At 57.7% G+C, this 113,963-nt stretch carries 108 protein-coding genes, 1 tRNA gene and 1 pseudogene (2 of these 110 only partly in view); 58 read left to right on the plus strand and 52 right to left on the minus strand.

The features are described 5' to 3' along the window. The 7 genes from argR to acs all read right to left on the minus strand — a co-directional run. A protein-coding gene (argR, locus tag JQ848_RS16860) for a transcriptional regulator ArgR (protein WP_003440864.1) crosses the window boundary here: on the minus strand, positions 1–952 show its 5' portion. 29 nt of this gene lie to the left of the window's left edge; the window shows 952 of its 981 coding nt (coding positions 1–952); the start codon lies at positions 950–952; its stop codon lies beyond the left edge, outside the window. A gap of 122 nt (positions 953–1,074) precedes the next feature. Next, entirely contained in the window at positions 1,075–1,839 is a 765-nt protein-coding gene (locus JQ848_RS16865) for an ABC transporter ATP-binding protein (protein ID WP_003440860.1), read from the minus strand. 23 nt (positions 1,840–1,862) lie between these two features. Then, the gene (locus tag JQ848_RS16870) at positions 1,863–2,975 is read right to left on the minus strand and encodes a succinylglutamate desuccinylase/aspartoacylase family protein (RefSeq protein ID WP_202210960.1); all 1,113 of its coding nucleotides are present in this window, start codon (positions 2,973–2,975) and stop codon (positions 1,863–1,865) included. Between the two features lie 2 nt (positions 2,976–2,977). Then, complete coding sequence (locus JQ848_RS16875) at positions 2,978–3,676, minus strand: ABC transporter permease (protein WP_003440855.1); 699 nt, start codon at positions 3,674–3,676, stop codon at positions 2,978–2,980. Beyond that, positions 3,673–4,362, minus strand: a complete 690-nt coding sequence (locus tag JQ848_RS16880; protein WP_003440853.1) for an ABC transporter permease — start codon at positions 4,360–4,362, stop codon at positions 3,673–3,675. Before JQ848_RS16880 ends, JQ848_RS16875 begins: the two co-directional genes overlap by 4 nt. 91 nt (positions 4,363–4,453) lie before the next feature. Further along, the gene (locus JQ848_RS16885; protein WP_003440850.1) at positions 4,454–5,239 is read right to left on the minus strand and encodes an ABC transporter substrate-binding protein; all 786 of its coding nucleotides are present in this window, start codon (positions 5,237–5,239) and stop codon (positions 4,454–4,456) included. Between the two features lie 512 nt (positions 5,240–5,751). Further along, positions 5,752–7,707, minus strand: coding sequence for an acetate--CoA ligase (gene acs, locus JQ848_RS16890; RefSeq protein ID WP_010655912.1), 1,956 nt, complete (start codon positions 7,705–7,707; stop codon positions 5,752–5,754). Positions 7,708–8,123: 416 nt separating this feature from the next. Between acs and JQ848_RS16895 the strand changes: the two genes are divergently transcribed. From JQ848_RS16895 to JQ848_RS16910, 4 genes are all read left to right on the plus strand, one after another. Continuing rightward, a complete protein-coding gene (locus tag JQ848_RS16895) occupies positions 8,124–8,387 on the plus strand; it encodes a DUF2790 domain-containing protein (protein ID WP_003440846.1) in 264 nt (87 codons plus the stop codon). Between the two features lie 142 nt (positions 8,388–8,529). Further along, positions 8,530–8,748, plus strand: a complete 219-nt coding sequence (locus JQ848_RS16900; RefSeq protein ID WP_003440844.1) for a hypothetical protein — start codon at positions 8,530–8,532, stop codon at positions 8,746–8,748. Between the two features lie 496 nt (positions 8,749–9,244). Further along, positions 9,245–10,495 (plus strand): ribonucleotide-diphosphate reductase subunit beta, encoded by a 1,251-nt coding sequence (locus JQ848_RS16905; RefSeq protein WP_003440841.1) that lies wholly within the window; start codon positions 9,245–9,247, stop codon positions 10,493–10,495. A 249-nt stretch (positions 10,496–10,744) separates the two neighbouring features. After that, positions 10,745–11,062, plus strand: a complete 318-nt coding sequence (locus JQ848_RS16910; protein ID WP_003440839.1) for a helix-turn-helix domain-containing protein — start codon at positions 10,745–10,747, stop codon at positions 11,060–11,062. A gap of 2 nt (positions 11,063–11,064) precedes the next feature. On the opposite strand, the gene JQ848_RS16915 is transcribed toward JQ848_RS16910, so the two are convergent. Then, positions 11,065–12,114 (minus strand): MBL fold metallo-hydrolase, encoded by a 1,050-nt coding sequence (locus tag JQ848_RS16915; RefSeq protein WP_010655913.1) that lies wholly within the window; start codon positions 12,112–12,114, stop codon positions 11,065–11,067. 289 nt (positions 12,115–12,403) lie between these two features. On the opposite strand from JQ848_RS16915, the gene JQ848_RS16920 reads away from it, so the two are divergent. Together JQ848_RS16920 and JQ848_RS16925 are read left to right on the plus strand one after the other, a co-directional pair. Then, complete coding sequence (locus tag JQ848_RS16920; protein WP_202210961.1) at positions 12,404–13,477, plus strand: diguanylate cyclase; 1,074 nt, start codon at positions 12,404–12,406, stop codon at positions 13,475–13,477. A gap of 27 nt (positions 13,478–13,504) precedes the next feature. After that, positions 13,505–14,038 (plus strand): DUF1003 domain-containing protein, encoded by a 534-nt coding sequence (locus JQ848_RS16925; RefSeq protein WP_010655915.1) that lies wholly within the window; start codon positions 13,505–13,507, stop codon positions 14,036–14,038. Here the strand turns inward: JQ848_RS16925 and JQ848_RS16930 are convergent. Further along, on the minus strand, positions 14,035–14,358 hold the full coding sequence (locus JQ848_RS16930; RefSeq protein WP_003440813.1) for a DUF2025 family protein: 324 nt from the start codon (positions 14,356–14,358) through the stop codon (positions 14,035–14,037). The two genes, JQ848_RS16925 and JQ848_RS16930, sit on opposite strands and share 4 nt — an antisense overlap. A gap of 136 nt (positions 14,359–14,494) precedes the next feature. Between JQ848_RS16930 and JQ848_RS16935 the strand changes: the two genes are divergently transcribed. From JQ848_RS16935 to JQ848_RS16955, 5 genes are all read left to right on the plus strand, one after another. Continuing rightward, on the plus strand, positions 14,495–15,628 hold the full coding sequence (locus JQ848_RS16935) for a glycerophosphodiester phosphodiesterase (RefSeq protein WP_202210962.1): 1,134 nt from the start codon (positions 14,495–14,497) through the stop codon (positions 15,626–15,628). 104 nt (positions 15,629–15,732) lie between these two features. After that, a complete protein-coding gene (locus JQ848_RS16940) occupies positions 15,733–16,038 on the plus strand; it encodes a PepSY domain-containing protein (RefSeq protein ID WP_003440805.1) in 306 nt (101 codons plus the stop codon). A 154-nt stretch (positions 16,039–16,192) separates the two neighbouring features. After that, positions 16,193–17,380: a GAF domain-containing sensor histidine kinase gene (locus tag JQ848_RS16945; RefSeq protein WP_202210963.1), complete on the plus strand. Its 1,188-nt coding sequence runs from the start codon at positions 16,193–16,195 to the stop codon at positions 17,378–17,380. A gap of 143 nt (positions 17,381–17,523) precedes the next feature. Then, a complete protein-coding gene (gene mddA / locus JQ848_RS16950; RefSeq protein WP_202210964.1) occupies positions 17,524–18,312 on the plus strand; it encodes a methanethiol S-methyltransferase in 789 nt (262 codons plus the stop codon). Between the two features lie 114 nt (positions 18,313–18,426). Continuing rightward, positions 18,427–18,933 carry a GNAT family N-acetyltransferase gene (locus tag JQ848_RS16955; protein WP_003440796.1) on the plus strand — a complete coding sequence of 169 codons (507 nt, stop codon included), beginning with the start codon at positions 18,427–18,429 and terminating at the stop codon, positions 18,931–18,933. Here JQ848_RS16955 and JQ848_RS16960 read toward each other — a convergent pair. Continuing rightward, positions 18,930–19,421: a GyrI-like domain-containing protein gene (locus JQ848_RS16960; protein ID WP_003440794.1), complete on the minus strand. Its 492-nt coding sequence runs from the start codon at positions 19,419–19,421 to the stop codon at positions 18,930–18,932. The two genes, JQ848_RS16955 and JQ848_RS16960, sit on opposite strands and share 4 nt — an antisense overlap. Positions 19,422–19,610: 189 nt before the next feature. Here JQ848_RS16960 and alaC point away from each other — a divergent pair, with 189 nt between their 5' ends. Next, on the plus strand, positions 19,611–20,819 hold the full coding sequence (alaC, locus tag JQ848_RS16965; RefSeq protein WP_010655918.1) for an alanine transaminase: 1,209 nt from the start codon (positions 19,611–19,613) through the stop codon (positions 20,817–20,819). Between the two features lie 51 nt (positions 20,820–20,870). Here alaC and JQ848_RS16970 read toward each other — a convergent pair whose 3' ends face one another. Both JQ848_RS16970 and JQ848_RS16975 read right to left on the minus strand, forming a co-directional pair. Beyond that, positions 20,871–22,223: a GntP family permease gene (locus tag JQ848_RS16970; RefSeq protein WP_003440786.1), complete on the minus strand. Its 1,353-nt coding sequence runs from the start codon at positions 22,221–22,223 to the stop codon at positions 20,871–20,873. An 82-nt stretch (positions 22,224–22,305) separates the two neighbouring features. Further along, positions 22,306–22,839 (minus strand): gluconokinase, encoded by a 534-nt coding sequence (locus JQ848_RS16975; protein ID WP_003440780.1) that lies wholly within the window; start codon positions 22,837–22,839, stop codon positions 22,306–22,308. Positions 22,840–23,067: 228 nt separating this feature from the next. Here JQ848_RS16975 and gntR point away from each other — a divergent pair, with 228 nt between their 5' ends. Both gntR and JQ848_RS16985 read left to right on the plus strand, forming a co-directional pair. Beyond that, the gene (gene gntR / locus JQ848_RS16980; protein WP_003440777.1) at positions 23,068–24,099 is read left to right on the plus strand and encodes an HTH-type transcriptional regulator GntR; all 1,032 of its coding nucleotides are present in this window, start codon (positions 23,068–23,070) and stop codon (positions 24,097–24,099) included. A 152-nt stretch (positions 24,100–24,251) separates the two neighbouring features. After that, a complete protein-coding gene (locus tag JQ848_RS16985; protein ID WP_127195971.1) occupies positions 24,252–25,691 on the plus strand; it encodes an MFS transporter in 1,440 nt (479 codons plus the stop codon). A gap of 55 nt (positions 25,692–25,746) precedes the next feature. On the opposite strand, the gene JQ848_RS23000 is transcribed toward JQ848_RS16985, so the two are convergent. After that, positions 25,747–26,286: a methyl-accepting chemotaxis protein gene (locus tag JQ848_RS23000; RefSeq protein WP_238143970.1), complete on the minus strand. Its 540-nt coding sequence runs from the start codon at positions 26,284–26,286 to the stop codon at positions 25,747–25,749. Positions 26,287–26,295: 9 nt separating this feature from the next. After that, positions 26,296–27,066 (minus strand): annotated as a pseudogene (locus tag JQ848_RS23005) (PAS domain-containing protein); the annotation flags it as partial. Between the two features lie 589 nt (positions 27,067–27,655). On the opposite strand from JQ848_RS23005, the gene JQ848_RS16995 reads away from it, so the two are divergent. Further along, the gene (locus JQ848_RS16995) at positions 27,656–28,060 is read left to right on the plus strand and encodes a GNAT family N-acetyltransferase (RefSeq protein WP_003440755.1); all 405 of its coding nucleotides are present in this window, start codon (positions 27,656–27,658) and stop codon (positions 28,058–28,060) included. A 76-nt stretch (positions 28,061–28,136) separates the two neighbouring features. Here the strand turns inward: JQ848_RS16995 and def are convergent, their stop codons facing one another. From def to JQ848_RS17010, 3 genes are all read right to left on the minus strand, one after another. Continuing rightward, positions 28,137–28,676, minus strand: coding sequence for a peptide deformylase (gene def, locus JQ848_RS17000; protein ID WP_003440752.1), 540 nt, complete (start codon positions 28,674–28,676; stop codon positions 28,137–28,139). A gap of 2 nt (positions 28,677–28,678) precedes the next feature. Next, positions 28,679–29,632: a YihY/virulence factor BrkB family protein gene (locus JQ848_RS17005; RefSeq protein ID WP_003440749.1), complete on the minus strand. Its 954-nt coding sequence runs from the start codon at positions 29,630–29,632 to the stop codon at positions 28,679–28,681. Between the two features lie 184 nt (positions 29,633–29,816). Continuing rightward, positions 29,817–30,008 (minus strand): CsbD family protein, encoded by a 192-nt coding sequence (locus tag JQ848_RS17010; protein ID WP_003440746.1) that lies wholly within the window; start codon positions 30,006–30,008, stop codon positions 29,817–29,819. Positions 30,009–30,208: 200 nt separating this feature from the next. On the opposite strand from JQ848_RS17010, the gene JQ848_RS17015 reads away from it, so the two are divergent. After that, entirely contained in the window at positions 30,209–30,589 is a 381-nt protein-coding gene (locus tag JQ848_RS17015; RefSeq protein WP_003440740.1) for a hypothetical protein, read from the plus strand. Positions 30,590–30,691: 102 nt separating this feature from the next. Here the strand turns inward: JQ848_RS17015 and fadD1 are convergent, their stop codons facing one another. Then, entirely contained in the window at positions 30,692–32,383 is a 1,692-nt protein-coding gene (fadD1, locus tag JQ848_RS17020) for a long-chain-fatty-acid--CoA ligase FadD1 (RefSeq protein WP_003440738.1), read from the minus strand. A 359-nt stretch (positions 32,384–32,742) separates the two neighbouring features. Next, positions 32,743–34,431: a long-chain-fatty-acid--CoA ligase FadD2 gene (gene fadD2, locus JQ848_RS17025; RefSeq protein ID WP_202210966.1), complete on the minus strand. Its 1,689-nt coding sequence runs from the start codon at positions 34,429–34,431 to the stop codon at positions 32,743–32,745. A gap of 209 nt (positions 34,432–34,640) precedes the next feature. Between fadD2 and JQ848_RS17030 the strand changes: the two genes are divergently transcribed. Together JQ848_RS17030 and JQ848_RS17035 are read left to right on the plus strand one after the other, a co-directional pair. Continuing rightward, entirely contained in the window at positions 34,641–35,585 is a 945-nt protein-coding gene (locus tag JQ848_RS17030) for an alpha/beta hydrolase (RefSeq protein ID WP_003440734.1), read from the plus strand. A 71-nt stretch (positions 35,586–35,656) separates the two neighbouring features. After that, positions 35,657–36,127, plus strand: coding sequence for a MaoC family dehydratase (locus tag JQ848_RS17035; RefSeq protein ID WP_003440732.1), 471 nt, complete (start codon positions 35,657–35,659; stop codon positions 36,125–36,127). A gap of 113 nt (positions 36,128–36,240) precedes the next feature. Here the strand turns inward: JQ848_RS17035 and JQ848_RS17040 are convergent, their stop codons facing one another. Next, positions 36,241–36,708, minus strand: a complete 468-nt coding sequence (locus tag JQ848_RS17040; protein ID WP_161718038.1) for a ferritin-like domain-containing protein — start codon at positions 36,706–36,708, stop codon at positions 36,241–36,243. 207 nt (positions 36,709–36,915) lie between these two features. Between JQ848_RS17040 and JQ848_RS17045 the strand changes: the two genes are divergently transcribed. Both JQ848_RS17045 and JQ848_RS17050 read left to right on the plus strand, forming a co-directional pair. Further along, entirely contained in the window at positions 36,916–37,152 is a 237-nt protein-coding gene (locus JQ848_RS17045) for a DUF3820 family protein (RefSeq protein ID WP_019693207.1), read from the plus strand. Between the two features lie 12 nt (positions 37,153–37,164). After that, positions 37,165–38,352 carry an aminotransferase class V-fold PLP-dependent enzyme gene (locus JQ848_RS17050; protein ID WP_161718037.1) on the plus strand — a complete coding sequence of 396 codons (1,188 nt, stop codon included), beginning with the start codon at positions 37,165–37,167 and terminating at the stop codon, positions 38,350–38,352. Positions 38,353–38,473: 121 nt separating this feature from the next. Here JQ848_RS17050 and JQ848_RS17055 read toward each other — a convergent pair whose 3' ends face one another. Genes JQ848_RS17055 through zwf form a run of 3 tightly spaced genes read right to left on the minus strand, consistent with a single transcriptional unit; the run spans position 38,474 to position 41,326 of the window. Then, entirely contained in the window at positions 38,474–39,160 is a 687-nt protein-coding gene (locus JQ848_RS17055; RefSeq protein WP_202210967.1) for a bifunctional 4-hydroxy-2-oxoglutarate aldolase/2-dehydro-3-deoxy-phosphogluconate aldolase, read from the minus strand. Beyond that, positions 39,157–39,870 carry a 6-phosphogluconolactonase gene (gene pgl / locus JQ848_RS17060; protein WP_003440717.1) on the minus strand — a complete coding sequence of 238 codons (714 nt, stop codon included), beginning with the start codon at positions 39,868–39,870 and terminating at the stop codon, positions 39,157–39,159. The genes JQ848_RS17055 and pgl overlap by 4 nt, the downstream gene beginning before the upstream one ends. Beyond that, positions 39,857–41,326 carry a glucose-6-phosphate dehydrogenase gene (zwf, locus tag JQ848_RS17065; protein ID WP_003440716.1) on the minus strand — a complete coding sequence of 490 codons (1,470 nt, stop codon included), beginning with the start codon at positions 41,324–41,326 and terminating at the stop codon, positions 39,857–39,859. Before zwf ends, pgl begins: the two co-directional genes overlap by 14 nt. A gap of 208 nt (positions 41,327–41,534) precedes the next feature. Between zwf and JQ848_RS17070 the strand changes: the two genes are divergently transcribed. After that, positions 41,535–42,395 (plus strand): MurR/RpiR family transcriptional regulator, encoded by an 861-nt coding sequence (locus JQ848_RS17070; protein WP_177412960.1) that lies wholly within the window; start codon positions 41,535–41,537, stop codon positions 42,393–42,395. 41 nt (positions 42,396–42,436) lie between these two features. On the opposite strand, the gene JQ848_RS17075 is transcribed toward JQ848_RS17070, so the two are convergent. From JQ848_RS17075 to edd, 10 genes are all read right to left on the minus strand, one after another. Beyond that, positions 42,437–43,309, minus strand: a complete 873-nt coding sequence (locus JQ848_RS17075) for a D-hexose-6-phosphate mutarotase (protein WP_010655923.1) — start codon at positions 43,307–43,309, stop codon at positions 42,437–42,439. Between the two features lie 210 nt (positions 43,310–43,519). Then, positions 43,520–44,869 carry a carbohydrate porin gene (locus JQ848_RS17080; protein ID WP_202210968.1) on the minus strand — a complete coding sequence of 450 codons (1,350 nt, stop codon included), beginning with the start codon at positions 44,867–44,869 and terminating at the stop codon, positions 43,520–43,522. A 174-nt stretch (positions 44,870–45,043) separates the two neighbouring features. Next, positions 45,044–46,204, minus strand: a complete 1,161-nt coding sequence (locus JQ848_RS17085) for an ABC transporter ATP-binding protein (RefSeq protein ID WP_003440708.1) — start codon at positions 46,202–46,204, stop codon at positions 45,044–45,046. A 2-nt stretch (positions 46,205–46,206) separates the two neighbouring features. Further along, positions 46,207–47,052 carry a carbohydrate ABC transporter permease gene (locus tag JQ848_RS17090; protein ID WP_127195981.1) on the minus strand — a complete coding sequence of 282 codons (846 nt, stop codon included), beginning with the start codon at positions 47,050–47,052 and terminating at the stop codon, positions 46,207–46,209. Next, a complete protein-coding gene (locus tag JQ848_RS17095; protein WP_003440704.1) occupies positions 47,045–47,953 on the minus strand; it encodes a carbohydrate ABC transporter permease in 909 nt (302 codons plus the stop codon). The genes JQ848_RS17090 and JQ848_RS17095 overlap by 8 nt, the downstream gene beginning before the upstream one ends. Positions 47,954–48,066: 113 nt before the next feature. Then, entirely contained in the window at positions 48,067–49,365 is a 1,299-nt protein-coding gene (locus JQ848_RS17100; RefSeq protein ID WP_003440702.1) for an ABC transporter substrate-binding protein, read from the minus strand. Positions 49,366–49,501: 136 nt separating this feature from the next. Beyond that, a complete protein-coding gene (locus tag JQ848_RS17105) occupies positions 49,502–50,962 on the minus strand; it encodes an ATP-binding protein (RefSeq protein WP_003440701.1) in 1,461 nt (486 codons plus the stop codon). After that, entirely contained in the window at positions 50,952–51,689 is a 738-nt protein-coding gene (locus tag JQ848_RS17110; RefSeq protein ID WP_003440699.1) for a response regulator, read from the minus strand. The genes JQ848_RS17105 and JQ848_RS17110 overlap by 11 nt, the downstream gene beginning before the upstream one ends. Positions 51,690–51,765: 76 nt before the next feature. Continuing rightward, positions 51,766–52,722 carry a glucokinase gene (locus JQ848_RS17115; RefSeq protein WP_003440697.1) on the minus strand — a complete coding sequence of 319 codons (957 nt, stop codon included), beginning with the start codon at positions 52,720–52,722 and terminating at the stop codon, positions 51,766–51,768. Continuing rightward, positions 52,719–54,545: a phosphogluconate dehydratase gene (edd, locus tag JQ848_RS17120; RefSeq protein ID WP_003440689.1), complete on the minus strand. Its 1,827-nt coding sequence runs from the start codon at positions 54,543–54,545 to the stop codon at positions 52,719–52,721. The genes JQ848_RS17115 and edd overlap by 4 nt, the downstream gene beginning before the upstream one ends. 209 nt (positions 54,546–54,754) lie before the next feature. On the opposite strand from edd, the gene gap reads away from it, so the two are divergent. The 7 genes from gap to JQ848_RS17155 all read left to right on the plus strand — a co-directional run bounded on the left by gap (position 54,755) and on the right by JQ848_RS17155 (position 61,829). Beyond that, complete coding sequence (gene gap / locus JQ848_RS17125; protein WP_003440686.1) at positions 54,755–55,756, plus strand: type I glyceraldehyde-3-phosphate dehydrogenase; 1,002 nt, start codon at positions 54,755–54,757, stop codon at positions 55,754–55,756. 4 nt (positions 55,757–55,760) lie between these two features. After that, on the plus strand, positions 55,761–56,225 hold the full coding sequence (locus JQ848_RS17130; RefSeq protein WP_003440683.1) for a methylglyoxal synthase: 465 nt from the start codon (positions 55,761–55,763) through the stop codon (positions 56,223–56,225). Positions 56,226–56,377: 152 nt separating this feature from the next. Beyond that, entirely contained in the window at positions 56,378–56,896 is a 519-nt protein-coding gene (locus JQ848_RS17135) for an RNA polymerase sigma factor (RefSeq protein WP_003440680.1), read from the plus strand. Positions 56,897–56,995: 99 nt separating this feature from the next. After that, positions 56,996–57,901 carry a FecR family protein gene (locus tag JQ848_RS17140; RefSeq protein WP_235972523.1) on the plus strand — a complete coding sequence of 302 codons (906 nt, stop codon included), beginning with the start codon at positions 56,996–56,998 and terminating at the stop codon, positions 57,899–57,901. A gap of 131 nt (positions 57,902–58,032) precedes the next feature. Beyond that, a complete protein-coding gene (locus JQ848_RS17145; RefSeq protein ID WP_161718024.1) occupies positions 58,033–60,630 on the plus strand; it encodes a TonB-dependent receptor in 2,598 nt (865 codons plus the stop codon). Positions 60,631–60,742: 112 nt separating this feature from the next. Then, entirely contained in the window at positions 60,743–61,351 is a 609-nt protein-coding gene (locus JQ848_RS17150; RefSeq protein WP_003440671.1) for a biliverdin-producing heme oxygenase, read from the plus strand. A 58-nt stretch (positions 61,352–61,409) separates the two neighbouring features. Further along, positions 61,410–61,829, plus strand: coding sequence for a YbaN family protein (locus JQ848_RS17155; protein WP_051060445.1), 420 nt, complete (start codon positions 61,410–61,412; stop codon positions 61,827–61,829). A gap of 75 nt (positions 61,830–61,904) precedes the next feature. On the opposite strand, the gene arcD (JQ848_RS17160) is transcribed toward JQ848_RS17155, so the two are convergent. Next, positions 61,905–63,332: an arginine-ornithine antiporter gene (arcD, locus tag JQ848_RS17160; protein ID WP_003440663.1), complete on the minus strand. Its 1,428-nt coding sequence runs from the start codon at positions 63,330–63,332 to the stop codon at positions 61,905–61,907. Positions 63,333–63,780: 448 nt separating this feature from the next. Here arcD (JQ848_RS17160) and JQ848_RS17165 point away from each other — a divergent pair. From JQ848_RS17165 to JQ848_RS17225, 13 genes are all read left to right on the plus strand, one after another. After that, positions 63,781–64,931, plus strand: a protein-coding gene (locus JQ848_RS17165; RefSeq protein WP_088500423.1) for an IS3 family transposase whose coding sequence is annotated in 2 segments (ribosomal slippage) — positions 63,781–64,015 and positions 64,015–64,931 — 1,152 coding nt in all. Because the reading frame shifts where the segments join, the coding sequence is not laid out codon by codon here. Positions 64,932–65,015: 84 nt separating this feature from the next. Continuing rightward, complete coding sequence (arcD, locus tag JQ848_RS17170; protein WP_003440661.1) at positions 65,016–66,443, plus strand: arginine-ornithine antiporter; 1,428 nt, start codon at positions 65,016–65,018, stop codon at positions 66,441–66,443. 33 nt (positions 66,444–66,476) lie between these two features. Further along, on the plus strand, positions 66,477–67,733 hold the full coding sequence (gene arcA, locus JQ848_RS17175) for an arginine deiminase (RefSeq protein WP_003440658.1): 1,257 nt from the start codon (positions 66,477–66,479) through the stop codon (positions 67,731–67,733). A 77-nt stretch (positions 67,734–67,810) separates the two neighbouring features. Continuing rightward, positions 67,811–68,821 (plus strand): ornithine carbamoyltransferase, encoded by a 1,011-nt coding sequence (locus JQ848_RS17180; RefSeq protein WP_003440656.1) that lies wholly within the window; start codon positions 67,811–67,813, stop codon positions 68,819–68,821. A 133-nt stretch (positions 68,822–68,954) separates the two neighbouring features. After that, a complete protein-coding gene (gene arcC, locus JQ848_RS17185) occupies positions 68,955–69,884 on the plus strand; it encodes a carbamate kinase (protein WP_003440653.1) in 930 nt (309 codons plus the stop codon). 59 nt (positions 69,885–69,943) lie between these two features. Further along, positions 69,944–70,303, plus strand: coding sequence for a DUF5064 family protein (locus JQ848_RS17190; protein WP_202210970.1), 360 nt, complete (start codon positions 69,944–69,946; stop codon positions 70,301–70,303). 175 nt (positions 70,304–70,478) lie between these two features. After that, entirely contained in the window at positions 70,479–71,987 is a 1,509-nt protein-coding gene (locus tag JQ848_RS17195) for a sigma-54-dependent transcriptional regulator (RefSeq protein ID WP_003440647.1), read from the plus strand. Between the two features lie 318 nt (positions 71,988–72,305). After that, positions 72,306–72,689 (plus strand): glycine cleavage system protein GcvH, encoded by a 384-nt coding sequence (gene gcvH / locus JQ848_RS17200; RefSeq protein ID WP_202210971.1) that lies wholly within the window; start codon positions 72,306–72,308, stop codon positions 72,687–72,689. Positions 72,690–72,699: 10 nt separating this feature from the next. Further along, positions 72,700–75,558 (plus strand): aminomethyl-transferring glycine dehydrogenase, encoded by a 2,859-nt coding sequence (gene gcvP, locus JQ848_RS17205; RefSeq protein WP_003440635.1) that lies wholly within the window; start codon positions 72,700–72,702, stop codon positions 75,556–75,558. A 102-nt stretch (positions 75,559–75,660) separates the two neighbouring features. Then, positions 75,661–77,037, plus strand: coding sequence for an L-serine ammonia-lyase (locus JQ848_RS17210; protein WP_003440631.1), 1,377 nt, complete (start codon positions 75,661–75,663; stop codon positions 77,035–77,037). Between the two features lie 17 nt (positions 77,038–77,054). After that, complete coding sequence (gene gcvT, locus JQ848_RS17215; RefSeq protein WP_010655936.1) at positions 77,055–78,179, plus strand: glycine cleavage system aminomethyltransferase GcvT; 1,125 nt, start codon at positions 77,055–77,057, stop codon at positions 78,177–78,179. A gap of 385 nt (positions 78,180–78,564) precedes the next feature. Then, entirely contained in the window at positions 78,565–78,777 is a 213-nt protein-coding gene (locus JQ848_RS17220; RefSeq protein ID WP_003440624.1) for a cold-shock protein, read from the plus strand. Between the two features lie 96 nt (positions 78,778–78,873). After that, a complete protein-coding gene (locus JQ848_RS17225) occupies positions 78,874–79,362 on the plus strand; it encodes an RDD family protein (protein WP_003440621.1) in 489 nt (162 codons plus the stop codon). Positions 79,363–79,453: 91 nt separating this feature from the next. Here JQ848_RS17225 and JQ848_RS17230 read toward each other — a convergent pair whose 3' ends face one another. From JQ848_RS17230 to rpoE, 4 genes are all read right to left on the minus strand, one after another. After that, positions 79,454–80,875: a DegQ family serine endoprotease gene (locus JQ848_RS17230; protein ID WP_003440619.1), complete on the minus strand. Its 1,422-nt coding sequence runs from the start codon at positions 80,873–80,875 to the stop codon at positions 79,454–79,456. A gap of 185 nt (positions 80,876–81,060) precedes the next feature. Beyond that, positions 81,061–82,029: a MucB/RseB C-terminal domain-containing protein gene (locus JQ848_RS17235; protein ID WP_003440616.1), complete on the minus strand. Its 969-nt coding sequence runs from the start codon at positions 82,027–82,029 to the stop codon at positions 81,061–81,063. Positions 82,030–82,037: 8 nt separating this feature from the next. Continuing rightward, a complete protein-coding gene (locus JQ848_RS17240) occupies positions 82,038–82,628 on the minus strand; it encodes a sigma-E factor negative regulatory protein (RefSeq protein ID WP_003440613.1) in 591 nt (196 codons plus the stop codon). 31 nt (positions 82,629–82,659) lie between these two features. After that, positions 82,660–83,241, minus strand: a complete 582-nt coding sequence (gene rpoE / locus JQ848_RS17245; protein ID WP_003172477.1) for an RNA polymerase sigma factor RpoE — start codon at positions 83,239–83,241, stop codon at positions 82,660–82,662. Positions 83,242–83,744: 503 nt separating this feature from the next. Here rpoE and nadB point away from each other — a divergent pair. Beyond that, positions 83,745–85,361, plus strand: a complete 1,617-nt coding sequence (gene nadB, locus JQ848_RS17250; protein WP_003440603.1) for an L-aspartate oxidase — start codon at positions 83,745–83,747, stop codon at positions 85,359–85,361. On the opposite strand, the gene JQ848_RS17255 is transcribed toward nadB, so the two are convergent. Together JQ848_RS17255 and JQ848_RS17260 are read right to left on the minus strand one after the other, a co-directional pair. Beyond that, positions 85,330–85,782: a protein YgfX gene (locus tag JQ848_RS17255; protein ID WP_003440600.1), complete on the minus strand. Its 453-nt coding sequence runs from the start codon at positions 85,780–85,782 to the stop codon at positions 85,330–85,332. The genes nadB and JQ848_RS17255 overlap by 32 nt on opposite strands. Then, positions 85,766–86,020 carry an FAD assembly factor SdhE gene (locus JQ848_RS17260; protein ID WP_003440597.1) on the minus strand — a complete coding sequence of 85 codons (255 nt, stop codon included), beginning with the start codon at positions 86,018–86,020 and terminating at the stop codon, positions 85,766–85,768. The genes JQ848_RS17255 and JQ848_RS17260 overlap by 17 nt, the downstream gene beginning before the upstream one ends. 139 nt (positions 86,021–86,159) lie before the next feature. On the opposite strand from JQ848_RS17260, the gene ygfZ reads away from it, so the two are divergent. Both ygfZ and JQ848_RS17270 read left to right on the plus strand, forming a co-directional pair. Beyond that, the gene (gene ygfZ, locus JQ848_RS17265) at positions 86,160–87,101 is read left to right on the plus strand and encodes a CAF17-like 4Fe-4S cluster assembly/insertion protein YgfZ (protein ID WP_010655940.1); all 942 of its coding nucleotides are present in this window, start codon (positions 86,160–86,162) and stop codon (positions 87,099–87,101) included. 19 nt (positions 87,102–87,120) lie between these two features. Beyond that, positions 87,121–87,939 carry an HDOD domain-containing protein gene (locus tag JQ848_RS17270; protein ID WP_202210972.1) on the plus strand — a complete coding sequence of 273 codons (819 nt, stop codon included), beginning with the start codon at positions 87,121–87,123 and terminating at the stop codon, positions 87,937–87,939. Between the two features lie 44 nt (positions 87,940–87,983). On the opposite strand, the gene JQ848_RS17275 is transcribed toward JQ848_RS17270, so the two are convergent. Both JQ848_RS17275 and JQ848_RS17280 read right to left on the minus strand, forming a co-directional pair. Next, entirely contained in the window at positions 87,984–89,390 is a 1,407-nt protein-coding gene (locus JQ848_RS17275; protein WP_003440588.1) for a sensor histidine kinase, read from the minus strand. Continuing rightward, positions 89,383–90,054 (minus strand): response regulator, encoded by a 672-nt coding sequence (locus JQ848_RS17280; protein ID WP_003440586.1) that lies wholly within the window; start codon positions 90,052–90,054, stop codon positions 89,383–89,385. The genes JQ848_RS17275 and JQ848_RS17280 overlap by 8 nt, the downstream gene beginning before the upstream one ends. Before the next feature lie 450 nt (positions 90,055–90,504). Between JQ848_RS17280 and JQ848_RS17285 the strand changes: the two genes are divergently transcribed. Genes JQ848_RS17285 through JQ848_RS17300 form a run of 4 tightly spaced genes read left to right on the plus strand, consistent with a single transcriptional unit; the run spans position 90,505 to position 94,541 of the window. Continuing rightward, the gene (locus JQ848_RS17285; protein ID WP_003440582.1) at positions 90,505–91,482 is read left to right on the plus strand and encodes a Bug family tripartite tricarboxylate transporter substrate binding protein; all 978 of its coding nucleotides are present in this window, start codon (positions 90,505–90,507) and stop codon (positions 91,480–91,482) included. A 57-nt stretch (positions 91,483–91,539) separates the two neighbouring features. After that, complete coding sequence (locus JQ848_RS17290; protein ID WP_003440579.1) at positions 91,540–91,998, plus strand: tripartite tricarboxylate transporter TctB family protein; 459 nt, start codon at positions 91,540–91,542, stop codon at positions 91,996–91,998. A gap of 1 nt (position 91,999) precedes the next feature. After that, on the plus strand, positions 92,000–93,514 hold the full coding sequence (locus JQ848_RS17295; RefSeq protein WP_202210973.1) for a tripartite tricarboxylate transporter permease: 1,515 nt from the start codon (positions 92,000–92,002) through the stop codon (positions 93,512–93,514). After that, positions 93,507–94,541 (plus strand): AbrB family transcriptional regulator, encoded by a 1,035-nt coding sequence (locus tag JQ848_RS17300; RefSeq protein ID WP_003440574.1) that lies wholly within the window; start codon positions 93,507–93,509, stop codon positions 94,539–94,541. Before JQ848_RS17295 ends, JQ848_RS17300 begins: the two co-directional genes overlap by 8 nt. Before the next feature lie 5 nt (positions 94,542–94,546). On the opposite strand, the gene ung is transcribed toward JQ848_RS17300, so the two are convergent. Then, positions 94,547–95,239 (minus strand): uracil-DNA glycosylase, encoded by a 693-nt coding sequence (ung, locus tag JQ848_RS17305; protein WP_003440570.1) that lies wholly within the window; start codon positions 95,237–95,239, stop codon positions 94,547–94,549. 84 nt (positions 95,240–95,323) lie between these two features. Next, positions 95,324–95,623, minus strand: a complete 300-nt coding sequence (locus tag JQ848_RS17310) for a hypothetical protein (protein WP_202210974.1) — start codon at positions 95,621–95,623, stop codon at positions 95,324–95,326. Between the two features lie 204 nt (positions 95,624–95,827). Between JQ848_RS17310 and JQ848_RS17315 the strand changes: the two genes are divergently transcribed. From JQ848_RS17315 to JQ848_RS17330, 4 genes are all read left to right on the plus strand, one after another. Beyond that, complete coding sequence (locus tag JQ848_RS17315) at positions 95,828–96,049, plus strand: cysteine-rich CWC family protein (protein WP_010655945.1); 222 nt, start codon at positions 95,828–95,830, stop codon at positions 96,047–96,049. Between the two features lie 33 nt (positions 96,050–96,082). Next, entirely contained in the window at positions 96,083–96,775 is a 693-nt protein-coding gene (locus JQ848_RS17320; protein WP_127195996.1) for a pseudouridine synthase, read from the plus strand. Between the two features lie 77 nt (positions 96,776–96,852). Continuing rightward, positions 96,853–97,710, plus strand: a complete 858-nt coding sequence (locus JQ848_RS17325) for an alpha/beta fold hydrolase (protein ID WP_003440562.1) — start codon at positions 96,853–96,855, stop codon at positions 97,708–97,710. Positions 97,711–97,817: 107 nt separating this feature from the next. Next, a tRNA-Gly gene (locus JQ848_RS17330) sits at positions 97,818–97,891 on the plus strand. Between the two features lie 185 nt (positions 97,892–98,076). On the opposite strand, the gene betA is transcribed toward JQ848_RS17330, so the two are convergent. The 4 genes from betA to speB all read right to left on the minus strand — a co-directional run bounded on the left by betA (position 98,077) and on the right by speB (position 104,021). Next, positions 98,077–99,765: a choline dehydrogenase gene (gene betA, locus JQ848_RS17335; protein ID WP_003440560.1), complete on the minus strand. Its 1,689-nt coding sequence runs from the start codon at positions 99,763–99,765 to the stop codon at positions 98,077–98,079. Positions 99,766–99,767: 2 nt separating this feature from the next. Further along, complete coding sequence (locus tag JQ848_RS17340; RefSeq protein WP_202210975.1) at positions 99,768–101,321, minus strand: purine-cytosine permease family protein; 1,554 nt, start codon at positions 101,319–101,321, stop codon at positions 99,768–99,770. Positions 101,322–101,439: 118 nt separating this feature from the next. Beyond that, a complete protein-coding gene (locus JQ848_RS17345; RefSeq protein ID WP_202210976.1) occupies positions 101,440–102,948 on the minus strand; it encodes an aldehyde dehydrogenase family protein in 1,509 nt (502 codons plus the stop codon). A gap of 95 nt (positions 102,949–103,043) precedes the next feature. Next, positions 103,044–104,021: an agmatinase gene (gene speB, locus JQ848_RS17350; RefSeq protein ID WP_003440552.1), complete on the minus strand. Its 978-nt coding sequence runs from the start codon at positions 104,019–104,021 to the stop codon at positions 103,044–103,046. A 153-nt stretch (positions 104,022–104,174) separates the two neighbouring features. Between speB and JQ848_RS17355 the strand changes: the two genes are divergently transcribed. From JQ848_RS17355 to JQ848_RS17370, 4 genes are all read left to right on the plus strand, one after another. After that, entirely contained in the window at positions 104,175–105,089 is a 915-nt protein-coding gene (locus JQ848_RS17355) for a LysR family transcriptional regulator (protein WP_003440549.1), read from the plus strand. A 123-nt stretch (positions 105,090–105,212) separates the two neighbouring features. Further along, the gene (gene pdxR / locus JQ848_RS17360; RefSeq protein WP_202210977.1) at positions 105,213–106,709 is read left to right on the plus strand and encodes a MocR-like pyridoxine biosynthesis transcription factor PdxR; all 1,497 of its coding nucleotides are present in this window, start codon (positions 105,213–105,215) and stop codon (positions 106,707–106,709) included. A 134-nt stretch (positions 106,710–106,843) separates the two neighbouring features. After that, on the plus strand, positions 106,844–107,914 hold the full coding sequence (locus JQ848_RS17365; protein WP_202210978.1) for a sugar phosphate isomerase/epimerase family protein: 1,071 nt from the start codon (positions 106,844–106,846) through the stop codon (positions 107,912–107,914). 51 nt (positions 107,915–107,965) lie between these two features. Beyond that, positions 107,966–109,240 (plus strand): MFS transporter, encoded by a 1,275-nt coding sequence (locus JQ848_RS17370; RefSeq protein WP_003440542.1) that lies wholly within the window; start codon positions 107,966–107,968, stop codon positions 109,238–109,240. A gap of 96 nt (positions 109,241–109,336) precedes the next feature. On the opposite strand, the gene JQ848_RS17375 is transcribed toward JQ848_RS17370, so the two are convergent. The 3 genes from JQ848_RS17375 to JQ848_RS17385 form a co-directional block, all read right to left on the minus strand. Beyond that, the gene (locus JQ848_RS17375; protein WP_127196002.1) at positions 109,337–109,972 is read right to left on the minus strand and encodes a LysE family translocator; all 636 of its coding nucleotides are present in this window, start codon (positions 109,970–109,972) and stop codon (positions 109,337–109,339) included. A 147-nt stretch (positions 109,973–110,119) separates the two neighbouring features. Continuing rightward, positions 110,120–111,277: a phospholipase D-like domain-containing protein gene (locus JQ848_RS17380; RefSeq protein WP_127196003.1), complete on the minus strand. Its 1,158-nt coding sequence runs from the start codon at positions 111,275–111,277 to the stop codon at positions 110,120–110,122. A 1-nt stretch (position 111,278) separates the two neighbouring features. Continuing rightward, the gene (locus JQ848_RS17385) at positions 111,279–111,869 is read right to left on the minus strand and encodes a YceI family protein (protein WP_003440535.1); all 591 of its coding nucleotides are present in this window, start codon (positions 111,867–111,869) and stop codon (positions 111,279–111,281) included. 263 nt (positions 111,870–112,132) lie between these two features. Here JQ848_RS17385 and olsB point away from each other — a divergent pair, with 263 nt between their 5' ends. Both olsB and JQ848_RS17395 read left to right on the plus strand, forming a co-directional pair. Next, positions 112,133–112,888: an L-ornithine N(alpha)-acyltransferase gene (gene olsB, locus JQ848_RS17390; RefSeq protein ID WP_003440534.1), complete on the plus strand. Its 756-nt coding sequence runs from the start codon at positions 112,133–112,135 to the stop codon at positions 112,886–112,888. Further along, positions 112,888–113,688 carry a lysophospholipid acyltransferase family protein gene (locus tag JQ848_RS17395; protein WP_202210979.1) on the plus strand — a complete coding sequence of 267 codons (801 nt, stop codon included), beginning with the start codon at positions 112,888–112,890 and terminating at the stop codon, positions 113,686–113,688. Before olsB ends, JQ848_RS17395 begins: the two co-directional genes overlap by 1 nt. Positions 113,689–113,698: 10 nt before the next feature. Here JQ848_RS17395 and JQ848_RS17400 read toward each other — a convergent pair whose 3' ends face one another. Further along, positions 113,699–113,963, minus strand: the end of a protein-coding gene (locus JQ848_RS17400; protein ID WP_010655951.1) for an acyl carrier protein phosphodiesterase. Its footprint extends 320 nt past the window's final position; the window shows 265 of its 585 coding nt (coding positions 321–585); its start codon lies off the right edge, out of view — the gene reads right to left on this strand; the stop codon is at positions 113,699–113,701.

The raw sequence follows: 113,963 nt of genomic DNA on the forward strand, positions 1-113,963 counted from the left end.
ATTCGAACGGGCTGCTGCTGCGACGCTGATTGCGATCTTCACGAGGCGTTGCGCCAAAGAAGTTGCGATAGGCGCTGGAAAAATGCGGCCCCGATGAAAAGCCGCACGACAGGCCGATCTGAATAATCGACTTGCTGGTTTGCATCAGCATCTGACGCGCCTTGTTCAGACGCAACTCCAGATAGTACTGGCTCGGAACACGATTCAAGTATTGCTTGAATATCCGCTCCAGTTGCCGGCGAGACACGCAGACATGCTGGGCAATTTCGTCGGTGGTCAGCGGCTCTTCAATGTTGGCTTCCATCAGCAGCACGGCCTGGGTCAGCTTGGGATGGCTCGAACCCAGACGGTTTTGCAGAGGAATACGCTGGCGCTCGCCGCCTTCACGAATGCGCTCCACCACCAGTTCTTCGGAGACCGCGCCCGCCAGCTCGGCACCATGATCCCGGGCCAGCACTGCAAGCAGCAGATCCAGTACCGACAGGCCGCCGCAAGCACTCAGACGATCGCGGTCCCAGTCAAACAAGTGACTGGTGGCAATCACCTTAGGGAAGCGCTCGGCGAAATCATCCTGCCAGCGCCAGTGCACGGCAGCACGATAACCATCGAGCAAACCTATTTGCGCCAGCGGGTAAACCCCTGCCGACAGCCCGCCAATCACACAGCCCGCGCGCACCAATTGCTTGAGTGCGCTGCTCAGGGCCGGCGCGATGGTCGCCGGGGGTTCGTCAGCCAGCAAAAACAGTTTCTGGCAGCCTTCCAGCTTGCCCGTCCAGGGTTCACCGGGCAACTGCCAGGCGCCCTCTGCCGGCGGTTCGGCCTGTAAAAACAGCAACTCGTAAACGACTTCGGGGTGCACGCGCTGAGCAACACGCAACGCTTCCTCTGCCAGCGCCAGGGTCAAGGCTTTGGTGCTGGGCCAAATAAGGAAACCAATTCGATGGGCGGTCATAGCGTGCTATCCGGAACGAAAACAGAAGGAAAACCAAATGCGCCAACACTCAGCCTGGGCCAACTGCGCGAGACGCGGAGCATGACCTATTTTGGTGCACAGAGGCAGTCTTATAGCTGCAGTTATTTCAAGCTGCCCGACAGGAATTGCTGCAAACGCTCGCATTGCGGGTTTACCAGTACTTCACGCGGATCGCCGCTTTCTTCAACAATGCCTTTGTGCAAAAACACCAACTGGTTGGACACTTCACGGGCAAAGCCCATTTCGTGGGTCACCACAACCATGGTCCGGCCTTCGAGTGCCAGATCCTGCATCACTTTCAGCACATCACCCACCAGCTCCGGGTCGAGGGCTGAAGTCGGCTCGTCGAACAACATGACTTCAGGCTCCATCGCCAGCGCCCGGGCAATCGCCACACGCTGCTGTTCGCCACCGGACATATGCCCCGGGTAGGCGTCCTTGCGATGGGAAACACCCACTTTGTTCAGGTAATGCTCGGCCTTTTCCCGGGCCTCGGCCCTGGACATGCCCAGTACATGCACCGGTGCTTCCATGATGTTTTCCAGCGCAGTCATATGCGACCACAGATTGAAATGCTGGAACACCATCGACAGTCGCGAACGCATGCGCTGCAATTGCTTGGGATCAGCGGCCTTGAGCGCGCCGTCCTTGTTGGCAATCAGCTTGAGTTCTTCGCCATTGAGCAGGATTTTGCCGGCATGGGGCTGCTCAAGCAGGTTGATGCACCGCAAAAAGGTACTTTTGCCAGAGCCACTGGAACCGATGATGCTGATCACATCACCTGCTTTGGCGGCCAGCGAAACGCCTTTGAGCACTTCGTGACTGCCATAGCGTTTATGCAGATCTTGGACTTCAAGTTTGTACATGTTGTCGGTTCTCACAAAAACAGTCAGTCGTTGAGCAAGCGCCCGTGACGCAGAGGCTCACGCCCCGCCACTTTAGCCAGCCAGAAACCGGGTTGGGCATAACGCAGTCGCTCAACGGCAAATAATACGCCGGCCGTGCCCGCGCATACCGTACTGACCCGGTCAGATAAAGGATCAATCACTTCAAACAGCGGCTCGCCGGCTTCAACCCAGGCGCCCGCCGGACGTAAAAAGCTCACCACACCGGGGTGCGGTGCATACAACAGTTCGGTGCCTTCGAACGGCATGCCTTCGCACGCCGGGTGCTGCGCGGCCGGCCAGTCCCCGGTAATCAAACCTTGCTCGGCCAGAAACGCCAGAATGGCTTCGGCATACGCCTGGGCCTCTGGACGTCCGGTATCGGACTGCCCGCCCAGCTCCAGGGTGGTGGCCATGCACGCCAGGGGAATCTGTGCATCGGCGAACTGGCGCTGCAAGCGCAACCACGGCAACGAACAGGCTTCATCGAACGAGCTGCCGCCGGAGTCTTCGGCCAATAATCCAACCCGCATGTTCAGATGCGCGGCCAGGGAGCGCCACTGCGGCCAATGCTGGGGCAAGGCGTACATGTGCAACGCCGCCTCCGCATCGCAATGCAGGTCGAGCACGATGTCCGCATTACAGGCATGGCTCAACAGCACCCGCTGCAGGCCCTGCAACTGGCTCGCAGCAGGTGGCAATTGCTCCAGCACATCAAGCATCGCCTGACGGATCAGGCGGATATTGGCATGGGGATCATCCCCCAGACACCCTTGCAGCGCAGCTGCCACGGGGGCACTCAACTCAACGAAATCGCGGTTGAAGTTCTTGCCGCTGCCGGACTCGAAACGCCCCTGGTGGTTGCCTTGCAGCAACTGCCCCAACCCCAGCGGATTGGCCACAGGCACCAGTTCGATCACGCCGTTCAGGGCGCCCTGCAACTCAAGCTCGGTCAGGCGCTTTTTCAGTTCCCAGGCGCAACGCATGCCCGGCAGCTCATCAGCATGCAGGCTGGCCTGAATGTAGGCCTTGCGCTCGCCGGTACCGAAACGGAACACCGTCAGCTGGCGCTCGGTTCCCAGACTGCTCCACGGCAGTACATGATCGATACGCTCCATGATCAGGCCTTGCGCGGGGCCATGTAGCCCAGCCAGCGGCGCTCGGCCAGTTTGAACAGGCGCACCAGAATGAACGTCAGGCACAGGTAAAACACACCGGCGGTGATATAGGCCTCGAACGGCAGGTAGTACTGCGCGTTGACCGTGCGTGCCGCACCTGTGATGTCGATCAGCGTCACGATGGAAGCCAGGCTGGTGGTCTGCAACATCATGATCACTTCGTTGCTGTATTGCGGCAGTGCCCGGCGCATGGCCGACGGCAGCAGAATACGGCGATACATTTTGTAGCGCGACATGCCCATGGCCTTTGCTGCCTCGATCTCGCCATTGGGTGTGGCCTTGAGGCTACCGGCAATGATTTCGGCGGTGTAGGCACTGGTGTTGATGGCAAACGCCAGACAGGCACAGAAGGTCGCACTGGACAGTAGCGGCCACAGGAAACTGTCACGCACGGCCTCGAACTGAGCCAGACCGTAGTAGATCAAAAACAGCTGGACCAGCATCGGCGTACCGCGAATCACATAGGTGTACAGCCAGGCCGGAAAGTTGACCCAGGACTTCTTGGAGACCCGCATCAAACCCAGCGGCACAGCCACCAGCAAACCGAAAAACAGCGAGATGCCCAGCAGTTTAAGGGTTTCCAGCAGCCCATTCAGGTACAGCGGCATGCTGTCCCAAATGACGTTGTAGTCGAAGATCATAGATCAGCCGCCTTTACGCCTACCGAGTAGCGTTTCTCAAGTTGTCGCAGCGCCAACAGCGAAACACTGGTCAGCACCAGGTACATCGCCGCCACGGCCAGAAAGAAAGTAAAGGGTTCGCGGGTGGCATCCGCCGCCTGCTTGGCCTTGAACATCATGTCTTGCAAGCCGACCACCGAAATCAGGGCCGTCGCCTTGGTCAGTACCAGCCAGTTATTGGTGAACCCCGGAATCGCCAGGCGAATCATCTGCGGTACCAATACCCGGAAAAACACCTGAAAGCTGCTCATGCCATAAGCCATGCCCGCCTCGGCCTGACCTTTGGGGATCGCCATGAAGGCCCCACGAAAGGTTTCGGACAGGTATGCACCAAAAATAAAGCCCAGGGTGCCGATACCCGCAGCCAGAGGGTTCAAGTCAATGTAATCGTCATGGCCCAGCATCGGCGCAACGTTGTTCAGCAAATTCTGACCGCCATAGAAAATCAGCAGGATCAACACCAGATCGGGTATCCCGCGGATAACCGTTGAATACAGATCGCCCAACCAGGCCAGCCAGCGCACCGGCGACAGGCGCAAGGAAACACCGATCAGACCTAGAACAATGGCCAGGGCCATGGACGACAAGGCGAGCTGAAGCGTCAGCCAAGCGCCATCGAGGATGACAGCCCCGTAGCCTTTCAACATGATTCAGGTCCTCGAAAATTAGGATGAAAAAATGGCGCAAACTTCAGAGATCCTGTTGCTTGCGCCATTTCGGACTTACCGCTGCGACGGTTTACTTGGCTTCTGGGCCGTAAATATCGAAGTCGAAGTATTTGTCCTGGATTTGCTTGTATTTACCGTTGTCACGAAGAGCCGTGATCGCGGTGTCGATCTTGTCTTTGAGCTCTTTGTCGCCCTTGCGTACCGCGATACCCACGCCGTCACCGAAGTATTTGACGTCGGTGAATTGCGGGCCTACGAAGGCATAGCCTTTGCCAGCCGGGGTTTTCAGGAAACCGTCATTAAGCAGGGTGGCGTCGGCCACGGTGCCATCAAGGCGACCGGCTTCGATGTCCAGGTAGATTTCGTTTTGCGAGCTGTAAGGCACGACAGTTGCGCCTTTGGGTGCAAAGACTTCCTTGGCGAAACGGTCGTGAATCGAACCGCGCTGCACGCCGATTTTCTTGCCCTTGAGCTCGTCAAGGCTGTCGCTGACCACAGCACCGTCCTTCATCACCAGACGCGCCGGAGTGAGGTAGTACTTGTTGGTGAAGTCGACAGACTTTTTGCGGTCTTCGGTAATCGACATCGAGGACAGGATGGCGTCGATCTTGCGCACTTTAAGCGCCGGAATCAGGCCGTCGAATTCTTGTTCGACCCACACACACTTGACCTGCATCTGCTCGCACAGAGCATTACCGATGTCATAGTCAAAACCTACGATGCTGCCATCCGGCGCCTTGGAGGCAAACGGAGGATAAGCGGCTTCAATACCGATTTTCAGCGGTTTTTGATCAGCGAAAGCCTGCAGGGACAGCACGGACAGTGCCAGGGCGCCAAGAAGCACGAGTTTCTTCATCTTAGGACTCCATCGGTAAAGGGCAATAAATGCAGAATGAGCGTTAGCCCAAGATGCGGAGGTTAAACCGGGAATGCGGCGCCACGTCCTACTGGCGATGCACTGATATCAGCACAACGACGACGAGCGAGTGATCGGCATTCTAACGACAGGCTTCAAGCCGTTATTTCTCCAATGCGACAACAAATTACAGATGCATCGAGAAATGCGACTCCAGTCATTGACAGCTCTTCGAATTCATGCAAGAGCAAAAGACATAGAACCTATGTGAGTTGCAAATAGCGGGCCTATTATTCGCAAAGCCTTCTATTCCGGCAAGTGTAGCGTTTCATCTTATTTTTCAGGGGAGTCAAAACAGCTCTAAAACGGTGCTTTTGGTGTCGCAAGGCCCCGTTTTTGTGCGCCTGGTTACACCTGCGGTAACACTGCCCGAGGCACCCCCAACTCCGCCAGCCGCCAAATAAAAACCCCGCCGGGCAATGCCGGGCGGGGTTCGGGAGCGCAAAGAAGGTTTATGCCTGCTTCATGCTCTTGTGGGTTTCGATCAAATGCTGCACCACACCCGGGTCGGCCAGGGTGGAAATATCCCCCAGACCGTCATATTCACCGGTGGCGATCTTGCGCAGGATACGGCGCATGATTTTGCCGGATCGGGTTTTCGGCAAGCCTGGCGCCCACTGGATGACATCCGGCGAGGCAATCGGACCTATCTCTTTACGCACCCAGTTTTTCAACTCCAGACGCAGCTCTTCACTTGGCGCTTCACCGCCATTGAGGGTGACGTAGACATAAATGCCCTGCCCCTTGATGTCGTGGGGCACGCCTACAACAGCCGCCTCGGCGACTTTCGGGTGAGCCACCATCGCGCTTTCGATCTCGGCGGTCCCCATGCGATGGCCAGAAACGTTAAGCACATCGTCCACCCGGCCGGTGATCCAGTAGTAACCGTCTTCGTCGCGACGGGCCCCGTCACCCGTGAAGTACATGCCGCGGAAGGTCTTGAAGTAGGTATCGACAAAACGGTCGTGATCGCCATACAGGGTGCGTGCCTGACCCGGCCACGAATCCAGGATCACCAGGTTGCCTTCCGCCGCGCCTTCAATCAGGTTGCCCAGGTTGTCCACCAGCCCCGGCACCACACCGAAGAATGGACGCGCCGCAGAACCCGGCTTGAGCGCATGGGCTCCCGGCAGCGGGCTCATCATGCAAGCACCGGTTTCGGTCTGCCACCAGGTATCAACGATAGGGCAACGCTCTTTACCCACGGTTGTGTAGTACCAGTTCCAGGCTTCCGGGTTGATCGGCTCACCTACCGAACCCAGCAGACGCAGGCTTGAACCGTCAGCATCCTTAACCGCAGCCTGACCTTCGGCCATCATGGCGCGAATGGCCGTTGGCGCGGTGTAGAGGATGTTGACCTTGTGCTTGTCGACAATTTTCGACACCCGGGTGATGTCCGGATAGTTCGGTACGCCTTCGAACAGCACTGTGGTCGCGCCATTGGCCAGGGGGCCGTAGACGATATAGGTGTGACCGGTTACCCAGCCGACGTCAGCCGTGCACCAGTAGACCTCGCCGGGACGATAGTCGAATACGCGTTCATGGGTCAGCGCGGCATACAGCAGATAACCGCCCGTGGTGTGTTGCACCCCTTTGGGCTTGCCGGTGGAGCCGGAGGTATAAAGGATGAACAACGCTTCTTCGGCGCCCATCTCTTTTGGCGCGCAGTGGGTGGAAGCCACGGCCATCAAGTCGTGATACCAGATGTCTCGGTGCTTGTACCAGGCGATATCGCCGCCGGTACGCTTGAACACGATGATTTTCTGCACGCTCGAGGTATCAGGGTTGGTCAGTGCCACATCGACATTGGCCTTGAGCGCCGTACGCTTGCCGCCGCGCACGCCCTCGTCGGCAGTAATCACCACCTTGGACTTGCAGTCGATGATGCGTCCTGCCAGCGCCTCGGGCGAGAAGCCACCGAACACCACCGAGTGAATGGCACCGATCCGGGTACAGGCCAGCATGGCGACCACAGCTTCGGGCACCATCGGCATATAGATAGTTACTACGTCGCCACGGTGAACGTCCTGACCGCGCAACGCATTGGCGAGCTTGCACACTTCTTCGTGCAGTTCGCGGTAGGTGATGTTGCGCTGCTCGGAAGGATCATCGCCCTCCCAGATAATCGCAACCTGATCGCCGCGCTCGGCAAGGTGGCGATCCAGGCAGTTGTAGGAAACGTTAAGCGTGCCGTCGGCGAACCATTTGATATCGACATGGTGGTCGTCGAAAGAGGTCTGCTTGACGGTGGTAAACGGCTTGATCCAGTCGAGACGCTGAGCCTGCTCGCGCCAGAAGCCATCGGGATTGACCACGGACTGCTGGTACATCGCCTTGTAGGTCGCCTCATCGGTCAGCGTATTGGCTGCTACTTCAGGGCGTACGGGATACAGGGAAGCGGCACTCATGTTTCATACCTCGATGTTTGTAGTTGTTGTTTTATGACCCTGTTTTAGCCGGGCCGGGGCATGAGATCCATTCGACGTTGGTAGTAAGAAATACCCGGGAAAACCCTGATTTCTCTGCCGAAGCCTCAAGCACAGTACTTACAGCGCTTTATCCTTTGATTCAGGAATTGCCAAAAACCAAATCCGGGTCTGTTTTCGACGATTGTTGCAGAATCTGTCAACAGTCTTTATCAAAACCCCCTCTTTATGCCTGTAGCGCCCGGGCCTAAAATTGACCTCGCCAACCAAGGCACTGCGATTGATACAAGTTACAGCCCCCACGAAGGCATGTTTAATCGCTCTTAACTCATCAAGTTTTACACGCAGCCCCACAAGGGCTGTGTGATCCCACTCGACCAAAAACAGGTAATTACGAAATGAAAGCGTTGTTAGTTCTGGCCCTCAGCAGTGTGTGTTTAACCGCCCTGGCGGATGAAGCAACTATGCCCGCCGGACACCCGCAACCCGCCGTAGAACAGTACTCCTACTCTTCCGAGCTGGATATCGCCAAGGTCATCTCCATGAGCGAAATCCCCAGTGTTTGCGAAGTGGTGCCGGCCCAGATGGTCTACGAAGACTCGCAAGGCACCCAGCACATTCTTGAATACCGGGTAATGGGCAACGGCTGTTCCAACGGCTGATCCGCAACTTACAAATCCCCCGCTACTTAATTACATCCCTTGTTAACGCGATCCAACGCGGCACTTTATTGCAACTTACAGCGCTATTTATTGCGCATTGAAAAGTTGCCTGCCTGCGCCTCAATCGCCAGGAGTTAAACCCATGAAACGCGCATTAATATTGGCTTTAAGCATGTCTGTACTTGCAGGTAGCGCCTTTGCCGCTGACGGTTATGACCACACCCATTCAGCGACCTTTACTGAAGACGGCTATGACAACACCCGCTCGGCCAGCTTTGCTGAAGACGGTTACGACAGCACCCGCTCGGCCACTTTTGCCGAAGACGGCTACGATCGCACCAACGGCCATCGCCTGAGCTGACAGCGTATCGACTTGATGCCCGGTTTCGACCGGGCGTAGTCTGCCCCGCCACCGCCCCTCGCCCCATCAAAGCCACACCACATTCGTGGTCCCCGGTACACACCAGAAATACTTCCTCGCAAGCAAACCCTCGCCCAGCAACGGCCATGCTTAAGTCCAGGCCGGATTTAGGGCATTTCGTCGCATCGTACGAAAAAAAACTGGCTGAAATACCCTGTACAAAAGCCGTATACTGCCGCCATCCAAAGGGTGTTCCATACCCCTTGAGCGGGCTGTAAACCACGTAGCTCCGGCCTTCTGGGCCAGGGTGAGATGCTGAACAGACAGCATCCCCTCAGCGACAGCCGGGACAGCCCCCGAATATATTCATGTTTTTGCGTGCGTACATCGCTACTGCAGCAACATTTCTTAGATCCAAGTGGCCTATGGCCGTGTGACAACCAAACAATCAGTGTTACCACACGGGCACAGGCCCTCACGCAGGAGACGACACGTCATGCTGAGCTGGGACGAATTCGACAAAGAAGAGGAAGGTGAAGTCGCTGTCAAAGGCGCCAATGCCGGCCACGCAACCGAAGCCAACATGGACCGCCTTGACGCTGCTGGCGGCGTTGCGGCTCAGGAAGCCCGTGCAGTCACTGCTTCTGACTCCGCTGCAATCCAGCGCGCCAAGGCAGCCCTGGACAATCTCGACATCGCGGAAGGCCTGGCCGAGCTCGAAGGCGCCAGCGCCCGCGTTGCCGTCGATGAAAAGATGATGATCAACTGCCGCGCCGACCTTAACCAGCTCGTACCCTTCAAGTACGACTGGGCATGGCAGAAGTATCTGGACGGTTGCGCAAATCACTGGATGCCGCAAGAAGTCAACATGACCGCCGACATCGCCCTCTGGAAAAACCCGGAAGGCCTGACCGACGACGAACGCCGCATCGTGATGCGCAACCTGGGCTTCTTCTCCACCGCCGACTCCCTGGTTGCCAACAACCTGGTACTGGCCGTATACCGCCTGATCACCAACCCGGAATGCCGCCAGTACATCCTGCGCCAGGCGTTCGAAGAGGCGATCCACACCCACGCCTACCAGTACTGCATTGAATCCCTGGCCATGGATGAAGGCGAGATCTTCAACATGTACCACGAGATCCCGTCGGTCGCTAAAAAAGCTACCTGGGGCCTGAAGTACACCCGTTCGATCTCCGATCCGAAGTTCGAAACCGGCACCGTTGAAACCGACAAGGAACTGCTGCGCAACCTGATCGCTTACTACTGCGTCCTGGAAGGCATCTTCTTCTACTGCGGCTTCACCCAGATCCTGTCGATGGGTCGTCGCAACAAGATGACCGGCGTCGCCGAGCAGTTCCAGTACATCCTGCGCGACGAATCCATGCACCTTAACTTCGGCATCGATGTGATCAACCAGATCAAAATCGAAAACCCGCACCTGTGGGACGCTGAAATGAAGGAAGAGGCCTCGCAGATGATCCTGCAGGGTACTCAGCTGGAAATCGAATACGCACGTGACACCATGCCACGCGGTGTATTGGGCATGAACGCGGCCATGATGGAGGACTACCTCAAGTTCATCGCCAACCGCCGCCTGTCGCAAATCGGCCTGAAAGAAGAATACCCGGGCACCACTAACCCGTTCCCATGGATGAGCGAAATCATGGACTTGAAGAAAGAGAAAAACTTCTTCGAGACACGGGTTATCGAGTACCAGACTGGCGGCGCACTGAGCTGGGATTGATTCCGGTTTGGTCATACGCTGTTTAAAAGGGCTGCCGCGAGGCGGCCCTTTTTATTGGGCGCAATATTTGTCGTGCACGTATCGAAATTTTCGACTGTTACCTGTAATGCAAAACGCCTGAAAGGGGGGCTTTTCGGGTGAGAGCTCCACCCCGGAACTGATCAGAAAAACGGGTTTGATTGCCTTTAAAAACCACTGTATAAAAACACAGTATATTTTCAAGCACTGACTCAGCCCCGGAGAATCGCCATGCCCAATCCAGCCATGCACAGTACGTTGGAACGCATCATCATCAATCAATTCACCCCGCTGCACTGCACCCAGGCGCGGCAAATGCTCGACTGGAGTTTCGAGCAACTGAGTCAGAAGTCCAGGGTTTCAGTCCCCGCCATCCAGCGTTTTGAAGCCGGCGAGCCCATTCGCGATGTCACTCGACTGGCTCTGGCTTATAGCCTGGAAGCAGAAGGCCTGGTGTTCTTCCCGGGGTTCGCGCCAGGTCGCGGCGGCAACATCCGCGGCACAACCCCCGATCCGACAGGACGTGAAGACTTCGCACTGCTTGAATAAGCTTATTTGCCATTCTTGCCCGGGGTGTCCTGCATGGTTTGTACTTCCAGCCACCATGCACGCCCGGGGTGAGGCTGCAACAGGTTGAACGCCTCCCCCATTGATGGCGTTGTGATCAGAATATTGTGTTGCTCCGCCAGCGCCACGATACGGTCAAAAGGCTCATGCCAGGCATGAAAGGCCAGATCGAAGGTGCCGTTGTGGACAGGCAACAACCAGCGACCTTTCAGGTCGATATGGGCCTGCAAGGTCTGCTCGGGCTGCATGTGCACGTCAGGCCAGTCGACGTTATAGGCCCCCGTTTCCATCAGGGTCAGATCAAACGGCCCAAACTGTTCACCGATCAGTTTGAAACCGTCGAAATACCCGGAGTCACCACTGAAGAAAATCCGTACTTCGTCAATGATCATGACCCACGACACCCAGAGCGTCTGGTTGTGATCAAACAACCCGCGACCAGAAAAATGCTGGCACGGAGTAGCTATAAAACGAATGCCTGCCAGCTGTGTTTGCTGCCACCAATCCAGTTGCTGAACTTTACTGGCGGGGACTCCCCACTTGACCAGCAAGTCCCCCACTCCCAGCGGGGCCAGAAAATGCCTGGTTTTGGCGGCCAGCTGCAACACCGTCTTTTGATCAAGATGATCGTAGTGATTGTGTGACAGGATCACTGCTTCCAGGGGCGGAAGCTCATCCAGGCTGATGGGTGGCGCATGAAAACGCTTGGGGCCCGCCCACTGGAACGGCGAGGCGCGCTCGGCATACACCGGGTCGGTCAGCCAGTATTTGCCTTTGAGTTTGAGCAAGAGGGTCGAATGCCCCAACCGGTAGACACTAAAATCCGGCGCCTCCTCCAATTGCCGGCGACTCAATGAGTTGACCGGAACCGCCCCTGCCGGGCGTGTATTCGCAGGTTTATGGAAGAACATCTTCCAGAAAATCCCCAGCGTCTTGCCCAGACTGGAAGGCGGCCGTGCCTGCTGGTTGCGAAATGCTCCTTGATGACGCTCTGCGGGTTTAAGCGCCTCTGAACTGGCTGAGTCGCGTGTCATTCTTTCAAACCTCAGTAATGAATGATTATCAGGCTTGCTTTTCGAGCCGTAGAGGGTCAAACGTAACTCAGCGCAATCGGAGGCTGCATTGAAGACTCCAGAGTCACACCGACCGGCCTGCCGATACCAACGGAACCAGTATTGATGAGAACGGCCCCACACGCTGAGTTGTTATCCGGATGTGGCCAGCGTAAAAATCCACAACGCGCTACTCGCTGAATATCAAAGATCAGCAGTGCTGTCCCATGGCAAAGACGCACTCCACTATCCAGACATCTGCCGGATAACTATGGACAATCAAAAAGGCAAAGGTTTGTCGTTCGCCCGGCGAATTTATTTGCCGCGAAGCATTGGCCTGGCGATTGGCTGCTTCAGCGTGATGGCTGCCATCTACCCCCTCAACTTGCCGACCTGGGTATGGGGGCTGTTGCTGATCAACGGCTTTATCTGGCCACACCTGGCCTTTCAATTGTCTTGCCGTTCTATTTACCCGTATCGGGCCGAACGCCACAACATGCTGATTGACTCTTTGTTCGGAGGCTTCTGGGCCGCCAGCATGCAGTTCAATCCGCTGCCGACAGTGACCATCCTGTCGATGATGATCATGAACAACGTAGCCGTCGGCGGCCCCAAAATGCTGATCCGCGGGCTGCTGGCACAATTGGCCGGAGTCCTGCTGTCATGGCTGTTATTTGGCGCGGCCTTCAACCCGGACACCACGGCAATACAAATCTATGCCTGCTTGCCCATGTTGACGCTCTATCCGTTCGCCGTGGGCATGATCAGTTATCAACTGGCGACCAAACTGGCCGAGCACAAACGTACGCTGCGCGCCCTGAGCCGTACCGATAGCCTGACCGGCCTGCTCAACCACGGCTCATGGAAAGACTTGCTGCAAATCAGCTTCCAACACTGCAAGCAGACACATTCCACTGCCACCCTGGTGTTGATTGATATTGACCACTTCAAGCACATCAATGACACCCACGGACATATCGTAGGCGACGGCGTGCTGCGCGAGTTGAGCAACGAACTCAAAGATAACCTGCGCGTAGAAGACCTGGCCGGGCGTTATGGCGGTGATGAATTCTGCGTCATTTTGCCTGATCGCTCACTGGCCCAAGCGCAGGAAATCATGGAGCGATTGAGCCAGTTGTTCAGTAATTACCGGCACTGCGATGAACCTGAGTTGCGCGCAAGCTTGAGCATCGGCCTGGCAGCTTTCCGGCCCGAATATCAGGATGCTTCGATGTGGCTGAATGAAGCCGACAAAGCGTTATACATCGCCAAGAATACCGGTCGTAACAAGATCAGCCTCGGAGCCGCAGACACGCTGATGGATATAGTCTTGAGCAAGCCATAAAGCACGCAAAACAAGAGCGAGAGCCCTGTGAATACAGATAAAAACGACACTGCGCACGCCCCTGAAAAAGTTGACCACCTACGTTTTCATCGAGCCCACGCCCATCTGGAACCTACTTTCGGCAGTGACAAGTTCGCCTTGAGAGCCGAAGCCTTTGCCCGTTTTTTTGGCACGCCCACCTTTCTAGGCGCCCAGACATTGATCGTGGTGATATGGGTGTGTTTGAACCTGTTTGGCGTGACGCATTTTGATATCTACCCGTTCATCCTGCTCAATCTGGCTTTCAGCCTGCAATCGGCTTACGCCGCCCCCTTGATTTTGTTGGCGCAAACCCGCCAGGCGGCACGGGACAAGGCCCAGGCAGATGCTGACGCCCAGCACCGTGAAGCACTGGCCGTGGCCAATACCGAGCGACAAGCCGCTGCAGCGCAAACCAATGAGAAAATCATGACGTTGCTGGAGCAAAACACCCGGCTGACCGAAATGACCAAGCAACTGACCGAGCGAATTGAAAGTCTGACCTCGGAAATGCACCAGCATCTGGTGCGCAAGGCGCCTTAACTGACACAGCGGCGTACCGCGGTAATTTCAGGCAAGTCCTGACGTTGCATGTACACACGCAAAGGCTCGGTGATGTTCAGGCGGTCGTCGATATTCTGCTCCAGTAACAACTGGATCAGCTCGCGCTTGAGTGTCATGGTGTCCTGCGCCGCGGGCTGCCAGACGAACTCGCAAGCAGGCGTGATGTTGTCGTCGGCGACATCCATCCCGAAAGAATCTTCACTGAAACGAACAATGTACTGTTGAGTCTTACGATTGAAACCGACAAAACCGTAAAGTAGATCGGCGGCCTGGCAGATTAGCTGCGAAGTGATGCGCATGGTAAACCTCACTGAAGAGCCAGGAAGGCTCTAGGGTCGATGATTTACACGCAAGATTTAACACTCATCCCTCTGCCGGGGACGCTGATGACATCAAGAGTACTGCACAAATTTTCTAATACCAAGGACCTCAACAATGCCTGTTACTTTTGCCAAAAGCACTCTACTGCTGAGCTTGCTGCTAGGAATCGGTGGCGCACACGCCGCCAGCGCCCCAGACGCATCCGAAGCAGCCCTGGCCAGCGCTCATGGCATCCCGCATCCGGCAGTCATCGCCCATCGAGGGGCATCTTTCGACGCACCGGAGTCTACCGCTGCGTCCTACAAGCTTGCCCGTGACCTGGGTGCCGACTACCTGGAGATGGATCTGCAACGCAGTAAAGACGGAGTGCTGTTTGCGCTACATGACAACAGCTTGTTACGCACCACGGATGTTGCGCAAAAATTCCCCGAGCGCAAAGACAGCCCGGCCAGTGCCTTTACCCTGGCAGAGCTGAAAACCCTGGATGCCGGTAGCTGGTTCAACCAGGCCTATCCCGACCGCGCCCGCCCCGCCTATGTCGGACTGCCAATCCTGACGCTGGACGAAATTATCGATATTGCCCAGGGCAACCCGCAGCACAAGCCAGGCCTGTACATCGAAACAAAAGAGCCCAAGCAGTTTCCGGGTATTGAGCGCGACCTGAAAAACAAGCTGGGCGAACGCGGCTGGCTAAAACCGGTCGTTTCAACTGCTGACAAGGGTGCGCTTCAAACCGGTGAAGGCAAAGGCCGGGTGGTGCTGCAAACCTTTGAAAAAAGCAGCCTTGAATTACTGCAAAAAGAAATGCCCGAAACACCAAAAATCTTGCTCCTGTGGGTCGGCGAAGGCGGCATGGCAGCAAACTCCAGCGTCAGCTTTGCCGACTCGGGCGCGAAGGACAAAGCAGCCTATTACGCCAGACTTCAACCCAGGGACAAAGCCGAGTTCATGCAGTGGCTCGACTTTGCCAAGGCCAACGGTGCCATCGGCACAGGCCCGTCTGCGGCCTTGACCGCGGGAGGTGCCCAGAGCTATTTCGACCTGATTCAGCCGTGGATGAACCAGGCGACCCACGACAAAGGCATGCTGGTCCATGTCTACACCCTTGACGAGCCAGTGGACTTCAAGAAGGCCATGGATGTCGGTGTAGACGGCATCTTCACTAACCGCGCCAGCGAACTGCTCAAGTACTACCAGCGCCCCGCGACAAAGAGCGTGAACCAACTACTGGAACAGAACGGCTACTAAGAACTTGAGTAAGTGATTCAGACACAGGGCGAAAATTAAGGATTAATTAAGTTGTCATGGTTAATCTGATCCCACTTAAAGAGTTCACCCTGGAGGGATTAAACATGAAACCACTTAACCTGATGTTCGCCGCTGCCGCCCTGACCCTGACTGCCGGCCTGGCCCAGGCCGATGTACGCCCCGACCATATTCCGGGCCTGCTCAAATCGGGTGAGATCGCTTCATTTGAAAAACTCAATCAAGCGGCACTGGATAAACACCCCGGTTCGACCATTGTCGACACCGAGCTGGATCACTCCTACGGCAAACTGGTTTATGAGGTTGAACTGCGTGACGCCAAAGGCATCAAGTGGGATGTAGACCTCGATGCAAAAACCGCCGAAGTGCTGCAAGACAAACAAGATACTTGAGTCGCATAAATAAAAAGCCGCGCCCCTCGTCATGAGGGGCGCGGCTTTTTTATTACCCCTGCTCTCCTCGGACTTTCACACTCACCCAGTATGAATTTGCACGAGCTCCAGTTGTTCTGGCTAGAATCAGGTTTTTTCTGCGAGAACATTTCCCATGGGGCACAGTACGGCCGCCGATATCGCGACGATTAACCGGATCAGTGCCGTACCGGCGATTCTTCAGGTCATCACTGAAATGACCGGAATGCGCTTTGCCGCCGTTGCGCGTGTCACCCAACAAACCTGGACCGCGTGCGCGGTGCTCGACAACCTGGGTTTTGGCTTGCAGGCCGGCGGGGAACTGGATCTGATCAGTACCTTGTGCTTTGAAAGCATGACCTCACACCTGCCGATCATCATCGATCAGGCCAGCGCAGATCCGTTGTACCAACACCATGCCACACCCAAAATGTATCGCTTCGAGAGTTACATTACGATTCCGGTATTTCGCACTGACGGCACGTTCTTCGGCACCCTCTGCGCCCTGGACCCGGAACCCGCAAGGCTCAAAAACAGCGCCATACAATCGACGATGGAGTCATTTTCGCGCCTGCTTTCGCTGCAAATTGAAGCCGAAGAAAACTTGCAGCGCACAGAGATGGCACTGATCAAGGAGCGTGAAAATGCTGAATTGCGCGAGCAGTTCATTGCCGTCATAGGCCACGATTTACGCAACCCGTTATTCTCCATTACCACAGCAGCCGAACGTCTATTGCACAAACACCCCGATCCGAAGACCGAGCATCTGGTGCAACACATTCTGACCTGCGGCTATCGCGCTTCGCAGCTGGTAGAAGATGTACTGGACTTTGCCCGTGGCCGACTCGGTGGCGGAATTCCCTTGACGCTGCGCGAATGCTCCGACCTCGATCAAGTGTTGCGGCATGTCATCTCGGAAGTACAAAGCGTTCATCCCCACCGCCTGATTCAGTTACAAATAGAGCCACTGGACAGCATTCGCTGTGACAGCGGCCGTTTGGCACAACTGCTTTCCAATCTGCTGGCCAACGCCATCACCCATGGTTCTGCCACCGATCCGGTTCACGTCGAAGCCCGGATCCTAGACCGGGTCTTTAGCCTTAGCGTCACCAATCAGGGGCCGCCCATTCCGGCAGAGGTCATGCCGTACCTGTTTCAACCCTACTACCGTCCCGCCAACGACACACCACAGGCCGGGCTGGGGCTGGGCCTGTACATTGCCAGCCAGATCGCCCTGTCCCATGGCGGCCATGTCGAGGTGATTTCCAATGAACAGCAGGGTACGGTCTTTACCTTTGAATTCGAGGCGCAACCTGGCTCGTGACGGGCAGTTTTCGCCGCAACCAGGAGCCACATTGCACGGGGAGTGATTTTTTGGCGCCGACCACTGGCGCGGGCCAGCTGGCCGATATGAACTAAGTTGGAGGACGTGTAGCTCTGTTTTTCCATCTTCGAAAGGACTCGTTCATGTTGACCAGATCCGAACACAAACCTCGCCCCCTCAGTCCCACAGCAAAAATTGCCTGCCTGCTCTACAGCCTGCTCTGTTACCTGTGTTTCCTGCTGGGCTTTCTCTACTTCATAGGCTTTCTGGGCAATGTAGCCGTTCCCAAAAGTATTGATTCAGGCCCGGGAATTCCGTGGCCGCAGGCACTTCTCGTCGATGTGCTGTTGATCAGTCTGTTTGCCGTACAACATAGCGTCATGGCCCGTAAAAGCTTCAAACTCTGGTGGCAAAATTTCGTGCCTGCCCCGATTGAACGCGCTACCTATGTACTGGCTTCCAGTGCGGTTCTGGCATTGATGTGCTGGTGGTGGCAGCCGATCGACACCCTGGTCTGGAAGGTCGATTCACCCTTGGCCACCGGGCTGCTCAGTGGCCTGTTCTGGTTCGGATGGGGCCTAGTATTCCTGGCTTCCGCGTTGATCAGCCATTTTGAGCTATTCGGGATCAAGCAGGCCCTCGATACCTTGCGTAAACCCAGAGCAGTGGACAGTACCTTCAAGACCCCACTGCTCTACAAAATCGTACGCCACCCGCTGTACCTGGGCTTTTTGATCGCATTCTGGGCCACGCCCGCCATGACTGTCGGGCATCTGGTGTTTGCGCTGACCAGTACGGTTTACATCATGATTGGCTCGTACCTGGAAGAAAAAGACCTGGTCGAAATATTTGGTGAGAAATACCGCCACTATCAAAAAACCGTCGGCATGTTAGTGCCCTTTCCACATCGCAAGCCTGACCCTCAGGACTGATATGCGGATATTTTCTGTATTTGAACTGCAGATGGGTAGAAACTGACGTGATCTTCAAACGGCCACTGAACCAACGGTTCGGTGGCCCCCATTGCACTTCGACAGAACCCCAGCATGAACACCCGACTCTGTGCCTATGAAGACCTGACACCGCGCCAACTCGAGCAGTTACAGACGCTTGAAGTTCATGCTGAACAAATCGCCTACTCGGGCAACATCGAGTCAGCCTTGTATTCACTGCCGGCCGAACCCCATCCGGGGATCAAAGGTTTCGTACTCTTGGGTGATGAGCGGCCAGTGGCCTTCTTGCTGCTCAGGCGCAAGCCGCTTTTGGCCCATTGGGCTGAAGCTGATTGCGCCACCCTGCATGCATTGCAGGTCGACAAGCGAGTACAAGGCCAGGGCCTGGGCAAAGCCTGCCTGCGGCAACTGCCCCTGGCAGTCAGTCTGCTATGGCCCGAGATCCGGCAGTTGATGCTGTCTGTCAGCCCTTTCAATACCAGCGCACTGGCCTTTTACCTGAGCCAGGGCTGGGTTGAATGTGGCGAGGCATATCTGGGTGAGCGACGCCTGGTGCTCGATCTTGCCGAGGCCCACGGCACACATGCACAGGCGAGCTAGGACCGCGGCTTGACCGGCAACCAGATCTCCAACAGACCGGCACCGGTATGCGGATTGAAGTCGGCACTGTAGCGCTCGAACTCTGGAGCATCCGCGGCTTCATAGGATGATTGGGGCAGCCAGTCTTTCCAGATCGACTGAAAGGTCTGACTCAAACCGGCCAGCGAGCCACGATGCTCGAATACGGCGTACTCCTGTTCTTGCAGCTCAATCCAGCGATAGCGCTCAGGCAAGTCATCCAGCTTGCTGATGGCAACCCCGGCGATGTACTCGAAGCCGCCCTGGCCATCCGGGTTACAGCAAACGCCATAGGTTTCCTCGCCAACTTTGCAGGGGATGTTATCGCTTTCCGGCAGAAACTGTTCCCACAGCAGTGGAATCTGCTCAGCACTCTCCTGGGTAAAACGTCCGCCCAAACCGGCAATCAACTGAAAGTGACCTTTGGTAAATCGCGGGGCTGGTAAATCGAACTTCTCTGCCTGTTCCATAAGATCGTGCTCATTGAGTGAGTAGGAAACGGATCGGGTCAGTATAGGAACAAAAAACCCGGGGGTGATGACAGGTCAAAAACTTGTATCTGGACAAAAGGCCATCAGCGCCTTTATTGTCTCGCCCAGACCACCGCAGTGGTCAGCGTCGCTCGGACGGTTCCGGGCGCTTACGTACCAGAGGCACACATGGCAGACCAAGGTTCGCCGCGCCGCTTTGCGCGCATAGATCGACTCCCCCCTTATGTATTCAACATCACTGCCGAGCTGAAAATGGCGGCACGGCGCCGTGGCGAAGACATTATCGACTTCAGCATGGGCAACCCCGACGGCCCGACGCCACCGCATATTGTCGAAAAACTTTGCACCGTCGCACAGCGTGAAGACACCCACGGCTACTCAACTTCCCGCGGAATCCCACGCCTGCGCCGGGCCATTTCTCGCTGGTATGCCGACCGCTATAACGTTGAGATCGACCCCGAACACGAAGCCATTGTTACCATCGGTTCCAAGGAAGGCCTGGCGCACCTGATGCTCGCTACGCTGGATCAGGGCGACACGGTGCTGGTGCCGAACCCCAGCTACCCGATTCACATTTACGGTGCCGTGATTGCCGGCGCCCAGGTGCGCTCGGTTCCCCTGATTCCCGGCGTTGACTTCTTTGCCGAACTGGAAAAAGCCATTCGCGGCTCGATTCCAAAGCCCAAAATGATGATCCTTGGGTTCCCGTCCAACCCCACGGCCCAGTGTGTCGAACTGGACTTCTTCGAGCGCGTGGTGGCCCTGGCCAAGCAATACGATGTGCTGGTGGTTCACGACCTGGCCTATGCAGACATCGTCTACGACGGCTGGAAAGCCCCGTCGATCATGCAGGTACCGGGCGCCAAGGACATTGCGGTTGAGTTCTTCACCCTGTCAAAAAGCTACAACATGGCAGGCTGGCGTATCGGCTTTATGGTGGGCAATGCAGAGCTGGTCAACGCCCTGGCACGGATCAAGAGTTACCACGACTACGGTACTTTTACCCCGCTGCAGGTCGCGGCAATTGCTGCCCTCGAAGGCGACCAGCAATGCGTGAAGGATATTGCAGAGCAGTACCGGCAACGCCGTAACGTGCTGGTCAAAGGCTTGCATGAACTGGGATGGATGGTCGAAAACCCGAAAGCCTCGATGTATGTCTGGGCCAAGATTCCCGAGGCCTATGCACACTTGGGCTCACTGGAGTTTGCCAAGAAGCTGCTGGCGGACGCCAAGGTTTGTGTCTCACCAGGCGTAGGATTTGGTGAGTACGGGGATGATCATGTGCGCTTTGCCCTGATTGAAAACCAGGACCGCATCCGTCAGGCCTTGCGTGGTATTCGCGCGATGTTCCGGGCGGATGGCGTGAGCGCCAACTGAGGTTTCTTATCTGCGCCAGGAGCGGGCTCGCTCCTGGCGCAGCAGAAGGCTTTAAATCACCAGCGACAGCAGCAAGATAAAGATCAGGGCCACGATCGACAGAATGGTTTCCATCGCAGTCCAGGTCTTGAAGGTTTCAGCCACGGTCATGTTGAAGTACTGCTTCACCAGCCAGAAACCCGCATCGTTGACGTGGGACAAAATCAGCGAACCTGCACCTGTTGCCAGTACCAGCAGTTCCCGGTTAACCCCGGGAATCAAATCCACCACCGGCAACACAATCCCCGCCCCGGTAATAGTTGCAACAGTGGCAGAACCGGTTGCAATGCGGATCACCGCAGCCACCAGCCACGCCAGCAAGATCGGCGAGATCTGCGCGTTGACCGCCATGTGACCGATCACATCACCCACACCGCTGGCTACCAGCATCTGCTTGAAACCGCCGCCCGCACCAATGATCAGAATGATCGCTGCGGTGGGCGCCAGACTCGCGTCGAGCAACTTGAGAATGCGCTTGGAGTCGATGCCCTGGCGTGCACCAAAGGTGTACAGCGCCAACAACAAAGCCAGCAACAGGGCGCTGATCGGATGACCGATCATGTCCATCCAGACACGGAAGAAGTTGCCATCGGGCAACGCCACGTCCGCGAACGTCTTGAGCAACATCAGGAACACCGGCAACAGCACGGTGATCAGAGTAATGCTGAAGCTCGGCAGGCTGCTGGACTCAGGTTCGCTCGCCAGTTGGTCCATCAATTCCTGGGATGGTGTGCCGGGAATGTATTTGGCAATGAAAGTGCCGTAGATCGGACCGGCAATGATTGCCGTCGGCAACGCGACGATCAGGCCGTACAGAATGGTTTTGCCGATATCAGCACCGAACACGCCAATGGCCAGCAATGGCCCCGGGTGCGGCGGCACCAGGCCGTGCACTGCGGACAAACCGGCCAGCAGCGGAATGCCGATTTTTATGATCGATACTCCGGTGCGGCGCGCCACAATAAATACCAGCGGGATCAGCAATACAAAACCGATCTCGAAAAACAATGGAATCCCGACTAAAAACGCGGCAAACATCATCGCCCACTGCACCCGCTCCTTGCCGAAGGCACGGATCAGGGTACGGGCGATTTGGTCGGCACCACCGGAGTCAGCCATCATTTTGCCAAGCATGGTGCCCAGAGCCAGGATGATCCCGACAAAGCCCAGCACGCCGCCAAAACCATCCTGGAACGACTTGATGATCAGGTTGGCAGGCATGCCCGCCGTCAGGCCCAGAAACGCAGAGGCGATGATCAAGGCAATAAAGGGATGCAGCTTGAACCGGGTGATCAATACGATCAGCCCGATAATGGTCACAACTGCATCAAGCAGCAGAAAGGTATTGTGGGACATGCCTAGCATGGGGCGTCTCCTGTCTTGTTGTTATCAACTACGCAAATGCAGCCATGGCTGAGGCGGGTAGCGCTGTCTATCTGTAACAAAATCATGACGTTGCCAACAGTGATTGCTCACGCCACCAGTCACGGGTAGCGCGCGCCAGTTGGTCGATGTCCAGTTGCGCGGCATTCAATGTCAGCACCAGAGGCTCATGGACAGGTGACTCAAGCGCAGCGAACTGACTGTCGATCAGCGTCTTGGGCATGAAGTGCCCCGGACGATGGGCCACTCGATCAGCGGCAACCTCTGGCGTCAGCTCCAGGAACACAAATCCAAGACCGTCGACCGCACTGCGCAGACGCTCGCGATAACGCAATTTCAGGGCCGAACAGGTCAAGACCGGATGCTGGCCTTTGGCTACGGCACGACGCAGTTCATCGCACAGGCTGTCTAGCCAGCCGGCACGGTCGTCATCGGTCAGGGGAATACCTGCACTCATTTTTGCAATGTTGGCCGCAGGGTGAAACGCATCGCCTTCAATCGGGGTCGCGCCGTTGAGCTGGCACAACGCCTGGCTCACGCTGGACTTGCCGCAGCCGGCAACACCCATTATGACCAGGGCAGTGATAGGTTGACTCATGAAACACCTCAGTCCGTAGACAGCGCTGTCTTTGTTGCTGCGTTCAATAGTTGAAAGCAAAGCACAAAGACCAGGCTACCGACGTCTATTTCTCGTTTTTATGGGGAGACGCGGTGGCGCTCTCTACATACAAAGCTGGGGTAACTGCCCTACACGCAATCAGGCAATTGCGGGGATCCTAGGACAGCGCTACCTTAGTGACTTGTTTTTTGTTTGGCAAGCCGCCCGATGACCTCCTTTAAAAACGATAAAAACACCCGAACCACGGGTCGCCCCACCCTTAATGAAGTCGCCCGCCTTGCCGGCGTCAGCCCTATTACCGCCTCGCGGGCCTTGCGCGGGATCAGCAGTGTTGCCACCGAGCTGGCGGAAAAGGTACGCAAAGCGGCCGATGAGCTGAACTATGTGGTCAATCCGGCTGCCCGGGCGCTGGCTTCGGCGCAGAGCCATTCGGTGGTGGTGCTGGTGCCGTCATTGTCCAACCTGCTGTTTATCGACACCCTCGAAGCTATCCATGCCGTACTGCGGCCCAAGGGCTTTGAAGTGCTGATCGGCAACTTTCACTACTCACGGGACGAAGAAGAAAACCTGCTGCGCAACTACATGGCCTATCAGCCACGGGGTCTGTTATTGACAGGTTTTGATCGTTCCGAAAGCTCGCGCCGGATGATCGAAAACAGCAATGTGCCCTGCGTGTACATGATGGAACTGGACGCCGCCGAGGGCCTCAACTGCGTAGGTTTTTCACAGTTGAAGGCCGGTGAGACCGCTGCCCGGCACCTGATTTCACGGGGCCGCCGCCAACTTGCCTATATAGGTGCACAGCTTGATCAGCGCACCCTCCTGCGCGGCGAAGGCTATCGCCTGGCCTTGCAGCAGGCCGGGCTGTACAACCCCGACCTGGAAATCCTGACTCCCCGCCCCTCTTCTGTCGGCCTGGGCGGCGAGATGTTCTTGCAGTTGCTGGCCAACCATCCGCAGGTGGATGCAATATTTTTCGGCAATGACGACCTGGCGCAGGGCGCCCTGCTGGAAGCTGCACGCATCGGCATCAAAATCCCCGGACAAATTGCCATTCTGGGATTCAATGACCTTCCCTCCTCCGAGTTTATGGTGCCGCGCCTCAGCAGCATTCGTACTCCGCGAGAAGCCATTGGCCGTCATGCAGCCGAGCAGATGCTCACGTTGATGGCGGGAAACAGGGTTGCCAACCCGGTGCAGGACATGGGCTTTGACCTGATGGTGCGCGAAAGCACCTAGCCCCGATTAAGCTGGCGCAGCATAAAGCACTAATTTGTAACCATTTATGGCAACAAGGCGCTGAATTCCTCCGCCCAGGGCCTGAACTTCACAAGCAATAACCTTGGCAAGCGAACTACCCTTTCTGACTTACAGAAAAAGGAAGTTCGCCAATGCCTGAAGTCTCCTCTACCTACCCTGGCGCAACGGCCGCCCAAGCGGACGGAATCGATCCTGCCCGTGCGGCCTGGATCAGCGCACGGATTGATCGCCTGCCGGCCGTGGCCAGTGTCTGGAAATTAGTGGCACTGCTTTCAATAGGCGGTTTTTTTGAGCTTTACGACCTGTTCCAGACTGCCTATATAAGCCCGGGCCTGATTCGTGACGGTATTTTCGCTACGGGCGCACAAGGGGTGTTCGGTTTTTCTGATCAGGCTGCATTTGCCTCGGCCACTTTTCTTGGCCTGTTCCTTGGCGCCAGTATGCTCAGCCCTCTGGCCGACCGCTTCGGACGGCGCGCAATTTTCACCTTCGCCCTGATCTGGTACACCCTGGCCACGGTGTTGATGGGCATTCAGAGTTCGGCTGCAGGCATCATCTTCATGCGTTTCCTGGTGGGCATTGGTCTGGGTATCGAGCTGGTCACGATTGACGCCTACCTGTCAGAACTGGTGCCCAAGCGCATGCGCAGTTCGGCCTTCGCCTTTGCGTTTTTTATTCAGTTCTTGTCAGTGCCAGCCGTTGCATTGATGTCCTGGTGGCTGGTGCCACAGGCGCCGTTTGGCGTCTCGGGCTGGCGCTGGGTGGTGCTGGCCAGCGCCGTGTTTGCCCTGTTTATCTGGTGGTTACGCTCTAGCCTGCCTGAATCCCCGCGCTGGCTGGCGCAAAAGGGTCGCTTTGAAGAGGCCAACAGGATCCTTGATGATCTGGAAGCCCGCTGCCTGAGTGACCACAAAAAACCATTGGATACGCCCGAACCCGAACCCGTGAACCTTGAAGGTGAAGGCCGCTTTGCCGATATCTGGAAACCGCCGTATCGCCGACGCGCCATCATGCTGATCGTGTTTCACGTCTTTCAGGCCATCGGCTTCTTTGGCTTCGGCAACTGGTTGCCCGCGCTGATTTCAGGACAGGGGGTCAGCGTCACCCACAGTCTGATGTACGCCTTCATCATTACCCTGGCCTACCCCCTTGGGCCGCTGCTGTTCATGCGCTTTGCCAACCGCTTTGAAAACAAGTGGCAGATTGTTGGCTCAGCGCTTGGAGCAATGATTTTCGGTACCTTGTTCGCGTTTCAGACCAGCGCGCTGGGCCTGGTGTTCTGCGGTGTGATGATCACCTTCTGCAACGCCTGGCTGAGCTTCAGCTATCACTCTTATCAAAGCGAACTGTTCCCGACCAACATCCGGGCGCGTGCCGTCGGCTTCTGCTATTCATTCAGCCGGTTGTCAACTGTGTTCAGCAGTTTGCTGGTGGGTATTTTCCTGGAGCACTTCGGCACGCCGGGGGTATTGGCGTTTATCGTCAGCAGCATGCTGATCGTGATGATCACCATCGGCGGGTTTGGTCCGCGTACCCGTAACCTGGCACTGGAGAGCATTGCCCATCGGTAACAACGGTGAGCCGGGGTGCCGGCTCACACAATCGGTCGGGGGGGGGGGGTGGCCTTTAATGCAGTTGCAGCGTCGAGTTGAACTGGCTGATGGCATCCACCACATGCTTGGAGCCCTGCTGGATTTCCAGAATCGCCTCCCCGGCCTCATTCGCCAGCGAAACCCCGAGCCCGGTCCGGCTCAGGCTCGACTGCATGCTGCTCACCGCGCTCAGCGACAAATCATGGTTCTTGCGCACCACCTCGACAATTTCCACAGTTGCCGCGCTGGTACGTGCCGCCAGGCTTCTGACCTCATCCGCCACCACAGCAAAACCCCGCCCATGTTCACCGGCCCTGGCCGCCTCAATCGCAGCATTGAGCGCCAGTAAATTGGTTTGATCCGCAATACCACGAATGGTCTGCACGATTTTGCCAATGATGTCGGACTGCTTGTTCACCGCATCGATGCTTTGCGCGGCTTCATTGAGATCTTTGGAGATGGCTTCGATTATTTGTACAGTCTGCTGAACCACCTGAGAACCCTTCTGCGCACAGGCGTCGTTCTGTACCGAAGTGCTGTGGGCCGACTCGGCGGCGGTTTGCAGGTTAGTCACTTGGGCGGTGATGTTGCTGGCGAATTTGACGACCTTATACAGTCGGCCCTTGGCATCAAAAATCGGGTTGTAGGACGCTTCCAGGAAAACTGTATGGCCGTATTTATCGACCCGTTCAAAGCGTCTGGAATGGTATTCACCGCGATTCAGGGAAGCCCAGAAAGCTTTATAGGCGCCAGACTCGCTCTCACTGCTGCGACAGAACATGCTGTGGTGCTGCCCGACAATTTCAGACAGTGAATAATGCATGGTGTCGAGAAAGTTCTGATTGGCGTTGATCACACGGCCATCGGGCGAGAACTCGATCATCGCCATGGCGCGGCTCAATGCATTCACAATGCTTTGATTTTCCCGCTCTTTGTTGATCCGCTCGGTAATCTCGGTTGCCACCTTGAGGACCCGGGTCACCTCATTGTTCGGGCCGGTGATCGGCATGTAGCTGGCCTCAAGCCAGATCTCGCGCCCGGCTTTATCAAGCCGCAAGAAAGTGCCGCTCATGGGCAACCCACTGGCCAGGTCCTTCCAGAACTGTGCGTATTGTTCAGTGCGCAGATAGTCCGGTTCACAAAAAAGACGGTGATGTTTACCGCAGATCTCATCGACCGAGTAACCCGTCACGCGACAGAAATTTTCGTTGGCATCCACAATGACGCCATCGGCAGTGAACTCAATGATTGCCATTGAGCGGCTGACGGCCATCAGCTTGGCCTTGCTCTCATCCAGAGAACAGGTGAGGCGCTGATTCTCAAGCAGGTCGGCTTTGTGATGAAAGTTGAACATGGCTCAATTCCTGAAGATGCTTTCTATTGATAATTCAAACGCTTCACGACACAAGAAAACGTGCCTGCTGCCTTTAACATAGAGATGTGCGCACTTCGGGGATGTAAGTTTTATATGTTCAACCCCCAAGAATTGAAGCATAGCCAGCCAGATACAGCGTGCAAGCAAATCGCCATCAGTGTGCGACGAAGTGCTCAATTGCGCAGAATAATCCAAATCGACGTTGCGCCAATCAAAAAACCAAGGAGCCCGGAATACGGGCTCCTGTAAATCACTCAGTGACCAAACAATCCGACTTCGGATTTTTTGGTTTTCTTGTCCGCGCGTTTTTCATCGGCTGTTTTGGCCGGTTTCTTTTTCGCGGCCTTCTTTGAATCCATACCTTTAGCCATGTTAAGCGCTCAACTGTTCAGGGGGTGTGGCACAGGTATAACACCTATCGGGAACCCACTCGGATTTAAAACCCTTTATTCAAAAAACAATGATAAACAAAGCGTTTTAATTGCAAATAAGCGGCAATACCCAAGGTTTATAAAGTTCAAGCACTTATTTGTTTATACTGCCGCTCCCTTTTCAAGCCTGTGGACTTATGACTGCCATTGCTTATTCTTCGCTCGACGCGCCGTTGTGGCCCTTGCTGAACAAGTTTTACCGCTCTCACCAATCGTCGATGAAAGCGAGCAAGGAAGCTCAATTGTGGGTTGCCCGCCAGGACCAGATAGTCGCCGGTTTGTGTCTGCGACCAATGGCCAACGGTTACTGGTTGACCGGCCTGTTTGTCGATCCGGCAGTACGCGGGCAAGGCATAGCCACCACGCTGGTCAACGCGGCAATATCGCAGTGCGAAGGCACGGTCTGGTTGTTTTGCGACCCTGAACTGCAAGGTCTCTATGAAAAGATGGGGTTCAGTCTGGAGGTTGACTTGCCCCATGCCCTGTATGAGCGGCTGGTGCGCTATCAACGCAACAAGGCGATGATAGCGATGGGCCGTTAAACCCGGCGCTCCCCTCCCTGCAGGGGCGAGCTGTTTGAAGAGCATTCAAAGAGCTCGCCCCTGCAAAGCAAGGCAGTTATTCCCGGGTGCCCGGCTCCAGGTCCGGGAACAACACCTCGATAAAACCGAACTTGCTGAAATCCTTGATCCGCGACGGGTACAGGCGACCGATCAGGTGGTCGCATTCATGCTGCACTACTCGTGCATGAAAACCTTCCGCCACACGTACGATCGGTTCACCTTTAGGCGTGAAACCTTCGTAACGGATCTTCTGAAAACGCTCGACTGCCCCGCGCAAACCAGGCACCGACAGGCAGCCTTCCCAGTCTTCTTCAAGCGCCGGACCGAGCGGAGTGATCAACGGATTGATCAGGATGGTTTGTGGTACGGCTTCAGCATCAGGGTAACGTTCGCTGTGCTCGAACCCGAAGATCACCATCTGCAGGTCAACCCCGATTTGCGGGGCCGCCAGCCCCACACCGCCCGCGTGCTCCATGGTCTGCAACATATCGTCCAGCAACTGCCAGAGTTCCGGGGTATCGAACATTTCAGCCGGCACCGGCTGGGCAACGCGCAATAAACGCTCATCGCCCATTTTCAGAATTTCACGAATCATAGTCAGGCTTCATCTGGAGTGGATGGAATGGAATGGTCACGCCCCAGCCCGGAGACGTGTTGCTTGGGATCAGGGTCGTCGGAGCCATCGAAGGTTTTTTCGCCCGGATCCTTGCCCTCTGCCGACATGTGCTCGATCACGGCGTTCATTTCAGCCCCCAGCAGCAGCACCGCGGCAGAAATGTAGAAGTACAGCAACAGCACGATGATCGCACCGATGCTGCCATACATGGCGTTGTAGTCAGCAAAGGTTTTGACATAAAAGGCAAAGCCCAGCGAAGCCACGATCCACACAACCACCGCCAGCACCGAACCCGGGGTGATAAACCGGAATTTTTGCTCCACATCCGGCATGACGTAGTAAATCACCGCCACCGCCACCATCAGCAATAGCACAATCACAGGCCAGCGCAGGATGGTCCACAGTGTCACCACGAACTCTTCGAGCCCGACCTGTCCTGCCAGCCAGCTCATCACCTGCGGCCCGAGCACCATCAGCGCGGCGGCTGCCAGAAGCATTCCGGCAATGCCGATGGTGTAAAAAATCGACAGCGGGAATCGCTTCCAGACTGGCCGCCCCTCGACCACATCGTAGGCGGCATTCATGGCGCTCATCATCAGCCGCACACCGGCCGAAGCGGTCCACAGGGCAATTACGATACCCACCGACAGCAATCCGCCCTTGGACTGCTGCAACTGATCGATGACCGGGTTGACCTGCTCCAGTGCCTGCGGCGGCAGTACCAGTTCAGACTGCAGGCGCAACCAGGAGAAAAAGTCCGGCAGATGCAAGAAGCCGATCAGGGCAATCAAAAACAGAATGAAAGGGAATAACGAAAACAGCATTTGATAGGCCAGTGCCGAGGCGTAAGTCGACATTTCATCGTCGATAAACTCTTTCACCGTGCGAATCAGTACTTTGCCCAACGGCAGGCCATTCAAGACCGGGAATAACATAGCGTCTCCTTTCGCCGCTTAAAAAGTAGGTTGTGCAAGCCAGCCATAAGCTCTGGGTTGGGGTTTTACCTCAAATGTAGTCAAGTTGGCGACTATGGAAACACTTATACAAAAACGGCCATCACATGGATGACCGTTCATGTTCGCCACAGGTACCCGACGCACCTGCGGCAATCCTGGGTTATCAGGCTTTATCGACGGTTTTCTTGACCGCATCTTTCACCTTGCCTACCGCTTGCTGGCCTTCGCCTTTCAGCTCCTGGGCCTTGCCTTCGGCACGCAGCTTGTCATTGTCGGTCGCTTTCCCCACCGCTTGTTTGACATTACCTACTGCTTCGTTCGCTTTGCCTTTGATCTTATCGCCAGTGCTGCTCATGGGATTTCTCCTGATGAAATTTCGGATGTCATTACATCGACAGAATCATTGACCCGATCGTCACCGCAGGAGTTTCATTTATTTTCTGGCCATCATTTCGTCGTTCCGCGCAGGTTGAGCTTTATGTTTGCCGCCTAACCCCCGAGAATGCGCAACGGATTCAGGCTATGGCGCTGAAGATCAGCAATTGTAGGAAGGTTATGAAACTCGATAAAAAGCTGGCCATTGCCCGCAGAAACCAGGAACTTGGCGGCGCTGTGCTTGGCGTCAACAACTGCCATTTCGCCACATTGAACACCAACAAGAACATCTGGTGGTTCGATATTCCCCTGGCGCGTCTGGCCGTCGGTCAGTACGAATGGGTGCATCTGTTGCTGCATACCCCAAGTACCGATGAACTGCTGCACCTGAAGGTCACCACTGCGTTCCTGCGCGAGAAACGCGAAGGCATGGTGGTACGAGCGACGCACAAGCGTACGCCGACCATGAGTCTTGAGCTGAGCGCGGACAAAGACTCCTTCCTGCAGGACGTGCGTCCGACAGGCACAGGCGTCAACTTTTCGCAGTTTCTGCAAAAATAAACAGCGCAAACCCTGCAGGGGCGAGTTCGCTCCTGCACAGTGGTAAACGCGAGCTGAAACAAAAAAGCCCCGCAATGCGGGGCTTTGTTGTTTAAGGGCAGATTACTTTTTAAGGCCCAGTTTCTTCATCTCTTCGTCACGCAACTCACGGCGCAGGATCTTGCCTACGTTGGTGGTCGGCAAACTGTCACGGAACTCGACAACTTTCGGCGCTTTATAAGCGGTCAGGTTCGCGCGCATGTGCGCCATGACCTGCTCTTTGCTCAGGGTCATGCCCGGCTTGACCACAATAAAAACCTTGATCAGCTCGCCGGTTTTTTCATCAGGAATACCGATCGCCGCCGACTGCAACACTTCCGGCAATGAGGCCATCACATCTTCCAGCTCGTTCGGGTAAACGTTAAAGCCAGAGACCAGGATCATGTCTTTTTTGCGATCGACAATGCGCATATAGCCATCAGGTTGAATCAGCGCGATGTCGCCGGACTTCAACCAGCCTTCGCTGTCCATGATCTCGGCAGTTGCATCAGGACGCTCCCAATAACCTTTCATCACCTGCGGGCCCTTGATGCATAGCTCGCCGATTTCACCCAACGGCAGCTCTTCACCCGCATCATTGATCACTTTGCACAGGGTCGAAGGCATCGGAATGCCGATAGTGCCGATCTGAATGTGCTGGATCGGATTGACCGAGGCCACCGGGCTGGTCTCGGTCATGCCGTAGCCTTCGCAAATGGCACAGCCGGTTACCGTCTTCCAGCGCTCGGCCACGGACAGTTGCAGGGCCATGCCCCCCGACAGGGTCACTTTCAGGGACGAGAAGTCCAGCTTGCGGAACCCGTCGTTGTTGCACAGCGCTATAAACAGGGTGTTAAGCCCTACGAAGCCGGAGAACTTCCACTTCGACAGCTCTTTAACCATCGCCGGCAGGTCACGCGGGTTGCTGATCAATATGTTGTGATTGCCCAGCAGCATCATTGCCATGCAATGAAAGGTGAACGCGTAGATATGATAAAGCGGCAATGGCGTGATCAGGATTTCGCAACCTTCGTTAAGGTTGGAACCCATCAGCGCCTTGCACTGCAGCATGTTGGCGATCAGGTTGCGATGGGTCAGCATCGCCCCCTTGGCCACACCGGTGGTGCCGCCCGTGTATTGCAGAACCGCGACGTCATTGGCAAGCGGGCTGGCTTCGTTTACTGGCTGGCCATGCCCCTTGCTCAACACATCGTTGAACTTGATGGCCTTGGGCAAGTGATACGCCGGGACCATTTTTTTCACGTACTTGATGACACTGTTGATCAACACGCGCTTGAAGGGCGACAGCAGGTCAGCCACTTCAGTAACGATCACATGCTTGATCGAAGTCTGGGGCACGACCTTTTCGGCCAGATGCGCCATGTTCGCCAGGCATACCAGCGCCTTGGCGCCGGAGTCATTGAATTGGTGTTCCATTTCCCGCGCGGTATACAGCGGGTTGGTATTAACCACGATCAAGCCGGCGCGGATGGCTCCGAACACAGCGATCGGGTATTGCAGCAAGTTGGGCAACTGCACAGCAATGCGATCGCCGGGTTGCAGGTCGGTGTGCTGCTGCAGGTAGGCGGCAAATGCACCTGACTGTTGGTAAAGCTCACCATAGGTGATGGTTTTACCGAGGTTGCTAAATGCGGGTTTATCCGCAAAACGTTGGCAAGATTGGCGCAGTACCGTCTGAATATTCGGGTATTCATCCGGGTTGATTTCAGCAGCAATCCCAGCTGGGTACTTATCCTTCCAAAAGTCTTCAATCATGGAAGCCCACTCCTCAGCGTCGCGAATTCTTCACCGCATTGATGCGGTTATTATTTGTGTGATTTTTGTAATGGATAAATCTGGCTTTTCACTTACCGAGAAGTCACAAAGCGCGCCGAGAGTAGCAGCTTTGCCAGAGGCCGCCTAGAGCCAAAGATGGCCCGCAGAGTCACAAACCTGACTGTAGGACAATCCAAAGTCATCATTAGTACAATAGCTCTATTGATAGTAAAACCGCTCTAATTCAGGCATTACGGCGCCCCCTCAGAGATCCAGATCAAACCCTGTCTATTGTTATAGACGAATAAAAACGCCCGCCTGCTCAAAGCAAACGGGCGTTTTTCACCAGGCTGATGGAATCAGGCGTTATCACGCAACTCGCGACGCAGGATTTTCCCCACGGGAGTCATGGGCAAGGAGTCACGCAGCACTATCTGCTTGGGTACCTTGTAAGCGGTGAAGTTGTCCTTGCAGTACGCCTTGAGCTCTTCAACGCTGACCCCGCCTTCGCGCGCGACTACAAAGAGTTTGACGGCCTCCCCGGTGCGCTCGTCAGGCACGCCGATTACCGCGCAATTCACCACTTTGGGGTGGGCCATCACGATATCTTCGATTTCATTGGGGTACACGTTGAAACCCGAAACGATGATCAGGTCCTTTTTGCGATCGACAATCCGGACAAAACCATCGGGATCAATCACCGCAATATCACCCGTCTTGAACCAGCCCTCGGCGTCCAGCACTTCGGCCGTTGCCTGCGGGTTTTGCCAGTACCCCTTCATGACTTGCGGGCCTTTGACGCATAGCTCGCCGCGCTCCCCCAAACCCAGGTCGCTGCCATCATCGCTGACTACTTTCATCGCCGTACCCGGAACCGGCATGCCCACGGTGCCCAGCCGGGCCAGAGAACCACAGGGGTTGGCACTGGCCACCGGTGACGTTTCAGTCAGGCCGTAGCCCTCAACGATGCGGCATCCGGTGATTTTTTCCCAACGCTCGGCCGTGGCCTTGACCAGCGCAGTACCGCCCGAGTTGGTGACCTTCAGCCCCGAGAAGTCCAGGCTCTTGAAGTCCGGATGGTCCATCAGCGCGACAAACAGGGTGTTAAGTCCCAGAAAAGCGGTGAACCGCCAGTTCTTCAGCTCCTTGATGAAACCTTTGATATCACGCGGATTGGTGATCAGGATGTTGTGGTTACCCGTGACCATCATACCCATGCAATTAGCGGTAAATGCATAGATATGGTACAGCGGCAACGGCGCCACCATGACCTCCCGACCGTCCCTGAGAATCGGTTGCCCACTCTCGTCATGCTGGGACAGACAAGCACGCACCTGCTGCATGTTGGCCACCAGATTGCCGTGACTGAGCATTGCGCCCTTGGGCAGTCCGGTGGTGCCACCGGTGTATTGCAGGACTGCCGTGTCATCCAGCGTCACCGGCACCGGCCGAATCGGCTGGCCTGCGCCCCGGTGCAATACGCTTTTAAAGGCAGTGGCCTGGGGCAACTGGTAGGCCGGCACCAGCTTTTTGACCTTGTCGACCACCAGGTTGGTAATCCAGCCTTTGGCAGCCGGCATCATGTCGCCCATTCTGGCTTCGATCAGGTACTCGATCTCGGTATCTGCCAGCACTTCCTGCACGCGCTTGCCGAACATGTTCAAGTACACCAGCGCCCGAATCCCGGCACTTTTGAACTGATGGCGCATTTCGCGAGAGGTGTACAGCGGGTTGGTGTTGACCACGATCAGACCGGCGCGCAACGCACCAAATACCGCGATCGGATATTGCAGCACGTTGGGCATCTGTACAGCGATGCGGTCGCCGGGCTTGAGGTCGGTATGATTTTGAAGATAACCGGCAAACGCTGCGCTGTGGCGCTCCAGTTCGGCATAAGTGATGGTCACACCCAGGTTGCTGAACGCCGGACGATCGGCGAATTTCTTGCACGAGCGTTCAAACACATCAACGACCGATGTGAAGGCCGTCATATCTATATCCAGCGGTACACCGGCAGGACGTTTGTCATTCCAGAAATCAGGTTGCATTATTTTTGTCCTCGGACCTGAATGTGCCTGGCCGCTTCCCTTGGGCGTTGAAAAGCGGAGCTAACTGACGTTAACAGTTATCAAGTTGTAGGCAAATACACCGATATTCGCCATTTACATCTTGAATCTTATTACCGCGGCATCGCCAGTTAAGTGGTTTGCCTGTGAATGCGCTATACACTGCTCCTACTCCGTGTAAAGGAATGGCCATGATTCATCAGACTTTCTGGCTGGACGCGAATGACCGTAGCGGCCTTTTGGTTAATCAGTGGCTGCCTGGCGCTACGCCCAAAGCCATTGTGTTGCTGGTCCACGGCATGGCGGAACACACTGCTCGCTATGCCCGACTGGGCAAGGCGCTAAATGAAGCCGGTTTTGGCCTGTATGCCCACGACCAACGCGGACACGGTAAAACGGCCGAACGCGGAACACCGGGCTACTTTGCTGACCATGATGGCTGGTGCGCGGTGGTCAGTGATGTCGCCAGCCTCCATCAGCACATCGGCCAGGCCCACCCGGGGCTCCCGATCTTCCTGCTTGGCCACAGCATGGGCAGCTACATCGCCCAGGCGTACTTGCTCCACCACAGCAACAGCCTGCAGGGGGCAATTCTGAGCGCCTCCAATTTCCAGCCTGTCGCGCTTTACCGGGCTGCCAGCCTGATAGCCCGACTGGAACGCTGGCGCCAGGGCCCGAAAGGACGCAGCGCGCTGATCGAATGGTTGTCCTTTGGCTCGTTCAATAAAGCATTCAAGCCCAATCGCACCCGCTATGACTGGCTCAGTCGCGATCCGGCCGAAGTCGATGCCTACGCCAACGACCCCTTGTGCGGGTTTCGTTGCACCAATCAACTCTGGATTGATCTGCTGGGCGGCTTGCAGCAAATCAGCAAAGCGTCCAACCTCGTGCAAATTGATTCAGCCCTGCCTTTGCTGGTGATGGGTGGCGCCTGTGACCCGGTCAGTGAAGGCAAGCGCCTGGAATCCCTGGCCGGGGCTTTACGCAAAGCCGGCAGTCAGGACTTGCAACTCAAAATCTACCCCCAGGCACGGCATGAGCTCTTCAACGAAATCAACCGTGACGAAGTGACTGCAGATGTTGTCGAATGGCTTGACCAGGCCCTGCTTCGCTCCCGCCCGCCCCACAGCGAATAGCTCGACCATTCTAAAAAATACTTTAAAATCAAAAACTTGAAATTAAACACTCGTCACAGGACATGCGCTAGATGACTCAGGTTACCAACACCCCGTACGAAGCCCTTGAAGTCGGCCAGACTGCCAGTTACAGCAAAACCGTCGAAGAGCGCGACATTCAGCTTTTTGCGGCCATGTCCGGTGACCACAACCCGGTGCACCTGGATCCGGAGTTTGCCGCCGCAACCATGTTCAAAGAACGCATTGCCCACGGCATGTTCAGTGGCGCGCTGATCAGTGCAGCCGTGGCCTGTGAGTTGCCTGGCCCGGGCACTATCTATGTCGGCCAGCAAATGACCTTTCAGAAGCCGGTGAAAATTGGCGACACCCTGACCGTGCGTCTGGAAATTCTCGAGAAACTGCCCAAGTTCCGCGTGCGTATAGCGACCCGTGTGTTCAATCAACGCGATGAAATCGTGGTCGATGGCGAAGCCGAAATCATTGCCCCGCGCAAACAACAAACCGTAACCCTGACCCCGTTGCCGGCTATCAGCATTAGCTGATTTGCACGACGTGCAAATGCCCGCAACGCAAAAACCCGGCCTGGATGACAGGCCGGGTTTTTGCTGTATGCGAGTCAGCCCTCAGCTACCAAGGGCTACGCAGGCGTTTACGTTTAAGAGCGGGCACGAGCCTGGTTGCGCAGAGCCTTGACCTGGTCGTGATTGCGTTGTAAGCCATGGTACTGACGCTCTACCAGATCACGAATGTGCAGCAGTTGGTGCTTCTCGATTTTTGCCAGCGCTTCCTTATAAGCCTTCAGCGCATGGTCTTCGCCGCGCTCGGCTTCATTGAGCACTGCCTCTTCATCCTTGCCGGTAAACATCGATTTCACATCGACCCAGCGACGATGCAAATCACCCGCCACGCTTGTACTGGTCTCCGGGTCGCCACCCAACTGGCGTACCGCGGCCTGCAGCTCGGCAGCCGCAGCCGCACAATCTGCAGAGCGTTTTGCAAACAGGGCCTTGAGCTCAGGATGCTTGATATCTTCGGCGCAGGTCTTGAACCCTTCCTGACCGTCTTTACTGGTTTCGATCAGATCGTTCAGGACAGAGATGGCTTCTTTATTGAGGTCAGTCATTATTCAATTCCTTACAAGGTTGAGGATCGTGCATTAGTATTTGCAGACCCCGTGCCAGTTGCTGAATTTGAATAAATCCTTATATATCAATAAGTTATAGAAATCATAACTATCTGTATCCGGTTTTTTTGCATGATCTGTCAATTGGCCTGCATGCAAAATGCCTGTATTTATCATTCGTTGCATCACGTACCTGAAGGCTGCTGCATGAACCCCGAAAAACTCGAACTGCTGGTGACCCGCGAAATGCCATTCGGCAAATACAAGGGGCGGATCATTGCCGACCTGCCGGGCCAGTATTTGAACTGGTTTGCCCGAGAAGGCTTTCCACACGGCGAATTGGGCGGTCTTCTGGCCCTGATGCAGGAAATCGATCACAACGGTCTGTCAGACCTGCTCGACCCGTTGCGCGCCAAACACGGAAAACCCAAACCCCGCCACTGATAGAGTTGCCCCATGCCAAGGATTGAAGAGAACGCCCGCAACGAAGATTATTGGCACAGCATCGCCGAGCGCTACGACGTAGCAGCCGGTCCGGTCAATCTGGAAAACGGCTACTTCGGGCGCATGACCCGAGGAGTTGCCCAGGACTACCAGCGCAATATCGACTTTATCAACCGCAAGAACTCGGTGCATGTGCGCCCGCAATTCGATGGTCCGCAGAATATCGAGATCCATCATCAACTGGCAGGCTTGCTCGGCGTTGAAGACGCCAGCATCGCCCTCACCCGCTGCGCTTCGGATGCCCTGCAATCGCTGATTCGCAACTACAACGCCTTGCAGCCCGGCGATCAGTTGCTGATCAGCGACCTGGAGTACCCCAGCGTCGAGTCAGCCATGCGCTGGGTGGCCCGGCAGCGCGGGCTTGAGATCATCGAAATAATCCATGAGCACCCCGCCAGCCATGACAGCCTGGTCGCCAGCTATCGTGAGGTATTGGCACGTCATCCGCGAATCAAGCTGATGGCGCTGACCCACGTGACACACCTCACCGGACTGGTCATGCCGGTGCAGGCGATAGTCGATGCGGCCAACGCCCACAGCGTGGACGTGGTGCTGGACGGTGCCCATGCGCTTGGCCAGATCGAGTTCGACCTGCAGGCCCTGGGCGTGGCCTTTGCCGGTTACAACCTGCATAAATGGATCGGCGGACCACTGACCCTGGGGGTCATGTATATCGACCCGCGGCGTCTGGCAGACATTAGCCCGGACATGGGCAGTCAACGTTACCCGGAACCTGATATTCGTAACCGGGCCCCCTATGGCACGGTCAATATTCCGGCATGGCTGACCCTGCCAAAGGTGCTGCAAGAGCACAAAGACCTGGGTGGCGCCCGGGCCAAAGGCGAACGCCTGAACTATCTGCGCGAGCTATGGGTGAGTGAAGCGCGAAAAATGCCGGGCATCGAAGTGCTCACGCCTGATGACCCGCGTCTGCAATGCGCCATTTCTGCCCTGCGATTCACCCACCTGCAGGATCAAACACCGATGGCAGATCGTCTGCTCAAGGATTACAACCTGTTCACCGTGGTGCGCGGCGGTTCAGCCTGCGGTAGCTGTATTCGCATCACCGTGGGCCTCACCACCTCGCTGGATGACATCAACAGGTTGATCAGGGCACTGCGCGAGCTTTCCCGGGGCTAACTGCAGGAGCGAGCTTGCTCCTGCAGGTGACTCATCGTTGGGAATTGCGGACAAAAAAAAGGTGCGCCGACCAAGCGCACCAAAAACCGTAGAACACACAACAAATTCGTTACACAGGTGGTCAATCCAGCAAAGCCAGGGCCTCGGCGGTGCATTCCTGGATTCGGGCCCAGTCGCCGTTCTTGATCCACTCGCTGTCGAGCATCCAGCTACCGCCCACACACATCACATTTTTCAATGCCATGTAGTTGCGAATGTTCGCCGGGCTAACACCGCCGGTCGGGCAGAATTTCACTTCACCGAAGGGGCCGCCCAGCGCCTTGATCGCCGCCACACCGCCGCTGACTTCAGCCGGGAACAGCTTGAATCGACGGTAACCCAGACCGTAGCCGTCCATAATTCCGGACGCATTGCTGATACCCGGCAGCAGCGGGATATCGCTGGCCACGCTGGCTTCCAGCAGGTCACGGGTAATGCCCGGGGTGACAATAAATTGCGAACCGGCCTCTTCGGCAGCCGCCAGCATGTGCCGGTCCAGCACGGTGCCCGCCCCCGTTACCAGCTCGGGCCGTTGCTCGCGCAGAACACGAATGGCCTTGAGCCCGAACTGTGAACGCAAGGTCACTTCAAGTGCCGTCAGGCCGCCCGCAGCCAGCGCATCGGCCAGCGGCAGAATGTCTTGCTCACGAGCGATGGTGATCACCGGCAGAATTCGCGCCGAGGCACACAGTTCATCGATCAGGGCGACTTTATCGGCCATCGATACGTTCGCAGTTTTTATTGTCATGGCAGCTGATCCTTGGCTCATGGGCACCAGTAAATCTCTAACGTAGGTTGCAGAAAGGCACGAATCGGCAAGGCGGCAATGTCAGTGCCCGCCAGCGCTTCGTTGAGGGTATTCAATTTGGCCTGCCCTTGAATCGACAGCACCGTGTTCCTGGCGCTCGCCAGCAGGCTGCGGCTCATGCTCAAGCGTTGATGAGGCACGGTCGGTGCCAGCATCGGCCAGCAACGACGCTCACCATCCGCTTTCAAGGCTTCAAGCAGATTCGGGCTGTCGGGGAACAGCGAGGCGGTGTGCCCGTCGTCGCCCATGCCCAGAATCAGGACATCAATCGGCGGTAGCTCGGCCAATGCGCGGTCAGCTTGCTCTGCCGCAGCGTCAAGATTGGCCGCCACGTTATACAAGCCGACAAAGCGCGCCTTGGCTGCCGGCCCTTGCAGCAGGTTCTTTTTGAGCAGGCCGGCGTTGCTGTCGGCGTGCTCCACCGGGACCCAGCGCTCATCGGCAAGACTGACCACCACTTTCGACCAGTCCACCGGTTGCTTGATCAGGCTCTGAAAGAACGCCACCGGGCTACGCCCACCGGATACCACCAGGGTGGCAACGCCTTGCGCGCCAATGGCGGCATTCAATTGCCCGGCCACTTTTTTTGCCAGTTCCTCGGCCAGAATCGCCGGGTTCTTGAAGGTGTGCGCGTTGACCCCTTCAGGCAGTTTCAAATCAGATATCGCCATACCAAGACCTCCCGTCCCGCGTAATCAATGCTATGGAACTCATCGGTCCCCAGGAGCCCGCCGCGTACGGCTTGGGCGCATCACCAGACTTTTTCCAGCCGGCGATCAACTGGTCACACCACTTCCATGCCGCTTCAATTTCGTCTTTGCGCACAAACAGGTTCTGGTTGCCGCGCATCACTTCGAGTAACAGACGCTCGTAGGCATCCGGAATCCGCGCACTGCGGTACGTGTCGGAAAAATTCAATTGCAACGGGCCGCTACGCAGTTGCATGCCCTTGTCCAGGCCCTGCTCTTTGGTCATCACCCGCAAGGAGATACCTTCGTCCGGCTGCAGGCGAATAATCAGCTTGTTGCCGATTTGCAGGCGCTGCTCCGGGGCGAAGATGTAGTGCGAGGGTTCCTTGAAGTGGATCACGATCTGCGACAGTTTTTGCGGCATGCGTTTGCCGGTGCGCAGATAAAACGGCACCCCCGCCCAACGCCAGTTACGAATGTCGGCACGCAGGGCAACGAAGGTTTCGGTGTCGCTCTGGGTATTGGAGTTTTCTTCCTCCAGATAGCCCGGGACCGACTGCCCTTCGCTGTAACCGGCGATGTATTGGCCACGTACCACCTGGGTGGTCAGACCTTCGGCGCTGATCGGGGCCAGCGCCTTGAGAACCTTTACTTTTTCATCGCGAATGCTGTCTGCCGACAGGTCCGCAGGCGGATCCATGGCAATCAGGCACAACAGCTGCAACAGATGATTCTGGATCATGTCCCGCAGTTGGCCGGCCTTGTCGAAATAGCCCCAGCGCCCCTCGATGCCGACTTTCTCGGCCACGGTGATTTCAACGTGGGAGATGTAGCGCTGGTTCCACTGGGTTTCGAACAGGCTGTTGGCAAAACGCAGGGCGATCAGGTTTTGTACGGTTTCTTTACCCAGGTAGTGGTCGATGCGGTAAATACGCGTCTCGGGGAAGAACTGCGCGACGGCATCGTTGACCTTACGCGATGAGTCCAGGTCCGAACCAATGGGTTTTTCCAGCACCACACGGGTATTTTCAGCCAGACCGACCCGGGACAGGTTCTCGCAGATGGCCCCATACACCGCCGCCGGCGTCGCGAAATACGCGATCAGGCGCTGGGCCGTTCCGGCTTGTTCAGCCAGAGGCAAATAATCTTCTGTCTTGAGAAAGTCCACATGCAGGTAACTCAAACGAGCCAGGAAGCGGGTTAGCGCTTCTTCTTCGATTTCCTTGGCACCAACGTACTGACGCAACTGGCTGTCGATGTGTGCCAGATGCGTAAGGGCGTCACCCGGCTCGCGAGCCAGCGCAAAAATGCGCGTATCGGCATGCAGCAGGCCGGCACGATCCAGTTGATATAAAGCAGGAAACAGCTTGCGCAAGGCCAGATCGCCAAGGGCGCCGAACAAGGCAAAGGTGCACGGTTCAACCGTAATCGAAGGCATGATGTTTGTTCTTTTATCAAGTTAAGCTACAAATACCTTTTTTCAAGGTATCACTCAAGGAAAAATGTAGTAATAAACACAACATTTTCTCAAAATACAGATTCCTGCTAGTGGTCGTAACAGGCCACCAGTAGGATAGGCCACCTTCCAGAGCTGCTTTAGAACCCGGCTCTTTGCATCGCTGAACCAAGGAACATAAATGGACCGCGTGCGAAATTTACTCGAACAGATCAAAAGCCGCCTCGAAGACCTGAACAAGGCCGAGCGCAAAGTGGCAGAAATCATCCTGCAGAATCCGCAACAGGCGACCCGGTTCAGCATTGCGGCGCTCGCCCAGGCGGCTTCCGTCAGTGAACCTACGGTTAACCGGTTTTGCCGTTCGTTCGGGGTTAGCGGTTACCCGGAGCTAAAGCTGCAACTGGCGCAAAGTCTGGCCAGCGGCGCCGCCTATGTCAGCCGCGCAGTTGAGGCCGACGACAATCCCGAAGCTTACACCCAGAAGATTTTCGGCAGTGCAATTGCATCGCTCGACAGCGCCTGCCAGGCACTGGACCCCAACCTTATCAGCCGCGCCGTCGACTTGCTGATCCAGGCCCGCCAGATTCACTTCTTTGGCCTGGGTGCCTCGGCGCCGGTGGCGCTGGATGCACAGCACAAGTTCTTTCGTTTCAACCTGGCCGTCACTGCCCATGCCGACGTGCTGATGCAGCGCATGATTGCGTCAGTGGCGCACACCGGCGAGCTGTTCGTGATTATTTCCTACACCGGACGGACGCGGGAGCTGGTAGAGGTAGCACGCATTGCGCGGGCAAACGGGGCCTCGGTACTGGGACTGACCGCAGAGAATTCGCCACTGGCCAAGGCCAGTACCTTGAGCCTGAACATTCCGCTGCCTGAAGACACCGACATTTACATGCCGATGACCTCGCGCATCATCCAGCTCACCGTACTGGACGTATTGGCCACCGGCATGACCCTGCGCCGCGGCGTGGATTTCCAGCCACACCTGCGAAAAATCAAGGAAAGCCTGAACGCCAGCCGCTATCCGGTGGGTGACGAGTTCAACTGACCACCTGCAGGAGCGAGCTTCAAGGCAACCGCAGCTCGCTCCTACAGAGGTGCGGCACTCACCAAACCGGCCCGGGCCTGCAGACTCAGATGCGCTTGCTCGCCAGGGGCCAGGGTCTGATTGTGGGTACCGCCGCTGGTGGACTCGACACACACAAACCCCATCACTTCGTTCCAGCTCACACCCAGTAACGGCCGCTTGCCCGGATGCCACACCACCGTGTTGCCACTGGCGCCGGTGTCGATGCTCAGCGCCCGCCGCCAGGCGTGGTCATTGAGCTGCATTTCGCCGTCATGCCGGAACACCCGCTGACAACCGCCCGCAACCCGTAACTCGCCCTGCTGCTGGCAAACTTCGCGGTTGAGCTGGTCGTAGCCCTGTACCCCGTCAAGACCGGACAGCGCTATCTGCGCCACATCACCAATCCGCCAGTAAGCGCGCAAAGCCTGACTCAACTGGCAAGGCTCATCGTCCTGGTGTTCGGTGCTCAGGCGCAGCTCCATGTCTTCACCCAGTCGCGCATGCAGATCCACCTGCCAGTCGCACAGCTGTAACCGCCAGTGCAGGCTCACGCCCTCTTCGTCTGCATGACTGTCCAGCAACTTCCAGTCGATCAAACGCGCCCAGCCATGGGACGGCCACGCATTTTCGCTTGGATGACGGCCATACCACGGCCAGAAAATAGGCACGCCACCACGGATCGCTCCAACTTGCGGCCATTTGGCAGCGCACCACAACCAGGGCTTCTGGCCGGTGGGTTTGAAATGCAGAAGTTGCGCACCCTGACGGCTGAACACGGCCTGACAATGGGGGTGGTCAATCACCAGGATGTCACGCTGCTGAAAGCGCTCCCACTGGAAGACCGGCTGTTCGCGTCTGGATTTGAAAAAACGGTGAAGCGGATGCTCATGCATGTGCCGCAGTCCTGAAAATCATGTCGCCCAAACCTTAGTAGAACCTGTGGGAGCTGGCCTGCCTGCAAGGAGGTGCCAGATCCAGAAAAGATATCGACGGGTAAACCGCTATCGCGGTCTCACTAAAGCCCGAAAGCTCCTGCACAAAAAAACGGATAGCCATGGCTATCCGTCAAATGCGCATAAGGACAGGAGCTTATCGCAACAACGTTAGAACACCGACTGAATTTTCAGGCCGGCCACCAACGCGTTATCAACCTGGTCAACACCGCCCGGGTGGGTGATGTATTGCAGGTTAGGACGCACAGTCAGCCAGTTGGTCACGTGGATGCCGTAGTTGAGTTCGTAGTTGTATTCGGTGGAGCGCAGCGGTGAGTACAGCGGGTTGTCATAGTCGGTGACACCAATGGCCTCGTTGGCCAGCTCGGCGTTTTTCTTCACATCACTGTTGACGTGGATACGGGCAAAACCGATACCGATGTCATCTTTTGGACGGGCATCGAACGGTCCTTTGTACACAAACATCAGCGACTGATAGTTGTCGACAATGTTGGTGGCCTTGTCGTGGAAAGTTGCGTTGGCTGCAACATTCAGACCACGGGAGGCATCACCGTTGTGGCTGGTGAGTTGCTGCTGGGCCACAAACCAGTAACCGTGCTTGCTGTTGCGCACACGGTAGCTTTGACCGGTGGTCGCAGCATCTGCGCCGTTGATGTCTTCGCGCAGGTCATCCGCAGGTGCCGTGCTCTTGTAGTAGCCCACACGGTATTCGCCCGGCAGGCTGTTGACCTTGGGCGACCAGACCAGTTCGACCGGTAGCACTGTACCCTTGGTCCCGCTGCCGCTGAGTTTGAAACCGTTACCGTGCTCAAGTTGTGACGGGTTCTGGTTGTATGCACCGATCTGCGCATAGAACTCGGGGGTGATGTTGTATTTCACCCGCAGTGCAGCCTGGCTGACCGGCCAGTTGTACCAGATGTTGGTGGCCCAGTTACCCACCTGGGAACCGCAGAACGCCAGGTTCTGGAATTCGCACGGGAAGGTGTTGAAGTCTTCGCCTTCACCGAAGTAACCGGCCTTGACGTCCAGTTTGCCGTCCAGGAATTGATGCTGGATATACAACTGGGTCAGACGAACCATGTGGCCACGGCCGTAGACTTCCTGAGAGGAGCTCAGGGTTCCGGCACGCGGGTCGCCGATACGGTCATTGGAGATGCTCTGACCATTACGGTTGGTGAGCTGGATCTTGGCCTGGGTGTTATCCCAGCCCCACAGTTTTTGCAGGTCCAGCGCCACGCCCAGCCCGAACTGGTCGCTGTAGCGCGCGGTCTTGTCGTGGTTATAGCCGCCATGCAGGTTGGCGCCTACTTCACCGACGTAATCGGCTTTGATGTCGATACCCTGCTCGATCAGCTTGGTCCGCTCACCGCCCCAATCACCGGTCATCCATTTTGAATCTGCACTGAAAGCGTCGTCGGCCATCGCATTGGCAGAAAGCACCAGCGCGGCGACGGCTGACAGCTGGCAGATCAACCGGGTATTTGCGTGTTGCTTTTTCATCCCTAAATCCTCGTCTTTTATTGTTATTAACTGTTTTTATCCAACTCGGTCCACTTTTAAATTCCCGACCGTTCCAATGCCCGCAACGGCACTACCCCTGTGTAACTGTGGGGGCGGGTCGCTTGCAGCTCAGACGGCCCCGGCTCCTCCATGAACACCCCCACACTTTGAAACTCAGCGCCCCTTGATTCGGGTGACGTTGTCGGCACGATCCTGTACCGGCAACGAAGCAGCAGTGCCCAGGCGCTCACCGGTTTTGGCATCGAACAGCAACACCTTGGCCGGATCGAATTGCAGGGTCAGGGTTTCACCCACTTGCGGCGCCACATCGGGCGCCAGGCGACAGCAGACCTTGGCCTCATTGAGCTGAACAAAGACCAGAGTGTCCGGACCTGTGGGCTCGGTCACCTGGACTTCGGCGCGAATGGTTGGCATGCCGGCAGCATCGGCCGAGGCCAGCACGATTTGCTCCGGGCGCAGCCCCAGAATCACCTCCCGGTCTTCCAGACCGGCGTCATCCATGCTCATCGGCAACTCACAACGCGCCTGGCCACTGTCCAGCAGCGCCAGCAGGCGGCCGTCCTTGCGCTGCAGGCGCAACGGAATGAAGTTCATCGGTGGCGAACCGATAAAGCTGGCAACAAACAGGTTGGCCGGATCGTTGTAGATCTGCTTGGGAGTACCGAACTGCTGAATGATGCCGTCCTTCATGACCGCCACCTTGTCGCCCAGGGTCATGGCCTCGATCTGATCGTGGGTGACGTAGACGGTGGTGGTTTTCAGACGCTGGTGCATCAGTTTCATTTCGGTGCGCATCTCCACCCGCAACTTGGCATCGAGGTTGGACAATGGCTCGTCGAACAGATAGATCTTCGGCCGCCGGGCCAGGGCCCGGCCCATTGCCACACGCTGTTGCTGACCGCCGGACAATTGCCCCGGCTTGCGGTTGAGCAAATGCTCGATCTGCAACAACTTGGCAACCCGGGCCACTTCTTCGTCGATGTCGGCCCGGGGCATCTTGCGGATCTTGAGACCGAACTCGATGTTCTCGCGCACACTCATGGTCGGGTACAGCGCATAGGACTGGAACACCATGGCGATGTCGCGATCCTTGGGACTCAAGCCGCTGACGTCCTGATCATCAATCATGATCGCGCCGCCCGTGATGTTCTCCAGGCCGGCGATGCAGTTCATCAGCGTCGACTTGCCACACCCGGAAGGCCCCACCAGGATCAGGAACTCTCCTTCCTTGATCGACAGTTCGATGTTCTTCAGGGTGTCCGGCAAGCCGGCACCGTAGGTCTTGTTTACATTACGAAGTTCAAGCGTTGCCATGATTACCCCTTGACTGCGCCGGCCGTCAGCCCGCGCACGAAATACTTGCCTGCGACCACATAGACCAGCAGGGTCGGCAGCCCGGCGATCATCGCCGCGGCCATATCCACGTTGTATTCCTTGACCCCGGTACTGGTGTTGACCAGGTTGTTCAGCGCCACGGTAATGGGCTGTGAGTCACCACTGGAGAACACCACGCCGAACAGGAAGTCATTCCAGATCTGCGTGAATTGCCAGATCAGGCAGACCATGATGATCGGGGTCGACATCGGCAGAATGATCATGCGGAAAATCGTAAAGAAACCCGCGCCATCCAGACGCGCCGCCTTCACCAGCGCGTCGGGAATGCTGACGTAGTAATTGCGGAAAAACAGTGTAGTAAACGCCAGGCCGTAAACAATGTGCACAAACACCAAGCCGGTGGTGGTGCTGGCCAGACCCATTTTGCCGAGGGTGAACGAGGCTGGTAGCAACACGGTCTGGAACGGCAGGAAGCAGCCGAACAGCAGCAGGCCGAAGAACAACTGCGAACCGCGAAAACGCCACATCGACAACACGTAGCCGTTGAGCGCGCCGATGGCGGTGGAGACCAGTACCGCCGGGACGGTGATCTTGATCGAGTTCCAGAAGTAGCCGTCGACCGTGGCCCAGGCCTTGACCCAGCCAATGCCGGTGACCACGGCGGGCCAGCTCAGCAGGTTGCCGGTACTGATGTCTTCCGGGGTTTTGAAGCTGGTCAACAACATGACCACCAGGGGGACCAGGTACAGCAGTACAGCGAAGAGCAGCACCGCGTAGATCGCGATGCGGCTCAGGCTGATGGCGGATTTGCCGGCAAGACTAGTCATTACGCTTGGCCCTCAGCTCGGAATACAGGTAAGGCACGATGATCGCAAGAATCGCTCCGAGCATCAGAATCGCACTGGCCGAACCGACACCCATCTGACCGCGACTGAAGGTGAAGGAATACATGAACATCGCAGGCAAGTCGGACGAGTAACCCGGACCACCGGCCGTCATTGCCGCCACCAGGTCAAAACTCTTGATCGCAATGTGCGCCAGAATCATCACCGCACTGAAGAACACCGGACGCAGGCTTGGCAGCACCACTTTCCAGTAAATCCGCGGCAAACTCGCGCCATCGATCTGGGCGGCACGAATGATCGATTGATCGACCCCGCGCAGGCCGGCGAGGAACATCGCCATGATAAAACCCGAGGCTTGCCACACTGCCGCAATCACCAGGCAATACACCACGCGGTCGGGATCGATCAGCCAGTCCAGTCGAAAGCCTTCCCAGCCCCAGTCCCGCAGCAGCTTGTCCAGGCCCATGCCCGGGTTCAGCAACCACTTCCAGGCGGTACCGGTGACGATCATCGAGAGCGCCATCGGGTACAGGTAAATAGTGCGGATGAAGCCTTCACGCCGGATGCGCTGATCGAGGAACACCGCCAGCGTCACGCCAATCACCAAGGTAATGGCGATGAACATGCCACCGAATACCGCCAGGTTTTTGCTGGCGACCCACCAGCGGTCGTTGTCGAACAGGCGTGCGTATTGCGCCAGGCCTACCCATTTGTAGGTCGGCAGGAAAGTCGAGTTGGTGAACGAAAGAACGAACGTCCACAGGATATAGCCGTAAAAGCCCACCAGGACGATGAACATGCTGGGCGCCAGCACCAGTTTGGGAAGCCAGCGCTGCAGTGCATCGAACGGCGAGGCTTTGCTGAAGGCAGCAACAGAACTCATGGGGAAATCCATAAAAAAGGAAGGAGCAGTTACCCGCTACAAGTTTCAAGCTGCAAGACAAGCAGGACAGTGCTCTGACTTGCAGCTTGCAGCTTGAAACCTGCCGCTACGGGTTACTTGGCAGACTTGACCGCTGCGCCGAGTTTCTTGGCCGTTTCAACCGGGTCGGCTTTCGGGTCGTTGATGTAGTTGGTCACCACATCAAAGAATGCGCCCTGCACCGCCAGCGTGGTTGCCATGTTGTGCGCCATGCTCGGCTGCAGGCCACCGCTTTTGGCATCAGCCAGGAAGTCCTTGGCCGCGGTCTGGGCGCAAGAATCGAAACCGTACTTGGCCATGTCGTTCAGCATGTCGATCCGCACCGGGATCGAGCCCTTGTTGATGCTGAAGACTTTCTGGAAGTCTTCCCCCAGGGTGACCTTGGCAATGTCCTGCTGACCCGCCGCCGTGCCCTTGTCTTTCTGCTTGAACACCGCCAGGGAGTCGATGTTGTAGGTAAAGGCTTTATCGGTACCCGGGAAAGGCACGCACTGATAATCCTTGCCCGCGACTTTCTTGGCCGCCGTCCACTCGCTCTTGGCCCAGTCACCCATGATCTGCATGCCGGCCTTGCCGTTGATGACCTTGCCCGCTTCCAGGTTCCAGTCCTGCCCCTTGCCGTCTGCGTCCATGTAGGTCGCGACTTTCTTCAGTTCGGTCAGCGCCTTGACCATTTCAGGACCGGTCAGGGTGGCGTTATCCAGCTCTACCAGTGCCTTTTTGTAGCCATCGACCCCCATGACCGAGAGCACCACGGCTTCGAACACAGTGCTGTCCTGCCAAGGCTGGCCACCGTGGGCTAGCGGAATGAAACCGGCAGCCTTGAGTTTGTCGCCCGCGGCATAGAATTCTTCGAGGGTGGCAGGGGCTTTTTCGATACCGGCTTTCTTGAACACTTCAGGGTTGATCCACAGCCAGTTGACCCGGTGGATGTTCACCGGCACGGCCACGTAATTGCCTTCGTATTTCACGGTATCGGAGACTTTCTTGTCGAGCAGGCTGTCCCACTTCTCTTCTTTGGCAACGTCCTTCAGGACTTCAGTATCGAGCAAGCCCGTGGAGGCCCACTCCTGGATGTCGGGGCCTTTGATCTGAGCCATGCCTGGCGGGTTGCCGGCGACAGCACGGCTTTTCAGTACGGTCATGGCCGTGGCTCCGCCACCGCCGGCGACTGCGCCGTCTTTCCAGGTGAAGCCGTCTTTTTCGACCTGGGCCTTGAGGACATCAACGGCCGCTTTTTCACCGCCCGAGGTCCACCAGTGCACCACTTCGACCGTGCCTTTGGAATCGGCAGGTGCGTCGGCGGCATAGGTTGTCAGGGGAAATGCACAGGCGAGAGAGATGGAAACGGCGAGGCGACTGAGTGAATTCATGAGATGTCCTTTCTTGTTGTTATAGCTGGGCAAGTCTTTTGCTTGCGCTGCCGAAGAGTGTATCCATCACCGCCCAGGCTCGCGTAACGAAGAGACGCGCAAATGTCACGATCCGGTTACATAAAGATCAACCCGATCAGTCGGCATTTCGCGGCAGGTACAAAGTGACCCGCAGCCCGCCGACGCGCAGGTTCTGCAGACTGACTTCGCCCCCATGGCTATGGGCGATGCTGCGGGCAATACCGAGCCCCAGACCATAGCCCTGCTGCTGCCCGGCCAGACGAAAGTGCGGTTCAAATACTTGTTCCAGACGCTGCTCCGGTACGCCCGGGCCCTCATCGTCAACGGTCAGAACGAAGGCGCGCTCATTGTCATCAATGCGCAGGTGAGCATTTTTTCCGTATTTGAGTGCGTTATCTATCAGGTTGCCCATGCAGCGACGCAGGGCCAGGGGCTTGCCCGAGTAAGGCTTGAGGGCTCGCCCCTGTAACGTCACACGGCCATTTCCCTGGGGCAATAAATAAGGCTCTATCAGACAATCGAGTAACAGATTGAGGTCCACCTGCTCGATATTTTCGTGAATATCGGTGTCCTTCACACATTGCAGTGCACCTTTGACCAGCAGCTCGAGCTCATCCAGATCGCGGCCAAACTTGTGCTGCAGTTGCTCGTCTTCAAGCAACTCGACCCGCAGCCGCAGGCGGGTGATGGGGGTACGCAAATCATGGGAGATGGCACTGAACAACTGGCTGCGCTCCGTCAGATAACGGCTGATACGGGCGCGCATGGTATTAAAGGCCCGGCCGACTTCCACCACTTCGCTGCCGCCACCGATTTCCACCGGCTTGAGCTTGTCCTCCCCCAGCGACATATCCCGCGCCGCCCGGGCCAGACGCTTGAGCGGGCGACTTTGCCAGTGCACCAGCAGTCCGATAAACAACAGCAGGAAGATGCTGCTCAGGGCGATAAACCACAACTGCACGGCCGGCAGGCCTTCCTCCTCAAGGCTGGTATAGGGTTCGGGCAACAAGGAGGCGATGTACAGCCACTCGCCGGGGGCCATCTGAATTTGCGTCACCAGTACCGGCGGATTGACCGGCTCCAGGGTCAAGGCGAAATGCGCCCAGGAACGCGGCAACTCTTCGAGCCTCATGCCGGCATTGAAGATGCGCAAGTCCCGGGGGCTGACAAATTGCACGGTCATGTCGACATCAGCCCCCAGGGACTGGCGCAACACTTGATCCACCGCGCTGAGCACCGCCTTTTTGCGCTGGGTCGGCTGCAGCACCGGCATCTCCAGCGGCTTGTCATTCAAGCTTACGAAGAACCGCGTACCGCCCATGCTGCGCATCTGGTCGAGCACCATGGGCCGGTAGGCCAGGGGTAGTGACCGCAAGTACGTCACCGTGGCATTCATCGAATACGCCAGGCTGCGGGCACTGGTGACCAGGCCTTCGAGCTGGGTGGTACGCAATTGCGAAAGCCAGATGGCGCTCGATAGCGTCTGCGCCAGCAAAATGGCAAGCAGGGTGAGTAACAGCATGCGCCCGAGCAATGAACGGGGGATACGGACTTGTGGCCGGAATTTAAAGGCCATGGACGGCGCTGACCTGGGCCGCCAGCTGATAACCGCTGCCGCGAACGGTGCGGATCAGCCGGGGAGGCTTGTCGGTGTCACGCAAGCGTTGGCGCAAGCGGCTGACAGCCATGTCGACGATGCGGTCCAGCGGCATCAGATCCCTGCCGCGGGTTGCGTTGCCGATGGTATCGCGATCGAGGATCTGTTGCGGGTTGTCCAGAAACAGCTTGAGCAAGGCGAAGTCTGCTCCCGACAAGATCACTTCTTCCCCGTCGGTATGAAACAGGCGATGGGTCACAGTGTTCAGGCGCCACTCATCAAAGGCCATGACCTCGTTGCCGGCCGTCACATTGACGCTGGAAAACTGCGCCCGGCGCAGCAACGCCTTGATCCGCGCCTGAAGTTCACGGGGGCTGAAGGGCTTGCCCAGGTAATCGTCTGCGCCCAGCTCCAGGCCAATCACCCGGTCAGCCTCGTCGGAGCTGGCAGTGAGCATGATGATCGGGATTGTGGCAAAGCGCGGGTGTTGCCGCACCCAGCGGCACAGGCTGAAGCCATCTTCATCGGGCAACATCACATCAAGTATCAGCAGATCGCCGGGTGTGTCTTCCAGCGCCTGGCGAAAGCCGGCACCGTCACCCACGGTACGTACCTGAAAACCGGCTCGGGTGAGATAGATATCAAGCAGTTCACGAATGTCCTGGTCATCGTCGACCAGCAAAATTGATTTGCCGAGTGCGCTCACAGCGATGTTCCTTATTGTTTTTTACCCCCCCTTGATGCAGGCGCGGGGTTGCTGACGACAGTATCGCTGCGGGTGTTCAGCCGAACGCTTGCTGCAACGCCACCCCCGCACCGATCAGACCCGAGTAAGGGGCAGTGACCAGCCACACGGGAATACCCCTGAGGTAGTCACTCATGCAGCCCTTGTCAGTGAAACTTTGGGCAAAGCCGCTGGCCAGAAAAATATCGGCAAAGCGCGGGATCACCCCGCCTACGATATACACCCCGCCTCGTCCGCCGACGGTCAGCACATTGTTGCCCGCCACTCGCCCCAACCAGCAACTGAACTGCTCCAGCACCTGCAATGCCAGCGGGTCTCCAGCCAGGGCCGCAGCGGTGATGGCATGGTCACTGTCCAGCACCGGGGTATGGCCATCTACCGCACAGATCGCCCGATAGACGCGGGGCAAGCCGCTGCCGCTCAAAACGGTTTCGGCACTGACATGCCCGATGTCGTTGTAGATGTGCTGCCACAGCTGCACTTCACGCGGGTTGCTCATGGGCAGATCAACGTGACCACCCTCCCCCGGCAACGCCATCCACTGCTCGCCCCCCAGGTTGAGCAGAGTCCCCACCCCAAGGCCGGTGCCCGGGCCAATCACCACTGCCGGCCGTGCCGGGTCAGGAGTGCCGGGGCAGACCTGACGCACATCTTCGGGTTGCAAGCGGGTCATGCCCAGCGCCATGGCGCTGAAATCATTGACCAGCAAGAGATTGTCGACCTGCAACGCCTGGCAAAACGCCGAACGGCTCAGACGCCAATGGTTGTTGGTGAAGCGAAACTCATCACCGCTCACCGGCCCGGCCACGGACAAACACACCGAGCCGACCGCCCCCGGGGCCAGTTGCAGATCGTGCAGGTAAAGCCTGATGGCGTCTTCCGGGCAGACGAAGTCCACCGTGGCCAGTACGCGGACCGAATGCAGCTGGTCGTTTTCCCACAACGCAAAGCGTGCGTTGGTCCCCCCGATATCACCGACCAGCGCCAGTTTCATTTCAAGTTTTCCAGAGACGAGGTGAAGGTACTTGCGCCCTGCTCAGCCGAACTGAAGGCCTGACGCATAAACGCAAACAGCTCGCGCCCGGTACCCACGGCATTGCTCAAGGTGCCGATCGCCGGAGTGCGCGCTGCGAATTCTGCCTCATCCACCAGCAGTTGCAATGTGCCTTTGACCCCGTCGACCCGGATCATGTCGCCATCCTGAACCCGGGCCAGAGCGCCACCAATCGAGGCTTCGGGGCTGACATGAATCGCGGCCGGGATTTTGCCCGAGGCGCCCGACATCCGGCCGTCGGTAATCAGTGCCACCTTGAAGCCACGGTCCTGCAAAACGCCCAGAAACGGCGTCATTTTGTGCAGCTCGGGCATGCCGTTGGAGCGCGGGCCCTGGAAGCGCATCACCGCGACAAAATCATGTTCCAGCTCACCGGCCGCAAACGCGTCGGCCAGCTCTTGCTGATCCTGGAAGACCCGGGCCGGGGCTTCGACAATTTGATGCTCGGGTGCCACCGCCGATACTTTCATCACGCCGCGCCCCAGATTGCCTTCCATCACCCGCAGCCCGCCCTCTGCCGAGAAGGCACGGGCCACAGGCCGCAAAATGGATTCATCCAGGCTTTCAATCGGGCCTTCACGCCATACCAGATTGCCATCTACCAGGAACGGCTCGCGGGTGTAGCGGCTCAGCCCAAAACCGGCCACGGTATTGACGTTTTCGTGGAGCAAGCCGGCCTCGAGCAGTTCGCGAATCAGGAACGCCATACCGCCCGCGGCCTGGAAATGGTTGATATCGGCCTTGCCGTTCGGATACACGTGGGACAGGGTTGGCACCACCTCGGACAGGTCGGCCATGTCTTGCCAGGTCAGCTGGATACCCGCGGCCATGGCAATTGCCGGCATGTGCAGGGTGTGGTTGGTCGAGCCGCCCGTGGCGTGCAGCGCCACAATGGAGTTGACCAGCGAACGCTCGTCGACGATCTCGCCCAACGGCATGAAGTTGCCGTTTTGCTTGGTCAAACGGGTGATCTGGTGCGCGGCTTCCCGCGTCAGCGCATCACGCAATGGGGTGTAGGGGTTGACGAAGGAGGCGCCTGGCAGGTGCAGGCCCATGACTTCCATCAACAACTGATTGGTGTTGGCGGTGCCATAAAACGTGCAGGTGCCGGGGCTGTGGTAGGACTTCATTTCCGATTCCAGCAGCTCTTCGCGGCTGGCCTTGCCTTCGGCGTAACGCTGGCGCACGTCGGCTTTTTCTTTGTTGGAGATCCCCGACGGCATAGGCCCGCCCGGAACAAAGATGGTCGGCAGATGACCAAAGCGCAGCGCGCCCATCAGCAAGCCCGGAACGATCTTGTCGCAAATCCCCAGCATCATCGCCGCATCGAACATGTTGTGCGACAGCGCCACGGCCGTCGACAAGGCAATCACTTCACGGCTCAGCAGGCTCAGCTCCATCCCCGCCTCGCCCTGGGTCACACCATCGCACATGGCCGGGGTACCGCCGGCAAACTGGCCGACCGAGCCCATTTCACGCAGTGCCTGCTTGATTTGCTCCGGAAAATGCTCGTAAGGCTGATGCGCCGACAGCATGTCGTTATATGACGAAACAATTGCGACGTTGGCCGCGTTCATCAGCTTCAGGTTGTTTTTATCATCCGCCCCGCACCCGGCTACGCCATGGGCAAAGTTGGCACATTGCAGCTTGCCGCGTTGCGGACCGTCACTGGCGGCCCCGCGAATAAGCGCCAGATACGCCTCGCGGGTAGCTCGACTGCGGGCAATAAGACGCTCGGTGACTTCAAGAACGCGGGGATGCATGTGTTGAACTCCAGGCTAACGGATGTGGCGACCGGGACGTGTCCTATGCTGATCGAAGGGCGCAGACACGCGACTTCAATCATTCGGACCCGTTGATTCAGGTCACTCGTTGTAGATAAAACAAAATATTGCCACTTAAATGGCTTGTTTTCTATTTTTATGCGAATAATCTTGTAATTCCAACAACAAATCGATGGCGGACGCTTTCCATGACTCTACGAATCGCAATCAATGGCTTTGGCCGAATCGGCCGCAACGTCCTGCGTGCACTGTATACCCAAGGCTACCGTCAGGACCTGCAGATCGTCGCCATCAACGATCTGGGCGACAGCTCGATCAATGCTCACCTGCTCAAGTTCGACACGGTTCATGGCACTTTCGACGCAACGGTCGAGCATGATCAGGAAAGCCTGACCGTCAATGGCGACCGCATCGCCGTCACTGCCATTCGCAATCCCGCTGAACTGCCTTGGGCCGCCCTGAAGATCGACGTGGTGTTTGAATGTACCGGCCTGTTCACCGAACGCAGCAAAGCCGAGGCACATATTAGCGCCGGCGCCCGCAAAGTGATCATCTCCGCCCCGGGTAAAAATGCTGACGCGACGGTGGTCTACGGGGTAAACCACGACATCCTGCGTCAATCGCACCAGATTATTTCCAATGCCTCATGCACCACCAACTGCCTGGCACCGGTAGCGCAAATTCTGCATCGCGAATTCGGCATTGAAAACGGCCTGATGACCACCATTCACGCCTACACCAACGATCAGAACCTGACCGACGTTTACCACTCCGACCCTTACCGCGCGCGCTCGGCCACCCAAAACATGATCCCGAGCAAAACCGGCGCCGCCGAAGCCGTGGGTCTGGTGCTGCCTGAACTGGCCGGCAAGCTGACCGGCATGGCCGTACGGGTTCCGGTGATCAACGTGTCACTGGTGGACCTGACCGTTGAGCTCAAGCGTGAAGTCAGCGCGGCCGAAGTCAATGCTCTGTTCAAAGAGGCCAGCCAACACTCCAAAGTCCTGGGGTACAACACCTTGCCGCTGGTTTCGAGCGACTTTAACCACAATCCGCTGTCGTCGATCTTCGATGCCAATCACACCAAAGTCAGCGGCAAAATGTTGAAAGTGCTGGCCTGGTATGACAACGAATGGGCGTTCTCCAACCGTATGCTCGATAACTGCCTGGCGCTGTGTAACGCGGAGTAACGCGATGATCGGTATCAGCTTCACCTCGGCCCCCCTGGCGGCGCGCAAGCGTATCGCCCTGGTGGCTCACGATCACTGCAAGGGTTTCTTGCTGGACTGGGCCGAGCGGCACAAAACAGTGCTCAGCCAGCACGAGCTGTGCGCCACTGGCACCACGGGTTTGCTGTTAAGCCAACGCCTGGGCTTGCCGATCGAAAGCATGATCAGCGGCCCATTGGGTGGCGACCAGCAGGTCGGCGCGCGGATCGCCGAGCAACGGGTCGACATGCTGGTGTTTTTCTGGGACCCCTTCGAGCCCCAGCCCCACGATCCGGATATCAAGGCACTGCTGCGGGTAGCCGCGGTGTGGAATATTCCGGTGGCATGCAATGAGTGCAGCGCCGATTACTTGATCAGCAGCCCATTGATGAGCCAGCCCCACGAGCATCGCATCCCCGATTACAGCGCCTATCTCAAGGGGCGCGTGTAAGGCACCAGCACCTCATCCACACTGTGGGGGCTGGCAAGCCAGCTCCCGTAGATGGAAAAGGCCTCACAGATTCTCCCCCGCACAAAACAGCACTTGACCAAAGGCATGGATGATAAGCATTATCATTCGCTAAAAATCGGTCGGGTAACACAGTGAGTCAGTCCCGCTTCAATCAAGTCTTCCTTGCCCAACGGGTAACCCTGCTGCGCACGCTGGAGCGAATGGTCAATAACCACAGCACCGCAGAGGATCTGTTGCAGGAGACCTATCTGCGCGTGACCCGGGCCTTGAGCGAACGAGCGGTCGAGCATCTTGAGCCATTTGTGTTCCAGACGGCGCGCAACCTGGCCCTTGATCATCTGCGGGCACGGCGCATCCAGTCCCGGACAGTGGTTGAAGATGTACCGATTGAAGTCATCGAGGGCGTTGCCTCTCCCCTCAGCACCCCCGAAGAAGCCCATCAAGCCGCACAATTACTGGAGCGTTTGAGTGTGAGCCTGAGCCAGTTAAGCGCACGCCAGCAGCGAATTTTCATCCTCAGCCGCCTGCATGGCTGCAGTTATCAAGAGATCGCCGAAGAGCTCGACGTCTCATTGAGTACCGTCCAAAAGGAACTCAAATTGATCATGGCAATCTGCATCGGGGTAGCCGACAGGCTGAGTCGGCCTTAATCTTCACCCTCGAAGCCTGCAAAAATGTCCTGAGACTGCCAAGGAACATCTGTGACAGACACTCACAAATCCGCTCAAGAGGTGCTGCAAGACAGCGCCATGGATCAGGCACTGGACTGGCTGATTACCCTTGAGTGCGCAAACGATGCGCAAAAGTCAGCCTTCAATGACTGGCTGAATGCCGACCCGGCCCATGCCCGGGCCTATGCCAAAGCCAACGCCGTGTGGAACGGGCAGCCGTTGCTGGCCGCGGCCCACACCCTGCAAACCCGCCGTGCTCCCGGGGTGATGCGCCGCGTCAGCCGGTACTGGAAACACGCGGCAGCCGCTGCCGTGCTGGTGATCACCGTGGGTGGCTACAGCAACGTGCCCTTACGTCTGCAAGCCGATCACCTGACCATGGTCGGCGAACGCCAGCGCCTGCAGCTCGAAGACGGCTCGAAGGTGCTGCTCAACACCAACTCGGCGTTTTCCAGCAAGCTGGTCAATGCCCAGGGCAATGCTCGCCTGTATCAAGGCGAGGCATTTTTTGAGGTCCCGGCCAATCTGGAATTGCCGATGCTGCTTGACGCCGGTCCGGTACGCGCCAGCGTGCGCGATTCCGCCTTCGCCGTGAGCTACTTCAATGGCGAAGCCCATGTGCGGGTACAGCGTGGCGATGTTGAACTGCGGGTAAAAAGTGCCGGCACACAAATGCGCTTGTCTGCCGGCAATAGCGTGAGCATCGGCCCCAACGGATTCGGCCAGCCCGTCAAGCTCAACCCACAGACTGACCTCGCCTGGGTTCAGGGTCGTCTGGTATTTGAAAACTGCCCGATGGGCAAAGTGCTGGACGAAGTCCGGCGCTATTACCCCGGCTGGATCCTGAGCAACAACGACAAACTGGCGAACGTGGCGGTGACCGGTAATTACCGGCTGGATCAGCCCCTGGACATTGTCCGCTCCCTGGCCCACATCACCTCGAGCAGCCTTTCGGAATACCCGGCGCTGGTGATCCTGAATTAACCAGCCCGATTAATTGAATATTTTTTTACTCGATAGCCAGGGGCCATACGTCTCGTTGTAGTCAATGCAACTGATTCGCATTTTGAATCATGTTCGCAACTATAAGATTCGTTCACCACGGAGCGCTATCAATGCCCACTCGTTTCAACCGCCGGTCCTCCTCCAACGCCCGTTCGGGCGGCTTGCAGCAATGCACGTTGTCGTTGTTGACCGTCGCCATGTTCCTGGCCGGTGTGCAAGCAGCCCCGGCCATGGCCGCGACCGATGAGCCAGCAGCCACCCGCTCCGTGGGCAATTACAAGTTTGCAATCTCCCAGCAGCCATTGGTGTCGGCGCTCAACGCTTTTACCAGCGTGACCGGCTGGCAGGTCGGCTTGCCGGCCGAGCTGGGACAGGATGTTTCCTCACCGGGGGTACGTGGCTCCCTGTCCCCGGAGAAAGCGCTGGATCGCCTGCTGATCGGTACTAACCTGGGCTACCGCAAGCTGAGCAACAACAACATCGTGCTCGAAAAGCGCAGCAACAGCAGCGGCACCCTGGCCCTGCAACAGGTGACCATCAGCGCCACCCGCCAGGAACAGGACGTGAACTCGGTCCCCAGCACTATTTCCGTGCATGACCGCCAGGAACTCGACCGCCAGAACGTCAACACCATCAAGGAACTGGTGCGTTATGAACCCGGTGTTTCGGTGGGCGGCACCGGCCAGCGTGGCGGGGTCAGCGGCTATAACATTCGCGGTATTGACGGTGACCGGATCCTGACCCAGGTCGACGGCGTCGAAATTCCGGACTCGTTCTTCAACGGCCCCTACGCCAAGACCCAGCGCAACTATGTCGACCCCGAAATCGTAAAACGGGTTGAAATCCTCCGTGGCCCGGCGTCGGTTCTTTACGGCAGCAATGCCATTGGTGGCGCAGTCAGCTATTTCACCCTCGACCCGGATGACATCATCAAACCGGGCCAGGATGTCGGGGCACGTCTGAAAACCGGTTATAGCTCCGCCGATCGCAGCTGGCTGAAATCCGGCACCGTGGCCGGCCGTGCAGGTGACTTTGACGGCTTGCTGCACCTGAGCCAGCGCGATGGCCACGAAACCGAATCCTATGGCAATCATGGCGGCACCGGCCTGAGCCGCACGGCCGCCAACCCCGAAGACGTGAAAACCACCAACGTGCTGGCCAAGGCAGGCTGGAACTACAACGATGACGATCGTCTGGCCTTCACCTACGAAAAATTCAAGAACCGGATCGACGCCAATGAAAAAAGCGCAGTCGGCGGCCCCTTCAACCAGGGCCAGCCACTGGGCATGTATCGCTCGCGCACCGGTACCGACACCGTCAGCCGCGAGCGTTTCGGGCTCGAAAACAGCATGGTTGTTGATAGCGTCGTGGCCGACAACCTCAAGCTGAGCCTGAACTACCAGACCGCCAAGACCGACCAGAACACCCTGGAAGACTACTTCCCCTTCACCCGCAATGTGCTGCGCTCGCGCAATACCACCTACGAAGAGAAACAGTGGGTGCTGGACGCCCAGGCAGATAAAGCCTTTCAGATCGCTGACACCGATCATTTGCTGACCTACGGTGCCACCGTCAAAAACCAGAAAGTCACCGGCTCGCGCAGCGGTTCGGGGGTATGTCTGGCCGTCGGCAGAGGTTGCACGGCTGTGGGCGCCAACAGCCCAAGCGACTATCTGGTCAAATCCAGCGATTTCCCGGACCCGACCATCAACACCTACAGCCTGTTCGCCCAGGACGAAATCAGCTGGAACGACTGGACCTTCATGCCGGGGCTGCGCTACGACTACACCAAACTCACGCCACACATCACTCAGGAGTTCCTCAATACGGTGGCCGCCGCTGACAAGAGCAGTGTCAGTGACAAGGAGAAAGTCTGGCATCGCCTGTCGCCCAAGTTCGGCCTGACCTACGCCCTGAGCGAGGAGTACACCTGGTACGGCCAGTACGCCGAAGGTTTCCGTACACCTAGCGCCAAAGCACTGTATGGCCGGTTTACCAATCTGGGGGAAGGCTATTCGGTTGAGCCCAATCCGGATCTGGAGCCGGAAAAAAGCAAAAGCTTCGAAACCGGGCTGCGCGGCACTTTCGATGCCGGTTCATTCGATGTTGCCGTGTTCTATAACAAGTACCGCGACTTCATCAATGAAGATGCGATCACCCCCGGCTACGACGAGCTGACGTTCCAGAGCAACAACATCAAACACGCCACCATCAAGGGTGCCGAAATCAAAGGCCGCTTGAATCTGGATGCGTTCGGTGCACCCCATGGCCTGTACAACATCGGCTCGGTGGCTTATGCCCACGGCAGAAACGACGACACCGGCGAGCCGATCAACAGCGTCAACCCGCTTAAAGCAGTGCTCGGCCTTGGCTACGAGCAAGAGAACTACGGTGCTCTGGTGAGCTGGACCCTGGTTAAACGCAAGGACCAGGTCGACGACAGCAACTTCTTCTCGCCCGACGGCACCAGCACCCAGTTCAAGTCCCCGGGCTACGGTGTGATCGATCTGTCCGGCTTCTACAAGGTCACCCGGGACGTCACCGTCAACGCTGGCCTGTACAACCTGACCGACAAGAAATACTGGAACTGGGATGATGTTCGCGGCTACGACAGCGTAGGTGAAGCCGGGGTCATCAACCCCGCCAACATGGACCGCCTGACGGCCCCGGGCCGCAATTTCGCTATCAATCTGGTGTGGGATATCTGATCCCGAGCCCCATTGCGCAGTCCATTCAGGCTGCGCAGTGAGGATTTTTTACTGTGACGCGTCTTCTGGTTCGTCTAGTTACAAAGCGCATCTCATTCTCAAGGACATTTGCATGAATACTCCAGATTCCGCACAGCGCCCGACCCTGCGCTCGCAACGCCTGAACCAGATCACCAACGAGCCGCACCAAAAGCTCGACGCCCTGGTCAAGGCACATTCGCCCTTTGCAACCGTGCCTAACTTTGCCCGTTTTGTTGTGGCCCAATACCTGTTTCAGTCAGAACTCAAAGCCCTGTACACCGACCCGGCCCTGAAAGAAATCGTTCCGGATCTGCCAGAGCGTTGCCGTGCCGAGCAAGCCAGGGCCGATCTGGCCGACCTCGACACTGCAGTCCCTGCACCTGTTGCCGGCGCAGTGACCGCACCGAGCAAAGCCGAAGCCCTGGGCTGGATTTTTGTATCCGAAGGTTCCAAGCTCGGTGCCGCGTTCCTGATCAAGCGTGCTGTTGGCCTGGGCCTGAGCGACACGTTCGGCGCTCGCCATCTGGGTGAGCCTGCAGGCGGCCGCGCCGAAGGCTGGAAGAGCTTCATCAGAACCCTCGACGGCCTGGATCTCAGCACCGAAGAAGAAGCTGAGCTGGACAAGGGTGCAGTGGCCGCCTTCGAACGCTTCACCGTATTACTGGAACACGCTTACGCTGCTGAACCGGAACTGGCTTAAGCTTGACCTGCCCGGCCGGCACTCGCTGGCCGGGCGTCCTTTCATGCGTCTTGAGCTTATGACCCGCCAAACTCAATCCTCGTCGAAAATAGCTCGCGTGCTGTTTGGCCTGCTGGCCTACGTGAGCCTGGGCATTGGCCTGATCGCAATAGTGATTCCCGGCCTGCCGACCACTGAATTCATTCTGCTTGCGGCCTGGGCCGCGACCAAAAGCTCACCACGCCTGAGTGCCTGGCTCGAGAACCATCGTTTGTTTGGCCCGATTCTGAGCAACTGGCGCAACGGCAAAATCATCCAGCGCAAAGCCAAAGTCAGCGCCACGGTCAGCATGCTGCTCTGTGCCGGGCTGATGCTGTATGTGCTGGATCACGACTGGCCCGTATTCCTCGCCATTGCCGGCATGAGCATGGGCAACCTGTGGATCTGGTCCCGGCCAGAGCGCCTGCCCAAGGCAGCTACCGCCCCGCAGAACCACTGACCCGCAACCCTGGTGGAAGGCCGCCTGCTGCGGGCGCAGGCACAGGCACAGGCACAGGGTTATGGGTTGATCGCATTACAGGGTCAGCAAGCCGCTATAAAGCCCGTACGCCGCCGAGAGTGCCGCGCACAATACCGCAGCAAAAATCAGTTTCTCCCAGTGCTTGAATAGCGGCTCACCCTGCTCCCGCTTGGCCTTGGCAAAAAACAACACCCCAGGGGCATACAGCAAAGCCGAGAGCAGCAGGTATTTGGGGCCCGCCGCATACAGCAGCCACATGGCATAAATCAAAGCGACCGCGGCCACGAGCAGGTCCTTGACCCGCCGCCTGCTCGCCAGCGAGTAGGTCTCCCCTCGTATGCACAACAATACCGAATAGGCGGCCGACCACAGGTAGGGCACCAGAATCATCGAAGACGCCAGATAGATCAGACTGGTGTAGGTGCCCGACGACACCAGGGTGATGATCAGGAAAATCTGAATCATCGAGTTGGTCAGCCACAAGGCGTTAACCGGTACATGATTGGCGTTTTCCTTTTTCAGGAACGCCGGCATCATTTTGTCCTTTGATGTGGCAAACAGGATTTCGGCGCACAGCAGCGCCCATGACAACAACGCCCCCAACAGCGAAATGGCCAGCCCGATGCTGATCAGGATCGCCCCCCAGTCCCCTACCAGATACTGCAGCACACCGGCCATCGACGGGTTCTGCAGACTGGCCAGCTCCGGCTGGGTCATGACCCCGAGCGACAGCACATTCACCAGCATCAGCAACGCCAGCACCCCGAGAAAACCGATCACCGTGGCCTTGCCCACATCCGAGCGTTTTTCGGCCCTGCCCGAGTACACACTGGCGCCTTCGATACCGATAAACACAAACACGGTGACCAGCATCATGTTGCGCACCTGGTCCATCACGCTGCCCAGATCTGGCGCACCGCTGCCCCACAGATCCCGGGTAAAAATGTCCGCCTTGAAGGCTACCGCTGCAATCACGATAAACATCACGATCGGGACAATTTTCGCCACCGTGGTCAACTGGTTGATGAACGCTGCTTCCTTGATTCCGCGCAATACCAGAAAGTGCACGCCCCACAGCAACAAGGAGGCACAGCCGATGGCTACCGGTGTGTTGCCCTGGCCAAACATCGGGAAGAAATAGCCCAGAGTGCTGAACAGCAGCACGAAGTAGCCGACGTTGCCCAGCCAGGCACTGATCCAGTAGCCCCAGGCCGATGAGAACCCCATGTAGTCACCAAAGCCGGCCCTGGCATAGGCGTATACACCTGAGTCCAGTTCTGGCTTGCGATTGGCGAGTGTCTGGAAGACAAAGGCCAGCGCCAGCATGCCCACTGCCGTGATCCCCCAGCCGATCAACACGGCACCGCCAGCAGCATGTGCGGCAATATTTTGTGGCAAAGAAAAAATACCGCCGCCAATCATTGAGCCGACCACCAACGCAATCAGGGCGTTGAGTCGAAGCTTGTGTGCCTGCTGTGACATTGCCACCTCTTTTTCAGTTAATTATTAATGGGCATCCGGTCACAACCGCTGGCTGGCTAAATATAACTGCACCCTGAACGTTCATTAAGGTTAAGCCATAAGTAATCTTTTTTTTATAACAACCTTTTCTATTGAAACCTAAAAGACAACTCATATGTAAATGACATTTTAATTTTTAGACCGGCAGATGAAACCTCGCAATCACATTTGCAAATCTGAAAATACTGTCTAGCTTCAATCCCCACGCAAATGCAGTAAAGCTGCAGCGTCAACCGAGAGTATCCCTGTCTGGAACACGCTTTCCAGAGCGCGTCAAAATAAGCCGCAATGGCGACTTCTCTTCACTACTAACAATGGAATGTAGTAATGCCCTGATCTAAGTCAACTGAATCGCCCCTAGTTTCGTAGACACCTCCAAGCCTTAAAATGAGGCCCATTAGGAGGTGCCATGAGCAACCAGCGATATCCCGAAGAATTCAAAATCCAGGCGGTCAAACAAGTGACCGAAAAGAAGCTTCCTGTCTCGGAGGTGGCTGCACGATTGGGTGTGTCCGTGCACAGCCTCTATGCCTGGGTTAAGCGCTACACCAAGCCCCAGGAACAGCGCGTTGAGGAGGATGATCAGAGCGCTGAGGTTCGTCGTCTACGGGCCGAGCTGAAACGGGTGACGGAGGAGCGAGACATCTTAAAAAAGGCCGCCGCGTACTTTGCCAAGGAGTGCGGCTGAAGTACGCCTTTATTAAGCAGCAAGCGGGTCATTACGCGATTCGACGGCTTTGCCTGACGCTCAAGGTTCATCCCAGCGGCTACTACGCGTGGCTATCAGAACCAAAATCTGCGCGAGCCAAGGACGATCAGCGACTGCTTGGACTGATCAAACACTCCTGGTTGGAAAGCGGTGGTGTTTATGGCTATCGCAAGATCCATGATGACCTGCGAGAGGTTGGTGAGAGCTGTGGCCGTCACCGGGTAGCTAGGTTGATGCGCCTTGAAGGTTTACGTTCTCAGACTGGGTATCGACGGAGGCCGGGAAAATATGGCGGTAAACCAGCCGTTGCCTCACCGAACTTACTGAAGCGCCAATTCGATGTCAGAGAACCCAACAAAGTCTGGGTCACAGACATTACCTACATCCGAACATATGAAGGCTGGCTGTATTTGGCCGTGGTGCTCGATCTGTTTTCACGCCAGATCATTGGTTGGTCAATGAAGTCGCAGATGACCAGCGACGTAGCCATTGATGCACTGCTGATGGCGGTTTGGAGACGTAAGCCGAAGCAAGAGGTGATGATCCACTCGGATCAAGGCAGTCAGTACAGCAGCTCAGACTGGCGAAGCTTCTTGAAAGCTAACAACCTGGTAGCCAGCATGAGTCGTCGAGGTAACTGCCACGACAACGCTGTGGCGGAGAGCTTTTTCCAGCTGCTAAAGCGGGAGCGGATCAAGCGTAAAATCTACACTACACGCCAGGATGCTCGGGATGATGTGTTCGATTACATCGAGATGTTTTACAACCCAAAACGACGCCACAGTTTCAACAATCAGCTGTCACCGGTAGAGTTTGAAAAGCGTTACGCAGCGAGCCTGGAGAGTGTCTAGGAAACCTGGGGCGATTCAAACTGGCTCAAAAAACCAACGGACTAACCTTTAGGCCTCACTTCTCCTAGATTGGAGTCACTACAAATGTCTGATACTCCTGGAAAACTTCGACTGGGTGCATTGGTTGCGCTGGTAGTCGGCTCAATGATTGGCGGCGGTATTTTTTCACTGCCCCAAAACATGGCTGCAAGTGCCGATGTAGGCGCTGTTCTTATCGGGTGGGCAATCACTGCGGTAGGCATGCTGACCCTGGCTTTCGTCTTCCAGACCCTGGCTAATCGCAAACCGGATATCGACGGCGGCGTTTACGCCTATGCCAAGGCCGGCTTTGGCGATTACATGGGTTTCTCATCGGCCTGGGGCTACTGGATCAGTGCCTGGCTGGGCAACGTCGGCTACTTCGTGCTGCTGTTCAGCACCCTGGGCTACTTCTTCCCGATCTTCGGCGAAGGCAATACCCCGGCAGCCATCATTGCGGCCTCGATTTTGCTCTGGGCCGTGCACTTTCTGGTGTTGCGCGGGATCAAGGAAGCAGCGTTCATCAACCTGGTAACCACCGTTGCCAAGGTGGTGCCGCTGGTACTGTTTATCCTGATTGCCCTGTTCGCGTTCAAACTGGACATCTTCACCAGTGACATCTGGGGCCTGAAAAACCCGAGTCTGGGCAGTGTGATGGATCAGGTGCGCAACATGATGCTGGTCACCGTCTGGGTGTTCATCGGTATCGAAGGGGCGAGCATCTTCTCCTCCCGCGCCGAAAAACGCTCTGACGTGGGTAAAGCCACCGTGATCGGCTTCATCACCGTATTGCTGTTGCTGGTACTGGTGAACGTGCTGTCGCTGGGCATCATGACTCAACCGGAACTGGCAAAACTGCAGAACCCGTCGATGGCTGCCGTGCTTGAGCACGTAGTGGGCCACTGGGGAGCGGTACTGATCAGTGTCGGCTTGATCATCTCGCTGCTGGGTGCCCTGTTGTCCTGGGTGCTGCTGTGTGCCGAAATCATGTTCTCGGCGGCCAAGGACCACACCATGCCGGCCTTCCTGAAAAAGGAAAACGCCAACCATGTACCGGTCAATGCCCTCTGGCTGACCAACGCCATGGTGCAGTTGTTCCTGGTGATCACCCTGTTCTCGGCCAGTACCTACCTGTCGCTGATCTACCTGGCCACCTCGATGATTCTGGTGCCCTACCTCTGGTCCGCAGCCTACGGTTTCCTGCTGGCAGTGCGCGGCGAGACCTACGAAAACGCCCTGAGAGAACGCAAGAAAGACCTGATCATCGGCGGTATCGCCCTGATCTATGCCATCTGGCTGATCTATGCCGGCGGCCTTAAATACCTGCTGCTCTCGGCCCTGCTGTATGCACCTGGCGTCATTCTGTTCGCCAAGGCCAAACATGAGAGTGGCCAACCCGTCTTCACCAATATCGAGAAAGTGATTTTTGCCGCAGTAGTGATTGGCGCCCTGGTGGCGGCCTATGGACTCTACGACGGCTTCCTGACCCTGTAAAACCCTGTTTATGCACTTTGGAGGATGACTGTAATGACCACGGAAAAAGTGAAGTACGGCGTACATTCCGAAGCCGGAAAGCTGCATAAGGTTATGGTTTGCTCCCCGGGCCTGGCTCACCAGCGCCTGACCCCGAGCAACTGCGATGAACTGCTGTTTGATGACGTGCTGTGGGTCAACCAGGCTAAACGCGACCACTTCGATTTTGTGACCAAGATGCGTGACCGCGGCATCGATGTGCTGGAAATGCACAACCTGCTGACCGACATCGTGGCCATGCCGGAAGCGCTGGACTGGATTCTGGATCACAAGGTCACACCCGATCAGGTTGGCATCGGCCTGGTCAGTGAAGTCAAAGCCTGGATCAAAAGCCTCGAACCACGCCAGGTTGCCGAGTACTTGATCGGCGGCGTGTCTGCCGACGATCTGCCGGACAGCTTTGGTGGCAAGACCATCCAGATGTTCCGCGATTTCCTGGGTCACACCAGCTTTATCCTGCCGCCGCTGCCCAACACCCAGTTCACCCGTGACACCACCTGCTGGATCTACGGCGGCGTGACGCTGAACCCGATGTACTGGCCGGCCCGTCGTCAGGAAACCCTGCTGACCACGGCGATCTACAAGTTCCACCCTGAGTTCACCAACGCTGACTTCCAGATCTGGTACGGCGACCCGACCATCGACCACGGCAACGCCAGCCTCGAAGGCGGCGACGTTATGCCTATCGGTAAAGGCGTGGTCCTGATCGGTATGGGTGAACGCACCTCACGCCAGGCCATCGGCCAACTGGCGCAGAACCTGTTCAAGAACAAAGCAGTGGAGCGGGTCATCGTCGCGGGCCTGCCCAAGTCCCGCGCCGCAATGCACCTGGACACGGTATTCAGCTTCTGCGACCGCGATCTGGTGACGATCTTCCCTGAAGTGGTCAACCAGATTGTTGCTTTCTCGCTGTATCCGGACGAAAGCAAAGCCGGCGGCGTAGACGTGCGCCGTGAAGAAGCCAGCTTCCTCCAAGTGGTAGCCAAGGCCCTTGGCCTCAAGGCTCTGCGTGTGGTCGAAACCGGGGGCAACTCCTTTGCCGCCGAACGCGAACAGTGGGATGACGGCAACAACGTGGTGGCCCTGGAGCCTGGTGTGGTGATCGGTTATGACCGCAACACCTACACCAACACCCTGCTGCGCAAAGCCGGAGTCGAAGTAATCACCATCAGCGCCTCCGAGCTGGGTCGCGGCCGTGGCGGCGGCCACTGCATGACCTGCCCGATCATCCGCGACCCGATTGACTATTAATTCATTCATTAGATTGCTTGCGCCCCGCCCCATAAGGGACGGCGCAAGCCGGTTAACCAGAAACCCAGGAGATCCCCATGGCGTTTAACATGAAAAACCGCAGCTTGCTCAGCCTGATGCATCACACTCCCCGTGAGCTGCACTTCCTGCTGGATCTGTCCCGCGATCTCAAGCGCGCCAAGTACACCGGTACCGAAGAGCCGCACCTGAAAGGCAAAAACATTGCCCTGATCTTCGAGAAAACCTCAACCCGCACCCGTTGCGCGTTTGAAGTGGCCGCCCATGACCAGGGTGCGCACGTGACCTACATTGATCCGGTTTCTTCGCAAATCGGTCACAAAGAAAGCATGAAAGACACCGCTCGGGTTCTGGGGCGCATGTTCGATGCCATCGAATACCGTGGTTTTGCCCAGGAAATCGTTGAAGAGCTGGCCAAGTACGCAGGCGTACCGGTATTCAACGGCCTGACCGCCGAGTTCCACCCGACGCAAATGATCGCTGACGCGCTGACCATGCGCGAACACAGTGACAAGCCGCTGCACAACATCAGCTACGCGTACCTGGGCGATGCCCGCAACAACATGGGTAACTCGCTGCTGATGATCGGCGCCAAGCTGGGCATGGACGTGCGCATCGGCGCGCCGAAAAGCCTGTGGCCAGAAGAGTCATTCGTGAAGCAGTGCCAGGAATTCGCCAAAGAAAGCGGCGCTAAAATCACCCTCACCGAAGACCCTAAAGCGGCGGTCAAAGGCGTGGACTTCATCCACACCGACGTATGGGTATCGATGGGCGAGCCCGTTGAAGCCTGGAACGAGCGCATCAAGCTGTTGCTGCCGTATCAGGTCAATGCCGAGATGATCAAAGCGGCAGAAAACCCACGGGTGAAATTCATGCATTGCCTGCCCGCATTCCACAACTGCGAAACCAAAGTCGGCAAGGATGTGGCCGAGCACCATCCAAACCTGAAAAACGGTATTGAAGTGACCGAAGACGTGTTTGAGTCACCGGTGAACATTGCCTTTGAGCAAGCAGAAAACCGCATGCACACCATCAAGGCAATCCTGGTAGCAGCACTGGCTGACATCTAAGGCCCGCTGGTTTCGTGCGGCAGCCGGCTTGCCGGCGATGCCATCACCCCGAATGACCGGGGCGTCTGCATCGCGAGCAAGCTCGGCTCCAGCGGGACTCGAGCCGCTCCCCGTTTTTTATAAGGACATTTTTATGCGTATCGTCGTAGCACTGGGCGGTAACGCCCTTTTGCGTCGCGGTCAGCCCATGACTGCAGAGAACCAGCGTGAAAACATCCGCACCGCTGCTCAGCAAATTGCCCTCATCGCCCCCGGTAACGAACTGGTGGTGGCCCACGGTAATGGCCCGCAAGTAGGCCTGCTGTCGCTGCAGGCGGCGTCTTACACTGCCGTCGACCCGTACCCGCTGGACGTGCTGGGCGCTGAAAGCGAAGGCATGATCGGTTACATGATTGAGCAAGAACTGGGCAACGTATTGCCCAAGGAAACGCCGCTCGCCACCTTGCTGACCCAGGTTCAGGTCGACCCGAAAGACCCGGCGTTCCAGAACCCGACCAAACCGATTGGCCCGGTTTACAGCAAGGCCGAAGCTGAAAGCCTGGCTGCGGAAAAAGGCTGGAGCATCGCCCCGGACGGTGACAAGTTTCGTCGTGTAGTGGCCAGCCCGAAACCCATGCGCATTTTCGAAATCCGTCCGATCAAGTGGATGCTGGAAAAAGGCACCACCGTCATTTGTGCAGGCGGTGGCGGGATCCCGACCATGTATGGCGAGGACGGCAACCTCAAGGGCATCGAGGCCGTCATTGACAAGGACCTGTGCTCGTCGTTGCTGGCCCAGGAGCTGAAAAGTGACTTGCTGGTAATCGCCACTGACGTCGTCGCGGCCTTTATTGACTGGGGCAAGCCTTCGCAAAAAGCTATTGCCCAGGCGCACCCGGACGAGCTGGAAAAACTCGGCTTCGCCAATGGCTCCATGGGCCCTAAAGTCGAGGCAGCTTGCGAGTTTGCCCGCAAAACCGGCAAGACCGCCGTAATTGGCGCCCTGGCGGATATCGAAGCTATCGTTCAAGGGAAGGCGGGTACCCGGGTCAGTACTGAAAAGCCCGGCATCAGCTATTTTTGAACCTGGGGGCAGACCTGGCGGTCTGCCCTTTACCCCTCATACACTCAGGAGTTGCCCCTATGGCCTCGTTCGAACCCGGTCACCTGCATATCCATCGCGAACCGCTTCAGCCGGGTGACTTCGGGTATGACATCAAGATCGATTACCAGGTCGTTGAAGATCCCAGGGAAGGCAAGTCGATGCAGTTCGACATGCACGGCCGGATCAACCAGAACGAATTCAAGGAGTCGTTCACCCTGCCCAAGGATCAGTGGTTCGACTTCGCCAGAGTCGGCTTTAAAATTGCCGTGGATAACGGCATGCCCACCTCGGCCAACATACTGTCGATGCATAAGTATTACGACCTGATGTTCAAGGATGTCCGCCAGCAGCTGGACGTGCAGCTTGGCGACCCGGTCAAACCCGAACACCTCGAATAATGCGTGAACCCTGATCGCCGGCAGCCGGCTCCCACATCGTTCAAGTCAATTTGAAACCTTGTGGGAGCCGGCTTGCCGGCGATGCAACCAACGCCCCCTCGCCCTCCGATTTCACCAATCTCCCGCGCCAAGGCATACTGGCGGCCTCCGCTGGCCAGAAGTGTTCTTTGTTCCCATGCGTATCCACGTCAGTTTTATCGACCGCGTCGGCATCACCCAGGAAGTTCTGGCGTTGCTCGGCGGGCGGAACCTCAACCTGGATGCGGTGGAAATGGTCCCGCCCAACGTTTATATCGACGCTCCGACCCTGAGCCCGCAAGTGCTCGACGAGTTGCGCGAGGCACTGTTCAGCGTCAACGGGGTACAGGCCGTGACGGTGGTCGACATCCTTCCCGGACAACGCCGCCATCTGCAACTTGATGCGCTGCTCGCGGCCATGACCGACCCGGTACTGGCGCTGGACAGCGATGGCCACGTACTGCTGGCGAACCCGGCGCTGATTGCCCTGTACGGCCATGAACCCACCGGTGAAAGTATCGGCGAGCTGTTCAGTGACCCCGGCCTGCTCGATGTACTGCTGGAGCACGGCTTCCGCCTGCCCCTGCGCGAAGTGACGCTCAACGGCCACCCGCTGATGCTCGACGCCACCCCGATTACCGATGCCGGCGCCCTGCTGACCCTGTACCAGCCAAGCCGCATCGGTGAGCGCCTGGCCGCGCTGCACCACGATCACGCAGAAGGCTTTGACGCCCTGCTCGGTGAGTCACCCGCCATCCGCACCCTCAAGGCCCGGGCCCAGCGTGTAGCGGCCCTGGATGCGCCGTTACTGATCCAGGGCGAGACCGGTACCGGCAAGGAACTGGTGGCCCGTGCCTGCCATGCCATCAGCGACCGTTTTGGCGCCCCCTTTCTGGCCTTGAACTGTGCGGCGCTCCCCGAAAACCTGGCTGAAAGCGAACTCTTCGGCTATGCCCCCGGCGCCTTCACCGGCGCCCAGCGCGGAGGCAAACCAGGGCTGATGGAACTGGCCAACAATGGCACGGTGTTCCTCGACGAAATCGCTGAGATGTCGCCTTACCTGCAAGCCAAGCTGCTGCGCTTTCTGAATGACGGCAGCTTCCGCCGGGTAGGCGGCGAGCGCGAGGTCAAGGTCAATGTACGGATCCTCAGCGCCACCCACCGCAACCTCGAAAAGATGGTCAACGAGGGCACCTTTCGCGAAGACCTGTTCTATCGCCTGAACGTACTCAACATTGAAGTGCCGCCACTGCGCGAACGCGGCCAGGACATATTGTTGCTGGCACGCACTTTCATGCAGCAGGCCTGCACCCAGATCCAGCGCCCCGTTTGCCGCCTGGCGCCCGGCACCTATCCGGCGCTGCTGGGCAATCGCTGGCCCGGTAACGTGCGCCAATTGCAGAACGTGATCTTTCGTGCAGCTGCGATCTGCGAAAGCACCCTGGTCGACATTGGCGACCTGGACATCGCCGGTACCTCGGTTGCACGGCAAAGTGACGGCGAGGTGGAAACCCTGGAGCACGCAGTCGAAACCTTCGAGAAAGCATTGCTGGAAAAGTTGTACGTCAGCTATCCCTCGACCCGTCAGTTGGCCAGCCGCCTGCAAACCAGCCATACCGCCATTGCCCATCGCCTGCGCAAGTATGGTATCCCCGGCAAGGCCTGACCTGTAGCGCCGGCAAGCCGGCTATCACCAAGCCCCCACCTGTCGTATCGAAATCATTCCACTGGATCGATTTCGATACACCCTGTCTATTCCACTGCTGTGCAAGGCCATGATCCTCATGGATTTTTTTTCTGCCCCAGCACTGTATCGATTTCGCTACAGCACAGTTTTCAATCTGCGCCGCTGAATCACTCAAGCCACTGATAAATAACGATATTTATAAACTGGCAACCATTTTGCAATGAACTCTCCCATAAGCTCGTTCCGAGCGAGCAATTACCCGTGACCACCAGACATGTCTGGCCCTGAGGAGTTTCCATGAGCGAATTGCGTTTTACTGAAGACCACGAATGGCTGCGCGCCGAAGCTGATGGCAGCGTGACTGTGGGAATTACCGCGTTTGCGCAAAACGCTCTGGGTGATGTGGTGTTTGTCCAACTGCCTGAATTGCAGTCCTACGACAAAGGCACCGAAGCCGCCACCGTTGAGTCGGTCAAGGCCGCCAGCGGCGTATACATGCCCCTGGACGGTGAAGTGATGGAAGTAAACCCGGCGCTCGAAGACAGCCCGGAACTGGTTAACGAAGACCCTCTGGGTCAAGGCTGGTTCTTCCGTTTCAAGCCTGCTGATGCGAATGCCGTCGAGCAATTGCTGGATCAAGATGCCTACGACCGCTTGATCAAAGCTCAAGACGACAACTGAGGAGCCTGTCATGACCATCAATCTCAGCACCGCCAATGAATTTATCGCGCGCCACATCGGCCCGCGTCAGGCCGATGAGCAAGCCATGCTCGCCACCCTCGGTTTTGATTCCCTTGAAGGCCTGAGCGCCAGCGTGATCCCGGAAAGCATCAAGGGCACCAGCGTTCTCAACATGCCGGCCGGGCAAAGCGAAGCCGACGCGCTGGCCTCGATCAAAGCCATCGCCGCCAAGAACCTGCTGTGCAAGACCTATATCGGCCAGGGCTATTACAACTGCCACACCCCTTCGCCGATCCTGCGCAACCTGCTGGAAAATCCGGCCTGGTATACCGCCTACACCCCGTACCAGCCAGAAATCTCCCAGGGCCGCCTCGAAGCCCTGCTCAACTATCAAACCCTGATCAGCGATCTCAGCGGTCTGCCGATTTCCAACGCATCGTTGCTCGATGAGGCCACCGCCGCCGCCGAGGCAATGACGTTCTGCAAGCGCCTGAGCAAGAACAAAACCAGCCGCAGCTTTTTTGCTTCCAGCCACTGCCACCCGCAAACCCTCGACGTGCTGCGCACCCGTGCCGAACCACTGGGCATTGAGGTGGTCGTGGCTGATGAGCGCGATCTGACTGACGTGTCGGCCTTCTTCGGTGCCCTGCTGCAATACCCGGCAAGCAACGGCGACGTGTTTGATTACCGCGACCTGGTTGAACGTTTTCATGCCGCCAATGCACTGGTGGCCGTAGCGGCTGATCTGCTGGCCCTGACCCTGTTGACACCGCCAGGCGAGTTTGGCGCCGACGTGGCCATCGGCAGCGCCCAGCGTTTTGGCGTACCACTGGGCTTCGGCGGCCCCCATGCGGCCTACTTCGCCACCCGCGATGTCTTCAAGCGCGACATGCCGGGGCGTCTGGTCGGTGTTTCGGTTGACCGTCACGGCAAACCGGCATTGCGCCTGGCCATGCAAACCCGCGAGCAACATATCCGCCGCGAGAAGGCCACCAGCAACATCTGCACCGCCCAGGTCCTGCTGGCCAACATCGCCAGCATGTACGCCGTGTACCACGGGCCCAAGGGCCTGAGCCAAATCGCCCGGCGCGTTCACCAACTGACGGCGATCCTGGCCAAAGGCCTGAGCGATCTGGGACTGAAGGTCGAGCAAACCGCCTTCTTCGACACCCTGACCCTGAACACCGGCAGCCACACCGACGCCCTGCATGCCAAGGCCCACGCCCAACGCATCAACCTGCGCCTGATCGATGGCCAGCGTCTGGGCCTGTCGCTGGACGAAACCAGCGGCCAGTCCGATGTTACTGCGCTGTGGGCGTTGCTGGCGGCGGACGGTCAGACCCTGCCTGACTTCGACGCACTGGCCGCGACAGTAACCGGCACCCTGCCGGCGGCACTGCTGCGCCAGTCGCCGATTCTCAGCCACCCGGTATTCAATCGCTACCATTCTGAAACCGAACTGATGCGCTATCTGCGTCGTCTGGCGGACAAGGACCTGGCCCTGGATCGCACCATGATCCCGCTGGGCTCGTGCACCATGAAGCTCAATGCCGCCAGCGAAATGATTCCGGTGACCTGGGCCGAGTTCGGCAACCTGCACCCCTTTGCACCCGCCGGGCAAAGCCTGGGCTACCAGCAATTGACCACCGAACTGGAGGCCATGCTGTGCGCTGCCACCGGTTACGACGCCATCTCGCTGCAACCGAACGCCGGTTCCCAGGGTGAATACGCCGGCCTGCTGGCCATTCGTGCCTATCACCAGAGCCGTGGTGAAGAGCGTCGCGATATCTGCCTGATCCCGTCCTCGGCCCACGGCACCAACCCGGCAACCGCCAACATGGCCGGGATGCGCGTGGTGGTGACGGCATGCGATGCACGGGGCAACGTAGACATTGAAGACCTGCGCGCCAAAGCCATCGAGCACCGCGAGCACCTGGCGGCCCTGATGATCACCTACCCCTCGACCCACGGTGTATTCGAGGAAGGCATCCGCGAAATCTGCGGCATCATTCATGACAACGGCGGCCAGGTGTACATCGACGGCGCCAACATGAACGCCATGGTCGGCCTGTGCGCACCGGGCAAGTTCGGCGGCGACGTGTCCCACCTCAACCTGCACAAAACCTTCTGCATCCCCCATGGCGGCGGCGGCCCGGGTGTCGGCCCGATCGGCGTCAAATCGCACCTCACGCCATTCCTGCCGGGTCACGGCACCATGGAACGCAAGGAAGGCGCGGTGTGCGCGGCACCGTTTGGCAGCGCGAGCATTTTGCCGATTACCTGGATGTATATCCGCATGATGGGCGGCGAAGGCCTCAAGCGTGCTTCGCAGCTGGCGATCCTCAATGCCAACTACATCGCCCGCCGTCTCGAAGAGCATTACCCGGTGCTGTACTCGGGCAGCAACGGTCTGGTGGCACACGAATGCATTCTTGACCTGCGCCCGCTCAAGGACAGCAGCGGCATCAGCGTCGACGACGTGGCCAAGCGCCTGATCGACTTCGGCTTCCATGCGCCGACCATGTCGTTCCCGGTGGCCGGCACGCTGATGATCGAGCCGACCGAGAGTGAGTCCAAAGAAGAACTGGACCGCTTCTGCGAAGCCATGATCCGCATCCGCGAAGAAATTCGCGCGGTCGAAAACGGCAGCCTGGACAAGGAAGACAACCCGCTGAAAAACGCCCCGCACACCGCCGCTGAAATGGTCGGTGAATGGACCCACCCGTACAGCCGCGAACAGGCGGTGTATCCGGTGGCGTCCTTGATCGAAGGCAAATACTGGCCGCCGGTTGGCCGGGTCGACAACGTATTCGGTGACCGCAACCTGGTGTGTGCGTGCCCGTCCATCGAAAGCTACCAGGAGGCGTAACCCACCCATCCCTGCAGGAGCGAGCTGTTATGCAACGAGAAGCTCGCGCCTGCAGTGGATGATGTTTTTTGCCAATAAACCTATAAGAAACCGGAGAACCCCATGTCGTTAAGCGTGTTCGACCTGTTCAAGATTGGCATCGGCCCCTCCAGCTCCCATACCGTCGGCCCCATGCGCGCAGCCGCGCGTTTTGCCGAAGGTCTGCGCCGTGATGAACTGCTGCAAGACACAGCCTGCGTGAAAGTTGAACTCTATGGCTCCCTCGGCGCCACCGGTAAAGGCCACGGCAGCGACAAGGCCGTGCTGCTGGGGCTTGAAGGCGAGCATCCGGATACCGTAAACACCGAAACCGTAGCCGAACGTCTGGCCACCATTCGCAGCAGCGGGCGTTTGAACCTGCTGGGCGAACACCCCATCGATTTCAACGAAAAGTCGCATCTGGCGATGATTCGAAAACCCCTGCCCTATCACCCCAACGGCATGATTTTCCGGGCGCTGGATGGCGCCGGGATTCAGATCCGCAGCCGCGAGTATTACTCGGTGGGCGGCGGCTTTGTGGTGGATGAAGGCGCGGCAGGCGCTGATCGCATCGTCGAAGACAGCACCCCCTTGAAATACCCGTTCAAGACAGCCAAAGACTTGCTGCGCCATTGCGTCACCCACGATCTGTCGATCAGCCAGGTGATGATGGCCAATGAAAGCGCCTGGCGCCCTGAAGCACAAACCCGCAGCGGCTTGCTGAATATCTGGCAAGTGATGCAGGACTGCGTGAGTGCGGGCTGTCGTAACGAAGGTATTTTGCCGGGCGGCCTGAAGGTCAAGCGACGGGCGGCAGCGCTGCACCGTCAGTTGTGCGCCAACCCCGAGGCCGCGCTGCGCGATGCGCTGTCAGTGCTGGACTGGGTGAATCTGTACGCCCTGGCCGTCAATGAAGAAAACGCCAACGGCGGCCGGGTGGTCACAGCGCCCACCAATGGTGCGGCGGGGATTATTCCGGCGGTTCTGCATTACTACATGCGTTTTATTGGTGGGGCCAATGAGGACGGCGTGGTGCGCTTCATGCTGACTGCCGCCGCCATCGGCATTTTGTACAAGGAAAATGCCTCGATCTCGGGCGCCGAAGTGGGCTGCCAGGGCGAAGTGGGCGTGGCCTGTTCCATGGCCGCAGGCGCGTTGTGTGAAGTGCTGGGCGGCAGCGTTCAGCAAGTCGAAAACGCCGCCGAAATCGGCATGGAGCACAACCTTGGCCTGACCTGCGACCCCATTGGCGGACTGGTACAGGTGCCCTGCATCGAGCGCAATGCCATGGGTTCGGTCAAGGCCATCAATGCCGTGCGGATGGCCCTGCGCGGCGACGGCCAGCATTTTGTCTCACTGGACAAGGTAATCCGCACCATGCGCCAGACCGGCGCCGACATGAAAAGCAAATACAAAGAGACTGCCCGCGGCGGTCTGGCCGTCAACATTATTGAGTGCTGATTTTCAAGGAGTGACCAATGTCCACCGAACAACTGCTTAAAACCCCGCTGCACGCACTGCACCTTGAACTCGGGGCCCGTATGGTGCCGTTCGCCGGTTATGACATGCCGGTGCAATACCCGTTGGGTGTAATGAAAGAACATCAACATACCCGTGAACATGCCGGGTTGTTCGATGTGTCGCACATGGGGCAAATTCTGCTGAGCGGCGCTGATGCGGCCAGGGCCCTGGAAACCCTGGTCCCGGTAGACATCATTGACCTGCCGGTTGGCATGCAGCGCTATGCCATGTTCACCAATGAACAAGGTGGCATCCTGGATGACCTGATGGTTGCCAATCTGGGCAATGACCAGCTGTTTCTCGTGGTCAACGCCGCCTGCAAGGACCAGGACCTGGCGCATCTGCGCAAACACCTGGGCAAGTACTGCGACATCCAGCCGCTGTTTGAAGAACGCGCCCTGCTCGCCCTGCAAGGTCCGGCAGCGGTTACCGTGCTGCAAGGTCTGGCTCCCGAAGTGGCAAGCATGACCTTTATGCAATTTGCCCCGGTCACCCTGCTGGGAACTGAATGCTACGTCAGTCGTTCGGGCTACACCGGGGAAGACGGTTTTGAGATTTCGGTCCCCGCTCAACACGCAGAGGCACTGGCGCGCCACCTGCTGGCCGATCCGCAAGTGCAAGCCATCGGCCTTGGCGCCCGTGATTCGCTGCGACTGGAGGCCGGCCTGTGCCTGTACGGGCATGACATGAACGACAGCACCACGCCGGTTGAAGCCAGCCTGCTCTGGGCGATCTCGAAAAATCGGCGCGCCGAGGGTTCCCGGGCCGGCGGTTTTCCGGGTGCAGACATCATTTTTGCCCAGCAGCAAAACGGCGTAGCGCGCAAGCGTGTGGGCCTGCTGCCCCAGGAGCGCACACCTGTGCGTGAAGGCGCTGAAATCGTTGACGCTGAAGGCACTGTCATCGGCAATGTATGCAGCGGTGGTTTTGGGCCGACTTTGGGTGCCCCTCTGGCCATGGGTTATCTGGATACAGCCTTTACCGCGCTGGACTCAGAGGTGTGGGCAATCGTGCGCGGCAAACCTGTACCGCTGAAAGTTTCGAAGTTGCCATTTGTTCCACAACGTTATTATCGCGGGTGAGCTAAAGCTTAATTAATGCAGTTGCATGTTCACGCTCCATGGGTGTCATGCAACCGCCACCAAATGGTGCAAACTTTCGATAGCGAAAACACATGTTTCAACATGAGCGCAATCGAACATCCGCATGATCAACAGCCTTGTAAAACTGCATTAATAACCTGAAAAAACGGGCTTGGCGCGGCCTGCCAAAGGGGCTTGTTTTTTCATTTCCGGTTTCGTAAAGTTTGCTCACTGTGTTTGCATGGGTCGCTGGAATCGTGACCTGGGCAGTAGCTCTATGTTTGCTACAACCCGTTCTGCGTCTCTTACTTTCCTGCAACCCAGCACCAGTCCTCTTACACAACTAAGAGGCTGTCATTAATTGTTAGCGTCAAGGAATTAAGAAATGTCCCAACGTCAGAGCGGTACCGTTAAGTGGTTTAACGACGAGAAAGGTTTTGGTTTCATTACCCCGGAAAGCGGTCCGGACCTGTTTGTGCACTTCCGTGCCATTCAGGGTAATGGCTTCAAAAGCCTGAAAGAAGGCCAGAAAGTGACCTTCATCGCAGTTCAGGGCCAAAAAGGCCTGCAGGCTGATGAAGTGCAAGCAGAAGGCTAAGCTTTCTCGCGTTGAAAAGCCTCTGATGGTGACATCAGAGGCTTTTTTGTTGGCGTAATTCCGTAAGATGGCGCTTTTCCTTCACGAGACCCTGCCATGTCGAAACAACCGCTTAGCCCGCAAGGCGACTTTCCCGCCGTTGGCCTGGGGCGCCGCCTGGCAGCTATGTTCTATGACTTTTTGCTGTGCACGGCCCTGCTGATCGTCACTACGTTCATCTACAAACTGATCATGATGAGCTTTATCGGCGAAGCCAAAATGCGGGCGTTGTCCGAGTCGGGCGCTCTGGATGGCGACCCGCTGCTTTCCACCATTTTGTTTTTTGTCCTGTTCGGTTTCTTTGCCAAGTTCTGGACCCACTCAGGGCAAACCTTGGGCATGCAGGTCTGGGGCATACGCGTACAGAATGCCGATGGCAGCGCGATCAGCCTGTGGCAGGCCCTGCTGCGATTTATCGTCTCTATCGGCTCCTGGCTGTGCCTGGGGCTGGGGTTTATCTGGTCGCTATTCGACAAGCACAAACGTACCTGGCACGACATGTACTCCAGCAGTCAGCTGGTACGCATTCCCAAGCCAAAGAAATAAAAAAAACCCGTATCTCGCGATACGGGTTTTTTATTAGCAGTGACTTCAGAACTGCAGGAGCAACATGCTCGCTCCTGCAATTCACATCAGGTTATTCAGCCAGCTTGAAGGTAATGAAGCTGGCACGACCCTGACGCAGAACCCGCATCGATACCGAACGGTTCTTCGGCAATGCCTTGGCAATATCAGTGAACTGCTTGGCATTGGTAATTGCCTGGTTGTTCAGATGAGTAATCACGTCGCCAGGTTGCAGGCCGATCAGGGCAGCCGGGCCGTCCTGTACGTCTTTGATGATCACTCCACCTTTGATGTCATTGGCTTTCTGCTGCTCTTCGGTCAGATCCGCCACGGACACGCCCAGACGATTGCTGCTGAGTTCTGCACCTGCTGCAGGAGCCATTTCTTTCCCTTCATCGGGAATAGCACCCACCGTCAGATCCAGGGTTTTGCGCTTGCCGTCACGAACCACTTCAAGGGTCGCCTTGCTGCCGGCCTTGAGCGCGCCAACCAGGTGCGGCAGGTCTGCGGACATCACGATCGGCTGACCATTCATGCTCAGGATCACGTCACCCACTTGCAGGCCGCCTTTGGCAGCAGGACCATCATCGAGCACCTGAGCCACCAGCGCACCGGCCGGTTTATCCAGGCCAAACGACTCGGCCAGGTCTTTGTTGACCTCTTGAATCACCACACCCAACCAGCCACGGCTTACCTTGCCGCCTGCCTTGAGCTGATTGGCAACATCCATCGCCACATCGATAGGAATGGCGAAGGACACGCCCATGAAGCCGCCGGAACGGGTATAGATCTGCGAGTTGATGCCCACCACTTCGCCCGTCAGGTTGAACAACGGGCCACCCGAGTTACCCGGGTTGATCGGCACGTCAGTCTGGATGAACGGCACGTAGCTTTCATTGGGCAGGCTGCGACCGATAGCGCTGATGATGCCCTGGGTCACAGTGTGGTCAAACCCGAACGGCGAACCGATGGCAACCACCCACTGACCGGCCTTGAGGTCCTGGGATTTACCCAGTTTCAAAACAGGCAGGTTTTTGCCCTCGATTTTCAGCAATGCGACGTCGGAACGGGGATCAGTTCCGACCAGCTTGGCTTTCATTTCGCTGCGGTCAGACAGGCGCACAACGATTTCATCAGCATCCGCCACCACATGGTTGTTGGTCAGAATGTAGCCATCCGGCGAAATGATGAAACCCGAGCCCAGGGACTGGGCCTCACGCTGACGGCCACCCTGGCCACCACTGCCTGGGGGCAGGCTGCGTTCGAAGAAGTCGCGCAGGCCGGGCGGCAAACCTTCGAGGTCAGGCATTTGGCCCATGCTCGATACTTTGCGCTCCGGCAGCTTTTGTGTGGTGCTGATATTCACCACAGCCGGTGAGGCTTGCTCGACCAGCTGCGTGAAATCAGGTAACTGCGCTTCAGCAAGAGCCGGCACTGCCTGCCCGAGCATCAGCACGGCTGCAAAAATGGGTAAGTAAGATTTCAATCGAGGCATTGATTTACAGCTCCCGTTAATAGCAAGCAGAGTTAAGCGACAGGCACCAAAAAACTAAAGCCAGCATAGACCCTTTTTTTTGGCCCCGGAAAACAAACAAGGCCAGAGCCTTGCGGGCCCTGACCTGTACGAAAAGATAAAAGGTACGGTAAAACTGAATGCTCACCCATCATGTTCGAGCACCGCTATGGCTTGCCCTGGGGCGCAGGATCGCTCTGACCGGCACGCATCGAGAGTGCGATGCGCTCTGCGGTACCCATCGGAATTTCACCCACAACAGTGGCCATCATGTTCCCCTGCGGGGTGGTGAGATGCCTTGACACCGCAACGGTCGGGCCCAGCTGCAACCGCGTATCGGGTACAGCGTTACCCTTCAGTGGCTCAAGAAACACGGAGAAGCGCGTCAAACCATCGTCATACAAGAGGCTGGTAACTTCAGACTTGGTCTTGGGATCCAGGCGCACTGTACTGCTGATCTGTTCAAAACCCGGCGGCAACCAGTCGGAATGCCAGACGTGCGAAGTTTTGACTAAAGGTGGCTCAGCGTCAGCCGCAACAACGGGACGGCATTTACCAGTGGGCTTGAGTTCACTGTCATCCGGGGGCGTAGTATCGATACTGGTGAACTGGAAACGCTCAAGTAACTGCCCTTTATCATTGAGTAACAACGATTTCAGCGCTAAACCGGTTTCGTTATCCAGATACAGTTCAACCCCGTAACGATGTTGATCGCGAGGGGTGAAAGCAATTACTGATACCGGTCTTCCAGCGACCCGAGAGTCGCCAACTTTTGCAACCGAATACCAGTCATCAATTCTCTTGGTATCGAGCTGACGCGCCGTAGCTGCAGGAATATCCCCGAGACCGGAGATAAACTTGCCAGTGACGCACTCGGTATGTCCATCTGCACGAACAACCTCTTGCGCAGCACCGTCCAACTGCATCAGTCGTTCACGAACGGAGCCGTCCTGCACTCGGTGCCAGATGCCATGGGTAGAAAAACTACCATTGCGTTCGTAGACGAAAGTGCCCTTGTAGCTTTGTTGTTGCTCGGCTTGCCCAAGACGTTTGAGCCAGTCCCGGGCTTCATCTGCCTGGGCCGGAAGAACAAACAGGCCCGTCAGCAGAAGAGGTAACAGAGGTAGGACGCGCATGATGGTCCTTAGCGATTTTCCAGGCTGGCAGCACGAGCATAAGGCAGAGGGCTTTCAGTCCCCTTCATCGCCGCTTGCTGGGCATGCTGGCGCAGATAACCTGGCAAACGCTGATCTTGCCATCCTGGCTGACCTTGCAGAACGCCGTTAGCCATGGGACCGGTGGCCTGATCGGAGCTCTCGCTGTAGTTTGCCAGTACCGCCGGGCCTTTAACCATCGGAGCGCTCAGGCTCTGCTGGCTGTTTTGCTGGGCCAGCTGGGCACCTACGATGTCATCCTGGTTGTACAGTCTTACGCCCGCCAATACGGCAACGGTGACCGAAGCAGCGACGGCCAGACGGCCAATGCTGCGCCACGGACCACGTACGACTTTGGCAGGGGCCTGCTCTTCAGCCAACGCGGCCGAAACGGCAGATGCGATATCCAGACGCGGAATCAACAGGTCTTTGTGCATCACAGCACGCGCCACCTGATAACGGGACCAGGTCTCACGTGTTTGTGTATCGTCAAAGGCATTCAACACCCGACGCAATTCCAGTTCGTCCGCTTCGTTATCCATCACCGCGGACAGCGATTCCTGCAGGGCTTCACGACTCATGGCGGTTCCTCTCTTGGCTATCGCCGCTGTCTCAGTTTTCCTGCAACAACGGCTGCAGGGCTTTATCGATGGCTTCCCGAGCGCGGAAAATCCGGGAGCGCACGGTACCCACCGGACATTGCATGACGCTCGCAATGTCTTCGTAACTCAGACCATCAAACTCACGTAAAGTTAACGCCGTACGCAAATCTTCTGGTAATTGCTGAATGGTGCGGTGAACCGTGCCCTCAATCTCGTCACGGAGCAAAGCGCGCTCCGGCGACTCAAGATCCTTGAGACCGTGATCACCATCATAAAATTCAGCGTCTTCAGAACTCACATCACTATCAGGGGGACGTCGACCGCGAGACACCAGATAGTTTTTCGCCGTATTGATGGCAATACGATACAGCCACGTATAAAAGGCACTGTCACCGCGAAAATTACCGAGTGCCCGATAAGCCTTGATAAAAGCTTCTTGAGCGACGTCCTGGGCTTCATGGGTGTCGTGCACAAAACGCACGATCAACCCGAGAATTTTGTGTTGATACTTCAACACGAGCAGATCGAAAGCTCGCTTGTCGCCACGCTGTACGCGCTCGACCAGCTGCTGATCCTCTTCCTGGGTTAGCATGAACACTCCTCATAAGACCGGGAGGAAGATTGCTTTGCTAATTGATCAGGCTTGCAAACATAGACTCGGCTTTTACGCAAAAGTTCTCTCCCCCCTGGCAAGTTTCCTGCGCACTCTGATTTGGCACGCACGAAAACGCAGCTCGGGTCAGCCCGGCTGCGTCGATAATCTTGTCGCCAAATTCAGCAACTGAAGTCAGACCATAACCCCAGCTGCACATTTGACGCTGTTCTCCCACATGAAGGGCAACCCTCTATGGAACCCTGGCCCGCAGGAAAAGTTCAAAATCCCATACGAAATCAAGCCATACGGGACCGGGCAACAGGCCAATGCCGGGCAGCCCCGAGCGCTTGCCGATTAATTGTGCAAATCGACATGCAGCCCCCGCAAGTCTGAGGCACACTCCCTGCCCGCGGTACTTTCCCAAAGCCACAAAAGCCCGGCTATTGTGCCGATCCCCCCCTCTATATACTAGAGGGCGCTTTTATTGCGGATTCAGAAGAATGAGCCAACATTTTCAACATGATGTGCTGGTGATTGGCAGCGGCGCTGCCGGTTTGAGCCTGGCCCTTACTCTGCCGGGCCATATGCGCATTGCAGTTCTCAGCAAAGGCGATCTGGCCAATGGCTCGACGTTCTGGGCACAGGGTGGCGTGGCCGCAGTTCTTGATGACACCGACACCGTACAGTCCCACGTCGAAGACACCCTCAATGCCGGGGGTGGCTTGTGCCATGAAGACGCGGTGCGGTTTACCGTAGAGCACAGCCGCGAAGCCATCCAGTGGCTGATCGACCAGGGCGTACCCTTCACCCGTGATGAAGACGCAGACCCCGAACAGCCGGGCTTTGAGTTCCACCTCACCCGCGAAGGCGGGCACAGCCACCGGCGAATTATCCATGCCGCCGACGCTACCGGCGCTGCCATTTTCAAAACCCTGCTCGAGCAGGCCCGCCAACGGCCCAATATTGAATTGCTGGAACAGCGGGTTGCCGTCGATCTGATTACCGAGCGCCGGCTTGGCCTGGATGGCGATCGCTGCCTGGGTGCCTATGTGCTCAACCGCGCCACCGGAGAGGTCGAGACTTTCGGCTCACGCTTCACCATTCTGGCCACGGGCGGCGCCGCCAAGGTCTACCTCTATACCAGCAACCCCGACGGCGCCTGCGGTGATGGCATTGCCATGGCCTGGCGCTCCGGGTGTCGCGTGGCGAATCTGGAGTTCAACCAGTTCCACCCCACATGCCTGTATCACCCCCAGGCCAAAAGCTTTCTGATTACCGAAGCTTTGCGCGGCGAAGGCGCACACCTCAAGCTGCCTGACGGCGAGCGCTTCATGCATCGCTTCGATCCGCGCGGGGAACTGGCACCACGAGATATCGTCGCCCGTGCTATCGACCACGAGATGAAGCGCCTGGGCATCGATTGCGTCTATCTCGATATCAGCCACCAGTCCGATACCTTTATCAAAAGCCACTTCCCGACCGTCTATGAGCGCTGTCTGGAGTTCTCCATCGATATCACCAAGCAGGCGATCCCGGTGGTCCCGGCGGCGCATTACACCTGCGGCGGGGTAATGGTGGACGAGCATGGGCATACCGATGTGCCGGGCCTGTATGCCATTGGTGAAACCAGCTTCACCGGCCTGCATGGTGCCAACCGCATGGCCAGCAACTCGTTGCTGGAATGTTTTGTGTATGCCAAGTCGGCAGCGGCCGACATCCTCTCCCAGCTGCCACAGGTAGCGACGCCTGTCGCCCTGCCGGACTGGGATGCCAGCCAGGTCACGGACTCGGATGAAGATGTGATCATTGCCCACAACTGGGATGAGTTGCGGCGCTTTATGTGGGACTACGTAGGCATAGTGCGCACCAACAAGCGCCTGCAACGGGCACAACACCGCGTGCGCCTGCTGCTGGACGAAATTGACGAGTTCTACAGTAATTACAAAGTCAGCCGCGACCTGATCGAGCTGAGAAATCTGGCGCAAGTGGCCGAGCTGATGATCCGCAGCGCCATGGCGAGAAAGGAGTCACGGGGCCTGCATTACACCCTCGACTACCCGCACATGCTGCCCGAAGCCCTGGACACTATTCTGGTGCCAACCACCTACGTCGACTGAACTTCAGGCGCACGCGCAAACGCCGGTGCTGATCCGGCGCCAGCGCGTCGCGGGGTATGCACAACGTGCGCACCCGACGCTCGCCGCGCAGGCTGAAACGCACAATCACCACACTTGGCAGCGCCAGACTGTCACGGCGCAACTGCACGGCCTGCCAGCCCCTGGCCCGGTTCCATAGCTGCCAGCCATCGGCAGTGCGGCGCAATCCGCGAAAGGCCGTGGCGTGGGTCAGCCGAATGTGCCGCCCCCACAGCCAGATGCCATGGGCCAGGCACAGAAAAGCACCGGACACACGTGCCCAGACAGGTATCGAGAGAAGGAAAATTGAGATCAGCGCCAGCATCTGGGCTGCGAGACAGGCCGCCAGCAATTGCCCTGAGGCCTGCCAGCGGCACTCGAAATAATTACTTGGGCTGGACACGATCCAGGATCATGCGAACCATGCGCTGCAGTTCCGGGTCTTCGGACTCTGCGCGCTCCATGAACCAGCCGAACATGTCCTGGTCTTCACACTCGAGCAGCTTGCGATAGCATTCGCGATCGACATCATTCAGGGTGGCGTACACTTCCTTGACGAAAGGCACCAGCAACACGTCAAGTTCAAGCATGCCGCGACGGCTGTGCCAGTAGAGACGATTGAGTTCAACATCTTCGACCATGGAGCGCTCCTCAAATAGAGCGCAAGTATACAGGCCGATCCGCCATAGAACAGTCGGCTTTGGTCGCCCGGCATTGAACTACCCATTTACAGGGCGCACCTCTATGATGTGTCCCAGACTTTATTACCTGCGAAGACCCATGGCCGACTCTGCTTTTTTCTGCACCCTGTCCCACGAAGGCGTTCTCGCCGTCATCGGCAATGACGCCAGCAAGTTCCTGCAGGGACAGCTGACCTGCAACCTCAACTATTTGAGCGAGACGCGCTCGAGCCTGGGTGCGCGCTGCACACAAAAAGGCCGGATGCAGTCCAGCTTCCGCATCCTCCTTGAACCTGAAGGCTGCCTGCTGGCGATGGCCCGCGAACTGGTCGAGCCACAGTTGGCAGACCTGAAAAAATACGCCGTGTTCTCCAAGTCGAAACTGACCGACGACAGCGCCAGCTGGGTACGCTTTGGCCTGAACCAGGCCGATGCAGTGTTGCAAAGCCTGGGCCTCGACCTGCCAGCCGAGACCGACAGCGTAGCCAGAGCCAATGGCCTGATCGCCATTCGCGTGTCCCCGGGCCGGGCTGAACTATGGACCGCGGCCGACCAGGCCGACAGCCTTTTACAGCAATTGAAAGCGCAACTGGTAGAAGCCGACCTCGATCAATGGATCCTTGGTCAGATCCGCGCCGGTATCGGCCAGGTCATGCCCCAGACCCGCGAACTGTTCATTCCGCAGATGCTCAACCTGCAGGCGGTGGGAGCAGTCAGCTTCAAAAAAGGCTGCTACACCGGCCAGGAAATCGTCGCGCGCATGCAGTATCTGGGCAAGCTCAAACGCCGCCTCTACCGCCTGCATCTGGAAGCCGGCGAATTACCCGAGCCTGGAACGCCTCTGTTTACTCCTGCGAATACCGGTAGCGTGGGTGAAGTGGTAATTGCAGCCCATGCAGAAAACGGCATTGAGCTGCTGTGTGTTCTGACTGCCGATGCCGTTGAAGCAGGCGAAATCCATGTAGGTGATGCACAGGGCCCCACCCTTTCGCTGCTTGATTTGCCGTACCAGCTAGACCGCGATCGTGAGATCCAGCGCTAATTGCCACTAGAGAACAGAAATGAGCACGCTGGCACACAAAGTCCAGATGGACTTGATTAAGGCCATAGATAAAGATGACCTGGTTTTGCCCACGCTACCGGAAGTGGCGCTGAACATCCGCAAGGCAGCAGAAAACCCTGAAATCAGCGTCAGTCATCTGAGTAAAGTCATAGGTCGCGACACCGCCCTGTCGGCGCGACTGATCAAGGTGGTCAATAGCCCGCTGCTACGAGCCCTCTACGAAGTCACCGACCTGCACACCGCCATCACCCGCCTGGGCGTCAACTACAGCAGTAACCTGGCTATCGGACTGGTGATGGAGCAGATCTTTCATGCCCGTTCGCAAGTGGTCGAAAACAAAATGCGCGACGTCTGGCGCCAAAGCCTGGAGGTCGCCGGGATTTGCTACACCTTGTGTCGTCGATACACCTCGCTCAAGCCTGATCAGGCAGCACTCGGGGGGCTGGTCCATCAAATTGGCGTGCTGCCGATCCTGACCTACGCCGAAGACCACAATGAACTGCTGTTCGATCCGGTATCGCTGAATCACGTGATCGAAAGCATTCATCCGCGCATTGGCGACAAGCTGCTGACGGTCTGGGAATTCCCGGAAATGTTGCTGAAACTGCCCGGTCAGTACCAGGACTTCACCCGCGATTCCAAAACCATCGACTACATCGACCTGGTACAAATCGCGACCCTGTTCTGCTCGCAAGGCAGCAACGCAGTTCCGGGGCTTGAGCTGAGCACCCTGCCGGCCTTCAAAAAACTGGGGGTGGATGCCGACGATCCAAGGTTCCAGGACGATCTGAACGCTGCCCGCGGGATGTTTATCTGAAGCCGGATCGCACCTGTAGTCGCTGCCGCAGGCTGCGGCAGCGACTACGAGGTCTGCATCCGCCTGTCGGCCAGCACAAAACTCACCCGCACTTTCAACCCGCCCTGCTCACCGTCGTGCAGGCTGATCGGTGCCAGGTGCGCCCGACAAATCTCACCGACAATCGCCAGCCCGAGCCCCGAACCTGCCACCTGGTGGTTACGCCGATAAAAGCGTTCAAAAACCCGCTCGCGGTCCTCAAAGGGGATGCCCGGCCCGTCGTCCTCAACCTCAAGCACGGCATGGGGCGTCACCCGCAGAATCACATTGCCGCCCTGTGGAGTGTGGGCCAATGCGTTATCCACCAGATTGCTTAACAACTCACTCAACAAGGTGGGCTCCCCGCGCATCCACACTGGCTGGTCGGCCTCAAGCGCCAGGGCCACGCCCCGGGCATGTGCGAGCGGCGCCATGGCCATTCCCAGCTCCCGGGCCAACTGGCTGAGATCGAGCAACTGCGCACCGCCTTCGGCAATGGCCCGTGCCCCGTTTTCAATCCGCGCCAGCGACAACAACTGATTCGCCAACAGGGTCAAACGGTCGGTGTCATCGGCAGCCTGTTCAAGGGTGTTGCGCCAGGTGGGCGGCTCATTCGCCCGCAAACCCAACTCAAGCCGGGCCTTGAGCACCGCCAGTGGGGTACGCAACTCATGGGCGGCGTCGGCGATAAATTGCGCCTGGCGCTCAAACTGCCCGCGCAAACGCTCGGTGAAGTGATTGAGCGCCTGCACCAGTGGCCGCAACTCGCGCTGGACCGACACCAGCGGCAATGGCCGCAAGTCATCGGGCTGGCGCTCCTCGACGGCGGTGCGCAAGCGCTCGAGCGGTCGCAATGCGGCGCTTACCGCAAACCACACGACGATCAAGGCACCCAGCCCCAGCATGCCCAGGCGCAATAGCGTATCGGCCATCAGGCTGCGCGCCATGGACACCCGCGCCTCGTCGGTTTCAGCAACGCGGATTTCCGCCATGCCATTCATGTTGGGCTCGCTAACCGCCTTGAGCAGACTCACCACCCGCACGTTCTGCCCCAGATACTGGCCGTTATAAAACCGCGCCAGGGCCGGGTAATCATCGGTACGGGGGGTACCGGGTGGCGGAGCCGGTAACTGTTCATAACCGGAAATCAGCCGCTGATGAATATCGTTGACCTGGTAGTAGATACGTCCGGCGCTATCGTAGGCAAAGGTGTCGAGCGCTACATAGGGTACATCGGCACTCAAACTGCCATCGCGCTGTGACAGCCCGGCAGCAATAGTGCGCGCCGACGCCAGCAAGGTCCGGTCATAGGCGGTGTCGGCAGCTTCACGGCCGTTGAAGTAAGCGCTAAAGCCACTGGCCAGCATCAATACCACCAACAGCAGCGAGAGGTTCCACAGCAGGCGCCCGCGCAGGCTGTCGAATTTAAACATCGCGGCCTTCCAGCAAGTACCCCAGGCCCCTGAAGGTCACAATGGCTACTGCCTGGCCGTCGAGTTTTTTACGCAGGCGGTGAATATAGATTTCGATAGCGTCAGAACTGGCTTCCTCATCCAGGCCAAATACCTGGGCTGCCAGTTGCTCCTTGCTCATGACTCTGCCGGGCCTTGCGATCAGCGCCTCAAGCACCGCTTGCTCGCGGGAGGTGAGAATCAGCAGTTCATCGCCAAGGGTGAAGCGCCGGGTGCCCAGGTCGTACACCAGAGATCCGCACCGCTGCTGGCGCTCCCCGCCCAGTACAGTGCGCCGCAGCAGGGCTTTGACCCTGGCCTCCAGCTCAGTCAGTTCGAAGGGTTTGGCCAGATAATCGTCAGCCCCCAGATTGAGCCCGTGAACCCGGTCCCTGACATCGCTGCGGGCAGTCAGCATCAATACCGGCAAGGTCTTGCCCCGGCTGCGCAAACGCGCCAGCACCTCAAAACCGTCCATGCGCGGCAATCCCACATCCAGGATCGCCACTGCATATTCCTCGCTGCTCAAGGCCAGGTCGGCAGCCACACCGTCGTGCAGCACATCCACGGTCAGACCAGTGCTTTTCAAGGCCTGGGCAACACTCTCGGCCAGCTGCAGCTGATCTTCGACCAAAAGTACACGCATCGGGTTTACCTCATTATTTTTGTGCAGGCCGGGGCCTTTCTTTGCGCGGAGTGTACAGACGGCAGAAATACTGTGAAGTGCGAAAACCGGGAAAGAGCAATGAAAGGCAACTGAAAGGTTCGCGAAAGGTTGGCTGATTAGGATCCGGAAACGGACAGTTACAACTGTCATCGCGTTACGCCCTGAAAAACGCCTCGAAGCGTTTTCGCCAATAAGAACAATAATGGAGCACCCTGCATGCTGACTCTTCAGCCCAAGGCCCGCCGCCTTTCTGTTTCCCCCCTGTTGGCTCGACACTCCCGCTCCCTTGCGAAAGACTTTTTGTCGCCTCCCTGTTTTGCGCAATAAAGCTGATGCACGGCGCCAGCCCGGCACGGGCGTTTCCCGCCGCCACCGGCTTTCAGCGAACAATTGCTGCCCCCTAAAAACAAAAACTCCTTTGGAGACACCATGAATCTATCACTGCGCACCGTAGCTCTTGCCGCCGGCTGCATGCTCTTCGCCGGCCAACTGATGGCAGAACCGAAACGCCCGGAATGCATCGCCCCGGCCTCGCCTGGCGGTGGTTTCGACCTCACGTGCAAGCTGGCCCAAAGTGCACTGGTTAACGAAAAACTGCTCAGCAAGCCGATGCGCGTGACCTACATGCCCGGCGGAGTGGGCGCCGTTGCCTACAACGCCGTGGTCGCCCAGCGTCCCGCCGATGCCGGCACCCTGGTGGCCTGGTCCAGCGGTTCATTGCTGAACCTGGCGCAAGGCAAGTTCGGTCGCTTCGATGAAAATGCCGTGCGCTGGCTCGCCGCCGTGGGTACCAGCTATGGGGCGATTGCGGTGAAAAATGATTCGCCCTACAAGAACCTCGATGATCTGGTTCAGGCACTGAAGAAAGATCCAGGCAAAGTGGTCATCGGCTCCGGCGGAACCGTGGGCAGCCAGGACTGGATGCAAACAGCCTTGATCGCCAAGGCGGCAGGAATCAATCCGCGGGACTTGCGCTACGTTGCCCTTGAGGGTGGCGGTGAAATCGCAACCGCGCTGCTGGGTGGTCACATTCAGGTAGGCAGTACCGATATTTCCGACTCCATGCCGCACATCCAGAGCGGTGATATGCGCCTGCTCGCCGTGTTCGCCAATGAACGTCTGGATGAGCCCGAAATGAAAAACATCCCGACCGCCAAAGAACAGGGCTACGACATCGTCTGGCCTGTGGTTCGCGGTTTTTACCTGGGTCCAAAAGTCAGCGATGAAGACTACGCGTGGTGGAAAGACGCGTTCGACAAGCTGCTGGCTTCCGAAGAATTCGCCAAGCTGCGTGATCAGCGCGAGCTCTTCCCCTTCGCCATGACCGGGCCGGAGCTGGACACCTATGTGAAAAAACAGGTGGCTGACTACAAAACCCTGGCCCAGGAATTCGGCCTCATCCAGTAACCGCCGCTGACCGCTGGCTGTGCCCCTGAATACCGGGGCACATCCCAGGAGTGAACCATGCTCATACAACGAATTTTTGCCTCGGTCCTGCTCGTCGTCTGCGCCGGTCTGGCGATCATGGCCTGGCCGTATCAGGCTGCTTTTTCCTACGAGCCCGTAGGTCCTCGCGCTTTCCCCTTGCTCATGCTCGCCTTGATGGCACTGGGTCTGATCTACATGATTTTTCGCCCCTCGCCTGTGGTGCATAGCGAAGAAGACCCGCAGCTGGATCGCCAGACGCTGACCAAGATCGGCCTGTGTGTCCTGCTGTTACTTGTCTTCGCCGGCACCTTCGAACCCCTGGGTTTTATCCTCAGCAGCGCGCTGGTCGGCATCCCGATGGCACGTTTGTATGGCGGCCGCTGGTTGCCCGGCATCCTGATCATCAGCTTGATGAGCGTCGGCCTTTATCTGCTGTTCGATAAAGCCATGGACGTACCGCTGCCGCTTGGCCTGCTCGACGTTCTGGAGAACTGATATGGATACTTTTGGCTATTTGGGCCAGGGCTTTGGCGTCGCGCTCACGCCCTACAACCTGATCACCGCACTGTGCGGCACCCTGATCGGCACCGTGGTCGGATTGCTCCCCGGCCTTGGCCCCATCAACGGGGTGGCACTGCTGATTCCCATTGCCTTCGCCCTGGGACTGCCTCCCGAATCCGCGCTGATCCTGCTGGCTGCCGTGTACCTGGGCTGTGAGTACGGCGGGCGTATCAGCTCGATCCTGCTGAATATCCCCGGTGAAGCGTCCACCGTAATGACCACCCTCGACGGCTACCCGATGGCCCGCAAAGGCCTGGCAGGCGTGGCGCTTTCACTGTCCGCCTGGAGCTCTTTCATTGGTGCCTTTATTGCCACCTGCGGCATGGTGCTGTTCGCCCCGCTGCTGGCCAAATGGGCGATAGCCTTCGGTCCGGCGGAATATTTCGTACTCATGGTATTCGCCATCGTCTGCCTGGGCGGCATGGCCGGCGATCGTCCACTCAAGACATTTATCGCCGCCTTGATCGGTCTGTTTCTGTCGACGGTGGGGATTGATGCCAACAGCGGGGTTTACCGTTTTACAGGGGACAACATCCACCTGACTGACGGCATCCAGTTTGTGGTGCTGGTACTGGGCCTGTTTTCCATCAGCGAAATCCTGTTGCTGCTGGAAAAAACCCATCGCGGGCAAGAAGCCGTGAAAGCCACCGGCCGCATGATGTTCAACTTCAAGGAAGCCTCTGCGGTATTCGTGGTGAATATCCGTTGCGGCCTGCTCGGATTCATCATGGGCGTCCTGCCGGGTGCAGGCGCAACCCTGGCCAGTGCCGTGGCCTACATGACGGAAAAACGTCTGGCGGGTACTTCGGGCAAATTCGGCGAGGGTGACATGCGCGGTCTGGCCGCTCCCGAGACTGCCATCGGTGCTTCGGCCTGCGGTGCCCTGGTACCGATGCTGACCCTGGGCGTACCGGGTTCGGGTACCACGGCTGTGATGATTGGCGCATTGTCGCTGTACAACATCACGCCCGGCCCGCTGCTGTTTCAACAACAGGCGGATATCGTCTGGGGCCTGATCGCTTCGTTGTTTATCGCCAACATCATGCTGGTGATCCTCAACATTCCGATGATTCGCATCTTCACCCGGATTCTTTCGGTGCCTAACTGGGCGCTGGTGCCGGTGATCGCGATTATTACCGCCATCGGCGTCTATGCCGTCCACGCCACCACCTTCGATCTGTTCCTGATGATCGGTATCGGCATCTTCGGCTATATCCTGCGCAAGCTCGATTTCCCGCTATCGCCGGTACTGCTGGGTTTCATCCTCGGCGGACTGATGGAACAGAACTTGCGCCGCGCCCTGTCGATCTCCAACGGCGCGCTGGAAATTCTGTGGGCAAGCCCGATCACCCTGGGTGTTTGGGTACTGACCGCGATCATGCTGTTGATGCCTGTTCTGCGTATCTGGCGCAAGCGCAGTGCCAAACGCCGCGCCCTGGCCAATGCCTGAGCAAGGGTTCAAGCACTGGTGGGGAACGCCGCTGGTCGGTCTGGCCGGCGGATTTCTCGCCAGCCTGATCGGCTGGCCACTGCCCTGGATGGTCGGCTCGTTGCTGGCGATCATTTTGGTCCGCTGCCTGACTCCGTGGCAGCTGGCCGAGATTCCGGGCGGACGTAAATGTGGGCAGTGGATTGTGGGCATCGGCATCGGCCTGCACTTCACCCCCCTGGTCATGGAGCAGGTGCTGGCGCATTTCGGCCTGATCTTTGTCGGCGCGCTGCTCACCAGCGTGTCGAGCGTGCTCGGGGTGTGGATCATGCGCCGCAGTGGAGAGGACCGCGCTACGGCGTTTTTCTCCAGCATGCCGGGCGGTTCGGGGGAGATGGTCAATCTCGGCGCTCGCAATGGTGCCGTATTGAGCCGGGTCGCTGCCGGACAGAGCCTGAGGGTGCTGATGGTGGTGCTGTGCGTACCGGCCGCCTTCAAGTACTTGCTCGGCGAAGGCGCTCCGGCGCTGCATCCCGCATCAGTCAACCTCTACTGGTTAGCCCTGCTGTTTCCGGCCGGTGCGCTGATGGCCTGGCTCTGGCAACGCTTGCGCCAGCCCAACCCCTGGTTATTCGGACCGCTGCTGGTCAGCGCCAGCGTCAGTATTTATTGGAACTTGCACATAGGCCTGCCCGATGGCAGCAGCCAGGCGGGCCAATGGTTGATCGGCAGTGGACTGGGGTGTCATTTCAACCGGGCGTTTTTTCGCCGTGCCCCGTCCTTCATCGGCCGCACATTAACAGGTACGGCGCTGACGATGCTGATCGCCAGCCTGTGCGCACTCGGCCTGAGCAGCCTGACACAACTGGATCTGCGCTCCATGACCCTGGGAATGATGCCTGGCGGTATCGCAGAAATGAGCCTTACAGCAGAAACCCTGCAGTTGTCGGTACCTCTGGTCACCGCCCTGCAGGTGATGCGCTTGCTCTTCGTGCTGTTTTTGGCCGAACCCCTGTTTCGCTACTGGGTACGGCCTCGCCCGGACTAACGCCCTCAGGCCGGCGGCAGTTTCCAGTCGATCGGGGACAACCCGTTTTGCTCAAGAAACTTGTTGGTTCGACTGAAGTGACCGTTGCCGATAAACCCCCGATAGGCGGAAAGCGGCGAAGGATGTACCGAGGTCAGCACCAGATGCTTGGTGGCATCGATCAGTTTCTGTTTGCTTTGCGCATGGGCGCCCCACAACAAAAACACCAGTTTGGGCTGTTGCTCACTCACCACCTGGATAATCCGGTCGGTGAAGTGCTCCCAGCCTTTTTTCGCGTGGGACGCGGCATTGGCGCGCTCCACTGTCATGGTGGTGTTGAGCAGCAACACCCCCTGCTCTGCCCAATGCTGCAAGCAGCCATGGGTGGCGATATCGATATTCAGATCGCGCTTGAGCTCTTTATAAATATTGACCAGCGAAGGCGGCACGGGAATGCCGGGCTGGACCGAAAAACACAGGCCATGGGCCTGACCGGGACCGTGATAGGGATCCTGTCCCAGAATCACCACTTTGATCTTGTCCAGCGGGGTCAGGTTGAGGGCATTGAAAATAAGCGGGCCCGGCGGATAGATTTCCTTCCCGGCGGCATGCTCCTGGCGCAGGAACTCGCGCAGCTGGGCCATATAAGGTTTTTCGAACTCCTCGCGCAAAGCCTGCTTCCAGACCGGTTCAAGTTTTATACGATCATCCGACGTCATGACTACATCCTGAAAAACAATGGAGCGGACACTAGAAAAGCCCGTCTCCATTGTCAATTCATCAATGCATCTGCCGGGCATTCTCTACCTGTCCCACCCCCGGCCCTGGCCACCGCCACCATAACCGTGGCCATTACCGTAGCCATATCCATGACCCGACGGATAAGCAGGTCCATGGTTATAGTGCGGCGCACCCTGGTAATAGCGTGGCGGCGCAGCATAGTAGCCACGGGAATGACCGTAGTAAGGGCCGTAATAACCATAGCCATAAGGCGCTGGCGCTACATAAACCTCAGAGCGATAGCCGCCGTAGCCCGGGTAATAGGGCACACAGGCAGACAAGGCCAGAGCAAGCACAACAAGGCTGAGCAGACGACGGTACATGGCGGCCTCCTGGACCGCTGATGAGCACACCCGGCGGCGCCGGGGGCAGTAAATGGCGATGCCATCCACACCTTTTAAGACCACGAAAAACAGTTTCGGTGCCGCGGATCAAATAATTCTGACCGGCGTGGCGGGCGGCATATCACTGCGCCTGCTTCCCGTCGAAGGGCATACAATAGCCGGGTCAATCACCGGACCCCAGCCATGACCACGCCTGATCTCTGCCCTGCCTGCGGGGCGCGCAACGACTGCTCGATGGCCAGCGCCAATACCGCGGAACAACCCTGCTGGTGCTACAGCGTCAGTATCGACCCGCAGGTGCTGCAAGCCTTGCCACTCGCCCAGCAAGACCTGGCCTGCCTGTGTCCCCGCTGCGCGCAGGTGCAAAACCAATTGCCGCCCGCGCAACCGGAACGCCTCGGGTAAGATGCCAGCCTCTATTTTTTGTGATCGAGCGTCATGCGCGTAGACCGTTTTCTGAGCAACTTGCCCCAGTTCAGCCGCCAACAGGTCCGCCTGCTCCTTATCGAAAAACGGATACGGGTCGATGGCCGCATCGTCTGCGATCCACACCATGAAATACGGGCTTTCAGTCGCATTGAATGTGATGACGTGCTGCTGCAGGCCGGCAAACCTGCGCGGTATTTCATGCTGCATAAACCCCCCGGTTGCGTCAGCGCCACCCAGGACCCGGAACATCCGACAGTCCTCGATCTGCTGGATGAACCGGACAAGCAGGAGCTGCATATTGCTGGCCGGCTGGACTTCAATACCAGCGGGTTGATGCTGATTACCAATGACGGGCAATGGTCACGCCGTCTGACCCAGCCGCAGACCAAACTGCCCAAGGTGTATTACGTTGAGACAGAACAAGTCATAGGCCAGGAGTATGTCTCCAGGTTCAATGAAGGGGTCTATTTCGCCTATGAAGACCTGACCACACAACCCGCCGGGCTCGAACTGCTGGGCCCTTGCAGTGCACGCCTGAGTATCGTTGAAGGACGCTACCATCAGGTCAAACGCATGTTTGGCTACTTCAACAACAAGGTTGTTCACCTGCACCGGGAGAGCATCGGGCCATTGCTGCTCGACAGCCAGCTCGCCCCCGGCCAGTACCGGCCCCTGAGCCCCCAGGAAGTCGATCTGTTCTGACCCCGTGTCCGCATGACTGTCATATAGCCGGTGCATCCTCGGTCTTGCCGACACTCGGTTCACTGGAGTCTGACGCCATGCTCAAGCCCGAAATCAAAGTGCTCGATGTTCAAGGTCAATATCGAATTCACACCGAGTTCTATCGCTCGGATACTGCCGAAAACACCATTATTCTGGTCAACGGCTCCATGGCCACCACCGCCTCGTTTGCCCAGACCGTGAAGAATCTGCACCCGCATCTGAACGTCGTGCTCTACGACCAGCCCTATGCCGGCAAATCAAAACCGCACAACCGGCATCAGAAAATGCTGACCAAGGAACTTGAAGCGCAAATGCTTCTGGAGTTGATCGAGCATTTTTCGGCGAATTACCTGATGTCGTTTTCGTGGGGCGGGACTGCCGCGCTGACAGCCCTGGCGTGCACACCACGGCGCATCGAGAAGGCCGTGATCAGTTCATTTTCACCCCTCATCAACGGGCCCATGCGCGACTACCTGGAGCGTGGCCGGCGCTGCCTTGCTGACTGCAACCGCACACAAGTGGGCAACCTGGTCAACGATACCCTGGGCAAGCATTTACCCTCGCTGTTCAAGCGCTTCAACTTTAAACACGTCAGCAGCCTGGCCGAGCATGAGTACGCACAAATGCATTTTCACATCGAACAGGTGCTGACCTGTGACCAGCCGTGCTTGCTTGATACGGCCAGCGGTATCGAGATCCCGGTGCTGTTCATCAATGGCGCATGGGATGAGTACACCTCGGCCAGCGACGCGCAACACTTTGTCCAATCGATTGAGAACAGTCAGTTTGTTCGCCTGGAAAATACCGGGCACTTTCTGGATATGGAGCACAAATCAGCGAGCCATATCAGCAAGGCTGCCATGCTCGGTTTTCTGCAGCCGGCACACGCTGAGCATCTGGCAGCGAGCCGCTGATGCAGTGCCAAGGGTAAGAGAGGGAATGAATGCGCTTGAAATTTACAATTTCAGGAATAAAAACTTCTCATCAAGGCCGACTTCTGGTACAAAGTCAGCCGCTCTGAGCGGGTATAGTTTAGTGGCAAAACGAAAGCTTCCCAAGCTTTAGTTGAGGGTTCGATTCCCTCTACCCGCTCCACTTTTGCTTCCATGCAAACGCAGCAAACTCCCCCCCCGAACATCTGAAACCAAAACGCTGTTGTGCTCATCAGAGCAACACCTTCCCTGCAAGCTCACCCCGTCAGCCTGACGCGGCAGTTTCGCGAGCCTGGTTCATGGCCGGCAGCAAGCCACGACGCACTTGCTGCACAGCACATTGAAGATTTAAACCCTGACATTTCTCACTGGTGCCGAAGGCCGCTGGCTGGTTTCCCACTGCGCAGCCAGGCCCACCACCACATCGGATTCAGGCAACATCCCGCACCCGCGAACCAGATCTGCGGCCCGCTCGGCAAGCATGATGGTCGGGGCGTTGAGGTTGCCGTTGGGTTCGGTTGGAAAGACCGATGAATCGATCACCCGCAGACCCTCAATCCCGCGTACCCGTAGTTGTGAGTCCACCACTGCCATGTCGTCTTCACCCATACGACACGAGCCGCACGGATGGTAGGTGCTTTCAAGGTTCTCACGTACGAACTGGTCAATCTCGGCATCAGTGTTCACATTCGGACCCGGAGCGATTTCGCTCTCACGGAAGCGGTCCATCGCCGGCTGGCCGATGATTTCCCGGGTCAGCCGCACACAGCGACGGAACCCCTCGCGGTCCTCTTCACGCTGCAAATAGTTGAAGATAATTTCGGGATGCTCGTAAGGGTCAGCCGAGCGAATTCGAACATGGCCACGGCTCTTGGGTTTGTTCGGCCCGGTGAGCACCATGAAGCCGTGCCCCTTGATCGGCTTTTTACCGTCATAACGCATGGCCGCCGGCAAAAAATGAAACTGAATGTCCGGCCAGCGCAACCCTTGCCCCGAGCGAATGAAACCGCCGGCTTCAAAGTGGTTGGTTGCACCCAGCCCATCCTTGCAGACCAGCCAGCGCAAACCGATCATCAACTTGCTCAGCGGGTCCATTTTACTGTTCAGGGTCACCGGCTCTTTGCAGGCGTACTGAATGTAGATTTCCGAGTGGTCCTGCAAGTTTTCGCCGACCCCGGGCAGATCATGCCTGACCACCACCCCGGCCTTGTTCAGTACCGCAGCCGGACCGATACCCGAGCGTTGCAACAGGTGCGGCGAACCGATGGGCCCCGCCGAGATCAGTACTTCCCGGGAGCAGCGCACGGTATGGGTCTGGCCGCCGTGGTCGTAGCTCACCCCCACTGCACGCTTGCCGTCGAGCACGATCTGGCGCGTCATCGCCCGGGTGATCACCGTCAGGTTGGGACGCTCCATGGCCGGGCGCAAATAAGCGTTGGCCGTGGAGCATCGAACCCCGTCCTTGACCGTCATATGCATGGCACCAAAGCCTTCCTGCATATAACCGTTGCAGTCGTCGGTCTTGATGTAACCCGCCTCTTCACCGGCATCGACCCACGCCCCGTACAGCGGGTTCTTCATTTTGTTGCCACTGCTGGTATGCAACGGGCCGCTGCCGCCGCGATAAGCATCACCGCCGGCATCACAGCTCTCGGCACGCTTGAAATACGGCAGGCAATTACGGTAGCCCCAGCCTTCGGCACCCAGGGACTCCCATTCATCAAAGTCATAGGCATGCCCGCGGATATAGACCAGTCCGTTGATGGAGGATGAACCCCCCAGCACCTTGCCGCGCGGACAGTGAATGCGACGTCCGTCGAGGTAAGGCTCCGGCTCGGTTTCGTAGCGCCAGTTGTAGCGGGTGGTGTTCATGGGCATCGAAAAAGCGCTCGGCATCTGAATCATCACGCTGCGATCACTGCCGCCGAACTCCAGGACCAGCACCTCTACGTCCGCATCTTCGGTCAGACGGTTGGCCAGCACGCACCCGGCAGAGCCCGCGCCAATGATGATGTAGTCATATTTTTTATTGTTCATGGTTATCTCCAAATACTCGTTTCACTGACCAGCGGCACAAGTGGTACCGGCATCGGCATGACCGCCGCCCCTGGGTCCCCGGTGCTGTAATGCGGATGCGTCTGTTCGATGTCCTGAATGACCCGCTCTTCATGATTGAGATCAATCGAGCGGCTGAGCCAGAAGTACGTCAGGCCGGACACGATCAGCCCGACCAGCCAGGCAACGTCGATATTGCCCAGGGCTTTGGCCAGCGGGCCGACAAACACTTCTTTCTGGGCCACGCCATCGAAGATGTAGAAAAACGGGATCATTGCGACGAAACCAATGGCATACGACGCAAGGCCGCGCAGGCCCCAGCTGCCGTAAAGACTGTCGCGGGCCATGAAGAAATGCGGGATGGCGTAGCGTCCCTTGCGCACAAAGAAGTAGTCCGTCAGGTTCACCGCAGTCCAGGGCACCAGGAAATACAGCATCACCACCAGGTAGATGCCCAATACCGACAGGCCCTTGTCAGAGTCCTGCAGCCCCAGCGATACACCCAGCTGCAGCAGGATCACGAAAATGATCGCCAGCACCCGTGCCTTGCGCGTCGGTTCGATATGCCTGATGGAGTCGACGCAGGTCAGGGTGGTCAGCTTCGCGCTGTAGATGTTCATGGCCATGACCGGCAGAAACCCCAGGATGGTGACGCCGACCACCACGATGCCCATCACGGACGAGACGGTATTGCCCACTTGCGACAGGGCCACCAGAACGTTGGTGGCATGCAGGTGGTCGGCCAGCCAGGCGCCCACCGCAATCATCCAGGCACCCGACAGCGAGGCACCGAGAAACACCACGGCAATCAACTTGCCGCTATGGGTATTCTTCGGCAGGTAACGCGAATAATCGGACACATACGGCGCATAGGCGATGTTGTAACTGGCCGCCGCGGCAAACTGGGTGATAAAGCCGGTCCAGTTAAAACCCAGGGGCGGTGCCTCGACCTCGCCGATAGCGAGCAGTGGCAGCGGCGTGTCGGGCACCCAATGCATCAGCACCGCCAGTGTCACCAGCCCGTACAGGGGAATTGACAGAAACAGGGCCCATTTAAAACTGCGATGCATCCAGTCATGCCCCAGGATTGCCAGGACTGTCGCCGGCACCGTCACCACCAGCGCAACCGTCAGCGGATCAAAACCGAACAGTTCCTTGAGGCCCTGCATCATCAACACCAGGTTGACGATATTGAAACCGGCGAACACAAACAGCGTCGCCAGCAGCGCCAGAATCACCCCGCGATAGCCGAACTGGGCCCGCGACTGGATCATCTGCGGCAACCCCAGGTGCGGCCCCTGGGAACCGTGGAAGGCCATGAACAAGGTGCCAAACATGATGCCCAGCGTGCCGGCCAGAATCGTCCATAGGGCGCTCAAGCCAACACTGGGCCCTACAAAGCCGATGGTCATGGTGAAAAAGGTGAAGTTGCCGAGAAACCAGAAAGGTCCCTGGCTGGAAAGTTTATCGGTGCGCTCATTTTCGGGAATGAAATCGATTGAGTGCCCTTCAACAGCCGATGAGGGTGGTGTGTGCATGATGTACTCGCAGAAGTAGTGAAGATCATGACCCGATAACTGCCCTGCCCCGGGGCGAGCTGTCGCCCTTTATCAGGGTTGTGACAGTCGCCCGGTGCACAGGAGTGTCAATCGACACTCAGGGCAGCGTTATCCACACGGCTTTGGTTTCCAGCAGGTGATCGAGCTGTTCAGCCCCCAGATCCTTGCCAAAACCGGACTGCTTGTAGCCACCAAACGGCATCGAAGGATCGATGGTGCCGTGGCCGTTGACATAGACCATCCCGGCCCGCAGACGCGGGATCAGGCTGTGCACCCGGCCCAGGTCGTTGGAGTACAGGGCTGCAGCCAGGCCATAGGAAGAGTCGTTGGCCAGCGCCAGCGCTTGCTCATCATCATCGAACGCAGCCGTGACCAGCACGGGGCCGAAAATCTCTTCCTGGACGATCTGCATGTCGTTGCGACAATGGGCAAAGATCGTCGGCTCCACGAAGTAGCCCGGCCCGTCGACCGGCTGGCCGCCGTATACCAGCTCGGCCCCCTCACGCTTGCCGAGGGCGATGTAGTCCAGTACCCGTTGTTTCTGCTGTTGCGATACCAGCGGGCTGATAAAGCAGTCCGGGTCCAGCCCGGGGGCCATTTTCAGTGCGCGGGTACAGGCGATCAGTTCACGCAAAAAGCTGTCGTAAATGCTGCGATGGACGTAGGCCCGGGTGCCGGCGTCGCACACCTGGCCCGAGTTGAAGAACACCCCGTTGGCAATCGCTTGTGCCGCGGCAGGCACGTCGGCGTCCGCGAGAACAATTACCGGGGATTTCCCCCCCAGCTCCAGGGTCAGGCGCTTCATGTCGCCCAGCGCCGCCTGGCCGACGGTGCGGCCGACCGGCGTCGAACCGGTGAAGGTCAGTTTGTCGATGCCCGGATGCGTCGCCATCGCGGCACCCACCACACTTCCCCGTCCGGTGACGATATTGATCACACCATCCGGGATGCCCGCTTCCTGCACCAGCTCAGCGAAGCGCAGGGCCGACAGCGAAGTCAATTCAGCCGGTTTGACCACTATGGTGCAGCCGGCTGCCAGTGCCGCGCCGAGTTTCCAGGCCATGGTTTGCAGAGGGAAGTTCCACGGCACGATAGCGCCCACCACCCCGATCGGCTCTTTACGGGTGTAGGCCAGATAATTACCGGGCAGCGACGGTTCAACGGTACGGCCGTGGATTTTCGTGGCCCAGCCTGCAAAGTAACGCAGGGTATCCACTGTGCCTTGCACATCCACTGCCCGTGCCGCGACCACCGACTTGCCCATGTCGATCGACTCGATTTCAGCCAACTCATCGCCATGGAGCTCAATCAGTTCTGCCAACCGATGCAGCATCCGCTCACGTTCCAGCGGTTTGACCTGACGCCACGGGCCACCGTCAAACTGGGCCCGGGCGGCTTGCACGGCGCGGTCCAGATCGGCCGCGGTGCCCATGGGAACACGGGTCAGAAAGCCCCCGGTAGAAGGCTCGATGACATCCGAGGTTTGTTTGTCGCTGGCCTCGACCCATTCACCACCAATAAACATCTTCTGCTGTTTGCCGAGAAAAGCCTGGGTGGCTTCGCTCAAGCCGAATTTCTGCAAGTACTGCTTGACCATCGTGTCCATTATTATTCTCTCGGGCCGGGCGTCAGACATCGCGCCAGGCCTCCTGGGTTCAAGACTCAATCCGGGGCTGCACGCAAGCCCCCGGCACTGGTGTTTCAGAGTGCGCGGGCCTTGGCCCGTTCGTGGTAGATAAAACCGATGCTGTTGAGCAGCAGTTGCGCGGCAAGAATCGACGTCACGCCCGCCGGGTCATACACCGGAGCGACCTCCACCAGGTCCATGCCGATGATGTTGCCTTTGCTGCGCTTGGCCAGCGCCTGAATAATCTCCAGCACCTCGTAGTACAGAAAGCCGCCATGGCTCGGCGTGCCTGTGCCCGGGGCGATCGAAGGGTCGAAACCGTCAATGTCGATGGTGATGTAGTACTTGACCCCCTGAGGGATCAGCTCCAGAACGCCCTCGGTACCCAGGCGACGGACATCGCGCACCGAGAGGATTTTTGAGCCGGCAGCGTGGGCCGCTTCATAGTCATCGCGGTTGGAGGACGAAACGTTGCGGATGCCCATCTGGGTCATGCCGACGATATGGTTCATTTCTGAAGCGCGGCGCAGCGGGTTGCCGTGGCCATAGCGAACCCCATGACGCTCATCAACAAAGTCCAGATGCGCATCAAAGTGCACGATATGAATAGGCCCTTTGCCTTCGAAGGCCTTGATGACCGGGGCGTGAACCGAGTGGTCGCCGCCCAGGACCACAGGCATAGCGCCTGACTCGAGAATCTTGCGGACCGCAAACTCGATATTGTCATTACTCGCTTTCATATCGGTGTGGACGATATCCGCATCCCCCACATCGACCATGCGCACGTCCTGGGAGGTAAGGTACATCACGTCATCTTCGTGATCGTAGGCACCGGCATGACCGAAAGAAAACAGGGTCGATGCCTCGCGAATCCCGCGCGGCCCAAAACGGGCGCCCGAACGCCACTGTGTACCCATGTCATTGGGTGCGCCGAGGATGGCGACATCGGCATCCAGGGTTTCCCAATCAGTACAGACCGGGGATTTACCGAACGTGCAATGCCCTACAAACGGAAGGTTCAAACGGCCGGACTCATATCCATTGCTAGACATATCGATCTATCTCCAATTCTTGTTATTGCCATGGGGGCGCACTGGTAAGTGCCTGGCGCTGGAGTGACTATGAGCGCAGCTTTTCATAGAAAAAATGCTAATCATCCGATACATATATCGGCAGATCCGATGCATCGATAGGGAGAGGACCGGTTGAATCAGCTACATACCGTGGACCTGAAGCTGCTCAGAGTATTCGCCGAGATCGTCAAATGCGGCGGCTTCTCTGCGGCTCAAGCAGCGCTGAATATCGGCCAGTCGACCATCAGCGAACAGATGACCCATCTGGAAACCCGTCTTGGGGTCAAGCTCTGTCAGCGCGGGCGCAGCGGCTTTCGCCTTACAGAACAGGGCGTGGCGATTTTCGAATCTACCCGGCGGCTGCTGGCCGCCGTAGATGACTTCTGCCTGGATGCCGATGTGCTCAAGCAGAAGATCACCGGCAAGCTGAACCTGGGCATCATTGACTCAACCATTACCGACCCCGATTCTCCCCTGCCGAAAACCACCCAGCGCTTCGTTTCCAGAGGCCACGATGTTCACCTCAATGTGTATGTCGGGACCCCTGCCGAACTCGAAGAACGGGTGCTGGACAACCGCCTGCATCTGGCCATCGGGCACTTCCCGAATCACGTCTCGGGGCTGGACTATTTACCCCTGTACCAGGAGGCCCTCGGACTGTATTGCGGGCGGCGCCATCCCTTGCACGGCAGTACCGCAGAGAATGCCGAACTGCTTGAAGAGATCAGCGAGAGTCGAATCGTAGCCCGGGGCTTCATGCAGCAGCACGACCTGGACCGACTGGGTGTGAGCAAGGCCGCCGCCACCGTAGACAACATCGAGGCGCTGGCGATCCTGATCATCTCCGGTGCTTATCTGGGGTTTCTGCCCATCCACTTTGCCGCTCAGTGGGTCAATACCGGTGAGATGCAACAATTGGCCCCGATGAGCCTGCACTTGAAGTCGCCGTTCGATGTCATCACCCGACGCGGCGTTGCCCCGTCACCGATTTTGCGGGTATTCCTTGAGGACCTGGCGGCCACCGCACGGCAAGAGGTCCAGCCTTGAACACAGTGTCGCCTACACCTCGCACACTCTTGTGCAGACGGGTTTTGCTGCGCCTGTCCGTGCAACATAATGGCGCCCCTCAGTGCCTGAGGGTGCAATAAGAACAATAGAGGCAAACAGACCATGAAATCCCCCGGCGGTCGGCTCCTGACCGGCCTCACGCTGGACCGCACCAGCTCAACTCCCCTGTACCGTCAGCTGTACTTGCAGATTCGCCAGCAAATCCTCGCCGGCCGGCTGCAAGGAGGCACCCGCCTGCCCTCCACCCGGACCCTGTGCAAAGAACAGGGGCTGTCACGGATTACCATCCTCAATGCCTTCGACCTGCTGATCGCTGAAAGTTTTCTGGTCTCACGCCCCGGTGCCGGTACCTATGTCTGCGCGGAATGGGAGAACCGTGAAGCCGCCCCTGACGAGCCGCCCAGACCGCCGCGCCTGTCACACTTGAGCCAATCTGTGCTGTCCATGCGCAGCGACCATTTCAACGGCGTCTCCTACCAGGCCTGGGAGCCGGACTGCCCGACATCTTTCCTGCCCAGTCAGGTCGCGTTCGATGCCTTTCCGCTGCACGTCTGGAAACGCCTGATGAACCGGCACCTGTGCCAGCCGACCAAAGCCATATTGGGTTACGGCGAAGTAAAGGGTTTGCTGCAACTGCGCGAAGCGATTGCCGAGTATGTCTATGACGCTCGCGGTATCGAGTGCGAAGCCGGCCAGGTGGTGATCGTCTCGGGTGCCCAGCAGGCGTTCAACCTGCTGGGCATGTTGCTGCTCGATCCGCAGGACAGTATCTGGATGGAAGACCCCGGTCATATCTCGGCGCGCATTGCCCTGCAGGCCCAGGGTTGCCGGGTGGTGCCATTGCGTATCGACGACCAGGGAATCGATCTGCAACAAGGCCTTCAAGAATGCCCTGAGGCTCGTCTTGCGTTCACCACGCCGTCACGCCAGCACCCGCTGGGCATTACCATGAGCTACGGCCGGCGCCAGGAATTGATCGAGTGGGCAAATCGTGGCCATCGCTGGATCATCGAGGACGACTGCGACAGCGAATTCACCTATTGCGCAAAGCCACTGCCCGCTCTTTACGCCATGGACCAGTGGTCCCGTGTCATCTACGTCGGCACCTTCAGCAAGGTGCTCTACCCTTCCTTGCGCCTGGGCTACGTGATACTGCCCCAGGCACTGGTGGAGCCCTTCTGTGCCATGCGCGCAGTCATGGACCGCAGCCCGTCGACCCAGCTGCAAGCGGTCACGGCCGACTTCATCCGCGAAGGTCATTTCCTTGGCCATATCCGGCGTATGCGCGCTCTTTACCAGTCGCGCCAGGACTGCCTGATACAGGCACTGAAACAGCGGCTGGGCAATTTCATGGACGTGAAGCCGGTCAATGTCGGCATGCATGTCATTGCCTGGCTTGACCCCGGACTGAATGACGCGGTCATCGCCAAGGAGCTGGCCCGACACCAGATCCATACCTATGCCTTGAGCGACTACTGCGTGAAACGTTACTTGCCGCCCGGACTGCTTATCGGCTTTGCCGGAACCCCGGTCGAACAGGCCACGGAAAAAGTCGAGGCGCTGGCTCAGGCGCTGCTGAAGATGGGCCATGCTCTGTGAGCAGGCAGGCCCCGGTGAAACAGAGGCTGAAAGTGGTCATAAGAATTAAAAAATAATGGCTCTATTGGTAGAACCACTCTGGTGCGATAAAGGCCTTACCGACCGATTCGGTGCCTGTACCAGGAATAATTCTAATGAACTGTATTCAAGCACGCTTCAACTCCCTGCTAAGCCACAACAGCCGCAGCGACTGCCCGCCTCCACTGTTGACTGCGCAACTGGCCAGCAAGCTTATCGATCGCCTGGAGCGCATGCGTCTGTTCGCCCATGCCTATCCCTTGCTGACCAACCTGACCCACGGTCGGGTCAAGCCCGCTGAACTGCTGGACTTCGCCTGGCGCCATGAGTTGCAAGGCCTGAGCCTGCATCTGCTGGATGGCGAGGCCAACAGCCTGAGTAACATGAACCTGCAACAGCTCCAGGAGTTTTCCCATAAGGCAGCAACGCTGGGCCTGGACATACATCTGGAGATCAGCAGCACCCGCAAAGAAGACGTGGATCAGGTTATCGCCATCGCCAAGGCTATCGGCACTCGCAACATCCGGGTCTATGCGCGTTATGAAGGTCATCTGTCACGGGTAATGGCACTGATCGAGGAGGATCTGCGCTATCTGGCGCAACAGGCAGACCTGCACGATCTGTTCTTCGACTTTGAGCAGCATGAAGAGTTGAAAAGCCATGAAATCGCCCAGTTGCTCAGCCGCCTGGATCACCCCCGCCTGCATGCGTTGTTCGACTTCGGCAATATGATCAATGCCTGCGAGCAACCCTTGACGGCCCTGAAGCAGTTGTCTGCGCACATCCGCCAGGTGCACATGAAAGGGGTACGCGTGGTGCCCGAGAAAAATGGTTTCGGCCATTACGGGGTGCTGCAAGGGGGGGCCGAAGATCACCTGCCAAGTGCGCGCATGATGTTCGAGCTGCTGATGCTCGGCGAGCATGAGCCGCAGGTTATCGCCTTTATTCTTGAGCAGGAAAATCACTACGCCGCCCCCGCCTTCCGCCAGTCGGATGAGACACAAGACCCTTTCATCGAGTACCGGCAAATGAGTGAAACGGCACTGCCGCCGGGGTTTTGCGCCGAACGCATGATGGCTGCAGAGCACCAGTGGGCGAACAACCAGATTCGCTATGTGCGCGGCCTGCTCGGTGAGCTGAAGGTTCTGGCACAACTGACACTGGCGGATACGCCGGTCTGTGCCTGACCCCGCACCACACTCGCCAAAACGTCACGTTACTTTCTGTGGAAAACAAAAATGACCGCACAGACAAAAGCCAAATGGCTGCGTTTCCTCGTCCTCATTCTTGGCGGCGGAACCATCTATAAACTCGCCAGCCTGAAAGATGCCTTTTACGTTCCCATCCAGCAATACATGGGGCTGAGCCATACCCAACTGGGCACGTTACTGAGTGCCAACGCTATCATCGCCACAGCGTTATTCGTGGTCGGCGGTTATCTGGCGGACCGCTTTGCCACACGAAAACTGATTCCCCTGGGGTTGATCGGGACAGGCAGTCTGGGACTTTACCTGGCCACCTTTCCCGGCTTCGACAAGATGCTGATCGTGTTCTGCCTGCTGGCAGTCTGCGCTGACTGTATCTATTGGCCTGCCCTGCTCAAGGCTGTGCGCAATCTTGGCGAGGAAGGCGAACAAGGCCGCATGTTCGGTTTTCTGGAGGGTGGTAGGGGCATCGTCGATACACTCGTGGCGTTTTCAGCCCTGGGGGTGTTCGTTGCCATGGGCTCGGGCGAAGCAGGCCTGAAATCGGCCATCGTCTTCTATTCACTGGTCGATATCTTTGCCGGGATCATCACCTGGTTCCTGCTGCGAGACAGCAAGACAGCCCCCGCACCCAAGAAAGAGGACAGCCTGTCGGGTATGTCCGGATTGCTTGAAGCCATTCGGATTCCGGGGATCTGGCTGGTCAGCTTCAACGTGTTCATGGTCTATATCGTCTACTGCGGCCTGACCTATTTCATTCCCTACTTAAAGGATATCTACGAACTGCCCGTGGCACTGGTCGGTGCCTACGGCATCATCAACCAATACTTCCTCAAGATTCTGGGCGGGCCGGCGGGCGGCTTCATGGCAGACAAGTATTTCAAGAGCCCGTCGCGCTATCTGAAATGGGCGTTCCTGGCCCTGATTCCCGCCATGGCCGCGGTGTTGCTGGTGCCCAAAGGCGAACACTTCATTTATATCGGCATGGCCGCCACCCTCTCGTTCGCGCTGATTGTTTTCACCATGCGCGGCGTGTTCTGGGCTCCCATGAGCGAGGTGGGGATTCCTCAGCGCATCACCGGCTCGGCCTTCGGAATTGCCTGCCTGATCGGCTATGCGCCCGGCATGTTTGCCTACGTGATTTACGGTTCGATCCTGGACCACTTCCCGGGCCAGCAAGGCTACAACTATGTGTTCAGCCTGATGAGCCTGTTTGCCGTCATTGGCTTCATGGTTTGCAGCCTCTTGTACCGTGTAGTGCGCAAGGAAACAGCCGGCACCCCTGACAGCGATCTGGTCCGGGCCTGAGTATTCAACCAGGGCGAAGGGTGAGTCACTTGCCTTCGCCTGCGGTTGTCGACCACTGCGGTGCTATCAATAGCGGCGGCCTTGCCAGCTGCCCCCTCAGCGGATACTTGCCAGCAACCCTGGCAAGGCATGCATCAGGGCGCTGATGGCAAAACCGATGAACATCACGCCACACAGCCGGGTAATCAGTCGTTCATGGCGTTGATACAGCGCCCGCACGTGCCCGGCGCCAACAATGCCAATCAGAATTACATAAGCTGCGGCGCCCCCCAAAAAGCTCAACACAATCAGCCACGGCAGCATTGACCAGGTCAGCAGTTCGGCACGACTGGACAGCAGCGCAGTGAAGGTGGCCACCGCAACGGGGTAGGCCTTGGGGTTGGTCAGGCCAAACAGAATGCCGTGGGCAAAAGGCTGGCGCGCAGGGCCTTGCCGGGCCTCGTTGCCAGGCTGGGCGCGCACTGCACGCAGCCCCAGCCAGAACAGATAAAGACCGCTGAGCAAGCCCAGAATGTTGAATGCGGTACTACCGAACTCCCGCGCCCCGACAATGGCAATCAAGGCAGTGCTGCACCAGATCACGTCACCCAGCAAATGCCCGCATAGAAATCCGGCCCCGGCACGTCGACCGCGGGCAGCGCCAATCCCGAAAACCGCCAGCACCCCGGGTCCCGGGGTGATGCCATAGATAAAGCCAGAAGCCAGTACCGCCAGTAACAACGAAAGTGTCATGCAAAACGCTCCAGAAAAATCGTGCCTCAGGCTGTCCATTGGCCCGCGAGGTGGCAAGATTCTGCACGTTCGGCAGCGCTCTGTAACCGAATGCCCGGGAAAAATTTGCATAGGGCTCAACAAAACCCTCAACGCGGGTTTTGCCGGCTAGTGGCGGCGCCCCAGAACGTTGACCACCAGACGGTCAACCCAGCCCCAGATTCGCTGTTTGACCCGTCGCCATAGAGGACGTGACTGCCAGGCTTGCAGGCTGATGGGCATGCTCTGGGCGAAGTCGGTGACAAAACTGGCGGCCACTGCCTGAGTCAGCACCGGGTCCAGCGCCTCCAGATTGGCCTCAAGGTTAAAGCGCAAATTCCAGTGGTCGAAGTTGCACGAGCCAATACTCACCCAATCGTCGATCAGGACCATTTTTAGATGTAAAAAGCACGGCTGGTATTCAAATATCTGCACCCCGGATTTGAGTAGCCGCGGGTAGTAACGATGCCCGGCATAGCGTACTGACGGATGATCGGTACGCGGCCCGGTCAGCAACAAGCGCACATCGACGCCCCTGTTCGCCGCACGACGCAGCGAGCGACGAACGCTCCAGGTGGGCAAAAAATAGGGGGTGGCGAGCCAGATGCGATGTTGCGCACTGTTAATCCCACGCACCAGCGATTGCAGAATATCGCGATGCTGGTGGGCATCGGCATAAGCCACGCGCCCCATACCTTCACCTTCATCGGGGACCCGCGGCAAACGCGGCAAACCGAAGTGCGTTGCAGGTTTCCAGGCCTTACGGCTGATATTGGCGCGCCACTGGCGATCAAACAGCATCTGCCAGTCCTGCACCAACGGCCCCTGGATGGCGACCATGACTTCATGCCAGTCGCAGGTGTTTTGGCCGGGCTGCCAAAACTCATCGGTCACCCCGGTGCCACCGACCACGGCCAATTGATGATCCACCAGCAATAGCTTGCGATGATCGCGATACAGGTTGTTCAGGCCCCGGCGCCAGCTCAACCGGTTGTAAAACCTGAGCTCGACCCCCGCATCGGTCAGTCTGCGCCGCAAGCCCGGGGTAAACGCCAGACTGCCGTATCCGTCAAACAGACAACGTACCCGCACTTCGCGCCGGGCCGCCTGTTCCAGGGCCTGGACTATGGCTTCGGCACAGTCGCCGGCCTCCACCAGATACAGTTCCAGATCGACATGTACCTGCGCCTGGTCGATAGCCGCCAGCATGCGAGGGAAAAATTGCGGGCCGTCGATCAGCAACTCGAATTGATTGGCGCTGCGCCATGGAAACACTGCGCCAGCCATATCAGCGGGCCGTGAAAATCAGCACCGCACCCACCGGTACTGAAAAACTGATGGCCGACAAGCCGGCCATTTTCCGCAGGGTTTCGAGCTGGGGTTGCAAGCCAAAGTCTTCGGCCTGCAGCATCAGCGGTTCAAGTGTCACCACTTGAAAACGCCGCTCATCAAGACGGGTGGCCAAGAGTTCGGCTTCGTAGGTGTGCTGCTTGCCACGCAGGCTTACCGTGACCGGCAAGTGCAGCTCCAGTTGCGCACCATTGGCCAGGTCATTGATGGGCTGCAGATCGATCTGCGCGGTGATTTGCGCTTCCGGGAAGTTTTTGAAATCGAACAACAGGTCGCGCATGCGCTCATCGCGCAACGGCACCGCACTGTTGACCGAGTCCATTTCGATCCGCAATTGCGCGCGGCCTTTAGGATCGACCTTGCCGTGCAGCACTAAAAAACGATGCAGGTCGGCGACATTGGCATTTTGCGTGGTGATAAATGACAGCCTTGAGGACTCACCGTCCAGGTACCAGTTGGCCTGGGCAGACAGGCTCACGCCGAGGGTCAGGCACAGGGCGCAGGCAGAAGATAAAAACGCTTTGAACATAAAAACTCATAGGCAGATAAACGTGGGCGAACATTACCCCGAGTCCGGGTACTTGCAAGTGCTGTGGCGGAAAATTTTCATACAGCCTTAGGACGCTTATCCGATCCTACAGTTCCTCCAGTAAAGCACTCCCATAGAGCCTGTCATACAAGCATCACCCAAACGTCACGGTGATGACATTGCACCTGCCTAGCCTGAAGTTGCACTCCTCAGTCGATTGGCAGAAAACCAAGGCAGGCACCATGCCTGCACGGAGATTCGCAATGTCCCAGCTCGTCCGTATCCGCGACACGGTTCAAGAACGACGCCTGAAGGCAGAACGTCTGATCGGCCCCGGCGCCTTGCGTGAAGCTCAAGCCCTGCGCTTTCGCGTATTTGGCGGCGAGCTGAAGGCAAAACTCAAGAGTGCCGAACACGAACTGGATGAGGATGATTACGACGCCCATTGCGAGCATATCGGCGTTCGTGACCTCAATAGCGGCCAACTGGTAGCCACCACCCGCCTGCTCGATCATTGTGCGGCGCTGAACATCGGCCATTTTTACAGCGAAGAAGAATTCAGCCTTCACGGGCTGGCGCACCTGCAGGGCTCAGTGCTGGAGATCGGCAGAACCTGTGTCGACCCGGCCTACCGCAATGGCGGCACCATCGCTGTGCTCTGGGGTGAATTGGCCGAGGTCCTCAATCAGGGCGATTACCACTACCTGATGGGGTGCGCGAGCATTCCGATGCAAGACGGCGGCGTCCAGGCCCAGGCGATCATGCAGCGTCTGCGTGAACGCTACCTGAGCACCGTGCACTTGCGTGCAGTGCCTAAAAAACCGCTGCCGGCCCTGGATATTCCAGCCAACGTCATCACCGAAATGCCGCCACTGCTCAAGGCCTACATGCGCCTGGGTGCAAAGATCTGTGGCGAGCCGTGCTGGGATGAAGATTTTCAGGTCGCCGACGTCTTCATCCTGCTCAAGCGTGACGAGTTGTGCCCGCGATATGCCCGCCATTTCAAGGCGGCCGTGTAATGCAGCGCCTGCGCCAGTATGGCCGGGTAGTGCGGGTTCTCGCCGTGGTCAGTCTGGGCCTGGGCATGGCGAGTCTGTTCGGGCTGATGGAGCGCTTGCACCTGGACAGTACGATGGCCCGTCGACAGCACTGGTCGCAATTTTTCATGACCCGCCTGTGTGCTGCCCTGCCCTTTCGCGTCACCCTGGTGGGCGAGGTGCCTGCAACGCCAATGCTGTGGGTCAGTAACCATGTGTCATGGACCGACATTGCCCTGCTCGGAAAACTGACGCCACTGTCTTTCCTGTCCAAGGCCGAGGTTCGCGGCTGGCCAGTGGCTGGCTGGCTGGCCGCCAAGGCAGGCAGCCTGTTCATTCGCCGGGGCGCGGGCGACAGCCAGCTGGTTCGCCAGCAAATGAGCCGGCATCTGCAACAACAACTGCCGCTGCTGATGTTTCCCGAAGGCACCACTACCGATGGACGCTCCGTACGCACGTTTCATGGGCGTTTGCTGTCGGCGGCCATTGAAAGTCGGGTGGCGCTGCAACCGGTTGCGATTCGTTACTTGCGCAATGGCGAGGTCGACCGGATAGCACCCTTCATTGGCAACGATGATTTGCTGTCCCATTTATTGCGTCTGTTCAGCCATGAACAGGCGGACGTCGAGATTCATCTGCTTGAGCCAATTGCCTGTGACCGGCAGGAACGTGCCGTGCTGGCCTATAGAGCCCAGGAGGCGATAAGCCGAGTGCTCAGTGGTGCGCCGCGTAACTGCAGGAGCGAGCCTGCCGGCGCTGGCATCTGCGTGCAGGACACTTGAACCCGGGCGACTAGGGCAACAGCGAGCGCTGTTGTCTGGCGTACGTCTGTAACTGCGGATAAAACGCCCGGAAATCCTCACTGAGGGGCTCATACAGCGCGTGCAGATCCGCCATCGCCCCGGCCAGTTCCTCTGGCCGCGAAAGACGTCGGGCAATGCCCCGGAACACTTGTTCCAGTACCGCGAAATCCCGATAGGAGCCAAGCCAGTCATCCGCCGCCATGTGCGGCGCGATGGCGGCAAGACGTTTGGGCAATTGCGGCTGCGTCACCAGC

The organism is Pseudomonas paraversuta, assembly GCF_904067025.1.
Taxonomy (GTDB): domain Bacteria; phylum Pseudomonadota; class Gammaproteobacteria; order Pseudomonadales; family Pseudomonadaceae; genus Aquipseudomonas; species Aquipseudomonas paraversuta.

What these genes read in the sequence shown, in the direction of transcription:
- JQ848_RS16865 (WP_003440860.1), bottom strand. Translation starts at nt 1,839, where the DNA reads ATGTACAAACTTGAAGTCCAAGATCTGCATAAACGCTATGGCAGTCAC.
- JQ848_RS16870 (WP_202210960.1), bottom strand. Translation starts at nt 2,975, where the DNA reads ATGGAGCGTATCGATCATGTACTGCCGTGGAGCAGTCTGGGAACCGAG.
- JQ848_RS16875 (WP_003440855.1), bottom strand. Translation starts at nt 3,676, where the DNA reads ATGATCTTCGACTACAACGTCATTTGGGACAGCATGCCGCTGTACCTG.
- JQ848_RS16880 (WP_003440853.1), bottom strand. Translation starts at nt 4,362, where the DNA reads ATGTTGAAAGGCTACGGGGCTGTCATCCTCGATGGCGCTTGGCTGACG.
- JQ848_RS16885 (WP_003440850.1), bottom strand. Translation starts at nt 5,239, where the DNA reads ATGAAGAAACTCGTGCTTCTTGGCGCCCTGGCACTGTCCGTGCTGTCC.
- acs (WP_010655912.1), bottom strand. Translation starts at nt 7,707, where the DNA reads ATGAGTGCCGCTTCCCTGTATCCCGTACGCCCTGAAGTAGCAGCCAAT.
- JQ848_RS16895 (WP_003440846.1), top strand. Translation starts at nt 8,124, where the DNA reads ATGAAAGCGTTGTTAGTTCTGGCCCTCAGCAGTGTGTGTTTAACCGCC.
- JQ848_RS16900 (WP_003440844.1), top strand. Translation starts at nt 8,530, where the DNA reads ATGAAACGCGCATTAATATTGGCTTTAAGCATGTCTGTACTTGCAGGT.
- JQ848_RS16905 (WP_003440841.1), top strand. Translation starts at nt 9,245, where the DNA reads ATGCTGAGCTGGGACGAATTCGACAAAGAAGAGGAAGGTGAAGTCGCT.
- JQ848_RS16910 (WP_003440839.1), top strand. Translation starts at nt 10,745, where the DNA reads ATGCCCAATCCAGCCATGCACAGTACGTTGGAACGCATCATCATCAAT.
- JQ848_RS16915 (WP_010655913.1), bottom strand. Translation starts at nt 12,114, where the DNA reads ATGACACGCGACTCAGCCAGTTCAGAGGCGCTTAAACCCGCAGAGCGT.
- JQ848_RS16920 (WP_202210961.1), top strand. Translation starts at nt 12,404, where the DNA reads ATGGACAATCAAAAAGGCAAAGGTTTGTCGTTCGCCCGGCGAATTTAT.
- JQ848_RS16930 (WP_003440813.1), bottom strand. Translation starts at nt 14,358, where the DNA reads ATGCGCATCACTTCGCAGCTAATCTGCCAGGCCGCCGATCTACTTTAC.
- JQ848_RS16935 (WP_202210962.1), top strand. Translation starts at nt 14,495, where the DNA reads ATGCCTGTTACTTTTGCCAAAAGCACTCTACTGCTGAGCTTGCTGCTA.
- JQ848_RS16940 (WP_003440805.1), top strand. Translation starts at nt 15,733, where the DNA reads ATGAAACCACTTAACCTGATGTTCGCCGCTGCCGCCCTGACCCTGACT.
- JQ848_RS16945 (WP_202210963.1), top strand. Translation starts at nt 16,193, where the DNA reads ATGGGGCACAGTACGGCCGCCGATATCGCGACGATTAACCGGATCAGT.
- mddA (WP_202210964.1), top strand. Translation starts at nt 17,524, where the DNA reads ATGTTGACCAGATCCGAACACAAACCTCGCCCCCTCAGTCCCACAGCA.
- JQ848_RS16955 (WP_003440796.1), top strand. Translation starts at nt 18,427, where the DNA reads ATGAACACCCGACTCTGTGCCTATGAAGACCTGACACCGCGCCAACTC.
- JQ848_RS16960 (WP_003440794.1), bottom strand. Translation starts at nt 19,421, where the DNA reads ATGGAACAGGCAGAGAAGTTCGATTTACCAGCCCCGCGATTTACCAAA.
- alaC (WP_010655918.1), top strand. Translation starts at nt 19,611, where the DNA reads ATGGCAGACCAAGGTTCGCCGCGCCGCTTTGCGCGCATAGATCGACTC.
- JQ848_RS16970 (WP_003440786.1), bottom strand. Translation starts at nt 22,223, where the DNA reads ATGCTAGGCATGTCCCACAATACCTTTCTGCTGCTTGATGCAGTTGTG.
- JQ848_RS16975 (WP_003440780.1), bottom strand. Translation starts at nt 22,839, where the DNA reads ATGAGTCAACCTATCACTGCCCTGGTCATAATGGGTGTTGCCGGCTGC.
- gntR (WP_003440777.1), top strand. Translation starts at nt 23,068, where the DNA reads ATGACCTCCTTTAAAAACGATAAAAACACCCGAACCACGGGTCGCCCC.
- JQ848_RS16985 (WP_127195971.1), top strand. Translation starts at nt 24,252, where the DNA reads ATGCCTGAAGTCTCCTCTACCTACCCTGGCGCAACGGCCGCCCAAGCG.
- JQ848_RS16995 (WP_003440755.1), top strand. Translation starts at nt 27,656, where the DNA reads ATGACTGCCATTGCTTATTCTTCGCTCGACGCGCCGTTGTGGCCCTTG.
- def (WP_003440752.1), bottom strand. Translation starts at nt 28,676, where the DNA reads ATGATTCGTGAAATTCTGAAAATGGGCGATGAGCGTTTATTGCGCGTT.
- JQ848_RS17005 (WP_003440749.1), bottom strand. Translation starts at nt 29,632, where the DNA reads ATGTTATTCCCGGTCTTGAATGGCCTGCCGTTGGGCAAAGTACTGATT.
- JQ848_RS17010 (WP_003440746.1), bottom strand. Translation starts at nt 30,008, where the DNA reads ATGAGCAGCACTGGCGATAAGATCAAAGGCAAAGCGAACGAAGCAGTA.
- JQ848_RS17015 (WP_003440740.1), top strand. Translation starts at nt 30,209, where the DNA reads ATGAAACTCGATAAAAAGCTGGCCATTGCCCGCAGAAACCAGGAACTT.
- fadD1 (WP_003440738.1), bottom strand. Translation starts at nt 32,383, where the DNA reads ATGATTGAAGACTTTTGGAAGGATAAGTACCCAGCTGGGATTGCTGCT.
- fadD2 (WP_202210966.1), bottom strand. Translation starts at nt 34,431, where the DNA reads ATGCAACCTGATTTCTGGAATGACAAACGTCCTGCCGGTGTACCGCTG.
- JQ848_RS17030 (WP_003440734.1), top strand. Translation starts at nt 34,641, where the DNA reads ATGATTCATCAGACTTTCTGGCTGGACGCGAATGACCGTAGCGGCCTT.
- JQ848_RS17035 (WP_003440732.1), top strand. Translation starts at nt 35,657, where the DNA reads ATGACTCAGGTTACCAACACCCCGTACGAAGCCCTTGAAGTCGGCCAG.
- JQ848_RS17040 (WP_161718038.1), bottom strand. Translation starts at nt 36,708, where the DNA reads ATGACTGACCTCAATAAAGAAGCCATCTCTGTCCTGAACGATCTGATC.
- JQ848_RS17045 (WP_019693207.1), top strand. Translation starts at nt 36,916, where the DNA reads ATGAACCCCGAAAAACTCGAACTGCTGGTGACCCGCGAAATGCCATTC.
- JQ848_RS17050 (WP_161718037.1), top strand. Translation starts at nt 37,165, where the DNA reads ATGCCAAGGATTGAAGAGAACGCCCGCAACGAAGATTATTGGCACAGC.
- JQ848_RS17055 (WP_202210967.1), bottom strand. Translation starts at nt 39,160, where the DNA reads ATGAGCCAAGGATCAGCTGCCATGACAATAAAAACTGCGAACGTATCG.
- pgl (WP_003440717.1), bottom strand. Translation starts at nt 39,870, where the DNA reads ATGGCGATATCTGATTTGAAACTGCCTGAAGGGGTCAACGCGCACACC.
- zwf (WP_003440716.1), bottom strand. Translation starts at nt 41,326, where the DNA reads ATGCCTTCGATTACGGTTGAACCGTGCACCTTTGCCTTGTTCGGCGCC.
- JQ848_RS17075 (WP_010655923.1), bottom strand. Translation starts at nt 43,309, where the DNA reads ATGCATGAGCATCCGCTTCACCGTTTTTTCAAATCCAGACGCGAACAG.
- JQ848_RS17080 (WP_202210968.1), bottom strand. Translation starts at nt 44,869, where the DNA reads ATGAAAAAGCAACACGCAAATACCCGGTTGATCTGCCAGCTGTCAGCC.
- JQ848_RS17085 (WP_003440708.1), bottom strand. Translation starts at nt 46,204, where the DNA reads ATGGCAACGCTTGAACTTCGTAATGTAAACAAGACCTACGGTGCCGGC.
- JQ848_RS17090 (WP_127195981.1), bottom strand. Translation starts at nt 47,052, where the DNA reads ATGACTAGTCTTGCCGGCAAATCCGCCATCAGCCTGAGCCGCATCGCG.
- JQ848_RS17095 (WP_003440704.1), bottom strand. Translation starts at nt 47,953, where the DNA reads ATGAGTTCTGTTGCTGCCTTCAGCAAAGCCTCGCCGTTCGATGCACTG.
- JQ848_RS17100 (WP_003440702.1), bottom strand. Translation starts at nt 49,365, where the DNA reads ATGAATTCACTCAGTCGCCTCGCCGTTTCCATCTCTCTCGCCTGTGCA.
- JQ848_RS17105 (WP_003440701.1), bottom strand. Translation starts at nt 50,962, where the DNA reads ATGGCCTTTAAATTCCGGCCACAAGTCCGTATCCCCCGTTCATTGCTC.
- JQ848_RS17115 (WP_003440697.1), bottom strand. Translation starts at nt 52,722, where the DNA reads ATGAAACTGGCGCTGGTCGGTGATATCGGGGGGACCAACGCACGCTTT.
- edd (WP_003440689.1), bottom strand. Translation starts at nt 54,545, where the DNA reads ATGCATCCCCGCGTTCTTGAAGTCACCGAGCGTCTTATTGCCCGCAGT.
- gap (WP_003440686.1), top strand. Translation starts at nt 54,755, where the DNA reads ATGACTCTACGAATCGCAATCAATGGCTTTGGCCGAATCGGCCGCAAC.
- JQ848_RS17130 (WP_003440683.1), top strand. Translation starts at nt 55,761, where the DNA reads ATGATCGGTATCAGCTTCACCTCGGCCCCCCTGGCGGCGCGCAAGCGT.
- JQ848_RS17140 (WP_235972523.1), top strand. Translation starts at nt 56,996, where the DNA reads ATGGATCAGGCACTGGACTGGCTGATTACCCTTGAGTGCGCAAACGAT.
- JQ848_RS17145 (WP_161718024.1), top strand. Translation starts at nt 58,033, where the DNA reads ATGCCCACTCGTTTCAACCGCCGGTCCTCCTCCAACGCCCGTTCGGGC.
- JQ848_RS17150 (WP_003440671.1), top strand. Translation starts at nt 60,743, where the DNA reads ATGAATACTCCAGATTCCGCACAGCGCCCGACCCTGCGCTCGCAACGC.
- JQ848_RS17155 (WP_051060445.1), top strand. Translation starts at nt 61,410, where the DNA reads ATGACCCGCCAAACTCAATCCTCGTCGAAAATAGCTCGCGTGCTGTTT.
- arcD (WP_003440663.1), bottom strand. Translation starts at nt 63,332, where the DNA reads ATGTCACAGCAGGCACACAAGCTTCGACTCAACGCCCTGATTGCGTTG.
- arcD (WP_003440661.1), top strand. Translation starts at nt 65,016, where the DNA reads ATGTCTGATACTCCTGGAAAACTTCGACTGGGTGCATTGGTTGCGCTG.
- arcA (WP_003440658.1), top strand. Translation starts at nt 66,477, where the DNA reads ATGACCACGGAAAAAGTGAAGTACGGCGTACATTCCGAAGCCGGAAAG.
- JQ848_RS17180 (WP_003440656.1), top strand. Translation starts at nt 67,811, where the DNA reads ATGGCGTTTAACATGAAAAACCGCAGCTTGCTCAGCCTGATGCATCAC.
- arcC (WP_003440653.1), top strand. Translation starts at nt 68,955, where the DNA reads ATGCGTATCGTCGTAGCACTGGGCGGTAACGCCCTTTTGCGTCGCGGT.
- JQ848_RS17190 (WP_202210970.1), top strand. Translation starts at nt 69,944, where the DNA reads ATGGCCTCGTTCGAACCCGGTCACCTGCATATCCATCGCGAACCGCTT.
- JQ848_RS17195 (WP_003440647.1), top strand. Translation starts at nt 70,479, where the DNA reads ATGCGTATCCACGTCAGTTTTATCGACCGCGTCGGCATCACCCAGGAA.
- gcvH (WP_202210971.1), top strand. Translation starts at nt 72,306, where the DNA reads ATGAGCGAATTGCGTTTTACTGAAGACCACGAATGGCTGCGCGCCGAA.
- gcvP (WP_003440635.1), top strand. Translation starts at nt 72,700, where the DNA reads ATGACCATCAATCTCAGCACCGCCAATGAATTTATCGCGCGCCACATC.
- JQ848_RS17210 (WP_003440631.1), top strand. Translation starts at nt 75,661, where the DNA reads ATGTCGTTAAGCGTGTTCGACCTGTTCAAGATTGGCATCGGCCCCTCC.
- gcvT (WP_010655936.1), top strand. Translation starts at nt 77,055, where the DNA reads ATGTCCACCGAACAACTGCTTAAAACCCCGCTGCACGCACTGCACCTT.
- JQ848_RS17220 (WP_003440624.1), top strand. Translation starts at nt 78,565, where the DNA reads ATGTCCCAACGTCAGAGCGGTACCGTTAAGTGGTTTAACGACGAGAAA.
- JQ848_RS17225 (WP_003440621.1), top strand. Translation starts at nt 78,874, where the DNA reads ATGTCGAAACAACCGCTTAGCCCGCAAGGCGACTTTCCCGCCGTTGGC.
- JQ848_RS17230 (WP_003440619.1), bottom strand. Translation starts at nt 80,875, where the DNA reads ATGCCTCGATTGAAATCTTACTTACCCATTTTTGCAGCCGTGCTGATG.
- JQ848_RS17235 (WP_003440616.1), bottom strand. Translation starts at nt 82,029, where the DNA reads ATGCGCGTCCTACCTCTGTTACCTCTTCTGCTGACGGGCCTGTTTGTT.
- JQ848_RS17240 (WP_003440613.1), bottom strand. Translation starts at nt 82,628, where the DNA reads ATGAGTCGTGAAGCCCTGCAGGAATCGCTGTCCGCGGTGATGGATAAC.
- rpoE (WP_003172477.1), bottom strand. Translation starts at nt 83,241, where the DNA reads ATGCTAACCCAGGAAGAGGATCAGCAGCTGGTCGAGCGCGTACAGCGT.
- nadB (WP_003440603.1), top strand. Translation starts at nt 83,745, where the DNA reads ATGAGCCAACATTTTCAACATGATGTGCTGGTGATTGGCAGCGGCGCT.
- JQ848_RS17260 (WP_003440597.1), bottom strand. Translation starts at nt 86,020, where the DNA reads ATGGTCGAAGATGTTGAACTCAATCGTCTCTACTGGCACAGCCGTCGC.
- ygfZ (WP_010655940.1), top strand. Translation starts at nt 86,160, where the DNA reads ATGGCCGACTCTGCTTTTTTCTGCACCCTGTCCCACGAAGGCGTTCTC.
- JQ848_RS17270 (WP_202210972.1), top strand. Translation starts at nt 87,121, where the DNA reads ATGAGCACGCTGGCACACAAAGTCCAGATGGACTTGATTAAGGCCATA.
- JQ848_RS17275 (WP_003440588.1), bottom strand. Translation starts at nt 89,390, where the DNA reads ATGTTTAAATTCGACAGCCTGCGCGGGCGCCTGCTGTGGAACCTCTCG.
- JQ848_RS17280 (WP_003440586.1), bottom strand. Translation starts at nt 90,054, where the DNA reads ATGCGTGTACTTTTGGTCGAAGATCAGCTGCAGCTGGCCGAGAGTGTT.
- JQ848_RS17285 (WP_003440582.1), top strand. Translation starts at nt 90,505, where the DNA reads ATGAATCTATCACTGCGCACCGTAGCTCTTGCCGCCGGCTGCATGCTC.
- JQ848_RS17290 (WP_003440579.1), top strand. Translation starts at nt 91,540, where the DNA reads ATGCTCATACAACGAATTTTTGCCTCGGTCCTGCTCGTCGTCTGCGCC.
- JQ848_RS17295 (WP_202210973.1), top strand. Translation starts at nt 92,000, where the DNA reads ATGGATACTTTTGGCTATTTGGGCCAGGGCTTTGGCGTCGCGCTCACG.
- JQ848_RS17300 (WP_003440574.1), top strand. Translation starts at nt 93,507, where the DNA reads ATGCCTGAGCAAGGGTTCAAGCACTGGTGGGGAACGCCGCTGGTCGGT.
- ung (WP_003440570.1), bottom strand. Translation starts at nt 95,239, where the DNA reads ATGACGTCGGATGATCGTATAAAACTTGAACCGGTCTGGAAGCAGGCT.
- JQ848_RS17310 (WP_202210974.1), bottom strand. Translation starts at nt 95,623, where the DNA reads ATGTACCGTCGTCTGCTCAGCCTTGTTGTGCTTGCTCTGGCCTTGTCT.
- JQ848_RS17315 (WP_010655945.1), top strand. Translation starts at nt 95,828, where the DNA reads ATGACCACGCCTGATCTCTGCCCTGCCTGCGGGGCGCGCAACGACTGC.
- JQ848_RS17320 (WP_127195996.1), top strand. Translation starts at nt 96,083, where the DNA reads ATGCGCGTAGACCGTTTTCTGAGCAACTTGCCCCAGTTCAGCCGCCAA.
- JQ848_RS17325 (WP_003440562.1), top strand. Translation starts at nt 96,853, where the DNA reads ATGCTCAAGCCCGAAATCAAAGTGCTCGATGTTCAAGGTCAATATCGA.
- betA (WP_003440560.1), bottom strand. Translation starts at nt 99,765, where the DNA reads ATGAACAATAAAAAATATGACTACATCATCATTGGCGCGGGCTCTGCC.
- JQ848_RS17340 (WP_202210975.1), bottom strand. Translation starts at nt 101,321, where the DNA reads ATGCACACACCACCCTCATCGGCTGTTGAAGGGCACTCAATCGATTTC.
- JQ848_RS17345 (WP_202210976.1), bottom strand. Translation starts at nt 102,948, where the DNA reads ATGGACACGATGGTCAAGCAGTACTTGCAGAAATTCGGCTTGAGCGAA.
- speB (WP_003440552.1), bottom strand. Translation starts at nt 104,021, where the DNA reads ATGTCTAGCAATGGATATGAGTCCGGCCGTTTGAACCTTCCGTTTGTA.
- pdxR (WP_202210977.1), top strand. Translation starts at nt 105,213, where the DNA reads ATGAAATCCCCCGGCGGTCGGCTCCTGACCGGCCTCACGCTGGACCGC.
- JQ848_RS17365 (WP_202210978.1), top strand. Translation starts at nt 106,844, where the DNA reads ATGAACTGTATTCAAGCACGCTTCAACTCCCTGCTAAGCCACAACAGC.
- JQ848_RS17370 (WP_003440542.1), top strand. Translation starts at nt 107,966, where the DNA reads ATGACCGCACAGACAAAAGCCAAATGGCTGCGTTTCCTCGTCCTCATT.
- JQ848_RS17375 (WP_127196002.1), bottom strand. Translation starts at nt 109,972, where the DNA reads ATGACACTTTCGTTGTTACTGGCGGTACTGGCTTCTGGCTTTATCTAT.
- JQ848_RS17380 (WP_127196003.1), bottom strand. Translation starts at nt 111,277, where the DNA reads ATGGCTGGCGCAGTGTTTCCATGGCGCAGCGCCAATCAATTCGAGTTG.
- JQ848_RS17385 (WP_003440535.1), bottom strand. Translation starts at nt 111,869, where the DNA reads ATGTTCAAAGCGTTTTTATCTTCTGCCTGCGCCCTGTGCCTGACCCTC.
- olsB (WP_003440534.1), top strand. Translation starts at nt 112,133, where the DNA reads ATGTCCCAGCTCGTCCGTATCCGCGACACGGTTCAAGAACGACGCCTG.
- JQ848_RS17395 (WP_202210979.1), top strand. Translation starts at nt 112,888, where the DNA reads ATGCAGCGCCTGCGCCAGTATGGCCGGGTAGTGCGGGTTCTCGCCGTG.